This window comes from Streptomyces sp. NPDC037389, assembly GCF_040636475.1.
Taxonomy (GTDB): domain Bacteria; phylum Actinomycetota; class Actinomycetes; order Streptomycetales; family Streptomycetaceae; genus Streptomyces; species Streptomyces hesseae.
On the sequence record NZ_JBEZUS010000004.1, the window covers coordinates 472480 to 587822 of the forward strand.

General features: G+C 72.1%; 82 protein-coding genes and 2 tRNA genes (1 of these 84 running past the window's edge). 42 read left to right on the forward strand and 42 right to left on the reverse strand.

The features are described from left to right. The first annotated feature begins 341 nt into the window (after positions 1-341). Positions 342-1658: an aspartate--tRNA(Asn) ligase gene (aspS, locus tag AB0E98_RS11805; protein WP_361701381.1), complete on the forward strand. Its 1317-nt coding sequence runs from the start codon at positions 342-344 to the stop codon at positions 1656-1658. A 61-nt stretch (positions 1659-1719) separates the two neighbouring features. Here aspS and AB0E98_RS11810 read toward each other — a convergent pair whose 3' ends face one another. From AB0E98_RS11810 to AB0E98_RS11835, 6 genes are all read right to left on the reverse strand, one after another. Continuing rightward, a complete protein-coding gene (locus AB0E98_RS11810; protein ID WP_361701382.1) occupies positions 1720-2502 on the reverse strand; it encodes a hypothetical protein in 783 nt (260 codons plus the stop codon). A 14-nt stretch (positions 2503-2516) separates the two neighbouring features. After that, complete coding sequence (locus AB0E98_RS11815; protein WP_361701384.1) at positions 2517-3395, reverse strand: radical SAM protein; 879 nt, start codon at positions 3393-3395, stop codon at positions 2517-2519. Next, positions 3392-4693: a radical SAM protein gene (locus AB0E98_RS11820; RefSeq protein WP_361701386.1), complete on the reverse strand. Its 1302-nt coding sequence runs from the start codon at positions 4691-4693 to the stop codon at positions 3392-3394. Before AB0E98_RS11820 ends, AB0E98_RS11815 begins: the two co-directional genes overlap by 4 nt. Before the next feature lie 4 nt (positions 4694-4697). Beyond that, complete coding sequence (locus AB0E98_RS11825) at positions 4698-5057, reverse strand: hypothetical protein (RefSeq protein ID WP_266907177.1); 360 nt, start codon at positions 5055-5057, stop codon at positions 4698-4700. 169 nt (positions 5058-5226) lie between these two features. Beyond that, complete coding sequence (locus AB0E98_RS11830) at positions 5227-5490, reverse strand: hypothetical protein (protein ID WP_361701388.1); 264 nt, start codon at positions 5488-5490, stop codon at positions 5227-5229. Continuing rightward, a complete protein-coding gene (locus tag AB0E98_RS11835; protein WP_361701390.1) occupies positions 5487-5702 on the reverse strand; it encodes a hypothetical protein in 216 nt (71 codons plus the stop codon). Before AB0E98_RS11835 ends, AB0E98_RS11830 begins: the two co-directional genes overlap by 4 nt. 237 nt (positions 5703-5939) lie before the next feature. Here AB0E98_RS11835 and AB0E98_RS11840 point away from each other — a divergent pair, with 237 nt between their 5' ends. Next, complete coding sequence (locus AB0E98_RS11840; RefSeq protein WP_361701392.1) at positions 5940-7262, forward strand: DNA-binding protein; 1323 nt, start codon at positions 5940-5942, stop codon at positions 7260-7262. Between the two features lie 14 nt (positions 7263-7276). Here AB0E98_RS11840 and AB0E98_RS11845 read toward each other — a convergent pair whose 3' ends face one another. The 7 genes from AB0E98_RS11845 to AB0E98_RS11875 form a co-directional block, all read right to left on the reverse strand. Then, positions 7277-8287: an NAD-dependent epimerase/dehydratase family protein gene (locus AB0E98_RS11845; protein ID WP_361701537.1), complete on the reverse strand. Its 1011-nt coding sequence runs from the start codon at positions 8285-8287 to the stop codon at positions 7277-7279. 254 nt (positions 8288-8541) lie between these two features. Beyond that, the gene (locus tag AB0E98_RS11850; protein ID WP_361701394.1) at positions 8542-8937 is read right to left on the reverse strand and encodes a hypothetical protein; all 396 of its coding nucleotides are present in this window, start codon (positions 8935-8937) and stop codon (positions 8542-8544) included. 212 nt (positions 8938-9149) lie between these two features. After that, the gene (locus AB0E98_RS11855; RefSeq protein ID WP_361701396.1) at positions 9150-10883 is read right to left on the reverse strand and encodes a relaxase/mobilization nuclease domain-containing protein; all 1734 of its coding nucleotides are present in this window, start codon (positions 10881-10883) and stop codon (positions 9150-9152) included. Beyond that, complete coding sequence (locus AB0E98_RS11860) at positions 10880-11275, reverse strand: plasmid mobilization relaxosome protein MobC (protein ID WP_361701397.1); 396 nt, start codon at positions 11273-11275, stop codon at positions 10880-10882. Before AB0E98_RS11860 ends, AB0E98_RS11855 begins: the two co-directional genes overlap by 4 nt. A 470-nt stretch (positions 11276-11745) precedes the next feature. After that, the gene (locus AB0E98_RS11865; RefSeq protein WP_361701399.1) at positions 11746-13038 is read right to left on the reverse strand and encodes a hypothetical protein; all 1293 of its coding nucleotides are present in this window, start codon (positions 13036-13038) and stop codon (positions 11746-11748) included. A gap of 171 nt (positions 13039-13209) precedes the next feature. Beyond that, positions 13210-13704: a hypothetical protein gene (locus tag AB0E98_RS11870; protein WP_361701400.1), complete on the reverse strand. Its 495-nt coding sequence runs from the start codon at positions 13702-13704 to the stop codon at positions 13210-13212. A gap of 113 nt (positions 13705-13817) precedes the next feature. Continuing rightward, entirely contained in the window at positions 13818-14198 is a 381-nt protein-coding gene (locus tag AB0E98_RS11875; RefSeq protein WP_361701401.1) for a hypothetical protein, read from the reverse strand. A 1045-nt stretch (positions 14199-15243) separates the two neighbouring features. Here AB0E98_RS11875 and AB0E98_RS11880 point away from each other — a divergent pair. From AB0E98_RS11880 to AB0E98_RS11890, 3 genes are all read left to right on the forward strand, one after another. After that, positions 15244-15495 carry a helix-turn-helix transcriptional regulator gene (locus AB0E98_RS11880; RefSeq protein WP_350918674.1) on the forward strand — a complete coding sequence of 84 codons (252 nt, stop codon included), beginning with the start codon at positions 15244-15246 and terminating at the stop codon, positions 15493-15495. A 136-nt stretch (positions 15496-15631) separates the two neighbouring features. Then, positions 15632-15961: a helix-turn-helix domain-containing protein gene (locus AB0E98_RS11885; protein ID WP_361701539.1), complete on the forward strand. Its 330-nt coding sequence runs from the start codon at positions 15632-15634 to the stop codon at positions 15959-15961. Between the two features lie 29 nt (positions 15962-15990). Beyond that, the gene (locus AB0E98_RS11890; RefSeq protein ID WP_361701402.1) at positions 15991-17505 is read left to right on the forward strand and encodes a LacI family DNA-binding transcriptional regulator; all 1515 of its coding nucleotides are present in this window, start codon (positions 15991-15993) and stop codon (positions 17503-17505) included. 34 nt (positions 17506-17539) lie between these two features. Here AB0E98_RS11890 and AB0E98_RS11895 read toward each other — a convergent pair whose 3' ends face one another. The 6 genes from AB0E98_RS11895 to AB0E98_RS11920 all read right to left on the reverse strand — a co-directional run bounded on the left by AB0E98_RS11895 (position 17540) and on the right by AB0E98_RS11920 (position 22578). Next, a complete protein-coding gene (locus AB0E98_RS11895) occupies positions 17540-18940 on the reverse strand; it encodes a DNA-binding protein (protein ID WP_361701404.1) in 1401 nt (466 codons plus the stop codon). A 222-nt stretch (positions 18941-19162) separates the two neighbouring features. Further along, positions 19163-19348 carry a hypothetical protein gene (locus AB0E98_RS11900; RefSeq protein WP_361701405.1) on the reverse strand — a complete coding sequence of 62 codons (186 nt, stop codon included), beginning with the start codon at positions 19346-19348 and terminating at the stop codon, positions 19163-19165. Then, positions 19345-20301: a hypothetical protein gene (locus AB0E98_RS11905; RefSeq protein ID WP_361701406.1), complete on the reverse strand. Its 957-nt coding sequence runs from the start codon at positions 20299-20301 to the stop codon at positions 19345-19347. Before AB0E98_RS11905 ends, AB0E98_RS11900 begins: the two co-directional genes overlap by 4 nt. Before the next feature lie 431 nt (positions 20302-20732). Further along, positions 20733-20806, reverse strand: a tRNA-Pro gene (locus tag AB0E98_RS11910). 46 nt (positions 20807-20852) lie between these two features. Beyond that, on the reverse strand, positions 20853-21614 hold the full coding sequence (locus AB0E98_RS11915) for a Pr6Pr family membrane protein (RefSeq protein ID WP_361701408.1): 762 nt from the start codon (positions 21612-21614) through the stop codon (positions 20853-20855). A gap of 37 nt (positions 21615-21651) precedes the next feature. Beyond that, the gene (locus tag AB0E98_RS11920) at positions 21652-22578 is read right to left on the reverse strand and encodes a metallophosphoesterase (RefSeq protein ID WP_361701409.1); all 927 of its coding nucleotides are present in this window, start codon (positions 22576-22578) and stop codon (positions 21652-21654) included. A 225-nt stretch (positions 22579-22803) separates the two neighbouring features. Here AB0E98_RS11920 and AB0E98_RS11925 point away from each other — a divergent pair, with 225 nt between their 5' ends. Next, positions 22804-23268, forward strand: a complete 465-nt coding sequence (locus AB0E98_RS11925; RefSeq protein ID WP_361701411.1) for a GatB/YqeY domain-containing protein — start codon at positions 22804-22806, stop codon at positions 23266-23268. A 136-nt stretch (positions 23269-23404) separates the two neighbouring features. Here AB0E98_RS11925 and AB0E98_RS11930 read toward each other — a convergent pair whose 3' ends face one another. Next, positions 23405-25723 carry a transglycosylase domain-containing protein gene (locus AB0E98_RS11930; RefSeq protein ID WP_361701413.1) on the reverse strand — a complete coding sequence of 773 codons (2319 nt, stop codon included), beginning with the start codon at positions 25721-25723 and terminating at the stop codon, positions 23405-23407. 385 nt (positions 25724-26108) lie between these two features. Between AB0E98_RS11930 and AB0E98_RS11935 the strand changes: the two genes are divergently transcribed. Then, a complete protein-coding gene (locus tag AB0E98_RS11935; protein WP_189455966.1) occupies positions 26109-26444 on the forward strand; it encodes a WhiB family transcriptional regulator in 336 nt (111 codons plus the stop codon). Between the two features lie 242 nt (positions 26445-26686). Here AB0E98_RS11935 and AB0E98_RS11940 read toward each other — a convergent pair whose 3' ends face one another. Both AB0E98_RS11940 and AB0E98_RS11945 read right to left on the reverse strand, forming a co-directional pair. Further along, positions 26687-28300, reverse strand: a complete 1614-nt coding sequence (locus AB0E98_RS11940; RefSeq protein ID WP_361701415.1) for an ArsA family ATPase — start codon at positions 28298-28300, stop codon at positions 26687-26689. Beyond that, the gene (locus tag AB0E98_RS11945) at positions 28297-29319 is read right to left on the reverse strand and encodes an ArsA-related P-loop ATPase (protein WP_361701416.1); all 1023 of its coding nucleotides are present in this window, start codon (positions 29317-29319) and stop codon (positions 28297-28299) included. Before AB0E98_RS11945 ends, AB0E98_RS11940 begins: the two co-directional genes overlap by 4 nt. 241 nt (positions 29320-29560) lie before the next feature. On the opposite strand from AB0E98_RS11945, the gene AB0E98_RS11950 reads away from it, so the two are divergent. The 4 genes from AB0E98_RS11950 to AB0E98_RS11965 all read left to right on the forward strand — a co-directional run bounded on the left by AB0E98_RS11950 (position 29561) and on the right by AB0E98_RS11965 (position 32086). After that, positions 29561-29722 carry a DUF4177 domain-containing protein gene (locus AB0E98_RS11950; protein WP_232031662.1) on the forward strand — a complete coding sequence of 54 codons (162 nt, stop codon included), beginning with the start codon at positions 29561-29563 and terminating at the stop codon, positions 29720-29722. Then, positions 29719-30183 carry a RidA family protein gene (locus tag AB0E98_RS11955; RefSeq protein WP_311614243.1) on the forward strand — a complete coding sequence of 155 codons (465 nt, stop codon included), beginning with the start codon at positions 29719-29721 and terminating at the stop codon, positions 30181-30183. The genes AB0E98_RS11950 and AB0E98_RS11955 overlap by 4 nt, the downstream gene beginning before the upstream one ends. 170 nt (positions 30184-30353) lie before the next feature. Then, positions 30354-31259, forward strand: a complete 906-nt coding sequence (locus AB0E98_RS11960; protein ID WP_361701418.1) for an NUDIX hydrolase — start codon at positions 30354-30356, stop codon at positions 31257-31259. After that, complete coding sequence (locus AB0E98_RS11965; protein WP_361701420.1) at positions 31256-32086, forward strand: MBL fold metallo-hydrolase; 831 nt, start codon at positions 31256-31258, stop codon at positions 32084-32086. Before AB0E98_RS11960 ends, AB0E98_RS11965 begins: the two co-directional genes overlap by 4 nt. Positions 32087-32193: 107 nt before the next feature. On the opposite strand, the gene AB0E98_RS11970 is transcribed toward AB0E98_RS11965, so the two are convergent. Then, the gene (locus AB0E98_RS11970) at positions 32194-32868 is read right to left on the reverse strand and encodes a Crp/Fnr family transcriptional regulator (RefSeq protein WP_004939715.1); all 675 of its coding nucleotides are present in this window, start codon (positions 32866-32868) and stop codon (positions 32194-32196) included. Positions 32869-33175: 307 nt separating this feature from the next. Here AB0E98_RS11970 and nth point away from each other — a divergent pair, with 307 nt between their 5' ends. From nth to AB0E98_RS11985, 3 genes are all read left to right on the forward strand, one after another. After that, positions 33176-33976, forward strand: a complete 801-nt coding sequence (gene nth, locus AB0E98_RS11975) for an endonuclease III (protein WP_361701421.1) — start codon at positions 33176-33178, stop codon at positions 33974-33976. A gap of 83 nt (positions 33977-34059) precedes the next feature. Next, on the forward strand, positions 34060-34776 hold the full coding sequence (locus AB0E98_RS11980) for a CoA pyrophosphatase (RefSeq protein WP_361701540.1): 717 nt from the start codon (positions 34060-34062) through the stop codon (positions 34774-34776). Between the two features lie 61 nt (positions 34777-34837). Next, a complete protein-coding gene (locus tag AB0E98_RS11985) occupies positions 34838-36037 on the forward strand; it encodes a MarP family serine protease (protein ID WP_361701423.1) in 1200 nt (399 codons plus the stop codon). A 146-nt stretch (positions 36038-36183) separates the two neighbouring features. On the opposite strand, the gene AB0E98_RS11990 is transcribed toward AB0E98_RS11985, so the two are convergent. The 6 genes from AB0E98_RS11990 to AB0E98_RS12015 form a co-directional block, all read right to left on the reverse strand. After that, positions 36184-36402 (reverse strand): hypothetical protein, encoded by a 219-nt coding sequence (locus tag AB0E98_RS11990; protein ID WP_361701424.1) that lies wholly within the window; start codon positions 36400-36402, stop codon positions 36184-36186. 109 nt (positions 36403-36511) lie between these two features. Beyond that, on the reverse strand, positions 36512-37504 hold the full coding sequence (locus AB0E98_RS11995) for an alpha/beta hydrolase (RefSeq protein WP_361701425.1): 993 nt from the start codon (positions 37502-37504) through the stop codon (positions 36512-36514). Beyond that, positions 37501-37959 carry a phage holin family protein gene (locus AB0E98_RS12000; RefSeq protein ID WP_361701426.1) on the reverse strand — a complete coding sequence of 153 codons (459 nt, stop codon included), beginning with the start codon at positions 37957-37959 and terminating at the stop codon, positions 37501-37503. The genes AB0E98_RS11995 and AB0E98_RS12000 overlap by 4 nt, the downstream gene beginning before the upstream one ends. A 101-nt stretch (positions 37960-38060) precedes the next feature. Beyond that, positions 38061-39458, reverse strand: a complete 1398-nt coding sequence (gene nhaA / locus AB0E98_RS12005) for a Na+/H+ antiporter NhaA (RefSeq protein WP_361701427.1) — start codon at positions 39456-39458, stop codon at positions 38061-38063. A 222-nt stretch (positions 39459-39680) separates the two neighbouring features. Further along, the gene (gene acs, locus AB0E98_RS12010) at positions 39681-41648 is read right to left on the reverse strand and encodes an acetate--CoA ligase (RefSeq protein ID WP_361701429.1); all 1968 of its coding nucleotides are present in this window, start codon (positions 41646-41648) and stop codon (positions 39681-39683) included. Between the two features lie 232 nt (positions 41649-41880). Then, positions 41881-43866: a carbonic anhydrase gene (locus tag AB0E98_RS12015; RefSeq protein WP_361701431.1), complete on the reverse strand. Its 1986-nt coding sequence runs from the start codon at positions 43864-43866 to the stop codon at positions 41881-41883. A 296-nt stretch (positions 43867-44162) separates the two neighbouring features. Between AB0E98_RS12015 and AB0E98_RS12020 the strand changes: the two genes are divergently transcribed. Next, positions 44163-45389, forward strand: coding sequence for a hypothetical protein (locus AB0E98_RS12020; RefSeq protein WP_361701432.1), 1227 nt, complete (start codon positions 44163-44165; stop codon positions 45387-45389). Here the strand turns inward: AB0E98_RS12020 and AB0E98_RS12025 are convergent. After that, on the reverse strand, positions 45370-46362 hold the full coding sequence (locus AB0E98_RS12025; RefSeq protein ID WP_361701434.1) for an ATP-binding protein: 993 nt from the start codon (positions 46360-46362) through the stop codon (positions 45370-45372). The two genes, AB0E98_RS12020 and AB0E98_RS12025, sit on opposite strands and share 20 nt — an antisense overlap. Before the next feature lie 101 nt (positions 46363-46463). On the opposite strand from AB0E98_RS12025, the gene AB0E98_RS12030 reads away from it, so the two are divergent. Further along, a complete protein-coding gene (locus AB0E98_RS12030; protein WP_361701436.1) occupies positions 46464-47285 on the forward strand; it encodes an oxidoreductase in 822 nt (273 codons plus the stop codon). A 331-nt stretch (positions 47286-47616) separates the two neighbouring features. Here AB0E98_RS12030 and AB0E98_RS12035 read toward each other — a convergent pair whose 3' ends face one another. Beyond that, positions 47617-48489 carry an HAD family hydrolase gene (locus AB0E98_RS12035; protein WP_361701438.1) on the reverse strand — a complete coding sequence of 291 codons (873 nt, stop codon included), beginning with the start codon at positions 48487-48489 and terminating at the stop codon, positions 47617-47619. Positions 48490-48939: 450 nt separating this feature from the next. On the opposite strand from AB0E98_RS12035, the gene ssd reads away from it, so the two are divergent. The 7 genes from ssd to AB0E98_RS12070 all read left to right on the forward strand — a co-directional run bounded on the left by ssd (position 48940) and on the right by AB0E98_RS12070 (position 54017). Continuing rightward, positions 48940-50049: a septum site-determining protein Ssd gene (ssd, locus tag AB0E98_RS12040; protein WP_361701439.1), complete on the forward strand. Its 1110-nt coding sequence runs from the start codon at positions 48940-48942 to the stop codon at positions 50047-50049. Beyond that, positions 50046-51203, forward strand: a complete 1158-nt coding sequence (locus AB0E98_RS12045) for a TadA family conjugal transfer-associated ATPase (RefSeq protein ID WP_361701441.1) — start codon at positions 50046-50048, stop codon at positions 51201-51203. Before ssd ends, AB0E98_RS12045 begins: the two co-directional genes overlap by 4 nt. Continuing rightward, positions 51200-52144: a type II secretion system F family protein gene (locus tag AB0E98_RS12050; protein WP_361701443.1), complete on the forward strand. Its 945-nt coding sequence runs from the start codon at positions 51200-51202 to the stop codon at positions 52142-52144. The genes AB0E98_RS12045 and AB0E98_RS12050 overlap by 4 nt, the downstream gene beginning before the upstream one ends. Next, a complete protein-coding gene (locus AB0E98_RS12055; RefSeq protein ID WP_361701444.1) occupies positions 52141-52968 on the forward strand; it encodes a type II secretion system F family protein in 828 nt (275 codons plus the stop codon). The genes AB0E98_RS12050 and AB0E98_RS12055 overlap by 4 nt, the downstream gene beginning before the upstream one ends. Before the next feature lie 141 nt (positions 52969-53109). Next, entirely contained in the window at positions 53110-53310 is a 201-nt protein-coding gene (locus tag AB0E98_RS12060) for a DUF4244 domain-containing protein (protein WP_361701542.1), read from the forward strand. Further along, positions 53297-53683: a TadE family type IV pilus minor pilin gene (locus AB0E98_RS12065; RefSeq protein WP_361701445.1), complete on the forward strand. Its 387-nt coding sequence runs from the start codon at positions 53297-53299 to the stop codon at positions 53681-53683. The genes AB0E98_RS12060 and AB0E98_RS12065 overlap by 14 nt, the downstream gene beginning before the upstream one ends. Beyond that, positions 53646-54017, forward strand: a complete 372-nt coding sequence (locus AB0E98_RS12070; protein WP_361701446.1) for an Rv3654c family TadE-like protein — start codon at positions 53646-53648, stop codon at positions 54015-54017. Before AB0E98_RS12065 ends, AB0E98_RS12070 begins: the two co-directional genes overlap by 38 nt. 122 nt (positions 54018-54139) lie before the next feature. Here AB0E98_RS12070 and AB0E98_RS12075 read toward each other — a convergent pair whose 3' ends face one another. After that, entirely contained in the window at positions 54140-56641 is a 2502-nt protein-coding gene (locus tag AB0E98_RS12075; RefSeq protein ID WP_361701447.1) for a DEAD/DEAH box helicase, read from the reverse strand. A 54-nt stretch (positions 56642-56695) separates the two neighbouring features. Here AB0E98_RS12075 and bldG point away from each other — a divergent pair, with 54 nt between their 5' ends. The 10 genes from bldG (at position 56696) to AB0E98_RS12125 (ending at position 73318) form a co-directional block, all read left to right on the forward strand. Continuing rightward, the gene (bldG, locus tag AB0E98_RS12080) at positions 56696-57037 is read left to right on the forward strand and encodes an anti-sigma factor antagonist BldG (protein ID WP_030367299.1); all 342 of its coding nucleotides are present in this window, start codon (positions 56696-56698) and stop codon (positions 57035-57037) included. 191 nt (positions 57038-57228) lie between these two features. Continuing rightward, complete coding sequence (locus AB0E98_RS12085; RefSeq protein ID WP_361701449.1) at positions 57229-57720, forward strand: ATP-binding protein; 492 nt, start codon at positions 57229-57231, stop codon at positions 57718-57720. Between the two features lie 375 nt (positions 57721-58095). Continuing rightward, positions 58096-60501 (forward strand): sodium-translocating pyrophosphatase, encoded by a 2406-nt coding sequence (locus AB0E98_RS12090; RefSeq protein WP_361701450.1) that lies wholly within the window; start codon positions 58096-58098, stop codon positions 60499-60501. Positions 60502-60699: 198 nt separating this feature from the next. Then, positions 60700-61278, forward strand: a complete 579-nt coding sequence (locus tag AB0E98_RS12095; protein ID WP_361701451.1) for a small secreted protein — start codon at positions 60700-60702, stop codon at positions 61276-61278. A gap of 121 nt (positions 61279-61399) precedes the next feature. Beyond that, entirely contained in the window at positions 61400-62926 is a 1527-nt protein-coding gene (locus tag AB0E98_RS12100; RefSeq protein WP_361701452.1) for a methyltransferase, read from the forward strand. Positions 62927-63287: 361 nt separating this feature from the next. After that, on the forward strand, positions 63288-66143 hold the full coding sequence (topA, locus tag AB0E98_RS12105; protein ID WP_361701454.1) for a type I DNA topoisomerase: 2856 nt from the start codon (positions 63288-63290) through the stop codon (positions 66141-66143). Between the two features lie 181 nt (positions 66144-66324). Then, complete coding sequence (gene tmk / locus AB0E98_RS12110) at positions 66325-69708, forward strand: dTMP kinase (protein WP_361701455.1); 3384 nt, start codon at positions 66325-66327, stop codon at positions 69706-69708. A 212-nt stretch (positions 69709-69920) separates the two neighbouring features. Then, positions 69921-71144, forward strand: coding sequence for a DNA polymerase III subunit delta' (locus AB0E98_RS12115; protein ID WP_361701457.1), 1224 nt, complete (start codon positions 69921-69923; stop codon positions 71142-71144). A 358-nt stretch (positions 71145-71502) separates the two neighbouring features. Continuing rightward, positions 71503-73146, forward strand: a complete 1644-nt coding sequence (locus AB0E98_RS12120) for an alpha/beta hydrolase (protein ID WP_361701459.1) — start codon at positions 71503-71505, stop codon at positions 73144-73146. Positions 73147-73244: 98 nt separating this feature from the next. Further along, positions 73245-73318, forward strand: a tRNA-Thr gene (locus tag AB0E98_RS12125). A gap of 298 nt (positions 73319-73616) precedes the next feature. On the opposite strand, the gene AB0E98_RS12130 is transcribed toward AB0E98_RS12125, so the two are convergent. Further along, positions 73617-74534 (reverse strand): protein-L-isoaspartate(D-aspartate) O-methyltransferase, encoded by a 918-nt coding sequence (locus tag AB0E98_RS12130; RefSeq protein WP_361701461.1) that lies wholly within the window; start codon positions 74532-74534, stop codon positions 73617-73619. 205 nt (positions 74535-74739) lie between these two features. Beyond that, positions 74740-75915, reverse strand: a complete 1176-nt coding sequence (locus AB0E98_RS12135; protein ID WP_361701463.1) for an acyl-CoA dehydrogenase family protein — start codon at positions 75913-75915, stop codon at positions 74740-74742. Positions 75916-76188: 273 nt separating this feature from the next. Here AB0E98_RS12135 and AB0E98_RS12140 point away from each other — a divergent pair, with 273 nt between their 5' ends. Both AB0E98_RS12140 and AB0E98_RS12145 read left to right on the forward strand, forming a co-directional pair. Continuing rightward, a complete protein-coding gene (locus AB0E98_RS12140) occupies positions 76189-77079 on the forward strand; it encodes an NAD(P)-binding domain-containing protein (protein ID WP_361701465.1) in 891 nt (296 codons plus the stop codon). A 190-nt stretch (positions 77080-77269) separates the two neighbouring features. After that, a complete protein-coding gene (locus tag AB0E98_RS12145) occupies positions 77270-77848 on the forward strand; it encodes a maleylpyruvate isomerase N-terminal domain-containing protein (protein ID WP_361701467.1) in 579 nt (192 codons plus the stop codon). A 106-nt stretch (positions 77849-77954) separates the two neighbouring features. Here AB0E98_RS12145 and AB0E98_RS12150 read toward each other — a convergent pair whose 3' ends face one another. Beyond that, positions 77955-78797, reverse strand: coding sequence for an AfsR/SARP family transcriptional regulator (locus AB0E98_RS12150; RefSeq protein WP_361701469.1), 843 nt, complete (start codon positions 78795-78797; stop codon positions 77955-77957). A gap of 218 nt (positions 78798-79015) precedes the next feature. Continuing rightward, entirely contained in the window at positions 79016-80560 is a 1545-nt protein-coding gene (locus tag AB0E98_RS12155) for an acyl-CoA carboxylase subunit beta (RefSeq protein ID WP_361701543.1), read from the reverse strand. A gap of 314 nt (positions 80561-80874) precedes the next feature. Here AB0E98_RS12155 and AB0E98_RS12160 point away from each other — a divergent pair, with 314 nt between their 5' ends. Continuing rightward, positions 80875-81378, forward strand: a complete 504-nt coding sequence (locus tag AB0E98_RS12160) for a flavin reductase family protein (protein WP_311614277.1) — start codon at positions 80875-80877, stop codon at positions 81376-81378. 91 nt (positions 81379-81469) lie between these two features. Here the strand turns inward: AB0E98_RS12160 and AB0E98_RS12165 are convergent, their stop codons facing one another. Beyond that, positions 81470-82765, reverse strand: a complete 1296-nt coding sequence (locus AB0E98_RS12165; protein WP_361701470.1) for a transposase — start codon at positions 82763-82765, stop codon at positions 81470-81472. Positions 82766-83015: 250 nt separating this feature from the next. Beyond that, positions 83016-83687 (reverse strand): ScbR family autoregulator-binding transcription factor, encoded by a 672-nt coding sequence (locus tag AB0E98_RS12170; protein ID WP_361701471.1) that lies wholly within the window; start codon positions 83685-83687, stop codon positions 83016-83018. A gap of 118 nt (positions 83688-83805) precedes the next feature. Between AB0E98_RS12170 and AB0E98_RS12175 the strand changes: the two genes are divergently transcribed. Beyond that, positions 83806-84855 carry a ScbA/BarX family gamma-butyrolactone biosynthesis protein gene (locus AB0E98_RS12175; RefSeq protein WP_361701473.1) on the forward strand — a complete coding sequence of 350 codons (1050 nt, stop codon included), beginning with the start codon at positions 83806-83808 and terminating at the stop codon, positions 84853-84855. Here AB0E98_RS12175 and AB0E98_RS12180 read toward each other — a convergent pair. The 4 genes from AB0E98_RS12180 to AB0E98_RS12195 all read right to left on the reverse strand — a co-directional run bounded on the left by AB0E98_RS12180 (position 84845) and on the right by AB0E98_RS12195 (position 111496). After that, positions 84845-85618 (reverse strand): glucose 1-dehydrogenase, encoded by a 774-nt coding sequence (locus tag AB0E98_RS12180; protein WP_361701475.1) that lies wholly within the window; start codon positions 85616-85618, stop codon positions 84845-84847. The genes AB0E98_RS12175 and AB0E98_RS12180 overlap by 11 nt on opposite strands. Before the next feature lie 119 nt (positions 85619-85737). After that, positions 85738-92181, reverse strand: coding sequence for a thioester reductase domain-containing protein (locus tag AB0E98_RS12185; protein WP_361701476.1), 6444 nt, complete (start codon positions 92179-92181; stop codon positions 85738-85740). A 40-nt stretch (positions 92182-92221) separates the two neighbouring features. Continuing rightward, the gene (locus AB0E98_RS12190) at positions 92222-97666 is read right to left on the reverse strand and encodes an SDR family NAD(P)-dependent oxidoreductase (RefSeq protein WP_361701477.1); all 5445 of its coding nucleotides are present in this window, start codon (positions 97664-97666) and stop codon (positions 92222-92224) included. Positions 97667-97732: 66 nt separating this feature from the next. Beyond that, positions 97733-111496, reverse strand: a complete 13764-nt coding sequence (locus AB0E98_RS12195; protein WP_361701479.1) for an SDR family NAD(P)-dependent oxidoreductase — start codon at positions 111494-111496, stop codon at positions 97733-97735. Positions 111497-111807: 311 nt separating this feature from the next. On the opposite strand from AB0E98_RS12195, the gene AB0E98_RS12200 reads away from it, so the two are divergent. From AB0E98_RS12200 to AB0E98_RS12220, 5 genes are all read left to right on the forward strand, one after another. Beyond that, on the forward strand, positions 111808-112188 hold the full coding sequence (locus AB0E98_RS12200; RefSeq protein ID WP_311614285.1) for a nuclear transport factor 2 family protein: 381 nt from the start codon (positions 111808-111810) through the stop codon (positions 112186-112188). Positions 112189-112349: 161 nt separating this feature from the next. Beyond that, positions 112350-113819, forward strand: coding sequence for an NAD(P)/FAD-dependent oxidoreductase (locus tag AB0E98_RS12205; RefSeq protein ID WP_361701481.1), 1470 nt, complete (start codon positions 112350-112352; stop codon positions 113817-113819). Positions 113820-113911: 92 nt separating this feature from the next. Beyond that, positions 113912-114331: a nuclear transport factor 2 family protein gene (locus tag AB0E98_RS12210; RefSeq protein ID WP_361701483.1), complete on the forward strand. Its 420-nt coding sequence runs from the start codon at positions 113912-113914 to the stop codon at positions 114329-114331. A gap of 205 nt (positions 114332-114536) precedes the next feature. Next, positions 114537-114872, forward strand: coding sequence for a helix-turn-helix domain-containing protein (locus AB0E98_RS12215; RefSeq protein ID WP_361701485.1), 336 nt, complete (start codon positions 114537-114539; stop codon positions 114870-114872). A gap of 240 nt (positions 114873-115112) precedes the next feature. Further along, positions 115113-115343 carry the beginning of a BTAD domain-containing putative transcriptional regulator gene (locus tag AB0E98_RS12220; RefSeq protein ID WP_361701487.1) on the forward strand. The gene runs 2139 nt beyond the window's last position, so only the first 231 of its 2370 coding nucleotides appear in the window; its start codon is at positions 115113-115115; the stop codon falls past the right edge of the window.

Below are 115343 nucleotides of genomic sequence, written 5' to 3' on the forward strand. Positions count from 1 at the left end.
GCGCCATCCGGCCACCTGGCGCGCCGCCGCCGTGAATCCGTTGCGAGCGGCTTATGGCATCCCTATCCTCGTGACCAACGCGTCGACGGAGACGAGTAGCCACGGATCACGCGAGCAGAGAGAGCTGCCGGCAGCTGTGAAGGCGGACTCGCACCCATGGTGAAGACCCTCCCGAGCGCGGGGAGGAAAGGCCTTCGGGCCCAATGCCCCGCCGGTTTGCCCCCGTCATCGGGCTGAATGAGGCCGCCGCTGTCTGGCGGTGGCAAAGGCGTGGTGGCACCGCGAGTACCCTTCTCGCCCACGCTTCCAAGGGATCATGACGACGCCCCTGGAGGGCTGCGATGATCCACAGCACAAGCCGCGTACTGGTTTCTGACCTACGCGCACACGTTGACCAGACCGTCACCGTCTCCGGCTGGGTGAACGCGCTCCGGCTTCAACGCAAGATGCAGTTCGTCATCCTGCGGGACCACTCCGGCATGGCCCAGATGACCCACAAGCGCGACGGCGGCCCGCTCGAAGCCGTCATCGAATCGCTTACCCCCGAGTCCGCAGTCCGGATCACCGGCCGCGTCGTCGAGGCTGCCCAGGTCAACCTGGGTGGCCTGGAGATCGTCCCCGAGACGATCGAGGTGCTGAACCGGGCGGAGACGCCCCTGCCGATCGACGAGCACACCGGCCCCGAGCACCGACTCGACTGGCGCTTCCTGGACGTACGCAAGAGGGCCACCGCCCAGATGGTGTTCGCCGCGCAGACGACCTTGGAGCAGGGACTGCGCGAGTACGCCATGCAGAACGGCTGCACGGAGATGCACACGCCGAAGCTGATGGGCACCGCCTCGGAGTCCGGCGCGGAGGTGTTCAAGCTCGGGTACTTCGACCGCTCGGCCTACCTCGCGCAGTCGCCCCAGTTCTACAAGCAGATGGCCGTGGCCGCCGGTATCGACAGGGTCTTCGAGATCGGCCCTGTCTTCCGCGCCGAGCCGTCGTACACATCCCGGCACGCGACCGAGTTCACCGGCGTGGACGTCGAGCTGTCGTGGATCGACGACGTCGAGGACGTGATGGCGTTCGAGGAGCGGATGCTCGCCCACGCCATTGCGAAGGTCGCCGAGGTCCACGGTGAGGCGATTCGAGAGGTCTTCGGCACCGAGGTCGTCGTGCCGGAGGCCCCGTTCCCCAGGATCACGATGGCCGAGGCACAGGAGATCTTGCGGGCCGGCGGGTGGGACCCCGAAGGCGTCAAGGAGGACCTGGACCCGGAAGGCGAGCGCACCATCGCCGCCCACATGAAGGAGCTCACGGGCCACGAGTTCGTGTTCGTCACGCGCTATCCGGCCAGCATCCGGCCCTTCTACCACATGCGTCCGGCGGACCGGCCGGACCTGACGCTCAGCTTCGACCTGCTCTGGAAGGGCTTGGAGATCACCACCGGGGCCCAGCGAGAGCACCGCTCCGACGTGCTGCTCAAGCAGGCCGAGGAGAAGAGCATGGACACCGAGCCGATGCAGGACTACATGAACATCTTCCGCTTCGGCTGCCCGCCCCACGGCGGACTCGGCGCCGGCCTGGGCCGGATCCTGATGGTCATGCTCGGCCTCGACTCGATCCGCGAGGCCGCGTTCCTGTTCCGGGGACCGAACCGCCTCACCCCCTGAGCCAGGGGTAGATGCACCGCTGCCCCACCGCCTGTCTGGCGGTGGGGCAGCCGGGGCTCGCTCAGTACCGGGTGTGGCCGAGGTCGAGGGTCCACGCCTCGGCGGGGTACTTGTCCCAGTGGTCGCGCAGGGCCAGCTCACGGTCGGCGTACCGGCCGCGGCGGCACAGTCCGCCGTGGGAGAGCGTGACGCTGAGCGCAAGCGGCGATTCGGTGGTGACCCAGTGCGGGGTCAGGGCGTGGCTCCACAGCTGGTCGCCTGGCTGCATCGTCACCGACTGCCGCTGCGTCTCGTCGTGCGGTGGGGGATCCTCGGCGGTGGTCTCACCGAGGACCGCGGCTTCGGGTGACAGGTGCTTGTCGGGGTTGTGGTAGCTGTGGAAGGTCTTGACCCCTTGGACCTGCCAGACCAGACCGTGCGAGTTGTCGTTGTGGTAGGTCGAGGCCGCGCCTTCGGTGGACAGGAACAGGATGGGTGCGCACCGCTGCCACGTGAATCCCTGCGACGACAGATAGGTACGCCAGGGCACCATGACCTCGTCCTGGAAGCCGGCCAGGATCTCGCCGTAGAACCGGGCGAGGTTGAAGTGCACCAAGCGGAACGGCCACGTGGCGATCTCCTCGACCGGGGCCGCCCGGAACGCGGCGGTGCGCTCCATGCGAACCGCCCAGTCGTCCTCGCCGAGGATCGTGAACCGCACCTCCTCGTCCCGGCGGACGTGGTCGAGGATGTCGATCGCCGGCAGGAATAGGTAGTCGAACGGGACCCGCATACGGAAGTTCGGCGGCTGCCTCCAGTGGCTGTTGAAGTCGTCGGGATCGGTGACGGAGACCGACGGTTGCACGTGGACCCCCAAGGTCAGGCCGCCGCGCAGTCACGGGATGCGGGACGGCAGATGGCGGCGCAGTCGGGTCCGACGCGGTCCGTGGCCGGCGCGTCGAGGAAGGCTCGGATCTCGGTACGTGGGGCATGGACGCTGACCTCGGATGCTCCGTAGGGGCAGTGCCGCACCTCGCCGTCGGCCGACATGTAGAGGGTGGCCGACCGGCAGGGGTGGCTTTCCTCCTTGGACAGCTGTAGCTGCCGCAGGTCGTCGAGGTAGGAGCGGTATCCGTTGGACAGGCGGAAGTGCTGGTCGAGTGCCGCCGTGTCGCGGGCCCTCTGCGTCAGGGAGTCCTGGAGTGATCGGCTGTCCCGGCGCAGGGCGCTTTCGGAGAGGAGGACGGGGCTCAGCTGGATGTCGATCCCCGTTCCCGCTACGAGGTCGGCGAGCTGGGCGGCTTCCTCGTCGTCCACATCCCAGTAGGTGAGGTGAAGGACCTTCGAGGGGGTGTCCACGGCGTCCAGCGTCGCGACGGCCGAGGCTGCCGTCCGGGTGGTGCGGCCGAGCGTCATTGCGCCCTGCGAGTCCGCGGAGACGGTCACGTTGGTCAGAAGGTGACCGACCTCCGCGAGGGCAGCGACCTCAGCCTCGGAGCGGGCCGAGGTCACCATGGACACCGTCATGCCGAACTGGAGGGCCAGGCGGACGAGCTGCCGGAGCTCTGGGTGGTGGGTCGGCTCACCGCCCGTGAGGCACACGCCCTCCACCCCGGTCTCCTTCAGCCGCGACAGGGCACGTGTGTACGTGGCGGTGGTGAGGAAGCCGCGGGCGCGGTCGGCCCGGAAGCAGAAGCTGCACGCGACCTCGCAGTGGCCGGCCGTCGAGACCAGCGCCGTACGGACGGGGGTGCTCATTGGACCCCCGTGTTGTCCCAGACCGCGATGGCCACGGTGCTGGTGTAGAAGGCGCACATCTGCGGGTCGGGGGTGCTGCCGCCGATGAGGGCCTGTTCGTTGCGGGACGGGCCTCCGCAGATGGCCAGCGCCGGGCAGTCGCCGCATGCGGGGATCGGCGCGACCTTCTTCGTCGCCCTTGTGAGGCGGCTGGGGTCCGACCGTAGCTCGTCGAGTGTGTGGAGGAACTCGGGCTCGGTGAAGTTGATGTCGCACACGCTGACCCGGTTGCCGGGCAGCAGGGCGGCGTTGAGGCTGCGGTCCCCCTGCATGTGGTCGAAGAGCATCGGCCGGCGGGTGTCGAGGGCCTGGAAGGCCCGGTCGAGGACGGAGAAGAGCATCCCGCCCTTCCCGAGCGCGGTCAGGCGGGCCTCGTAGAGCTCCCGGGCCAGGTCAGCGCCGTTCACCCGCCACTCGCCCCCAGTGGGGATGGGCGTGTTGACGTAGATGAACTTGAGGCCGAGGTCGTCGATGATCCACTGCACGCTCTCGGCCAGGCGCCCGATGTTGGACGCCGTGGGGGTGAGGTTGCAGCCGACGTGCAGGCCCTTCGCCTCGACCAGGCGCCGGACGTTGCGGCGGATGCGGTCGTCGGCGGGCTGCCCGCCGAGGAGGAGCCGGTTCGCCGAGTTGATTCCCGGCGGGCCGTCGATGGAGATGCCGACCCCGTACTCGCGCTGTACGAAGTGGTCGAGGGCCTCGTCCGTCAGGCGGGCGCCGTTGGTGACGACCGTGCGCCGGACCCGCTCGACGCCGTAGCGGGCAGCGAGGGTGTCGGCGAGTTCGTCGCCGTACTTCATGAGGTCGAAGCGGATGGTCGGCTCGCCGCCGAACCACTGGACCGAGACCTCCTCCTGCCCCGCGTTCTGCTCGAACAGGAACTCAAGGCCGGCGGTGAGCTCCTGCTCCGTCATGTCCGGCTTGCCGCTGTTGGTGTCGACGAAGCAGTACGTGCAGGCCATGTTGCAGCGGTCGGTGAGCACCACCCGCAGGCCGCTGATCCGGTGCGGCGTCGGGTCGATACCCAGGGTGTGGAGACGGTGGTGGAGCGCTTCACGGCGGTCGGTCGTGGGGCCGTCCTGGGTGAAGCCGAGCCCGGCGAGGGCTAAGTGCGTCGCGGTCGGGGGGACCCCGGCGAGGTCAGAGACCTCGCCGGAGTCGAGAAGCACACTCTCTAGCGTGACCGGGTCGAGGAGGACAGCCTCGCCGTCACGGTCGTACTGGAAGTATTTCCCCCACAGCAGCTGGGGAGTGGCCACTGGGTCAGGCCGCCGTTTCCTCTTCGGCGATCCCCAGCTCGGCCATGACGGCGCGGACCTTGTCCTCGGCGTCGGCCTGGAGCCGGGCGGAGGCCGCGGGGGAACCGCCGTCGGAGAGGACGATCACACCGGGGAGCGTCGGGTTCGGCGCGATGACCGTGAGGCCGGCGGGCTCGGTGCTGATGACCATGACCGCGCCCTCCAGGCTGACCCAGTCGGTGCGGTCCTTCAGGGCCTCCAGGATGCGGCCCTGCTTGTCGCGGAAGGAAGCGCGCTCACCCATCCACACGCCCGCCTTGGACTTGGAGTCCACGACGTCCGCGTAGATGAGGTGGTTCTGCTTCTCTTTCCTGGGCTTCGGCATAGCTGATCTCCTTGGTGGAAGGGTGACTGCCCGGGACGGGCAGCTTGGATCCGCTCTGGTGCCGCCGGTCTGGTGCCCGTTCGGCACCAGACCGGTTTCGTGCACGGCGCCCTGGGCGCCGTTCCCCACCAGTGCCGACCGTTTGATCAGCACTGGGCGGGAAGCCTGTTCAGCCCTTCGTGCGGCTGGTCTGTGCCGAGTCGGCGACCGGCTGGAGGGTGTCCGGATCGGCGGTCCATTCCCGACCCGAATGGTCCAGCGGGCGCATGTGCGCCACCTTCCTGACCGGCCTGCCGGTGAGTTTCGATACGTAGATCAGGACGGCGCCCACGGTTCCGCGTCGTCCGCTGGCGGGGTGTGCGACGTCCTGGCCGAGGAACCGGTGCTTGGTGTCCTCCGTGACCCAGACGTTCGCCCCCGTGGTCTCGCTCATTGGGCTCCTCCGAGGCCGAGGAAGGCGTCGAACTGGGCGGAGCTCCAGGTGGAGGGGTCGCCGTTCCGGCTACGGAACGCCTCAGCGGCCCGGGGCAGGCCGCGGCGCTCCGACGTGGTGCCGGCCGACGTCTCCACGTACGGGGCTACGACGGCCTCGTAGTGCGTGCTGGTCGCGCCGGGGGTTCGTCGGGGAAGCCGGGGGCTGCTCACGGTCCACTCCCTTTCACCGGGGTCGTCGAAGTGACGTAAGAGTCCCCCTGGTGCGGGTGTCACGGCCACGACGCGGTGGGTGTCATCTGGCGCTCGCCCAGGTGACCGAGGTGTCATGGAGGTAGCTCCGCGATGCCATCTGCTCGGATTTCATTGCGCAGCAGGGGCGTTGACGGGTAGGCACGAAGTGGAGCGGGGCGCGACGTGGCCCGTCTCCTGACCTTGAGGGAGCGACCGATGGACGAACCGGCGACGCTGCTGCGCGTCTTAGTCCAGCAGCGGCATTGGCGTTACAGGGACTTCGTCACGGCGTTCGAGCGCGCGGCCTCACAGGCCGGCGTACAGGGCCTGTCGGTGTCCGAGGCACAGTTCCGGCGGTGGACCTCGGGCCGGATCAAGACCATGCCGGGGCCGGACACGTGTCGGGTACTGGAGCGGCTCTTCGACGTGGAGGCCGCGGCACTGTTCGGGTCACCGCCCGCGCTGTCGAACTCGGCATCGGTGGCTTCCACTGCGTACGACCTCGAAAGTGAAATCGCGATGACCGCACGTGACGCCGCCGATGAGGCGGGGGCTGCCGCCGCGCAGTCCGTATCTGACACGACCATCGACCAGCTTCGTGACGACGCACTGTCCCTCGCCCGCTCGTACGGGGCCGTGAGCGCCTTCGACGTGTTCCGGCGGGCGAAGGTCCTGCGCTCGGAGGCGGAGCACCAACGTGGACTCACCAAGGTGCCTGTACAGCAGCAGGACCTGCTGATCGTGGCGGGCCAGGCGTGCGCGCTGCTGTCGACCGCCGCGTTCGACCTCGGCGCCCTGGACGACTCGGCACGCCTCGCCCGGTCGGCTGCCCTGTACGGAGAGATGGCGCGGTTTGATCCTCTACGGGCCTATGCCACAGGGTCCTTGGCAATCTGCGCGTATTTCACGGGCCGTCCTTCCGAAGCCGTACGGCACGCGCGGACCGCACTGGCCTACGCCGGCCTGGGCGATACGGCCAGGCGGCGGCTGTTGTCCATCGAGGCCCGCGCCCACGGGCATCTCGGGGACCGGGAACGGGCCACCCGCGCGCTCGTCGCGTCCACGCGGCAGGACAGCGGCGAGCGGGACGCCCTGCACGATGACGTCGGCGGTGAGTTCGCCTTCAACGAGGAGCGGCTGCTGATGTCCAACGGCACCACCGCTCTGCTTGTCGGTGACGGAGCGGGGGCCGAGGTGACGGCGCGACGGGCGCTGGATCTGGTCGCGTCCCGGCCGCCGGCCCGGCAGTCGGTACCAGTACGGGGCAAAGCCGCGGCCGACCTCGCCGCGGCGCAGCTGCTCCGGGGCGACCTGGACGCGGCGGCGGCGACGCTGGAGACGGTGTGGGCGATCCCGGCAGAACAGCGTGTGGCGGGCCTTCTGGAGCGCACCGGCGGCTTGCGGCGTGCTCTGACAGCCCCCGCGTTCAGGGCGACACGGGTGGCCGTCACGCTCGGCGAACAGATCGAAGAATTCGGGCGTCTCTCGGCACCGAGGCAGCTGGGTACGGGGAGTGGGCTCCTCGCCATCGAGCCCTGAAGCTGGCCCCGTTCCTACGGGTGGCCGAGGGTGGCGAGGATCAGGGCCTCCTTGGCCGGGTCCACTCCGTGCTCGTCCCACCGCGGGTGTTCGACCGGTCGGCCGTCTGCCTGCATCCATGCCCAGGTGTCGGCAATGGTGTCGGCGAGCGGACGGCAGCGGAGCCCGGCTGCCACGGCACGGGAGGCATGGACGGACCACACCCCAGAGTGGGTGCGCCACAGCGGAAGCTCCGTCCACTGCTTCACACCGTGCGCGGTGAGCGTCGCAGCATCGGCCCACACCGGGCTGCCGGTGCTACCGGTGACGGCCAGGCATGTGGCGATGAAGTCGGCCCAGCTGATGCCCTCGGGGTGGGCGATGTTGAACGCCTGGCCGGGGCCATCGGTGCCGGCGGCCTGATCGACGGCGAAGGCGGCGACGTCCCGCACGTCCACGGGCTGGATCATCTGAACGGCTGGTGCCGGGGCGACGATCGGGCCGCCGCGCTGGGCGCGGGTGAGCCACCAAGGGAGGCGGCCGACGTATTCGCCGGGGCCCAAGATCACTCCAGGCCGCAGGAACACCACGTCGTCCCCGAAGGCGGCGCGCACGGCAGCCTCTCCGCCAGCCTTCTGGAACCCGTACTTCGTCGGGCTGCCGTCGGCGCCTGTGTGCCCGTAGGACTCATCGGCGTCCGGCGGGCACTCCAACAGAGGCGAGCCCTCGGTGAGCGGGTGGTGGGGCCAGCCCTGGTAGACGGACACCGTGGAGACGTGCACCCACCGGGCGGCGGACGGGCGCAGGATGTCGGCGGCGAGGAGTACGTCACGGGGTGGGAACTCGCTGCTGGACGTGTCGATCACGGCATCCCACGGCCCGTGCGAGGCGAGCCGCTTCAGATCATCGGGACTCGTCCGGTCACCCCGGACCGTGCCGACGCCCTCAACCGCACCGGAACGGCCCCGGTTGAACGTCGTTACCTCCCACCCGCGTCGAAGTGCATCGTCAACGACCGCTCGGCCAAGGAACCAGGTGCCACCCATCACCAAAATCCGCATGAGGGCGACCCTGCCACGAACGGCAATGCGACACCATCCCGCCTCTGATCTTGAAAGGCTGACCCCGGCGATACTTCGGATCGGTGCGGGCCGGCGGGTGCTCGTGGGTTTGCGCGTGTATGCCGCAGGCCCGGCCGTAGTTTCCGGCCGGGCCTGCGGCATGTGCGGGGATCCAGGGGCAATGCTGATGGGGGCGGTGGGCTGAGGGTTCAGGTCGGTGGGTGGAAGTGTGTGGCCGGTCAGTCCTCCGCGTGTTCGGCCCAGTATTCGAGGGTGTCTTCCGCGGTGACGATGGGGAGCAGGCGCTCGTACTCCGCGTAGTCCTCGTCGGTCATGATCGCGACGGCGTCTGGGACCACGGAGTCCTCGGGGAGCATGGCGAAGTACTTCAGGAGCAGGTCGACGAAGACCTGCCGCTTCGCGTCGATCTCGCGCAGCCAGTCGGCCTCACGTCGCAACTGTGCCAGCCCGGCGGCCTCCTCTTCCGGGGTGACGGTGGTGAGCAGGAGGTGCTCGGCGATAGTGAACGGACGCCCGTCGCGGTGGTAGGGGCGCGTGGGGTCGTCGAGGTGGCCGTACCAGTCGACGTCGGTGAAGAGGACGACGACGTCGGGGCGTATGGAGGGCTGGGGCATGGGCGGGTTCCTTGCATGGTGTCGTGTCATCGGATTGCTCTGGTGAGTGGTTCGGGGCGGTGTCTGTGGGCGGGGCTCGAGGCAGGGGCGTTGTGGGCATGGAGGTACTCCTCAAGGGGGTGGGGTGGGGCGGGGCTGTACTTCAAGGGTCTGGAGAATCCCCGGTTTGGCTGACCGGGGATCGTCGGCTACCTTCAGCCGCTTGTCCTCGGTCAGCGCCGACGGGTTGAATCGTTCGCTGGCCTGACCGCCGGTTGCGCGGCAGGCGCTGCGGTTGGTGTCCGCCGGTTGCCTCGGGCGGGCGGATCGTGCGGGGGCTCGGGGGCTGCGGGCAGGTGGGCGCTGCGGCGTAGGCGCCAGACGAGGACATCGCTGATCGAGGCAGCGGTATCGAGTTCACGTCGGCGGGTGGCTTCGGCGAGCAGAGCGGCCGGGTCATGGCCTGCGGCCTGGGCGTCGGTGAGTGTGGCGGCCAGGGCGGGCCAGCCGGGTTCGGCCAGGATCCGGTCGGCCACCTCCGGCAGTGCCTGGCGGACGAGTGCGGCCTGCCGCTGCTGAACCTGCCGGGTCAGCCGCTGGCCTCGCTGCTGGAGTACACCCATGGGCTGGGTGGCGGCTGCCTGGTAGGCGGCGCGCAGGTGTTCGGCAGCCTGTTGGGCGGCTGCCGCCTGCTGGGCGTGGTGCCTCCCCGCGTGCCAGTTCGCCGCCGTGATGGCGAGGAAGAACACCATGTCGATGAGCATGGCGGTGGTGGCGCCGTCCTCCCCGTGGCCGAGGGCGGGCCCGCTGCGGACGAGGTCGCCGGCGGCCTGCCGCAGAGCGCGGTCGTGCCCTCGTACGGCCTTCACGTGTGAGCGGGAGGCCCGCTCGAACGCGGAAGCGGCGTCACGGAGTTCTTTGCGGGTGTTGGCGGCGGAGGTTTTAGCGAGGGCGTCGAGGACTTCCGCAGCGGCGGCGATCTGGGCTGCTGCGGTGCCGTCGTCGCCGTGGTCGATGATCAGCAGCGCCTGCCAGGTGGCGGCGGTGGCGCGGCGGCGCGCGTATGCCGGTCCGGTTACCGGTGGCAGGGCGGGCTGCTCTGGCGCGCCGCCTTCGCCTGAGGTGGCCTGTGCCGACGTGGTCCAGCGTTCGCGGATGCGGGGCAGGGAGAGGTCGGGGGCGAGCTTGGACCCCGAGTAGTAGACGGGTTCGCCGTCCCTGTTGCGGTCGTCGGGCAGGGCAACGGTGTAACCGAGCAGGTCCCCGGACGGTGCCACGCGGCGTCGGGTGAGGAGGCCGGCGGAGGTGAGGCGGCCGAAGAACTCCTCCTCGCTCTGGGCGCCGGCCACCGCGCGTCGGACGGTCTCGCGGAGTTCCTCCCTAGGGGTGCGCTCTTTGTTGTAGCGGTTTGCTTTGTGGCGCTCCGCGCTGGTGGGGCGCTGAGCGGCGGTTCCGTCGCCGGTGTTGAGGCGGCGCAGGCCGTAGGCGGCTTCGACGCGGCGGGCCTCGACCTGGGAGCGCTTGGCTTCGTTGTGGCGGCGCGGCTTGCGGCCGGCTTCGCGGACGGTGGTGGCGATGATGTGGATGTGGTCCTCCGCGTGGCGGACGGCGGCCCACCGGCATCCGGCGCCGTCGCCGGGGTCAATGCCGGTCGCGGCGACCATCCGCCGCGCGATGTCGCCCCACTGGGCGTCGGTGAGGATCGGGTCTTCGGGTGCGGCGCGGACGGACAGGTGCCACACGTGCTCGGTGGGGCGGCTCGACGGGGGCAGGGCTTCGACGGGCTGGTCGAGGAGCTTCTGCAGGTCGGCGTATGTGGCTTTCGGGTTGCGGCCGGGGTCGGGGACCAGGCTGTCCCAGGCTGCGACGAGGTGGGGGTCGGTGTGTTCCTCGTGGGTTCCGGGCCCGTAGAGGTAGCGGATGAGGCCGATGGTGCGGGTGCCCATCTTGTGGATGCGGGGGATCATCCGGCGGGAGTCTCCGTTTCCACGTAGCGCTGGGTGAAGTCCTCCACACGTTTGGCGGTCCGCATCACGGCGTCGAGGACCGCCTTGGCGTGCGGGGCGTCGGCGCCGGAGTTCAGGACGGTGGTGACCTGGTTGAGGTTGTTGCCGATCTGGCCGAGGGCCCGGCGTAGTGCGAACAGCTCGCTGACCATCTCGCGGCGGGTGGCGATCTCGGCTTCGGTGTGTTCGAGGTCGCGCGCGGCCTTCAGGGCGGAGTGGGCGAGGAAGCCGGCGACGCTCATGCGGCAGACGGATGAGGCATGGAGGAGGAGCTGGTATTCGTCGTGGTTCATGCGGCAGCTGGGCTGGTGCATGCGCTTGTTCTCGGCGCGCAGACGCTCACGCTGGCGCACGTGCGGTTTCGACGGGGAGGCGTGGGTGCAGCGGGTGGTGTGGCAGGAGTGCTGTTTCTCCCTGCCAGGATGCGGTCCGTCCTCGGCCGCATCCCCGACCGGCGCCCCCTGGTGCCGGTCCTCCCCCGCCACCCTGGGGGCGGGGGAGCCCAGAGCATTGCTCCTGACGGGAGCAATGCTCTGGGTACAACTTGCTGCTCGGTTGGTGGCTGATGTGGAGGCAGATTGCTGCTGGTCGCGAAGGGTGACTATGTCGGGCTGGTCGTGAATGGAAGGAGCTCCTTGTGCGGAGGCGAATCGGACGAGGGGGGCGAGCAGCCTGGTGGCGGACTGGTCTCGCGGTGTTCGGGAGGAGGTATACGGCCCGGCCACTGCTCGCGTGGCCGGGCGAGTGGAATGTCTACGGACCAGCTGGCGCCGCTGGTCCGTAGTCCCAGATCAGGTGTTCCGTGGGATGACCGGATATCCGGTCAGTCGCTGGGAGCGCTGGTACCGGCGCTCTGTTCTTCGTGCAGGAGCGCCCTGAGCTCGGTGACCCGGTCCTCGGCGATGGTGAGTCCGGCGGCGTGCACGGCGTTCCGCAAGATGGCACGGGTGGCCTTTCCGTGCACCGCGATGGCGTGGCGGCCGATGACGAGCAGTTCGTCCATTTCGGCGCCGGGAGGGCGACCGTAGCGCTGCGCCGTCAGAACGCCTTCCCCAGCGGACGGCTCCGCGCCGTCGCCGGCGGGGCTCGTTTCGTGCAGGGGCAGGTGGGGCTGCACGGATGTAGGCGGTGGGTCCTCGGGGTGACCTTCGGGATCGGGGTGTTCCCTGCCTTCCGCCTCTTCCGTGCTGTTGTCGACGCCCGGTCGGCCGGGTGAACGCCGCGGCTCGACGGGAGGTGCGGCGTTCCGGGCCGGGCTGGGATCGACCCAAGGTGAAGGCAGCTCGATGGTCGCCAGCGCTACCGCGTGGCGGCGCGCGGCGAGCTGCTGGAGCAGGTCGCGGAGCTGGCGGTCGTCGATGCCCACCGCGGCTTGGGCGACGGCCCGTGACAACCGTCGTGCGATGTGCCGGCCTCGCCACCGGCTGCGCTGCTTCGGGGTGCGCTCGGCGAGGAGTGCGGCCAGGGCAACGGCCTTTCGGGTGGCGCGGTCGCGGGTGATCTGCGCGGCATCACGGTCGCGTTCGGCGATGCCCAGGCGGGAGAGAAGGCGTTCGCGTATCTCACGGCCGGCCCTGGCCAGGAGGCTGTGGGAGGAGGCTTCCGGCTTGTGGAGGCGTAGCTCGATGCCCATGGCCTGATGCCAGAGCAGTGCGGCCAGGACCGGCCCCACGAAGGCTCGCACGGTGCCGCCTACCGGGCCGGATTCGGCGTACGCGGGGATCACCTGCACGGTGGTGATCACCCAGGTCAGGGTTCCCGGCAAGCCGGGTGCCTGCTTGGGCCCGTGGAGGTTCTGCCGTGCCAGCAGCGCTGTGGCGAACAGGGCGAACTCCGCGGCGGCGAACATGGCGGCGCGTTCGGTCGTGCCGCTCATGTCCAGGTAGTCGGAGGCGAACCGCCAGCTGGTGTCGGCGCTGTAGGCGGTGCAGCCGACCGCGGCCAGCGCGGCGATGGTGACGGCGGGCGACGCAGGGTTGCGTATGCCGCCGTTTCGACGTGTGCGCTGCTGCGTCAGCCGCCTTATCAGCAGCGCGGAGCAGGTCAGTGCGAGGGCGACGAGAGTGAGGGATGTGGCGTTCCAGTGCCCGAGTGCGGGCAGGGCGAGTGGTGTCATGCAGGGGTCTCCGGAGACCCGCCCGCGCCATGCAGAGGCGCGGGCGGGCGGTGTGGTGATGGCGATGAGGTGGGGAGGCGGCGCCGGAGGCGGGCGAGGCCGTTGCGGCGAGACCAGGAGCACGGTGGGGTGGCCGACCCAGAGGCCGGACCGGCACGTGTGGGGGGCGGCTCAGCGTCTGCTGGAGCGAGCGGGACCCGAAGGGGGAGTGCCGATGCCACCCGCCACGCCGGTGGTCGGGCGCGGCGGGGCCGACTGCCGGGTGGGAGTCGTGGCGGTGGCGGCTTCGCGGCCGGCACGAACGGACCGGTAAGGCGCGAGCTGGGCGCGTGCCGCTGGAGGGATGACGGATCCGACGGAGCGCAGGCGGGCCTCGACGTCGGGGTGCGGGCCGGCGGTGAGCTCGTGGAGGGTGGACGGTGCTGTCTCGCCGACGGCGACGGCGCGCCGGTTTCCGCGCAGTTCGGATAGGTATGCCGTCACGTCGTCCGGGTCGGCGACCGGGAGGGGATCGGTGTGCCGCTCCAGGCGGTCGCGGCGGTAGGCGGCCCACTTGCGGGCGACGTCCACCGGCAGGATCCGGTATCCGGAGGTGCGGGTGTGTGCCCTTATCGCTTCGCGGACGTCCCAGCCTTGGGCGGTGAAGGGAACGTCGGCCAGGATCACGTGCCACTGGGCGATCTGGTCACGGGCAGTGCCGCTGTCCGTGTGGGCGGTGCGGGTGTCGAGGTGTCCGACGTAGGCGAGCAGGATGGCGATCTCTCGGAGGTCCAGGGTAGTTATTCCGTTCCGGTAGGGGTGTCGTGGGCTTCGAGTTCGGTGAGGGCGTCGAGCAGGGCGGTGGTGTGCTGCTCGGCGCGGGTCCTTCCGGTCGCAGGACCGGAGGAGGCGCCGCCTGGCAGGGAGCGCAGGTGCGGGCGGCCAGGAGCGGGAGTGTGTTCGCGGGTGATCCACTCGCGCCAGTCGGCGGACCAGGCGGCGGCGGTGCGCGGTCCCCAGACCGCCCGGTAGTTGCGCCACTTCTCGTCAGCCGCTCGCAGGGCGTGCTCGCCGAGCCGGTCGAGGTGGCCCTGTTGCCGCAGCCACGTCTGGGTGGCGTCGTCGATGTGCCACTGGGCGGCGGGGATGAGCGGAGAGCTGCTGCTCTTACTACCGTTCATCTTTGGTTCTCTACTGTTCTGGGGGTCGGATTCCGGTCCCCTTCCGGGTTGGAATCCGGTCCCCCCAGGGGTTGGATTCCGGTCCCCAGGGCCGGTTTCAGGCCCCCCTTCAAGTGGCTTCGACGGGCCGGATTCCGGCCCGGTGGGGGCCGGATCCCGGTCCCTCGCTGTGGCCTGCTCGGCGAGGAACCGGGCCGCATCGGGAAGGTGGTAGTACCTCTCGCCGCGAGGGCCCTTGCGATCCTCGATCCACACCAGCTCGCCGCTGGCGATCAGCTTGTCGAGGGCGTCCCGCACGGCGCTGCGGGACGCGTTGGCCCGCTTCATGAGGGCGGAGACCGAGGCGTACGCGATGCAGCGGCCATCGACGCATCGGTCGGCGATCAGCACGAGGATCAGGCGGGCGGTGCCCTTGCTGCGGCTGTGGTCCCACACCCATGCGCGGGCGTCGTGACTCATCGGGTGGCGGCTCCTTGGTGAGGGCGGGCAGGGGGTAGCCCGCTTCGGGTGGGGGAGGGGAGGGTGCGGTGTGACGGTTGCGGCCTGCGGGCGTGCGGTGCTGGCAGCTTCGCTGCCCGGCCTTGGAGTGCCGGAGCTTGCCGTGTCCCCCGGGATGAGCGTTCGGGGTGCATGGACAAGACAGCCACATTGGTTCGCGCAAGTCCAGCATTCCACCGAGAAAGCAAATAGCTCGCGGCGAACATGTTCCTGTGGGTGTGTAAAAACGGTAGACCCGAATCCCCGGTTGACCAAATAGCTTGGGAAATTGGCGGGACGAATAGGGCAATTCGCGACGCTTCGGCAATGTCTCCGCGCACCCCCGCCGTTACCTCCAGATCCTCCATCCATGCAGGTTGGAAGGGTGCAGCCTGCGGGCGGCCCTCCAGTCGACGAACCTGACGGGCCATTATTTGGTCAACCGGGGATCCGCTGCTATGTTTCGCAATTTTTCGGCGGCAGGGTAGGGAACCCGACAGCAAAGCGGCGGAATGTAGCAGCAGATCCCCGGTTACCCAAACCGGGGATTCCAAGTTACAAAATATGCATGCCCCCAACACCTCTGGAAATCGGTCCGGCCGGGAATCGAGTCGCCCGTGCCATCGAGCGAGCCCGCACCGCGCGCGGTGTCGCCCAGCGCCAGCTGGCAGCCCGTGCCACCGCGCTGGGCCACCCCATGACCGTCACGACGATTTCCCGCATCGAACGCCGACGCCGCCGCTGCGACGTCGACGACCTCGTCGCGATCGCCGCCGCCCTCGGCGTCTCCCCGCTCGTGCTGCTCCAGGCCCCCGCGTAGCCGCACGAGCCCGGCCTGCGGCGTGCCAGTGGCCGCCGGCCACTCCGCACAGGCCATCTGCCCACTCCAGAACCGCGGTCGAACCCTCGACCTACTCCGCCGTACCTGATGAGGATCCTTCTTGCGTCAATCGCCCATGGCCGCAGCCTGCTCCGACTTCTCAGCCCTCCCCCGACTGTTCCGCCCCGAGGAGGTAGCCGATGCCCTCGGCTGTTCCGCCTGGTGGGTCAAGGACCGGGCCAGCCGGGGACGCATCCCGTTCACCCGGGTCGGACGTTCGTACCGCTTTACCGCTGAACACCTCGCGGAGATCATCCGCCTGCACGAAGTACGGCCGACGATCGCACCCGAACCGGCCACACCCTCCGCCCGGATGGTGCCGACGCGCACGGCGGCCCCATCCGCCCGCCTCCGCGCCCGTCGACCCCGCCGCGCACGCCAGGACGACTTCGACACCACCGCGTAGCTGACGACGAACCAAGAGGGGAGGGAACAGTGGGCTTCGCGGAGAAGCGCATCAACTACTGGCGCGGTCGCTACAAGACGGCCCCCGGAAAGCACAACACGGTCGTCGACTCGACCGGAGCAACCATCAAGTTCGCCACCAAGCGAGAGGCCAAGCGGGCCGCCGACGAGGCGGAGATCGGCTTCCGGCGCGGCGACGTACGTGACCCGTCACTGGGCCAGGAGACGTTCGGCGAATACGCGAGCCGCTGGTACGAGGCCCAGGACCTGGCCGCGTCCACCATGCAGAACTACCGACGCCACATCGAGGAGCACCTGCTCCCCGACTTCGAGGACAAGGCCCTCGCCGGCATCCTCCGCACCGACGTCGCGCTGTGGGAGAAGAAGGAACGCGCCTCCTACGCCGCCTCCAGTGTCAAGACCTGGCGGGCCACGCTCCACCTCATCCTCGCCGACGCCGTGGACGAGGGACTCATCGACGCGAACCCCGCCGCCAAGCGCCGAGGGAGGGGCAAGCGGGCCGGCCGCTCCGCCGACCGAGGCCCGGAAAAGGTCGTCACGGACGCGCTCGGCGCCCTCCTGATCGCCGAGCGGGCTGCCCTGCTGTCCGGCCGGGACGATGAGTTCGTCGCGGTGATCCTGAAGGCGTACACCGGCATGCGGTGGGGTGAAATCGTTGGCCTGGAGTCCGAGTTCGCCCGCCGAGGCTCGGTGCGTGTGGAGTGGCAGCTGTACGAGCTCGACTCGGGTGTGATGGTCCGCTGCCCGCCCAAGGACGACAGCTACCGCACCATCGACGCTCCCGGCTGGCTCTCGGCCCTCGTGGCCGACCACATCGCCCGCACCAAGCCCAAGCCGTGCCCGTGCCATGGCAGGACGTACGTCTTCCAAGGCCAGGGCACCGCCCGCACCGGAGGCCACCAGGGTGCGAAGCTGGTCGACGTAGCCCGCCGCGCCGGCGTCTCCACGGGCACGGTGTCCAACGTCCTGAACCACCCCGACCGCGTGCGCGAGGCCACACGTACCAGCGTCGAACTCGCCATCACCGAGCTGGGCTTCGTACGAGGTGGTGCGCCCTCGGAACATGCCGCCCACTGGCGACGCAACGGCTTCGCCACCTGGCTCTTCCACCCGGCGACCACGGGCTGGTACCCGAAGAAGGCCCCACAGGAGCCCCGTCCCGTTCCGCTCCTCGGCGACCCGTTCCCAGGCCTACCGGTCCGGGGCCGTAACGCCCAGGGTCGCTCCGACGCCTGCTGGACGGCCATCGCCAGAGGCCTCACGCCGCACGGCCTGCGCCATTCCCACCGCACCCACATGGAGGACCTCGGCACGGAGAAGGTCCTCATGGACGAGCGCATGGGCCACTTCGACGGATCGGTCTCCGCCCGCTACGCGCACGTGACCCCGGGTATGCGCCACCGCCTGCTCGCGGGCCTCACCCAGCAGTGGGAGGCAGCGCTCGATACCCGCCTGTCGATGAGCCCGAGGTCCCCGGTGCGTGCACTGGACACGCTTCTGCGAGCTCGATCGGCCGCACGGTAGCCGCGACAGGGAGCGTGCCGCGCCCGGCAGCACGTCAGTTGCGCAGGAGACGCCGGAGGTCATCCAGCGGCAGGCGTGCTTCCCGAGAGGCGGCGCCCGCCTCGAAGCGAATGCCCTCGGTGCCGAGGACATCTGCGGCAGTTTCTGTGCGCGCCGGGTCGGGCCACTGGAAGCCGGAGCTGACGGCCCCCGACGTGGTGAGCACCCGCCAGGCGTTGGGGCACTTGCCGCAGGTTGCCAGGTGAGTGCCGACCGGGACGGCATGGCTCTCGATCACAGTCGCCACGTCTCCGTAGGTCGTCCATCGCCCGGACGGGATGGCTTCCAGGAGAGCGTGCAGACTCGACCAGTCCTTGCGGGTACCGCTGAGCTGCTTGGCTAGGTCCGCGAGGTGGCTGCCGGCCAGCGCTGCCCACTCGTCGGGGTCGACGGTGTTCGGGACGGGTTTGGCATCGACGTCCCACCAAGTGGTGCCCTGTATCCCGTCGGCCTTGCGACCGGTCACGGTAGTGAAGATGTGGTTGGCCAGCCCGGTCGGCGTGTACGGCTTGCCGTCGGCTTCCCAGGTCAGTGGCTCGGCGGTGTTGTTGCTCCATGTGACGCTCGCGCGTCTGCCGTCCTCATCCACCCAGGCCCGGATGTCCTCGCGGATGGATTCCGGCGCGCCATGCCTCGGTACCAGCCGCAGCCGAGCTCCGTCCGGCAGCAGCCCGGCGTCGACGAGGACGTGCACCGCGTTGCGGGCGCGTGAGCGTTCCTCCAGCTTCTGGGCCGCGGCCTTGGCCTCTATCCGGGCCGGAGCGAGCGTGAACTCCTCGACCTCCGGGGTCGGATAGACCTTGGTGAATCCGGCGACGAGCTGTCCCTTGACCTTCCAGAGGCCGACCTCGATGAGGTCGATGTCGAGGTTCATCTCCGACAGCCACACGACGGTGTGGGTGACTTGCTTGGGGAAGCCGGCCGCGATGATCACCTGTCGGGGGCGCTGGAGCAGTTCCGGACTCCAGTCCCCGTCCACGTGGTTCAAGAGGCGCTGTCGGCACTCGTCGAGTTCGACGCTCTCGCCCCTGCCCTTCAGGAAGTCGCGGTGCGCCTGGGCCAGGGTGTCGAGGTCGAAGCGGGACACCAGGGCGGCGTAGGTGATCGCCTGGAGGTGTACGTCTCGGTCGGCCGTTCCCCGCTTCAGCTCGACCACCACGAGGCGACCCGTGGCATCCAGGCCCAGGACGTCCAGTCGGTCCCGCGCCGGTACGCCGTCCGTGTCGGCCCACCGGTCGAACTCGGCGGTGATGACCAGCACCGACTCTCCGAGGACCTGAGGGTGCGCGATCACCCACTCCTGGAGGTGCTGCCGTTCAAGGAGCCCCTCCGCTGCGAGCGCGGTCGGTGCGACGGGCGCGGCCGAGGCCCCTTCGACGGTGAAGAGATGATCCACGCTGTCCCCCTGCCCCAGTCCGTCAGCCAGGCGCTCCCGCGCCGACTGCCCCGAGCCTACGTGCGGGCCCCGCCCCGGGGCAGTTGCTTGCGGTAGATCACGAATGGACTCGGGAGCCGGTTCTGAACCCGGCTCCCGACGTGATCTTGTCGGTCGGCACCTGGCGGCCTCGTCGACTTGGCGCAACATCGTAGGAGCTGCCGTCTCCGCCAGCGGCGCGGGTCAGCCTCGGGTAGTGGCGGCGACTGCCAAGCCGACGATGGTGGTCATGAACGCCATCGCGGCGAAAGCGCCGGCGAGCGGGGCAGACCACGAAGGCCGATGCAACAGCAGGGCCAGCACGCCGGCACCGACGAGCAACGCCACCACCCCGAGCAACATGACCAAGAGCAGGGAGGGGAGCGTCATGAGGGCCCTCCCTGCCAGATGGCAGGGGTTTCCTCGACGCGGCGAGTATGCCGCTCCCCGAGGCGCTTGAGCTTGCGGCGGACTCGTTCCCCCAGGGCGATGGGCAGGTGTCCGGCGCATCCTGAAGGGTCCAACTCGATCACGTGGGCTGCCGCGTCGGCCCAGCTGGTGGTCTGCGGATTGGCCCAGGCCATGGCCACCGCGCGCTCGGTCGGCGTAAGTTCAGCGAGCACGACGACGAGGCGAGCGTCCTCGGGTAGAGCGCCGAAGAGCACCTCGTACGGGTCCGGGCCGTCTGCGACCAGATCGTAGATTGTCAGGCCGTCACCGAGGGCGAAGTCCAGGCTCCGCAGCCGCTCACCCCTGCACTTGCGCTCCCACAAAGGGGTCAGCTGCCGGTGTAGCAGCCGGGCCTCGGCCTCAAGCTGCTCCAGCGCGCCGGGGAGGATCCTCCCGTCGGTGTGGAGGGAGCCAACCCAGTCTCCCAGCAGCGCAGTAGAGACGGGCTCGTGCCAGCGGGCTCCGCGCCACAATCCCAGGACCTCGGTCATGAATGTCTCGACCTGGGCCTCGCGTCCAGCCACGGCGGCTTGCCGTGCGGCGACGGCCCGAGCCGTGCGGAACACTGGACTGGTAGGGGGGAGAGACAGGGGGCGACGGGGTGGAGCGGGCTCGGGAATCGGGGCTGGGGCACCGTTGAGCCGGACGAAGATATCCACCTTCGTCTCCAGGTTCTGGGCACTGATTGTTCCGTCGGGGGCGATCTCCACAAGGCTGTTGTCGACAGACTCCTCGTGCTGAAAGGCAAAGATCGGGGTGTCACCGTTCGGGCCGCGCTTCACCCCGATGTACCCCAGCAGGTGCCCCTCCAGAGGCGCCCCAACGAAGGGGTATGGCTCGGGGGCTTTGGTTCTGGACTCCTTCTGAACCTGACGCACGGTGTTAGCAGTCATCAAATGGCTCCTTCGCGGCTTGAGCTTTCACCTCTCGGTCCTGGCGCGAAGGCGTTCCGGCAATAGATGCGCCATCCCCTGGTGTGACGCTCGTCACTGTGCGTGATTCAATGTCGCGATATCGGCTTCGTGGCGAGCTGGCTCGTCAATCCGGTTCGAGGTCCGGCGAGGGTGCGAGCGGGTGCTCGGTACGCATGCGTCGCGTCCCGCCGACGACTTCAGCGCGTACCTGGCGGCGTGCTGTACCGGGGGTCGGGAGCGCGAGTTGGCGATCGTTGAGGGGCAGCCGTGCATGTGATCGGCGCTCGACCGGCTCCCCGTGGGAGCCGAATTCCGAGGTCGGCTCCCCGATGGCTCCCAAGACAGGCCCGTAAACGCAGGAAGGGCCTGATCCGCGATGCGGATCAGGCCCTTGACCTGGTCTTACGAAGTCGGGGTGGCGGGATTTGAACCCACGACCTCTTCGTCCCGAACGAAGCGCGCTGCCAAGCTGCGCTACACCCCGATGTGCGACCGTTTCCCGTTTTTCGCGGGCTCCGGAGCAACGAGGACTACTTTAGCCGACTGGAGCCCGTAGGTGAAATCCGGTTCCGGAGGGCGCGCTGGTGGGGGCGTACGCGGTCGAGGAGGACGAGGGTGAGGGCCAGGGCGTAGAAGGCCAGGCCGAAGACGACGGCGTTCTGGGCGATGCCCGCGTAGCCGTGGAGATCGACGTCCAGGAAGGGGTACGGGTAGCGGCCTTCGGTGCCCGGGTCGAGGAGGGCGCCGCGGATCAGGGCGAAGGGGAGGTAGAGGAGGGGGTAGAGCAGCCACTGGCCGGCGTGGCGGAGGAGGAAGGCGCCGGGGGCGGTGAGGACGAGCCAGTCGAGGGCGGCCGCGAGGGGGGTCACGGTGTGGAGGAGATGGTTGGCGATCGATTCCAGGGGCGTGCGCTGGCTGGTCATGGCGAAGCCGCTGGAGTCGTTCGACAGCACGAAGTGGAAGACGAGACCCGTGATGGATATGTAGAGCAGCGCGCCGCCCGTGATCCGCGGGGAGAGGGCCGGGCGTCCGGTCCAGGCGCGGTGGGCGGACCAGGCGCAGGCGATCGCCAGCAGGATGTTGGACTGGATCGTGAAGTAGCTGAAGAGCCGGCCCAGGTCGCCGGAGTCGATCGTGTCCAGGGCGATGCCGGTGAGGGCCGCCAGCGCGATGAGCGCGCGGAACGCCGCCGCGACGGGGCGGCGGCCCGCCGGGGCCGCCGCGGACGCCGGGACGGCCTCCGTATCGGTCAGGCCGGTCCGCGCGGTGGTGGGGGATGTCGGGTCGGTCATCCCCCCACCGTACGTGTGGGCCCGGAATGTCCTCCGGTCAGTCGCGGGGGGCGAGGGTGAGCAGCGTGGCCTCGGGCGGGCAGGCGAAGCGGACCGGGGTGTAGCGGTTGGTGCCGCAGCCGGCGGAGACGTGGAGGTACGACTGGTGGCCGCCCGCGCGGTGGGTGGACAGGCCCTTCACCCGCTCGGGGTCGATGTCGCAGTTGGTGACCAGCGCGCCGTAGAAGGGGATGCACAGCTGGCCGCCGTGGGTGTGCCCGGCGAGGATCAGCGGGTAGCGGTCGGCCGTGAAGGCGTCCAGGACGCGCAGGTAGGGGGCGTGGACGACGCCCATGGAGAAGTCGGCGCCCTCCTCCGGGCCGCCGGCCACCCGGTCGTAGCGGTCGCGCTTGATGTGCGGGTCGTCGAGGCCGGTGAGGGCGATCTCCATCCCGTCGATCTTGAGGGAGCCCCGGGTGTTGGTGAGGTTGAGCCAGCCCGCCGCGTCGAAGGCGTCGCGCAGCTCCTCCCAGGGGTTGTGGATCGCGCCGACGATCGGGGCGTTGCCGTTGAGGCCGTGCCGCCCGGTGGTCCGCTCCATGAGGTAGCGGGCGGGGTTGCGCAGCTTCGGGCCGTAGTAGTCGTTGGAGCCGAAGACGTACGCGCCGGGGAAGCTCATCAGCGGGCCGAGCGCGTCGAGGGTCTCGGGCACGCCCTGCGGGTCGGAGAGGTTGTCCCCGGTGTTGATCACGAAGTCGGGGCGCAGCCCGGCGAGCGACTGGAGCCAGCGCTGCTTCTTGCGCTGGCCGCCGACCATGTGGATGTCGGACACCTGGAGCACCCGCAGCGGCCGCATGCCCTGCGGCAGGACGGGGACGGTGACCCGTCGCAGCCGGAAGGAACGGACTTCGAAGCCGGCGGCGTAGGCGAGGCCCGCCGCGCCGATCGCCGTGATTCCCAGGGGTACTCCGTATCGCGCACGCATGTCGTCCATCGTCGCAGACGGCCGGGGGTGTGGCTGCCACGGTCCCGGGCGGGCAAGGGAGTTCATAGGGGAGTCCATGAGGGATCCCAAAGGGCGTCCAATGGGAATCCAATGGGAGTTGACGTCGCGCAGGCGGTCGGTCCGGTGGTGGCGTGTCGTCCGGGCCGGAGGCCGTCCGGCGGTTAATACGGGGCGCGTGAGCGGGTGGGATGCGAAGATTGCGGCATGACCACGCTGAAGTCCAAGCTCCACGACGACCTCACGGCCGCCATCAAGGCGCGCGACGAGCTGATCGCGTCCACCCTCCGTCTCACCCTGTCCGCCGTCGCCTACGAGGAGACCGCGGGCAAGGAGGCCCGTGAGCTTTCCGACGACGAGGTGCTGAAGGTCATCGTGCGCGAGGCGAAGAAGCGCCGCGAGGCCGCCGAGGCCTTCGACAAGGGCGGCCGGGCCGAATCCGCCGAGCGTGAGCGCGCCGAGGGCGAGGTGCTCGCCGGCTACCTGCCGCAGCAGTTGTCGGACGAGGAGCTCACCGCGATCGTCGCGGACGCCGTGGCCCAGGCGAAGGCGGCCGGTGCCGAGGGGCCGAAGGCCATGGGCGCCGTGATGAAGATCGTGAAGCCGAAGGTCGGGGACCGCGCCGAGGGCGGCCGCGTGGCCGCCGCGGTGAAGAGCCTGCTCGCCGGCTGATCCGGGCCGCGTACACGTCACGCGGACCCGAGTACACGTCACGCGGACCCGCGTAAGCATCACGCGGACCCGCGTACGTACAAGGGGGCGCCCCGACCGTCACGGTCGGGGCGCCCCCTTGCCGCTGTCTGCCTCTTTACCGCTGCTGCTGCTCGTTCCCCGGGCCGCCGATCACGCCCTGGATCACCCCGGCGGGTGCCGTCGGCGTGTCCGGCTTGCCGTCGCCGGTGGTGTCCCCGGGCTGACCGCCAGGCTGGGCACCCGGCTGGGTGCCGGGCTTGGCGCCCGTACCCGGCTTTCCGCCGCCGGGCTTGCCGCCCGTGCCCGGCTTGCGGCCGCCGCGGCCGTTGCCGCGCTTGTCGTCACCGCCGGAACCGTCGCCGGAGCTCTTGTCGGTGCCCGGCATCGGGACGGTGCCGAAGGTGGGAGCGTCCTTGCCCTCGAGCGCGCCGGTCATGGCGTCGCGCCAGATGGGGCCGGGGGTGTCGGCGCCGTAGACCTTGTCGTGGTAGACGCCGCCGATGGTGATGTTCTCCATGTCGACGCCCTTGGCGCCGGGGCCGCCGACCCATACGGCGCCGGCCATGTTCGGGGTGTAGCCGACGAACCAGGCCGCCTGGCGCCCGTCCGTCGTACCCGTCTTGCCCGCGCTGTCCCGGCCGCTGAGGCCGGCCTCCTTGCCGGTGCCGTCCTCGACCACTCCCTGGAGCAGGGTGTTGACGGTGTCGGCGGTCTGCTCGGACATCGCCCGCGAGCACTTCGTCTTGGGAACCCGCAGGTTCTTGCCGTCGGGGCCGGTGGCCGACTCGACGATGACGGGGGTGCAGTACGTGCCGTGGTTGGCGAAGGTCGCGTAGGCGGAGGCCATGGTGAGGGGGGAGAGGCCCTCGGTGCCGAGCGCGATCGACGGCACCTGATCGAACTTGCCGCCGCCGGCGGGCTTGATGCCCAGCTTGTCCGCCATCTTGATCACCGGGCAGACGCCGGTGTCCTCGATCATCTGGATGAAGTAGGTGTTGACCGACTTCGCGGTCGCCTCCTTCATCCCGTACGGGCCGACCTCGCTGCGGTTCTCGTTCTGGACCATGTCGCCGCCGCTGTTCTTCCACGGCTTGCCGCACGTCTCCACCTCGTCCGGATACGGCATCCGGAACGGCGAGGAGTACGCCTTGTACGGCGACACGCCCTGCTCGAGCGCGGCCGCCGCGAGGATCGGCTTGAACGTCGAGCCGACCTGGAAGCCGTAGTTCGAGCCGCCCATGGCCTTGTCGGCGGAGAGGTTGATCTGCGTCTGGTGGTCGCCGAAGCCGTACGGGCGCGACTGGCCCATGCCGAGGATCTTGCCCGTGCCGGGCTGGACGATCGATACGGCGGTGGCCACCGAGTCGCTCTGGTAGACGTGATCGGTGATCGACTTCTGCACGGACTTCTGCGTCTGCGGGTCGAGGGTGGTGCGGATGACCAGGCCGCCCTCGTTCCAGCGCTTGGCCCGCGCCTCCTTCGTCTTGCCGAAGACCGGGTCGTTGAGGAAGGTCTCGCGGACGTAGTCGCAGAAGAAGCCCGCGCCGTTGACGGCGGTGATGCAGCCGCTCTTGGGGCGGCTGACCTTCAGTTCGAGCGGCTTGGCCTGTTCGGCGGCAGCCTGCGCCGGGGTGATGTGCTTCAGCTCGACCATGCGCTGGAGCACGGTGTTCCGCCGCTTGGTCGCCTCCTTGGGGGCGTTGACCGGGTCGTAGCGGCTCGGCGACTGGACGAGGCCGGCCAGCATCGCGGACTCGCCCAGGGTGAGGTCCTTGGCGTGCTTGCTGAAGTAGCGCTGGGAGGCGGCCTCGACCCCGTAGGCCTGCTGCCCGAAGAAAGTGATGTTCAGATAGTTGTTGAGGATGCGGTCCTTGCCGAGTTCCTTCTCGACCTGGATGGCGAACTTCAGCTCCTTGACCTTGCGGCCGATCGTCTGCTGGGTGGCCACGGCGACCTTGTCGGGGTCGTCGCCCGCTTCCTCGATGAAGACGTTCTTGACGTACTGCTGGGTGAGGGTCGAGGCACCCTCGGAGACGCCGCCGGACTGGGCGTTCTTGTTGGCCGCTCGGAGCACGCCCTTGAGGTCGATCGCGCCGTGCTGGTAGTAGCGCGCGTCCTCGATGTCGACGAGCGCCTGGCGCATGTAGGGCGAGATGTCGTTCAGCGGCACCACGGTGCGGTCGCGGGAGTAGACCTTCGCTATCTCGCTGCCCTCGGCGTCGAGGATGGTGGTGCGCTGGCTGAGGGGCGGTGTCTTGAGGTTGGCGGGGATCTCGTCGAACCCCTCGACCGTGCCCTTGGCCACCAGGCCGAAAGCGCCGATGCCCGGTAGGGCCAGACCTGCCAGCACGACTCCCGAAAGCACGCTGACACTGAGGAACTTCGCGGCCTGTCGGGCCCTGGAGGGGCCCTCGTCCGAGCGCTGCATAGCCATAGGGGGAAGCCTACGTTCTCATTCGGCGGACAGACGCAGGTGTGTTCGCCTACGCTGTTTCACGCCAGTCACGGCGATGCTCCCCCGCATCACCTGCACTCTCACTCTTGTGAGTGATGAGAGGCGTCCATATTGCCACCCATGCCCCTTATTGTCCGTTGAGGGGTGGGTGGATCACCCCTCTATGGAGGGAATGGTCCGTGATGTCGTCGGCTCACTCCGTTGGGTGATCTGCCGCATACGCATAGTCCGTTCGGGCCATTCAAGATTGGGCCCGAAGGGGGTGTTGCCCCCTGTCCGCCTTCCGTAACGTCCTCAACTGGCAACGGTGAATATGCCGCTGCCGCCGTGGGGGAGCCTCGATTCGGGAGAGGACGGCGCCAGCATGGGCTGGGTAACCGACTGGAGTGCGCAGGCCGCCTGCCGCACGACCGATCCGGATGAACTATTCGTTCAGGGCGCAGCGCAGAACAGGGCGAAGGCGGTATGCACCGGCTGCCCGGTGCGCACCGAGTGCCTGGCCGACGCGCTGGACAACCGCGTCGAGTTCGGCGTCTGGGGAGGCATGACCGAGCGCGAGCGGCGGGCCCTGCTGCGGCGCCGCCCCACGGTCACGTCGTGGCGCAGGCTCCTGGAGACCGCTCGCACGGAGTACGAGCGGGGCGCCGGCATCCTGCCGCTGGGCGAGCCGGAGTACGACGAGTACGCGGCCGTCGGCTAGCGGGCGGACGCACCGCCGCAGGCCGGTAGCCGGTGGGCCGACGGGGTCGGCAGCCCACGGGTCGGCCAGGACGTCCGGCGGGTGCCCCCACGCCCACCAGGCGCGGAGCGGGTATGCCGCGGAGCGGTGGTGGCGTACGACGGTGGCGGTACGAGGCCCGGGTGGGCGCGACCGCCCGTGTGCTCGGCGCGGTACGCCCTTCGCCGCGCCCCCGCGCCGCACTGCCTCAGCGTGATACGGCCTCAGCGCGATACGGACACGCCCTCTCCGGCGCTCTCGGCACCTTCCACGGCACCGGAATCCTCCGCGCCGCCGTCTGTCTGATCGCCCGTCTGGTTCGCGAGGCGGTCGCCGATCGCCCGTAGCCCCGCCAGGTCGTGCACATCGCCGGGCAGCGCGGCGACCTTCGCTACCGGGACCTCCGGGTGCAGCGCGGTGAAGCGGTCACGCGTACGCCGCTCGCGCGCGAGCACCTGCATGCGCTCGGCGTGCAGCCGCAGCAGCCCGGCGGCGATCCGCGCCGGGGACGCCGCGGCCGACGCCACGGCCGAGGTCGAGGACATGGCGGAACCCGTAACGGAATCTGTAACGGAATCCGAATCCGTGGAGGAAGCCGTGGCCGCGTCGGCATCCGCGGCGGGGTCGGCTTCCCCAGCGGGTCGCGCCACCGACGCGGAGGTCACCGGCGCTGAGGCCACCGAGGCGGTCGCTCCTGCGGACGCGGCGGGCTGGGGGAAGCCGCTCTCGGGAGAGGACGTGTCCGTGGGAGTGAGGGTGCCAGGGTCGCCGGCGGTACGTGAGCCAGCCTGCCCGCTGCCACGATCCACAATGCCGTCGCCGTCAAGATTTTCTGCGTATTCCGGAGCCCCTCCCGAGGGCCCTCCCGCCGGGTCGCCGGCGGCGTCCGCCGTTCCGTTCGCGAGCGCCTCCGCCGCGGCGAGGGCGCGCTCCGCCGAGAGCCCCGCCGCACCGCTGCCGTGCACCCGGTTGAGCACCAGCCCGGCCAGCGGCATCCGCTCCGCCGCCAGCCGCTCGACGAAGTAGGCGGCTTCCCGCAGCGCGTCCCGCTCGGGCGCGGCGACGACCAGGAAGGCCGTACCCGGAGCTTGCAGCAGCCGGTAGGTGGCATCGGCACGGGTACGGAATCCGCCGAACATGGTGTCCATCGCGGCGACGAAGGTCTGTACGTCCCGCAGGAGTTGGGCGCCCATCAGTTTGTTCAGGGGGCCGCTCATCACCGACATGCCCACGCCCAGGAACTTCATCCCGGCCCGGCCGCCGAGCTTCGCCGGCGCCATCAGCACCTTGATGAACTTGCCGTCCAGGAACGAGCCCAGCCGGCCCGGCGCGTCCAGGAAGTCCAGCGCCGAACGGCTCGGCGGGGTGTCGACGACGATGAGGTCCCACTCGTCCCGGGCGCGGAGCTGGCCGAGCTTCTCCATGGCCATGTACTCCTGCGTGCCCGCGAAACCGGCCGACAGGGACTGGTAGAAGGGGTTCTCCAGGATCGCCCGCGCGCGGTCCTCGTCGGCGTGCGCCTCGACTATCTCGTCGAAGGTCCGCTTCATGTCGAGCATCATGGCGTGCAGTTCACCGCCGGCGGAGCCGTCGACCCCGGCCACCCGGCGGGGGATGTTGTCGAGCTCGTCGATCCCCATCGACTGCGCCAGCCGGCGGGCCGGGTCGATGGTGAGGACGACGACCCTCCGGCCGCGCTCGGCCGCGCGCAGGCCCAGGGCCGCCGCGGTCGTGGTCTTGCCGACGCCGCCGGAGCCGCAGCACACCACGATGCGGGTGCGCGGGTCGTCCAGGATCGGGTCTATGCCGAGCGGCTCCGCCGCCGGTTCCACGCTCACCCGCTCACTCCCTGTCGCTCGCTCGCCTCTCCCCGCGCGAACTGCTTCCTCAGCTCGCGCGCCATGCGGTACAGCCCCGCCAGGTCCACCCCGTCGCCTAGCAGCTCGAGTTCGTACGTGGGCAGGCCCAGCCGCGCCACGTCCGCACGCCCCCGGTGCTCGAGGGCCAGCCGCTCGGTGTGCTCGCGCGCCTGCCGCAACAGCGGGTCGACGAGCGGTTCGGCGAGCCCCGCGCGCCGTGCGCCACCGGAGCCCGTGCGCCCCAAGGCGTACGCGAGGGCGCGCGCGACCTCCGGGCGCCTGCCGTTGGCGGCGGCCTCCACGGCCGCCTCGTCGAGGATCTCGGGCCGCACCATGTTGATCACCACGCCGCCGACCGGCAGCCCCGCCGCCCGCAGTTCCGCGATGCCGTCCGAGGTCTCCTGGACCGGCATCTCCTCCAGCAGCGTCACGAAGTGCACCGCCGTCTCCGGCGACTTGAGGACGCGCATCACGGCCTGCGCCTGATTGTGGATCGGCCCGATCCGGGCCAGCCCGGCGACCTCGTCGTTGACGTTCAGGAAGCGCGTGACCCGTCCGGTGGGTGGCGCGTCCATGACCACGTAGTCGTAGACGAAGCGGCCCGTGCGGTTCTTCCGGCGCACCGCCTCGCACGCCTTGCCGGTGAGCAGGACGTCCCGCAGGCCCGGCGCGATGGTCGTCGCGAAGTCGATCGCGCCGATCTTCTTCAGTGCCCGGCCGGCGCTGCCGAGCTTGTAGAACATCTGGAGGTAGTCCAGGAGCGCCCGTTCGGCGTCGATGGCGAGCGCGTACACCTCGCCCCCGCCCGGTGCGACGGCGATCTTCCGTTCCTCGTAGGGCAGCGCCTCCGCCTCGAAGAGCTGCGCGATGCCCTGTCTGCCTTCGACCTCTACCAGCAGCGCCCGCTTCCCCTCGGCCGCGAGGGCGAGTGCGAGGGCCGCGGCCACCGTGGTCTTACCGGTACCGCCCTTGCCGCTGACGACATGGAGCCTGCTCATGATGCGGAGCCTAATTCGTTGGTAACGGGCGGGTGGAGCCAGGTGGGCAACATCCGGTCGTTCGAGTGGTGAGGGCCGTCACGCCTTTGTGGAGCGGGGCTCGCGAAGCCTCTGGCTAGACCGTGCGGACGGTCCTCACGCTCGGGGTGGTGGCGGTCGCGTGGGCGCCGGGCGGATGCCTAGCCAGTCGCCGCGCGGGCTACGCACGAGGCCGTCGGTATCAGGCATTACAGTCGGGCCCATGACCAAGAAGTGGGAATACGCCACCGTGCCGCTGCTCGTGCACGCGACCAAGCAGATTCTGGACACCTGGGGCGAGGACGGCTGGGAGCTGGTCCAGGTCGTGCCGGGGCCGAACAACCCCGAGCAGCTCGTGGCCTACCTCAAGCGGGAGAAGGCGTGAGCACGGTCGAGGCCCGGATCGCCGAGCTCGGGCTGACCCTGCCCGACGTCGTGCCGCCGCTGGCCACGTACCAGCCGGCCGTGCGCAGCGGCTCCTACGTCCACACCGCCGGCCAGCTGCCGATGGTCGACGGGGCCATCCCCGTGACCGGCAAGGTCGGTGCCGAGGTCAGCCCCGAGCAGGCCAAGGAGCTGGCGGCGCGCTGCGCGCTCAACGGCCTGGCCGCCGTGAAGTCGGTCATCGGCGACCTGGACAAGGTCGTCCGCGTGGTCAAGGTGGTCGGCTTCGTGGCCTCCGCGCCGGACTTCACCGGCCAGCCGGGCGTCCTCAACGGCGCCAGCGAGCTGCTGGGCGAGATCCTGGGCGAGAAGGGCGTGCACGCCCGCTCGGCCGTGGGCGTGGCGGTGCTGCCGCTGGACGCCCCCGTCGAGGTCGAGTTCCTCGTCGAGGTCCGGGACTGATCGTCCGGGCTGATCGTCCGGAACTGATCGTCCAGGCTGATTGTTCGGGCTGATTGTCTGGGACTGATCGTCCAGGACTGATTCCGGACGCCGGACGGGCACGGGTGCGGGCGGTCGCGCCCGTCCCGGCCCCTCTCGAACATCCGGGCGTGAGCGCATAGCATCCGGCCATGTCGACTTCGAACGGCCAGTGGTACCCGCCGGAGTGGCCGGACCGGATCAGAGCGCTCACCCGGGGCGAGCTCCGGCCCGTGGCACCACGCCGTGCCGCCACCGTCCTGTTGCTGCGCGCCCGGGAGGGCGGGCTCGCCGTTCACATGCTGCGCCGACGCGCCTCCATGGCTTTCGCCGGAGGCGCGTACGCGTATCCGGGGGGCTCCGTCGACCCGCGTGACGAGCGCGACGTGCCCTGGGCCGGTCCGGTCCCCGAGGAGTGGGCCAGGCGGCTGGGGACCGACGCCGTCGTGGCACAGGCCATCGTCTGCGCCGCCGTCCGGGAGACCTTCGAGGAGGCGGGCGTGCTGCTGGCCGGCCCCGCCCCGGACACGGTCGTCGCGGACACCACGGGGGAGGACTGGGAGGCCGACCGGGCGGCGTTGGTCAGCCGTGAACTGTCGTTCGCCGAGCTCCTCGAACGACGCGGCCTGGTCCTGCGCAGTGATCTGCTCGGGGCGTGGGCGCGCTGGATCACCCCGGAGTTCGAGCCGCGCCGCTACGACACGTGGTTCTTCGTCGCCGCGCTCCCCGAGGGGCAGCGCACCCGCAACGCCTCCACGGAGGCCGACCGCGTCGTCTGGACCGCCCCCGCCGAGGCGGCGGCCGGCTACGACCGGGGCGAGCTGATGATGATGCCGCCGACCATCTCCACGCTGCGTTCGCTGGGCCCCTATGGCACCGTCGACGAGGTGCTGGCGGCCTCGGGTGACCGGGATCTCACGCCCGTACTGGCGCGGGCGCGGCTCGTCGGGGAAGAGATCGTGCTGAGCTGGCCGGGCCACGACGAGTTCACCAAACACGTCGCCGCCAAACATGACAGCGAGCACATCGTCCCTGGACCCTCGGGAGCCGACGCATGACGCACACGACCGATCTGCCCGGACGGCCGCGCCCCGGCGCCATCGGCGGCCCCGCGACCGCCCGGGCGACCTGTGTGCTCGCGCCCAACCCGTCCGCGATGACGCTGGACGGCACCAACACATGGATCCTGGCCGAGCCCGGTTCGGACCTGGCCGTCGTGGTCGACCCGGGTCCGGCGGACGAGGCCCATCTGCGGAGGGTCATCGACACGGCCGGGGCGGCGGGGCTGCGCGTCGCCCTGACGCTGCTGACGCACGGCCACGCCGACCACTCCGGCGGCGCGGCCCGGTTCGCGGAGCTGACGGGCACCAAGGTGCGGGCCCTGGACCCGGCGCTACGGCTGGGCGGCGAGGGGCTCGGAGTGGGCGACGTCATCACGACGGGCGGGCTGGAGCTGCACGTGATCTCCACGCCCGGCCACACGGCCGACTCCCTCTGCTTCCATCTGCCGGCGGACGACGCCGTCCTCACGGGTGACACGGTGCTGGGCCGGGGCACGACGATCGTGGCGCACCCGGACGGCCGGCTCGGCGACTACCTCGACTCGCTGCGGCGGCTGCGCGCGCTCGCGGTCGACGAGGGCGTGCGGACGGCGCTGCCGGGGCACGGCCCGGTCCTGGACGACGCCCAGGGCGTCGTCGAGTACTACCTCGCGCACCGGGCCAAGCGGCTGGCCCAGGTGGAGACGGCCGTCGAGAACGGCCACCGCACGGCGGGGGAGGTCGTCGCGGCCGTCTACGCGGACGTCGACCGCGCGCTGTGGCCGGCGGCCGAGCTCTCGGTGCGGGCGCAGCTGGACTACCTGGACGAGCACGGGCTGATCTGACGCGCCCGTACGCGCCCGGAAACGGCAGGGCGGGGTTTCCCCAAGGTGTGTCACCCCGGGGAAACCCCGCCTGTTCGTCTTGGAACCGCTGCCGTCCTATGACCGCGTCAGCGCGACCGCTTGGCGAGGCGCTCCACGTCCAGCAGGATCACGGCGCGGGCCTCCAGGCGGAGCCAGCCGCGGCCGGCGAAGTCCGCGAGGGCCTTGTTGACGGTCTCACGGGAGGCGCCGACCAGCTGGGCGAGCTCCTCCTGGGTGAGGTCGTGCACGACGTGGATGCCCTCTTCGGACTGGACGCCGAAGCGGCGCGACAGGTCGAGCAGAGCCTTGGCGACACGGCCGGGCACGTCGGAGAAGACGAGGTCCGACATCGAGTCGTTGGTGCGGCGCAGCCGGCGGGCGACGGCGCGCAGCAGGGCGGTGGCCACCTCGGGCCGGGCGTTGAGCCAGGGCTGGAGGTCGCCGTGGCCGAGGCCGAGCAGCTTGACCTCGGTGAGCGCGGTCGCGGTGGCGGTGCGCGGGCCCGGGTCGAAGAGGGACAGCTCACCGATCAGCTCGCCGGGGCCGAGGACCGCCAGCATGTTCTCGCGGCCGTCGGGCGAGGTGCGGTGGAGCTTCACCTTGCCCTCGGTCACCACGTAGAGGCGGTCGCCGGGGTCCCCTTCGTGGAACAGGGCGTCGCCCCTCGCGAGGGTGACCTCGCCCATGGAGGCGCGCAGCTCAGCGGCCTGCTCGTCATCGAGCGCCGCGAAGAGCGGGGCGCGCCGCAGAACGTCGTCCACGAGTTCTCTCCTTGTCGACATGCACAGAGGACCGTGGTCCCCATGATGCCCGTCGGTAAAACTGTGTGATCAAACACAAGTGTGGCGCATCGTCGCCCGGAGCCCTACGGCAGGGGTCCGATTGGGCTGTGGTTTTCCTGCGGTCGGGGCGGATGTCAGTGCTGGGCTTTAGTCTGGCCGGGTGTCCAATACGCCGGTGAGAGCACAGGGCAAGGGGGCCGGAAGGGTGAGCGCGGCCCGTGATTCCGCTGTGGGCGAACGCCCCGCCGCGAAGAAGACGAAATCAGAAAAAACGAACAAAACGCCGGTGACGAGACCACCGGCTGAACGGGCGGTCGCGAAGGCCGAGTCGCGGACCGCGCTGGTGCGCCGTGCCCGCCGGATCAACCGTGAGCTCGCCGAGGTCTATCCGTACGCCCATCCCGAGCTGGACTTCGAGAATCCGTTCCAGCTCCTGGTCGCCACGGTCCTCTCCGCTCAGACCACCGACCTGAGGGTCAACCAGACCACCCCGGCGCTCTTCGCTGCCTATCCGACACCCGAGGACATGGCGGCCGCCGATCCCGAGACGCTGGAGCAGCTGATCCGGCCGACCGGCTTCTTCCGGGCCAAGGCCAAGTCCCTGATAGGCCTCTCCGCCGCCCTCCGTGACCGCTTCGGCGGCGAGGTGCCCGGCCGGCTGGAGGATCTGGTCACGCTGCCCGGCGTCGGCCGCAAGACCGCCAACGTCGTGTTGGGCAACGCGTTCGGAGTGCCCGGCGTCACCGTCGACACCCACTTCGGCCGGCTCGTCCGCCGCTGGAAGTGGACCGACGCGGAGGAGCCCGAGAAGGTCGAGGCGGAGGTCTGCGCCCTCTTCCCCAAGAGCGAGTGGACGATGCTGTCGCATCGGGTGATCTTCCACGGTCGTCGCGTCTGCCACTCCCGCAAGCCCGCCTGCGGGGCCTGCCCGATCGCCCCGCTCTGCCCGTCGTACGGAGAGGGCGAGACGGACCCGGAGAAGGCGAAGAAGCTGCTCAAGTACGAGATGGGCGGGCGGCCGGGCCAGCGCCTCAAGCCCCCGGCGGACTATCCGGGCCTGCCCGCGAGCCCCCTGGGAGCCGAGTGACCGAGCGTAGGCCGCAGAACCGCATGGCACGGGACCGCGCCCCGCAGGACCGGGGCGCGGCCGAGGAGGACCGGGGGAGACGGATGACGAGCACGTACGGCGCGGGCACCGGGGAGACCGGGACCGCGGGGACCGGAGCGGTCACCGTCACCGCGCGGGGGCTGCCCGAGTGGCTGGAGCCGGTGGAGCGCGCCGCGCGCACCGTGGAGCCGCGGCAGCTCAGCCGGTTCCTCCCGCCGGAGAAGGGCGGGCGGCAGTCCGCCGTGCTCATCCTCTTCGGCGAGGGCGCGCAGGGCCCGGAGCTGCTGCTCCTGGAGCGGGCCGGCGGACTGCGCTCGCACGCCGGGCAGCTGTCGTTCCCCGGTGGCGCCCTCGACCCCGAGGACGGCGATCCGGACGGTGACGGTCCGGTGCGGGCCGCGCTGCGCGAGGCCGAGGAGGAGACCGGGCTCGATCCGTCCGGGGTGCAGGTCTTCGGTGTGCTGCCCCGGCTCTACATCCCGGTGAGTGGCTTCGTCGTCACGCCCGTCCTGGGCTGGTGGCGCGAGCCCAGCCCCGTCGCGCCGGTCTCACCGCTGGAGACCGCCCGCGTCTTCACCGTCCCGGTGTCCCACCTCACCGACCCCGCGCACCGCGCCATGGCCGTCCACCCCAGCGGCCACCGCGGCCCCGCCTTCCGGGTGGGCCCCGCCCTGGTGTGGGGCTTCACGGCCGGAGTGATCGACCGGATCCTCCACTACGCGGGGTGGGAGCGGCCCTGGGACCGCGATCGGGAGGTCCCGCTGGACCGGCACTCCTGACGGGCATGAGACGGTGGCCCTCCGCCGGCCACGACGACACATCAATGCGAGGCATCTTTCGGTGAACGTGCTGGACATCGTGCTGCTGGTTGCCGCCGTGTGGTTCGCGGTCATCGGCTACCGCCAGGGGTTCGTCGTCGGCGTGCTCTCGGTGATCGGCTTCCTCGGCGGGGGGCTGGCCGCCGTCTACGCGCTGCCCGTGATCTGGGACAGCGCCACCGACGACGCCGAGCCGGGCACGATCGCGGCCGTCGCGGCCGTCGCCCTCGTCATCCTCTGCGCCTCCGTCGGCCAGGCCGCCACCACCCACCTCGGCAACAAGCTGCGCCGCCACATCACCTGGTCCCCGGCCCGCGCGCTGGACGCCACCGGCGGTGCCCTCGTCAACGTCGCCGCCATGCTGCTGGTCGCCTGGCTGATCGGCTCCGCCCTCGCCGGTACGACCCTGCCCACGCTGGGCCGGGAGGTCCGCGGCTCCAAGGTGCTGCTCGGTGTCGCCCGGGTGGTGCCCCCGCAGACCAACACCTGGTTCGCGGACTTCAGCACGGTCCTCGCGCAGAACGGCTTTCCGCAGGTCTTCGCGCCGTTCTCCGCCGAGCCCATCACCTCCGTGCCCGCCCCCGATCCCAGGCTCGCGGGCGGCCCCGTCGCCACCGAGGCCCAGCGCAGCATCGTCAAGGTCGTGGGCAACGCGCCCAGCTGCGGCAAGGTCCTGGAGGGCACCGGCTTCGTCTTCGCGCCGCACCGGGTCATGACCAACGCCCATGTGGTGGGCGGGGTCGACGAGCCCACCGTGCAGGTCGGCGGCAAGGGCCGTCTCCACGACGCGCGCGTGGTCCTCTACGACTGGAAGCGTGACATCGCCGTCCTCGACGTGCCGTCACTGGAGGCCCCCGAGCTGTCCTTCGCCCAGGGCGACGCGGAGACGGGCAAGAGCGCCATCGTCGCGGGCTTCCCGGAGAACGGCGCGTACGACGTGCGCGCCGCCCGCGTCCGCAGCCGGGTCCAGGCCAACGGTCCCGACATCTACCACCGCGGCAGCGTCCGCCGCGATGTCTACTCCCTCTACGCCACGGTCCGGCAGGGCAACTCCGGCGGCCCGCTGCTCACCCCGGACGGCGAGGTCTACGGCGTGGTCTTCGCCAAGTCCCTCGACGACGCCGACACCGGCTACGCGCTGACGGCGGACGAGGTCCACCAGGACGTCGTGTCCGGCCGTACGGCGACAGGCAGGGTCAACACCCAGAGTTGCGCCCTCTGACGCTCTCTGGCCCGCCCGGGCCGCCACAGCGCCTCACAGGGGTGTTCCAGGGGCTTCCCGGGGCGCTCGCTGCGCCATACACGTAACGCGTGTACGAGCGAGAGGCGCTCGGCGGCAGAAGCAGTCGGCGACGGAGCGGCCGGCGGTCAGCGGCCGCGGGGGTGCCGCAGCCTCGCCGACATCCAGCGGGCGCGCCGGCGGATGATGCGGGGAATGCCCATCCGGGGGTCGGGCCCGGCCTGTGGCCCGTGCCTGCCCAGCTCGGGTGCCTCCGTGACCACGAGCGCGGCATCGCCGTCGGCGCCGCGCTCCTGCGTCACATCGGTCACGTCCGTCACGTCACGGTAGTCGTGCGTCCAGCCCATACCGGAAGCTCTGCCCGGGCCCAAAGGTCGGTAATCGCCCATGGGTCCGGCAATTGGCCTATGCGCGAGGCAATTGGCCGTTCGGTGGACGGGTGTTCCGCCCGCCGTCCTAGCGATCCGGCTCGGGGTCCTTCAACCAGCCGATGAGCTCCGCCGAGAACGCCGCCGGGTCCTCCTCGTGCGGGAAATGGCCGAGCCCGTCGAAGAGCCGCCAGCGGTAGGGGGCCTCCACATACTCGCCGGAGCCCGCCGCGCTGCGCGTCCGCATCACCGGATCGAGGGACCCGTGCAGATGCAGCGTCGGCACCCGGACGGGCCGCTTCATCCGGCGGTTGAACTGCATGCCGTCGGGGCGGGCCATGGATCGCACCATCCAGCGGTACGGCTCGATCGAGCAGTGCGCCGTGGAGGGGATCGACATCGCCCGGCGGTAGGTCTCGACGGCCTCGTCGTCCGGCAGCCGGGGCCCCGACCACTCCCGGATCAGCCGCCCCACCAGCGCCGCGTCATCCGCGAGCAGCCGCCGCTCGGGCAGCCAGGGCTGCTGGAAGCCCCAGATGTGGGAGCTCGCGGCGCTCTGCCGGGGGTCGGCGAGCATCGCCGACCGCCAGCGGCGCGGGTGCGGCATCGAGGACACCGCGAGTCGGCGCACCAGCTTGGGCCGCATCACAGCCGCGGTCCAGGCCAGATATCCGCCCAGGTCATGGCCGACGAGGGCGGCGTCGGGCTCACCGAGGGAGCGGACCACCCCCGTGATGTCGAGGGCGAGGTTCGCCGGGTCGTAGCCCCGGGGCGTACGGTCGCTGCCGCCGACGCCGCGCAGGTCCATCGCCACCGCACGGAACCCGGCCTCCGCGAGGGCCGGCAGCTGATGCCGCCACGTCCACCAGAACTGCGGAAAGCCGTGCAACAGCAGCACCAGCGGCCCCTCGCCCATCTCGGCGATATGGAACCGCGCCCCGTTCGCCGCGACGTCCCGGTGGGTCCACGGACCTTCCGGCCGGACGACCGCGGTGGGCGAGGACGCCACCGGGGCCGCGGGTGTCACGGGCCGGCCGGGTTCGGGGGACGCGGGCGCTGCGGAGGTATCGGGCACCGTCATACGGTCGAGCGTGTCACAGATGCGTCCGCCTGGCTCGTGTCGGCCAGGGGACGCGGGTGCGGCTTGACGGTGCCCAGCACGGCCGCGGTCTCCTTCGCCGAGGCGATGCTCTTCTCCGGCTTCTTGATCTTCTTGAACTTGGCGACGGCCAGCAGCCCGAGCACCGCCGCGAGCAGCAGATACGCGCCACCGGTGATCAGGAACGACCAGGCGAGCCCGAGCCCGAGATTGTGGATGCCGTAGGCCGCCGCGAAGCTGAGGACCGGCAGCGAGAAGAGCGCCAGGACACCGGCCGCGGCGATGGCGCCGCCACCGATGCCGAGCCGCCGGGCGTCCTGCCGCAGCTCGGCCTTGGCCAGTGCGATCTCGTCGTGCACCAGCGCGGACAGCTCGGTGGTGGCCTGTGCCACCAGCTGGCCGAGGCTGCGGTTCGCGCCGTCGTCGGCTGCGCTCATCGCCTGCTCCCTCATCGTCGTCGGCTTCGTCCTCCGCGGGGCTCCGGTCCGGCTGGCCCGGGCATTACAGGGAGCGCACCGCGGATGTAAAGACTCTCAGATCATGCCGGACCGTCGTCGCTGGTGGTGCGCCCTGCCGCGACTTCCGCCAGCTTGCGGTGCGCGGCCGCCTTGGCCTCGTACTTCGAGGCCATGCGCAGGTGGTACTCGGGATTGTCCTGCTCATAGATGTCCGGGATGCCGTCCTCGTCCTCGTCGCGGTCCTCCTCCTCGCAGAGCTTCTTGTACTTGTTGTCGCGCAGTTTGAGGAGAGTGCAGGAGAGGACGGCGGCCATCAGCGAACCGACGAGCACGGCCGCCTTGACCTCGCTCGTGAGGACGGCGTCGCCGCTGAAGGCGAGCTCGCCGATCAGCAGGGACACCGTGAAGCCGATCCCGGCCAGCGAGGCCACGGCCAGCACGTCGGGCCACTTGAGGTCCGGATTGAGCTCCGCCCTGGTGAACCGCGCCGCCGCCCAGGTGCCGCCGAAGACGCCGACGGCCTTGCCGACGACCAGGCCGAGGACCACGCCCAGCGTCTCGGGCCGGGAGAAGACGTCGGACAGCGCCCCGCCGGAGACCGCGACGCCCGCCGAGAACAGCGCGAACAGCGGCACGGCCAGCCCCGCCGACAGCGGGCGTACCAGGTGCTCGATGTGCTCGCCGGGGGAGTGCTCCTCGCCGTCGCGGCGGGTGCAGCGCAGCATCAGGCCCATGGCGACGCCCGCGATGGTCGCGTGGACGCCGCTGTTGTACATCAGCGCCCAGTTGACGACCGCCAGCGGTACGTAGACGTACCAGCCGCGTACGCCCTTGCGCAGCAGCACCCAGAAGACGACCAGGCCCACCACGGCGAAGCCCAGGGCTGCGAAGTTCAGCTTCGACGTGAAGAAGACCGCGATGATGAGGATCGCGAAGAGGTCGTCGACGACGGCCAGGGTCAGCAGGAAGGCGCGCAGGGCGGACGGCAGGGCGGTGCCGATGACGGCGAGCACGGCCAGGGCGAAGGCGATGTCGGTGGCGGTGGGCACGGCCCAGCCGCTCAGGGAGCCACCGCCGGCCGAGGCGGTCAGGGCGTAGACGATCGCGGGCATGGCCATGCCGCAGAGCGCGGCGACGACGGGGAGGATCGCCGCCCTGGGGTTGCGCAGCTCGCCCGCCACGAGCTCGCGCTTGAGCTCGATGCCGGCGACGAAGAAGAAGATCGCGAGCAGTCCGTCGGCCGCCCAGTGCTGGAGGGACAGGTTCAGCCCGAGGCTGCCGGGGCCGAGGTGGAAGGAGCGGGCGGTCTCATAGCTCTCGCGCAGCGGGGTGTTCGCCCAGATCAGCGCGGCGACGGCGGCGACGAGCAGCAGGACGCCGCCCACGGTCTCGGTGCGCAGAGCGTCCGCGAGATAGTTCCGTTCGGGCAGGGAGAGCCTGCCGAGGAAGACGGAACGCTGGTTCTTGGACGCGGCCACGATGGTGGACCTCCTGGGGTCGGTCTGACGGTCTGAAAACACACGCGTACACGTGTGCTGTATTGCCGACCAGACTTCCCGGCGCGCCCTAGATTCTTGTCGCAATATTTACGCGACAGGTACTTACCTTAGCCGGAAAGAGTGAAGGGCGTCCGACGTGTTGTCGGGCGCCCTTCACTCATAGGTGCTTTGACCTGTGGTTATGCAGATGTGTTTTTGGGTTCAGTCCTCGCTGGGGGCGGCTGGGAGCTTGGCCTGGATGAGGTCCATGACCGAGGAGTCGGTCAGGGTGGTCACATCGCCGAGAGTGCGGTTTTCGGCCACGTCGCGCAGCAGACGGCGCATGATCTTGCCGGAGCGGGTCTTGGGCAGCTCGGCCACGGGCAGGACCCGCTTGGGCTTGGCGATCGGGCCGAGCTGCTTGGCCACATGGGCGCGCAGCTCCTCGGTGAGGCCCTCGGCCTCGGCGTCCACACCGCTGCGCAGGATGACGAAGGCGCAGATCGCCTGGGTGGTCTGCGGGTCGGCGGCGCCGACGACGGCGGCTTCGGCGACCTTCGGGTGCGAGACGAGGGCGGACTCCACCTCGGTGGTGGAGATGTTGTGGCCGGAGACGAGCATGACGTCGTCGACCCGGCCGAGCAGCCAGATGTCGCCGTCATCGTCCTTCTTGGCGCCGTCGCCCGCGAAGTAGCGCCCCTCGAAGCGGGACCAGTAGGTGTCCAGGTAGCGCTGGTCGTCCCCCCAGATGGTGCGGAGCATGGACGGCCACGGCTCGGTGAGGACGAGATAGCCGCCGGCGCCGTTGGGTACCTCGTGGCCGTCGTCGTCGACGACGGTGGCGGAGATGCCGGGGAGCGGGACCTGGGCCGAACCCGGCTTGGTCTCGGTCACGCCCGGCAGCGGGCTGATCATCATGGTGCCGGTCTCGGTCTGCCACCAGGTGTCGACGACCGGGGTGGTGTCGGCGCCGATGTGCTTGCGGTACCAGACCCAGGCCTCGGGGTTGATGGGCTCGCCGACCGACCCCAGGATCCGCAGGCTCGACAGGTCGAACTTGGCGGGGATGTCGTCGCCCCACTTCATGGCGGCGCGGATGGCGGTGGGGGCGGTGTACAGGATCGTGACGCCGTACTTCTGGACGATCTCCCACCAGCGACCCTGGTGCGGGCTGTCGGGAGTGCCCTCGTAGAGCACCTCCGTCGCGCCGTTGCTCAGCGGGCCGTAGACGATGTACGAGTGGCCGGTGACCCAGCCGACGTCGGCGGTGCACCAGAAGACATCGGTCTCGGGCTTGAGGTCGAAGACGGCGTGGTGGGTGTACGAGGCCTGGGTGAGATAGCCACCGGTGGTGTGGAGGATGCCCTTGGGCTTACCCGTCGTGCCCGAGGTGTAGAGGATGAAGAGCGGGTGCTCCGCGTCGAAGGCCTCGGGGGTGTGCTGGTCGGACTGACGCTCGACCAGGTCGTGCCACCACACGTCGCGGCCCTCGGTCCAGTCGATGCCCTCCTGGTCGGTGCGGCGGACCACGAGCACGCTGCGGACGTTCTCGGTGCCCGGACGGGTGAGGGCCTCGTCCACCGCGGGCTTGAGCGCGGAGGGCTTGCCACGCCGGTAGCCACCGTCGGCGGTGATGACGACGCGGGCGTCGGCGTCGTTGATCCGGGTGGCGAGGGCGTCCGCGGAGAAGCCGCCGAAGACCAGGGAGTGCGGGGCGCCGATGCGGGCGCAGGCCAGCATCGAGACGACCGCTTCGGGGATCATCGGCAGATAGATGGCGACGCGGTCACCGGCCTGGACACCCAGCTCCAGCAGGGCGTTGGCGGCGCGGGAGACCTCGCGCTGCAACTCGGCGTAGGTGATCGAACGGCTGTCGCCGGGCTCTCCCTCGAAGTGCAGCGCGACACGGTCGCCCAGCCCGTTCTCCACATGGCGGTCGACGCAGTTGTACGCCACGTTGAGCTTGCCGTCGGCGAACCACTTGGCGAACGGCGCGTTCGACCAGTCGAGGGTCTCGGTCGGCTCGGCCGCCCAGCTCAGGCGGCGGGCCTGCTCGGCCCAGAAGCCCAGCCGGTCAGCCTTCGCCCGCTCGTACGCCTCGGCGGTCACATTGGCCTCGGCGGCCAGACCGGCGGGCGGTGCGAAACGGCGCTCCTCCTTCAGAAGGTTGGCCAGGCTTTCGTTGCTCACGACATCTCCCTTTCCCAGGGGGCTCGTTACGTCCCGGCCATAGCTCATCAGGCCGGGACGCACCCTGACAAGGGGTGTGGACAAAAAGTGGTTTAGACCTTATGAAAACCTGATGTGCCGAGGTCAGAGGGGGTGGTGCGGCCGATGGGACGCGCTGGGGGCGTCGCGCCGGAGTGCCGGGCGGGGTGGGTCATACGGGGTGGGTCATACGGGATGGGTCATACGGGATGGGTCATACGGCGTCCAGGACGGCGGGCCGTACGGCGGTGAAGGTGCGCGAACGCCGGTCCAGGACATAGGCCTGGGCCTCGCCCACGTGGAAGTACATCCCCTGGAGCCGCAGTGATCCTTCGGCCACCCGACGCGCGACACAGGGGTGGGCCATCAGATGGTCGAGCTGCTGCAAGATGTTGACGAGCGCCAGCCGCTCGACGTCGTCCGCGACGGGACGGTCCGCCAGCGCCACCTCGCCACGCCCCAGTCGGCCGATCCGCTGCATTCGGGCCAGGCTGGGCCGGCCGTGCCGCAGCCAGCGGGTGAGCGGGGTCTGGACGGAGGCGAGGCCATGGCCGGCGGGGGAGGCGGACAGATCCAGCAGGGCCTGCATCGCACCGCATCCCGAGTGCCCGCAGACGGTGATGTTGCCGACTTTGAGCACCTCCACGGCGTACTCCACGGCGGCGCCGACCGAGTCGCAGCTCCCGTCGTCGCCGGGCGGGGGCAGCAGATTGCCGACATTGCGCACGGTGAACAGATCGCCGGGGCCGCTTGAGGTGATCATGCTGGTCACCAGCCGGGAGTCGGCGCAGGTGAGGAAGAGCTGGCTGGGGCGCTGTCCTTCCCGGGCGAGCCTGGCCAGCTCGTCGCGGACCAACGGGGCGGTGTCGCGCTGGAAGGTGCTCACCCCTCCGAGGAGTTGCCCGGTCTCGCCGGGCCCGGCCTCCTCCTCCGCGCGGTGGGCGCGGTCGAGATGGCGCCAGGGGGTCCAGGGGCGGTGGGCAGGGGAACCGGCGGGGTCCGTGGCGGGCTTGCCGCGGCCCCGGAGGGAGCGGGCGATCCCGGGCAGTGAGAGCAGGGCGGCGATCACCATGCCCACCACGACGCCCTGAAGCACTCCCAGCAGCAGCACCGACCCGAGCGTGGCCACGTACATGGGGAACTCCCTGTGTCGCGACATCTGCTTGACCTGCGCCAGGTCCGTCGCCCTCAGCCCGGCCGCGACGGCGAGAACGGCCACGGCGGACAGGGGGACCAGCTCCGGCACCGCAGCCGGCAGCCCCGCGCACAGCAGGACGCAGACGGCACACACCGCCGAGCCCGCGTGGGATCCGGGCCCTGCGGCGCCGGGGGGTACCGCGCCCCGGGGGCGCAGCCACTCCTGGACGGGGGCCGGCAGCAGGGACCGCAGCGACTGCGCGCTCGCGGCGAGCGTGAGCGTCAGCACCGCCGCGAAGATCCCGAGCACCGGGCCGTCCGGCAGGCCGGGCAGCACCCGTGGCCCCCAGGGGGCGAGGGAGATCCGGGGCGTGTCCAGGGAGAGACTCGCACCCATGGCCAGGGCGAGCGCGGCGAACGGGGCGGGGACGAGCCGCAGCAGCCGCCCCGCCCTGCCGGGCAGCCGGGGCCAGACCGTCAGCGTCACCGCCGTGACGGCGGCGGCCAGGAGCGCGGCGGGCCGTGGATGCGTCAACTCCGAGAGCAGGGCCCGGACACCTGCCGGCGCGGCCGGCTGAGGACCACCGCCCAGTACGACGGGCGCCTGGCCGAGGACGATCGTCGCTCCTGCACCGGCGAGCATTCCGCGCGCGACGGCGGGACTGAACGCCGACGCCAAACGGGCCACCCGTGGGGCGCCGAGGGCGAGCTGCGCCAGCCCGACGAGGGCGATGACCCCGCAGGTGACCTGCCAGCCCTGGCGCTGGACCAGCTCCGCGGTCACCAGCACCAGACAGGCGGCCGTGCCCCCGGCCCGGGCCGGGGCGGCGCCGAACACCGCTCCGGCGATCCCGGCGACGGCCGCCGCGATCAGGCCGGCCTGGAGGGGGACGCTCGCCGCCAGGGCGATCCCCAGGGAGAGGGGAACGGCGGCCAAGGTGACGGCGCCGGAGGCGGGGAGATCCCGGGACCAGGCGGACCGGCTCCGCCCACTGGGCTCAGGGGGGCCGTCCTGGCGGAGTGCAGGGAAGGAAGGGGGCGTCTGGGTCTGCTGAGCGGGCATCGTCGGTCCCGTCTTTTTCGTCGGGGCGGCGCGGTCGCGCTGGATGCGCGGCCGTGGTCACGGCGGGCAGCGGCGGGAGCGGCTGCGACGGACAGGCGTCCATCAACTCTCGGTAAACGGATCGTAATGCAGAGTAAAGGGCTGGCGAGGGAGTGCCCCGACCCTTCCCCTGATCGAGCGAATAAGTATTTTTAAATGCCTGCCTCCTTTGTTCAGTTTTGACCCCATGCGATGGTGGCGTCGCTTGAACGTCTGCCCGCCCCGCCGGACAGGCGAGTCGAACGGCGAGGTGGCTCATGGCTGCTGCATGGAGAATCGCGCTCGGCGGCCTGACTGCCCTGGCGCTGGCCTCGGGGGCCGCGACGCCCGACGCCTCCGCCCCCGCCGGCGGCCGCCGGGCGCCGGCCCGTCCGTACCCGGCCGGGCGGCCGGTCCGGCTGATCGGCGACGGCTCCACCGCCGAGACCGGCCCTCAGCCCGGGCAGCCCGTCCCGCGCCGTCTCAAACCCGGTGAACGGCCGCCGCAGTTCGTCGTCTTCTCATGGGACGGCGCGGGCGAGGACGAGCAGAAACTGTTCTCCCACTTCCGGGCCGTCGGCAGGAAGTACCACGCGACCATGACCTACTTCCTCAGCGGCGTCTACATGCTCCCCGCCGCCAAGCGGAAGCTCTACGCCCCGCCCCGGCACTCCGCAGGTGCCTCCGACATCGGCTTCAACGACGTCGAGGGCGTGCGGGACACCGTGGCGCAGATGCGCGCCGCCTGGTTCGAGGGCAATGAGATCGGCACCCACTTCAACGGTCACTTCTGCGGCGCCCACGGTGGCGTCGGCACCTGGACCAGCAAGGAGTGGATGAGCGAGATCCGGCAGGCGGAGTCGTTCGTCAGGCACTGGCGGACCAACGCCGGGCTCAGGTCGGAGCCACCCCTTCCGTTCGACTACGGCAAGGAGTTGGTCGGCGGGCGGGCGCCCTGCCTGGAGGGCCAGCGCAATCTCATCCCGGCGGCCAAGGCCATGGGTTTCCGCTACGACGCGAGTTCCATCGGCGGGCGGCAGGTCTGGCCCCGGAAGATCCGCGGCGTCTGGGACTTCCCCTTGCAGGACATCCCCGTCCCGGGGCGGGACTTCGAGACGCTGTCGATGGACTACAACTTCCTCGCCAACCAGTCCGGTACCACCGAGGGCGAGCCCGCCCGGCGGGAGGCGTGGGGCAGACAGATGCGCGACGGCCTGATGGCGGGCTTCCAGCGGGCGTACCGGGGAAACCGTGCCCCGTTCTTCGTCGGCGACCACTTCGAGTCCTGGAACGGCGGCACGTACATGCGTGCTGTCGAAAGCGTCATCAAGAAGGTCTGTGTGAAGGACGGCGTGCGCTGTGTCTCCTTCAAACAGCTGGCGGACTGGCTGGACGCCCAGGATCCCCGGTTGCTCACGGACCTGCGCGAGCTGGAGATCGGCAAGACGCCGAAGAACGGCTGGGCGCGGTTCTCCGGCGCCTCCGTCAGACGGGCTGCGCGGTAGCCAGCAGCTCTTCGTCCAGCACGAACGCGGGATCGACCTGCGCCGCCAGATCGGCACCCGTCTTGGCGTTGCCCCAGCTCTCCGCGTTCTTGAGGTGGAAGTGGACCATCTGGCGGGTGTAGCGCCGCCAGTCGCGCCGCTCGTAGGAGGCGTCCGCGGTCTCGCCCAGAACGCGCAGGGCCTGCCGGTTGACCTCCTCCAGCAGCTCGAAACGGGGCGGGCGGCCCTTCTCCATCGCCCGCACCCAGTCGGAGTGGCCGACCGTCGTGAGCAGGTCCTCGCCCACCTCGGCACGCAGGAAGTCGAGGTCGTCCTGCCCCTGCACCTTGTTGCCCACGACCTTCAGCGCGACGCCGAAGTCCCGCGCGTACTCCTTGTACTGGCGGTAGACGGACACACCCTTACGGGTGGGCTCGGCGACGAGGAAGGTCATGTCGAAACGGGTGAACATCCCGGAGGCGAAGGAGTCGCTGCCCGCCGTCATATCGACGACCACGTACTCGCCCGGCCCGTCCACGAGGTGGTTCAGGCACAGCTCGACCGCGCCGACCTTCGAGTGGTAGCAGGCGACACCGAGATCGGAATCGGTGAAGGGGCCGGTGACCATCAGCCGGACGGACGTGTCGTCGTCCAGCGCCACCGTACGGGCGCATGCCTCGTAGACCGGATTGTCCTCGGTGACGCGCAGCAGCCGTGATCCGTTGCCCGGCGGGGTCGTTTTGATCATGGTCTCCGCCGAGGCGATGCGCGGGTTGTCGCCGCGCAGATACTCCTTGATCAAGGGGAGCCGTGCGCCCATAGCGGGCAGAGCGGCGGTGTCCGCCTCGTCGAGCCCGAGCGCCGCGCCGAGGTGCTGGTTGATGTCCGCGTCCACGGCGATGACGGGGGCACGGCCGACGGCGAGGTGGCGGATGAACAGGGAGGACAGCGTGGTCTTGCCGCTGCCGCCCTTCCCCACGAAAGCGATCTTCATATTCACCAAGAGTAGGTGCAGGGGTGCGCTGAGTGAGAGCCGTGAGTGAAGAGGACCACTCTTTCGGGGGGTGTAGACCCGAAGTGCGTAGTGTCTTACCCATGAGTACGACAGCCGATCCGCTTGCCACCCTGGGCTCGCTCCCGGGCGTTGCCGACTCCGTGGACTCCGTACGCAAGGCGGTGGACCGGGTGTATGGCCACCGGGTGATGCGCCGCCGGAGCAATGAGGTCACCTCCGAGGCGGCGCTGCGCGGTGCGCGGGGCTCGGCCGCGCTGTCCGGCGCGGACTGGGCCCTCGAAGAGGTGCGCCGCCGCTCCGACTTCAGCGGTGAGGGGGAGCCGCGTGCGGTGGGCGCGGCGCTGCGGCTGACCGCCGAGGCGGGTCAACTGCTGAGCGTGTGGCGCCAGTCCCCGCTGCGGGTCCTGGCCCGGCTGCATCTGGTGGCCGCCGGTGGGGACCGGCCCGATGCCTCGGTCGGACGGCCGCGGCTGGCCGGTGAGCCGGTGGTGGAGCCGCTGGTCGAGCTGCCGCTGCCGGGCGCGGACGAGGTCGCGGGACGACTGGAGGGACTGGCGGGGCTGCTGATCGCGGGCAGCGCGGCCCCGGCGCTGGTGACGGCGGCCGTGGTCCATGGCGAACTGCTCGCCCTGCGGCCGTTCGGTTCGTACAACGGCCTGGTCGCGCGGACGGCCGAGCGCATCGTGCTGGTGGGCAGCGGTCTGGACCCCAAGGCCATCTGCCCGGCCGAGGTGGGGCACGCGGAGCAGGGCCGGGAGGCTTATGCGGCGGCGCTCGAGGGCTATGTCTCGGGTACCCCGGCCGGCCTGGCGGCCTGGATCGCGCACTGCGGCCGTGCCGTCGAGCTGGGGGTGCGGGAGAGTACGGCGGTGTGCGAGGCGCTTCAGCGCGGCGCCGCCTGACCGGCGGCCACCGGGTCGGCCGCCGCCGGCCCTCGGTCCGCCTCATCACCCTTGTGGTGGACATGGGTTGCGGCGGTACCTGTACTGCTCCGGTACCGCCGCTGGCACGTCCGCCGGGTTACCATGCGTGCACGAAATTCGCCCATCAGGCCGGGGACTTCGCCCGCCACCTGGTGCGACTGGCCCGTAATCGACGGGTCGGCGTCGCGTGGGTGCCCGGCTTTCATGCTCGGTCCGTGGGGCCTTGGTGCGTGAGGGGCGTCCTCCCGGATGTCCCTGGTCTCGCGGGCCGTTAAGTCCTTTCTACTCCTGTCGCCGTAGAAGCGGAAGCCTAAGCCACAGTTCTTTTGCTTTTGGCATCAAAAGCGGGCAAGGCGGGCATGGTCGCGCGGCGGCGGTTGGCGAACCACATCAGCCCCGCCGTGGCCGCCGCCGCGCCGATCGCGGCAGCCATGAGCAGCGCCGGACGGGATGGCATGGACAGCGCGGAAATGCGCTGCTTCAGGCGCACGGGACGGTTGAAGGAGAGGACCGGCCAGTCGCGTGACACCGCTTCGCGGCGCAATGCCCGATCGGGATTGACGGCGTGGGGGTGGCCGACCGCCTCCAGCATCGGAATGTCGGTGATCGAATCGCTGTATGCGTAGCAGCGGCTGAGGTCGTATCCCTCCGAGGCGGCCAGCTCGCGCACGGCCTCGGCTTTGGTGGGGCCATAGGCGTAGTACTCGATTTCCCCTGTGAAGGCGCCTTCCTCGACGACCATCCGGGTGGCCACGACCCGGTCGGCGCCCAGCAACGCCCCGATCGGCTCGACGACCTCGGCGCCCGAGGTGCTCACGATCACCACATCCCGTCCCGCGGCGTGGTGTTCCTCGATGAGCGAGGCGGCCTCGTCGTAAATGATCGGGTCGATGAGCTCGTGCAGGGTCTCGGCCACGATCTCGCGGACCTGCTGGACATTCCAGCCCCTGCAGAGGGCGGAGAGATACTGACGCATCCGCTCCATCTGGTCGTGGTCGGCTCCGCCGGCCAGGAAGACGAACTGTGCATAGGCGGTGCGCAACACGGCGCGCCTGTTGATCAAGCCGCCTTGGTAGAAGGACTTGCTGAAGGTGAGCGTGCTCGACTTCGCAATGACCGTCTTGTCCAGATCAAAGAACGCGGCGGTCCTGGGCAAGGAGTGGTTTTCCACGCCGCCGAGCATAGGGGCCCTCCATTCGGCGTAAGCTGAGGCGTGTGGGTTTGCCTGAGAAGGCTCTCGGGTACACCATGGAAGTCACGGATCGTTCGCGACCGTGTCTAACCCGGCCCGACTCCTCCCCCCCCGAGTCGGCCGTGGGGACGACCCCCGCTCTCCCCCCCGGCGGGGGTCGTCGCATGTCCGGATGCGTTTCGGTCGTCGTCATCGGGCCTCCCCCGTCCTCGCCCGCCCTGTTGAGCGCGTGGCCTCCCTCCTTCATACCCGTTACGCAGCGTAATCGCCACGCTGCTCTCCGGAAGTCACCGGTATAGGTGAGCGGGATATTCACAACCGTTGAGTTGTCCACAGTTTTTGACCAAGATCCACACGATTTCCCGGTTCGCTGCACGGTGATTCCCCGCGAGTTCCGCGATGTTCGCGGAGACGAGAGCGTGGAGTGAGAGGGGAGAGACCGTGACCGGATCCAGCACGTCCGATCGGCCCGCTTCCGGCGACGGCAAGCAACGGGGCCCGCTGATCGTCACGGAGGACGAGGCGCTGCTCGACGATCTGCTGAGGCTGTGCGCCGCGGCAGGTGCCGTGCCCGAGGTCGTCCACGGCCCGTTCGCCCGGGGAACCGGCTGGGACGGCGCGCCCCTGATCCTGGTGGGCGACGACAGCGCCACCGGACTGGGGGCCGCCGCCCGCGTCGAGGGCGTGGTGCTCGTCGGCAGGGATCCCGGCGACCCCGGCGTCTGGCGCAGAGCCGTCGGAATCGGCGCCCGTCATGTGGCCCTGCTGCCCGACGGGGAGGGCTGGCTCGTCGACCGGATCGCCGACGCCGTGGAGGGGGTGGGACGCCCGGCTCTCACGGTGGGCGTCGTCGGCGGCCGCGGCGGCGCGGGGGCCAGCACCCTGGCCTGCGCCCTGGCCGTGGGCGCGGCCCGCGCCGGGCGGCGCACCATGCTGATCGACGGCGATCCCCTGGGCGGCGGGCTCGACGTACTGCTGGGCGGGGAGAGGGCCGAGGGGCTGCGCTGGCCCGCCTTCGCCGACTCGCGGGGGCGAGTGGCCGGACAGGCACTGGAGGAGGCCCTGCCCGAACTCCACTCCCTGCGCGTCCTGAGCTGGGACCGGGGCGGCTGCCCGGCCGTCCCGCCCGAGGCGATGCGCGCCGTCCTGGCCGCCGCCCGGCGGCGCGGCGGAGTCGTGGTCGTGGATCTGCCACGCAGGCTGGACGAACCGGCCGTCGAAGCCCTGGAACAGCTAGACCTGGGCCTGTTGGTGGTCCCCGCCGAACTGCGGGCCGTCGCCGCAGCCCACCGGGTGGCCTCGACGCTGGGCATGCTGCTGAGGGATCTGCGGGCCGTCGTGCGCGGCCCGTTCGGCTCCGGCCTGGAGGCTGACGAGATCGCCCGCCTCTTGGGGCTCCCCCTTGCGGGTGAACTACCCCTGGAGCCCGGCCTGTCGGACGCGCTCGACACCGGCCGGCCGCCGGGCGGTGCCGAACGGGGGCCATTGGCCCGCTTCAGCGCGGAGTTCTGGGACAGGGCACTCCCCGAGGACGAGGGAGTACCGGCATGAGCCTCGCGCTGCTGGACGCCGTACGGCTGCGGCTGGCGGAGAGCGGGGCCGAGCCGACACCCGCCCGGGTCGCCGAGGCGCTGCGCCGGGAGGGACGGCTGCTGGGCGACGCCGAAGTCCTCGGCGTGGCGGCCCGGTTGCGCTCCGAGCTGGTCGGCACGGGCCCTCTGGAGCCCCTGCTGGCGGCGCCCGACGTCACCGACGTCCTGGTCACCGCCCCCGACCGGGTCTGGATCGACCGGGGCGCGGGCCTGGAGCGCACCGATGTGACCTTCCCCGACGCGGCGGCGGTGCGTGGCCTCGCCCAGCGCCTCGCCGCCATCGCCGGACGCCGGCTCGACGACGCCCGGCCCTGGGTGGACGCCCGCCTCCCGGACGGCACACGCCTGCACGCCGTCCTGCCTCCCGTGGCCGTCGGGTCCACCTGCCTCTCGCTGCGGGTCGTCCGGCCGCGCGCCTTCGCCCTGGCGGAGCTCGTGGCCGCGGGGGCGCTGCCCCCTGACGGGGAGCGGCTGCTGCGCGCCGTCCTCGACGCTCGGCTCTCCTTCGTCATCAGCGGCGGCACGGGCTCGGGCAAGACCACGCTGCTGTCCACCCTGCTGGGGCTGGTCGCGCCAGACGAGCGGATCGTCCTCGCCGAGGACTCCGCCGAACTGCGCCCGGACCACCCGCATGTGGTGCGGCTGGAGACCCGCCCCGCGAACCAGGAGGGCACCGGCCTCGTCACCCTGCGGGATCTGGTGCGCCAGGCGCTCCGGATGCGCCCGGACCGGCTGGTCGTCGGCGAGGTGCGCGGTCCCGAGGTCACCGATCTCCTGGCCGCTCTCAATACGGGCCATGAAGGAGGCTGTGGCACGGTGCACGCCAATGCCGCCGCGGACGTCCCGGCCCGGCTGGAGGCGCTGGGCTCTACGGCGGGCCTCGACCGGGCGGCGCTGCACAGCCAGCTCGCGGCCGCCCTGTCGGTGGTGATCCATATGGTCCGTGACCACCGCGGCCGCAGAAGGGTCGCGGAAGTCCATGTGCTCGACCGGGATTCCGCCGGTCTGGTGACGACCGTCCCGGCAGCCGTGTGGGGCGAGGACGGCTTCGAGCGGGCGCGGGGCTGGGACCGGCTGGCCGAGCTGTGCGGGCGCGCCGGAGGTGCGCCATGACCGGGTGGCCGTCCGGGGCGCAGGCTTCCTCCGGGTGTGCCGCGCTGTTGTTCTTCGTCCTGGCGCTCTGCGCCCTTGCCGTGCGGCGGGCTCGGCCGGGGCCGGGCGTGCGGCGGGCCCGGCTGCTGCTGGCCGGTGGTGGGACGGCCGGGGGTGGGAGAGCTGGAGATGGGCCGGGTCTCGCTCTGCCGGGTCGGACCGGTGAGTGGGTCGGCCGCTTGCGACGGGTGGTGCGGCAGAGACGGGAATTGCTCTGTCTGCCTGTCGGCTGCGCGGTGGCGGTGCTGGGGAAGTCGGTGCTGCCGTTGATCGTGGGAGCGCTGGCCGTGCCGCTCGTACGGCGGTGGCTGGCGGCGCGGGAGCGGCAGCGTGAGCGGGAGCGCCGGGAATCCGCCGTGATCGACATGTGCGGCACCGTCGCGGGTGAGCTCAGGGCGGGGCGCCAGCCCGGTGCGGCGGTGTCCGGGCTGAGGGAGGCGGGGCTGGGCCCGGGGTGGCCCGCGGTGCCGGCGGCGGCGAGGTTCGGCGGGGACGTACCGGACGCGCTGCGCAAGGCGGGGCGACAGTCGGGGGCCGAGGGGCTCCAGGGGGTGGCCGCCTGCTGGCGGGTCGCGGTCGACGGCGGGGCCGGTCTGGCCGCGGGCCTGGAGCGGGTCGCGGCGGCTCTGGGCGCCGAGCGGGATCAGCGGGAGGAACTGCGCGCCCAGTTGGCGGGCACCCGGTCCACCGCCGTGATGCTGGCGCTGCTTCCCGTCCTCGCCCTGCTGATGGGTGTCGCGCTGGGGGCCGAGCCGCTGCGGGTGCTGCTGCACACCCCGACCGGGCTCGGGTGTCTGGTGTTCGGCGGACTGCTGGAGTGCGCGGGGATCGCGTGGACCCGGCGGATCGTCCGGGTCGCCGAAGGGCCGGGGAAGACGAACGGGAGGGAGCGGGAGAAGTGAACGGGGGCGTTGTTGTCCACAGCCTGTGGGCGGTGGTGCTGGCCGCGATCGCGACGGTGTGCGTGGCGGCGCTGGGGAGAGGCGCGCGCGGAAGGCGTACGGTACGCGGCCGGTTGGTGACCCTGCTCGGGAGCCATGGCCCGGCGGCGGGTGAGGCGGCGGAAGGCGAGGGCCGGTCGCGCAGCCGGTCACGGCGCGCGGTGAGCGGCCTGGACGGGCGGGTGGCTGTGGCGGCGGCCGTGACGGTGGGGATCGCCGGGCTCGGGCTCGTCTGGCTGGTCGCGGGTGTCACCGGATGCGTGGCGGGAGTCGCCGCGGCCTGTGGTGTCTGGCGATGGTGCCGGAAGGCCGAGGAGGCCGAGGGAAAGGTGCGGGCCGAGGAAGTGGGGCGGCAGTTGCCCCTGGCGGCCGATCTTCTGGCCGCCTGTCTGGCCGCCGGTGCCGGGCCCAGGGAGGCCGCCGAGGCGGTCGGGGGCTCGCTGGGAGGCCCGGTCGGGTCCCGGCTGGCCCAAGCGGCGGCGGAGGTACGGCTCGGCGGCGATCCGGGCACCGCCTGGGGGCGGCTGGGGGGCCTGCCCGGGGCCGCCCCGCTGGCCGGCTGTCTGGAACGGGCCCAGGCCACCGGAGTCCCGGCGGTGGAGCCCATGGCGCGGCTGGCGGCACGGCTGCGCGCGGCCCAGGGGAGATCGGCGGCGATGAGGGCCCGTCGCGCGGGGGTTCAGGCGACGGCACCGCTGGGGCTCTGCTTCTTGCCCGCGTTCCTGACGGTCGGGGTGGTGCCGGTGGTGGTCGGGCTGGCAGAGGGACTCATGCGCGGAAGCTGAACGCGGTCTGGCGCATGGGCAGCGAGCAAAACAAGCACGTGAAGAAACACGTGAAGAAAAAGGAAAGTGACGGTGCGACGGATGAGGCCGCGCACCGCGCACATCACAAGAGATGGGGGATCGGTCATGGCAGTGGTGGCGATGAAGACCACGTCGTGGTGGGCGGCGCGCCGGGCCTGGGTGAGGGGTGCCGGTGAGGCCGGGATGACGACGGCGGAGTACGCGGTGGGCACGCTCGCGGCGTGCGCGCTGGCGGCTGTTTTGTACAAGGTGGTCACGAGTGGGGCCGTCAGCTCGGCCCTTCAGCAACTGATCGTGAAGGCGCTCCATGCGACCTTCTGACGGGGCGTCCGGGGCATCCGAGGCGTCCGGGGCGCGGTCCGACGGAGGCTATGTGACGGCCGAGGCCGCGGTGGCGCTGCCGGTGCTGGTGTTGTTCGCCTTGGCCCTGCTCTGGGGGCTGATGGCCGCGTCCGCGCAGATCCAGTGCGTGGACGCGGCCCGGGCGGGGGCGCGGGCGGCGGCCCGGCAGGACCCGCCTCCGGCGGCCGTCGCCGCGGCCCGGTCCGCCGCTCCGCGCGGGGCCCGGATCGGGCTGACACGGGAGGGCGATCTCGTCCGGGTGCGGGTCGAGGCCCGGGCCGCCGGGCCGGGGCCGCTGGCGGTACGGCTGAGCGGTGAGGCGGTGGCCCTTGCGGAGGAGACGGTGGGATGACGGAGGTCTGGCCTCGGTGTGGGTGGCGGCCGTCGCGATGGCGTCCTGTGTGGTCTTCGCGGCGCTGCTGGCCATGGGGCAGGTGGTGATCGCTCGTCATCGTGCGGGCGGGGCGGCGGACCTGGCGGCGCTCGCCGCCGCCGACCACGCCCTCCAAGGGGAGTCGGTGGCCTGTGGCCTCGCCCGGAAGGTCGCCTCGGCGCAGGGCGTGAGAGTGGTGCGCTGTGGGGTGAGGGGCGAGTTCGCGGAAGTGGCGGCGGAGGCCCGGGCCGGGCCGTACGCACTGAGGGTTCGGGCCCGCGCCGGGCCGCCGGAGGCGGCGTACGCGCCGTGACGCCTCTCCGTACGTAGCCCGTGACGCCGCCCGGTCCGTTCTCCCGCCCAGCCCGCTGCCTGGCCCCGCTGCCTGGCCCCGCTGCCTCCCGGGCCGCACCGCCTCCCGCCTCGTCCCGGCGCTCAGTCCGTCTCCGTCGGGCCCTCCGAGTCCTTCAGGGCTTTCGGGGCCGTCGGGGCCTCCGAGTCCTCCGGGGCGGCGGAGAGGAGGCGGGTGAGGAGGCGGATGGCGGCCTTCTTGTCCAGTGGGTCGTTGCCGTTCCCGCATTTGGGGGACTGGATGCAGGAGGGGCACCCGGCGGCGCACTCGCAGGCCGCGATGGCCTCGCGGGTGGCGCCGAGCCAGCGGGCGGCGGTGTGGAAGGCGCGCTCGGCGAAGCCGGCGCCGCCGGGGTGGCCGTCGTAGACGAAGACGGTCGGCAGGAGGGTGTCGGGGTGGAGGGGGACGGAGACGCCCCCGATGTCCCAGCGGTCGCATGTGGCGAAGAGGGGGAGCATGCCGATGGAAGCGTGTTCGGCGGCGTGGAGGGCGCCGCCGAGGGCCTCGGGGGAGATCCGGGCGTCGTCGAGCTGGTCCTCGGTGACGGTCCACCACACGGCGCGGGTGCGCAGGGTGCGGGGCGGCAGGTCCAGCTTGGTCTCGCCCATGACCTCGCCGGTGATGAGTCTGCGACGGAGGAAGGAGACGACCTGGTTGGTGACCTCGACGGAGCCGAAGCACAGCCGCGCGTCCCCCCAGGGGACCTCGGTGGTGGTCTCCAGGATGGAGACGGCCGTGGTGTCGCGGGCCGTCGTGGAGTAGGGCGGGTCGGCCTGTTCCACCAGGGCGACGGAGTCGTCCAGGTCGAGGTGGCGCACGAGGTAGCTGCGGCCCTGGTGGAGGTGGACGGCGCCCTCGTGGACGGTGGTGTGGGAGGCGGACCGGTCCACGGTGCCCAGCAGCCGTCCCGTGCCCTCCTCGACGACCTGGACGGGGCGGCCGCCCCCGCCCCGGATGTCGGTGAGGTCGGCGGCGCGCTCGCGGCGGGTCCAGTGCCAGGCGGTGCCCCGGTGGCGGAGGAGCTTGCGGGCCTCCAGCTGGGAGATCACGGCCATGGCCGCGGGTCCGAAGAGCGACAGGTCGGACTCGGTCAGGGGCAGCTCCTCGGCGGCCGCGCACAGGTGGGGCGCGAGGACGTAGGGGTTGTCCGGGTCGAGGACGGTGGACTCCACGGGCTGCTGGAAGAGGGCCTCGGGGTGGTGGACGAGGTAGGTGTCCAGCGGGTCGTCGCGGGCGATCAGGACGGCGAGCGCGCCCCGGCCGGTGCGGCCCGCGCGGCCGGCCTGCTGCCACAGGGAGGCGCGGGTGCCGGGGTAGCCGGAGAGGAGGACGGCGTCGAGGCCGGCGACGTCGACGCCCAGTTCCAGGGCGGAGGTGGCGGCGAGGCCCAGCAGCTCGCCGGTGTGGAGGGAGCGCTCGATGGCGCGGCGCTCCTCGGGGAGGTAGCCGCCGCGGTAGGCGGCGACGCGGGAGGGGAGGGAACGGTCCACGGCGGCGAGCCGCTCCTGGGCGATGAGGGCCACCAGCTCGGCGCCGCGCCGGGAGCGGACGAAGGCGACGGTGCGCACGCCCTGGACGGCGAGGTCGGTGAGGAGGTCGGCGGTCTCGGCGGTGGCGGTGCGGCGGACGGGGGCGCCCCGCTCGCCGTGGAGCTCGGTGAGCGGGGGCTCCCAGAGGGCGAAGACCAGTTCGCCGCGCGGGGAGGCGTCCTCGGTGACCTCCGCGACCGGCAGGCCGGTGAGCCGGCCGGCGGCGGGGCCGGGCTCGGAGGCCGTGGCGGAGGCGAGGAGGAAGACGGGATCGGAGCCGTAGCGGGCGCACAGGCGGCGCAGCCGGCGGAGCACCTGGGCGACGTGGGAGCCGAAGACGCCCCGGTAGGCGTGGCACTCGTCGATGACGACATAGCGCAGGGTGCGCAGGAAGGAGGCCCATCGGGGGTGGGCGGGCAGGATCGAGCGGTGGAGCATGTCCGGGTTGGTCAGCGCGTAATTGGCGTACTGACGCACCCACTCGCGTTCCTCGAAGGGGGTGTCCCCGTCGTAGACGGCGGGCCGGACGCCCTTGCCGAGGGGGCCGGCGAGGGCGCGTACGGCGCGGCGCTGGTCGGCGGCGAGGGCCTTGGTGGGGGCGAGGTAGAGGGCGGTCGCGCCACGCCCGTTGGGGGCCTCGGAGCCGTCCAGCAGGGCGCTGAGGACGGGGGCCAGATAGGCGAGGGACTTGCCCGAGGCGGTGCCGGTGGCCACCACGGCCGACTCGCCGCGCAGCGCGTGCTCGGCGACGCGCGCCTGGTGGGCCCAGGGCCGTTCGATACCGGCGGCCCGAATGGCGTCGATCACTTCCGGCCGGATCTTCTCGGGCCAGGGGGCATGACGTCCGGGACGAGGGGGCAAGTGCTCCGTATGAGTGATGCGTGCAGACCGGCCCGGCCCGGCGGCGAGTCGGTCGAGGACTGTCCGGGGAGCGGGGTGCACGCCCGCCTCCGGCGGGAGTTGATCGTTGGCCATCGACACCGAGTGTGTCACCGGCTTGACGGACAATGGCGCCAAGGCGTCGTGCGCGCCTGCCGGTAAGTGATTGAATGCCATCGCGGCTGCCGATCCATGGGGGGCGACCGCTCGATGCAAGGTGCTGGAGGATCCGTGGACCTGTCCCTGTCGACCGAGACCGTAGGCGACCGTACGGTTGTCCGGGTCGGTGGCGAGATTGATGTGTACACCGCGCCCAAGCTGCGTGAGCAGCTGGTCGAGCTTGTCAACGACGGCAGCTATCACCTCGTCGTGGACATGGAAGGCGTCGACTTCCTCGACTCCACCGGGCTCGGCGTCCTGGTCGGCGGGCTGAAGCGCGTGCGTGCCCACGAGGGTTCGCTGCGGCTGGTCTGCAACCAGGAGCGCATCCTGAAGATTTTCCGTATCACCGGCCTGACCAAGGTGTTCCCGATCCACACCTCGGTCGAGGACGCGGTGCAGGCGACCGACTGACGGCCGGGTGGCGGTCGGTCGGCGCCGGTTGGCGGCCGCCCGCCCGTCGTACGGCCGTGGCGCCACACGCGTACAGCCGCACAGCCACATAGCCGCGCCGGGGGTGACGGGCTCACGGGCCCGGCCCCTCCGCGAGTTCGCCCTGTGTTCCGGCAGTGGGGACGAGGGCACGTACCACCGAGGGGGATGGCATGGCCACCGTCGAACTGCTCTTCAGCGCCCTTCCCGAGCATGTCCGCACGGCCAGGCTCGTGGCGGCCGCGGTGGCGCGCCGGGCAGGGGTGGACGAGGCCGTGCTGGACGAGGTCCGCCTCGCCGTCGGCGAGGCGTGCTCACGCGCCGTGAGCCTCCACCGGAGCCATGAGATCGACGGCCCGGTGAAGGTGGTGCTCACGGAGGACGAGAAGAAGTTCTCCATCGAGGTCGCCGACGATGCCCCCCACCCAGGTGTCATGGCCGCGACGGCCGCTGCCGCGTCCGGTTCCGCAGCCCCCGCCGGTTCCCCGGCGTCCCCCGCTTCCACGGCCCCCGCCACGCCGGACGACAGCGGTGCCGACAGCGAGGACGACATGGGGCTCGCCGTGATCAGCGGCCTGGTCGACGACGTCGAGGTGACGGCGAGCGAGACGGGCGGCCTGATCCGGATGAGCTGGCCGACGACATCGTCGTCCGTGACGCCGTAGTCCGGTAGCCGCTTCGCGCTGTAGCGCGGGCCTGACGCCGGTCGTAACCGTGCGTCGCCGGCTGGGGTGGGAACGCCGCCCATGTCCCCATTTTCGCGCCCTCGCGCTATGCCGGTTCTTCACCGGCCGGTCGATGAATGATCGATTCTCCGGAGATCCTCCGGAAAACAATTCTTGATCTTCACCATTCCACCCGGTGGGCTCCGTACGGGCTCCGCATGGGCTCGGTTCGCGAGAAGTCTCATTCCGTTTGCCGCGCTCTGTTTTGATCTCGCCATGCTCCCTACAATCCGTCCATCTTGAGCTCAGGACGCCTGAGCGTGGCGGCTGGACGAATGGCCGCACGCCCATGTGCCAAACGTCTAAGGAGGACGAATGGCGGGGCCTTTCACCCCTGAACAGGTGGACTTCACTCAACGACTCGCCGTCGAGCTCACCGACGGCAATCGAAACCTCGTCACGGTGATCGCGGTGGTGGCGGTCGCGGCGCTCGTGGTGGCCGTGGTGCTGGTGCGTCAGGTGCTGGCGGCCGGTGAGGGAACCGACAGCATGAAGAGAATCGCCGCGGCGGTGCAGGAGGGCGCGAACGCCTATCTCGCCCGGCAGTTGCGCACCCTCGGCGTCTTCGCCGTGATCGTGTTCTTTCTGCTGATGCTGCTGCCGGCCGACAACTGGTCGCAGCGCATGGGACGTTCCCTGTTCTTCCTGGTCGGTGCCGTGTTCTCGGCGGCCACCGGCTATATCGGCATGTGGCTCGCGGTGCGCAGCAATGTGCGGGTGGCGGCCGCCGCGCGGGAGGCGACCCCTGCGAAGGGCGAGCCGGAGAAGGACCTGACGGCCGTTGCCCACCGGGCCATGAAGATCGCGTTCCGTACGGGCGGCGTCGTCGGCATGTGCACGGTCGGCCTCGGTCTGCTGGGCGCGTCCTGCGTGGTGCTGGTCTACGCGGCCGACGCGCCCAAGGTGCTGGAGGGCTTCGGCTTCGGGGCGGCGCTGCTGGCCATGTTCATGAGGGTCGGCGGCGGCATCTTCACCAAGGCCGCCGATGTGGGCGCCGACCTGGTCGGCAAGGTCGAGCAGGGCATCCCCGAGGACGACCCCCGCAACGCGGCCACCATCGCCGACAACGTCGGCGACAACGTCGGCGACTGCGCGGGCATGGCGGCCGACCTCTTCGAGTCGTACGCCGTGACGCTCGTCGCCGCGCTGATCCTCGGCAAGGCGGCCTTCGGCGACTCGGGCCTGGCCTTCCCGCTGCTCGTGCCCGCCATCGGCGTGGTCACGGCGATGATCGGCATCTTCGCGGTGGCGCCGCGCCGCAGTGACCGGAGCGGGATGAGCGCGATCAACCGGGGCTTCTTCATCTCGGCCGTCATCTCGCTGGTGCTGGTGGCGGTGGCCGTGTTCGTCTATCTGCCCTCCAGTTACGCGGATTTGAAGGGAGTCGGCGACGCCGCCATCCAGGGGCACGGCGGCGACCCGCGCTTCCTCGCCCTGGTGGCCGTGGCCATCGGCATCGTCCTCGCGGCCCTGATCCAGCAGCTCACGGGCTACTTCACCGAGACCGCCCGGCGCCCCGTGCGGGACATCGGCAAGACGTCCCTGACCGGCCCGGCGACCGTCGTCCTCGCGGGGATCTCCGTCGGTCTGGAGTCCGCGGTCTACTCGGCCGTGCTGATCGCGCTCGGGGTGTACGGGGCGTTCCTGCTCGGCGGCACCTCGATCATGCTGGCCCTGTTCGCGGTGGCCCTCGCCGGCACCGGGCTGCTCACGACCGTCGGCGTCATCGTGGCGATGGACACCTTCGGGCCGGTCTCCGACAACGCGCAGGGCATCGCCGAGATGTCCGGTGACGTCGAGGGCGCGGGCGCGCGGGTGCTCACCGACCTGGACGCGGTGGGCAACACCACCAAGGCGATCACCAAGGGCATCGCGATCGCGACGGCCGTCCTCGCCGCGTCCGCGCTGTTCGGCTCGTACCGCGACGCGATCGCGACGGCCGTGACGGACGTGCACGCCAAGGCGGGGGAGCTGGGGCTGAGCCTGGACATCTCGCAGCCCAACAACCTGGTCGGGCTGGTCCTCGGCGCGGCCGTCGTCTTCCTCTTCTCGGGGCTCGCGATCAACGCGGTGTCGCGGTCGGCGGGCGCGGTGGTCTACGAGGTGCGGCGGCAGTTCCGCGAGCATCCCGGGATCATGGACTACAGCGAGAAGCCGGAGTACGGGCGCGTGGTGGACATCTGCACCAAGGACGCGCTGCGCGAGCTGGCCACCCCCGGTCTGCTCGCGGTGCTGGCCCCCATCGCCGTCGGCTTCTCGCTGGGCGTCGGGGCGCTCGGTTCGTACCTGGCCGGGGCCATCGGCACCGGGACCCTGATGGCCGTCTTCCTCGCCAACTCCGGTGGCGCCTGGGACAACGCCAAGAAGCTCGTCGAGGACGGGCATCACGGCGGCAAGGGCAGCGAGGCGCACGCGGCGACGGTCATCGGCGACACGGTCGGCGACCCGTTCAAGGACACCGCCGGTCCCGCGATCAACCCGCTGCTGAAGGTGATGAATCTGGTGGCGCTGCTCATCGCGCCGGCGGTGGTGAAGTTCAGTTACGGTGCCGACGCCAACAAGGGGCTGAGAATCGCCGTGGCGGCACTGGCCGTTGTCGTCATCGTGGGCGCGGTCTACGTCTCCAAGCGGCGCGGCGTCGCCGTGGACGGGGGCGACGGCGCGGAGCGGGCGGCGTCGTCGGCGGACCCGGCGGTGGTGGCTCCGTCCCCCCGGCTCTGACGGCGTCTCAGCCGGAGCGGTACCCCGTACGGAAATGAGCGGAGCACACCGTCCGCACCCCCGCCCAGGTGCGGCGAACGCCACGCCAAGCTTGGTGCAAATGGCTTTAAAAGGGTGCATACGGTGTGCTCGGCTCCCGGCCCTTCGCGAGCGGACGTGTAAGTTCCCGGGCCGAGAGCCATCGAAGGGACCAATCCGGTGAACAAGAAGCTTGTGGCCGCACTGTCCGGCGGGGCGGCACTCGTCCTGACGCTGACAGGCTGTGGCGGCGACGACAGCGGCAACAAGAAGAAGCTGGATGACTGGGCCAAGCAGGTCTGCGACCAGATGCAGCCTCAGGTGAAGAAGATCACCGACGCCAACGCCTCCATCGCGACCGTCCAGAACGAGCAGGACTCCAAGAAGATCCAGCAGACCGACTCCGCAGCCTTCCAGGCCAACGTCGATGCGTACAAGGCGCTCGCCACCTCCGTCCAGAACGCGGGCGCGCCGCCCGTCAAGGACGGCGAGAGCAGCGAGAAGAACGCGGTCAAGGCGCTCAACGACCTATCCGGGGCGTACGCCGAGCTGAAGAAGCGGGTGGACGCGCTGGACACCGGCGACAGGTCCAAGTTCGGCGACGGCCTCAAGGTCATCGCGGGCGACATCGCCAAGCTCAGCGGCCGGAGCGACGACGCGCTCAAGAAGCTCCAGTCCGGCGACGTCGGCAAGGCGATGTCGAGGACGTCGGCCTGCCAGAAGCCGGTGGGCTCCCCGCCGCAGAGCAAGAAGCCGTAGCGAACCGGAAGCAGACCAGGAAGGCACAGCCGGCGGCCGGGAAGGCGCCGCGGCCCCGGTGCGCCCCGTTCGGCGCGCCGGGCCTTCGTCGTTCCCCGGCGCCGCCCCCGACAATGGTCCCGTGAGTACGCCCCGCCTTCCCGACGCCGATCCCACGCGCACCGCACGCCTGCGCGAATCCCTGCTGGCCGCCGCCTTCACCGCCGACGGCCTCCTCGACCTGCTCGGCGCCCCCGCCTACGCCGCCCTCGCCCGCAGCGAGACCGTTCCCGCCCTGCGCGCCACTCGCGGGGACGGCCCGCTGGAGACGCTGACCCGGCTCTTCCTGCTCCAGTGCCCCGTCGCGTACGGCCGGGTCGCCGCCGCGCTGCCCGTGGCCGACTGCCTCGCCGACGGCTGGCTCGTCCGGGACGGCGACGAGGTACGGGCCACCGTCGACGTCCGCCCGTACGGCGGGCCCGACGGCCAGGACTGGTGGATCGTCTCCGACCTCGGCTGCGCCGTCGGCGGCGCCGGCGGGATCGCCGGGGGCGGTGGCCCGGCCGGGGTGGACCGCTCGGAGCTCGTCCTCGGCGTCGGCGGGGCCTCCACCACGCTCGCCGGGATCACGGTCCGCACGCCCGTGGGCAGCGCCCTCGACCTCGGCACCGGCTCCGGCATCCAGGCGCTGCACGCCGCCCAGCATGCGACCAAGATCACGGCCACGGACCTCAACCCGCGCGCGCTCCACATCGCACGGCTCACCCTCGCGCTGTCCGGCGCGCCGGAGGCCGATCTGCGCCAGGGCTCGCTGTTCGAGCCGGTCGCGGGGGAGACCTTCGACCTGATCGTCTCCAACCCGCCCTTCGTGATCTCGCCCGGCGCCCGGCTGACCTACCGCGACGGCGGCATGGGCGGCGACGACCTGTGCCGCACGCTCGTCCGGCGTTCGGCCGACCGGCTCAACGACGGGGGCCACTGCCAGCTGCTGGCCAACTGGCAGCACGTCGAGGGCGAGGACTGGCGCGAGCGGCTGTCCTCCTGGGTGCCGCGCGGCTGCGACGCGTGGATCGTCCAGCGCGAGGTCCAGGACGTCGCGCAGTACGCCGAGCTGTGGCTGCGCGACGCCGGTGACCACCGCACCGCGCCCGAGGAGTACGCGGCCCGCTACGACGCCTGGCTGGCGGAGTTCGAGGCACGGAAGACCAAGGGCGTCGGATTTGGCTGGATCACGTTGCGCAAAACAGGCAGCGACCGCCCGTCGGTGATCGCGGAGGAGTGGCCGCACCCGGTCGAGCAGCCGCTCGGCCCGTCCGTAACGGCTCATTTCGAGCGACAGGACTTCCTCCGGACGCATGACGACGCGGCGCTGCTCGCGGCCCGTTTCACGCTGGCCGACGAGGTCGTCCAGGAGCAGGTCGGGCTGCCGGGCGCGGAGGACCCCGAGCACGTCGTGCTGCGGCAGAACCGGGGGATGCGCCGGGCCACCAAGGTGGACACGGTCGGGGCGGGCTTCGCGGGCGTCTGCGACGGGACGCTCCCCGCGGGCCGGATTCTCGACGCCATCGCGCAGCTCGTCGGGGAGGACGCGGTGTCCCTCCGCGACCGTACCCCGGACGCCATCCGCACCCTCGTCGAGCAGGGCTTTCTCTCGCCGGCCGGCGACTGACGGCCCTCCGCCGGCCCCTCGCCGCCGCCTTGCCCCCACACCGGTCCGGGCCCCGGGAAGCCGTCGTCCGACTCATGGGAAGGGCGGACGGAGGGGTCGTGTTCGCGTCATGTTTCCGCCGCCCGTCCCGTCCGCCCGGCAGGGCCGGTGCGGCGGGCGGCGGCCGTGGGGCCGATGGGGCCTTCCTGACAGTGGTGTGACGGTCCGGGCGGCAGACAGGACGCTTGTCGGGTTACCGTTCGAGTGGCGTTGCGGGCTTTTTCCGTTTGACACGGGGGCGGGATGTACCGTCACACTCCGCAGCGTCACGCAACGCCCAGACCGAAACACCCACCGAGTGTCGACCGGAAGAAGAGCGAAGTTGTCCCCGACCAGCGAGACCGCACAGGGCGGCCGCCGACTCGTCATCGTCGAGTCGCCTGCCAAGGCGAAGACGATCAAGGGCTACCTCGGCCCCGGATACGTCGTCGAGGCGAGCGTCGGGCACATCCGTGACCTCCCGAACGGGGCCGCCGAGGTCCCGGCGAAGTACAAGGGTGAGCCCTGGGCCCGGCTCGGCGTCAACGTGGACAAGGACTTCCAGCCGATCTACGTCGTCAACGCCGACAAGAAGGATCAGGTCAAGAAGCTCAAGGGCCTGCTGGCCGAGTCCGACGAGCTCTTCCTCGCCACCGATGAGGACCGCGAGGGCGAGGCCATCGCCTGGCACCTCCAGGAAGTCCTCAAGCCCAAGGTCCCGGTCCGCCGGATGGTCTTCCACGAGATCACCAAGGACGCCATCCAGGCCGCCGTCGCCAATCCGCGCGAGCTGAACAAGAAGCTCGTCGACGCCCAGGAGACCCGCCGCATCCTCGACCGCCTCTACGGCTACGAGGTCTCGCCGGTCCTCTGGAAGAAGGTCATGCCGCGGCTGTCCGCCGGCCGGGTGCAGTCCGTGGCCACCAGGCTGGTCGTCGAGCGGGAGCGGGAGCGCATCGCCTTCCGGTCCGCCGAGTACTGGGACCTCACCGGCACCTTCGGCACCGGTCGTCCCGGCGACAACAGCGACCCCTCGACCGTGATCGCCCGGCTGTCCTCGGTCGACGGCCGTCGCGTCGCCCAGGGCCGTGACTTCGGGTCGAACGGGCAGCTCAAGGACCGCTCCCAGGTCCTCCACCTGGACGAGGCGACCGCCCGCGGGCTGGCCGCCGCCCTCGCCGACGCCGCCTTCGCGGTGCGCTCGGTCGAGTCCAAGCCGTACCGCCGCTCCCCGTACGCGCCGTTCCGCACCACCACGCTCCAGCAGGAGGCCTCGCGCAAGCTGGGCTTCGGTGCCAAGGCGACCATGCAGGTGGCGCAGAAGCTGTACGAGAACGGCTTCATCACCTATATGCGTACGGACTCCACCACGCTCTCGGACACGGCGGTCAACGCCGCCCGGGCGCAGGTGACCCAGCTCTACGGCGCCGACTACCTGCCGGAGAAGCCGCGCACGTACGCCGGGAAGGTCAAGAACGCCCAGGAGGCGCACGAGGCGATCCGTCCTTCGGGTGATCGTTTCCGCACCCCCGCCGAGACCGGTCTGAGCGGCGACCAGTTCCGGCTCTACGAGCTGATCTGGAAGCGGACCGTCGCCTCCCAGATGAAGGACGCGACCGGCAACTCCGTCACCGTGAAGATCGGCGGCCGGGCGAGCGACGGCCGGGACGCCGAGTTCTCCGCGTCCGGCAAGACCATCACCTTCCACGGCTTCATGAAGGCCTACGTCGAGGGCGCCGACGACCCGAACGCCGAGCTCGACGACCGCGAGCGCCGGCTGCCGCAGGTCGCCGAGGGCGACGTGCTGTCGGCCGAGGAGATCACCGCCGACGGCCACGCCACCAAGCCCCCGGCCCGCTACACCGAGGCCTCGCTGGTCAAGGAGCTCGAGGAGCGGGAGATCGGCCGCCCGTCGACCTACGCGTCGATCATCGGCACGATCCTCGACCGCGGCTACGTCTTCAAGAAGGGCACGGCGCTCGTGCCGTCCTTCCTGAGCTTCGCCGTGGTCAACCTGCTGGAGAAGCACTTCGGCCGGCTTGTCGACTACGACTTCACCGCCTCCATGGAGGAGGACCTCGACCGCATCGCCCGCGGCGAGGCCCAGGCCGTGCCGTGGCTGCGCCGGTTCTACTTCGGCGAGGGCCCGGAGGGCGGCGCCGCCGACGCCGGCAACGGCGACGGCGACCACCTCGGCGGTCTGAAGGAGCTCGTCACCGACCTGGGCGCGATCGACGCCCGTGAGGTGTCCTCCTTCCCCGTCGGCAACGACATCGTGCTGCGCGTGGGCCGCTACGGCCCGTACGTGGAGCGCGGCGAGAAGGACTCCGAGGGCCACCAGCGCGCCGACGTCGCGGCCGACCTGGCCCCGGACGAGCTGACCGTCGAGTACGCGGAGGAGCTGCTCGCCAAGCCGAGCGGCGACTTCGAGCTGGGCGCCGACCCGGGCACCGGCCACCAGATCGTCGCCCGCGACGGCCGCTACGGCCCGTACGTCACCGAGGTGCTCCCCGAGGGCACCCCGAAGACCGGGAAGAACGCCGTCAAGCCGCGTACCGCGTCGCTCTTCAAGTCGATGTCCCTCGACACGGTGACGCTGGACGACGCGCTCCGGCTGATGTCCCTCCCCCGGGTGGTCGGCAAGGACGCCGAGGGCGTGGAGATCACCGCGCAGAACGGCCGCTACGGCCCGTACCTGAAGAAGGGCACGGACTCGCGCTCCCTGGAGACCGAGGACCAGATCTTCAACATCACGCTGGACGAGTCCCTGGCGATCTACGCGCAGCCCAAGCAGCGCGGCCGCGCCGCGGCCAAGCCGCCGCTGAAGGAGCTGGGCACCGACCCGGTCAGCGAGCGTCCCGTCGTGGTCAAGGACGGCCGCTTCGGCCCGTACGTCACCGACGGCGAGACCAACGCGACGCTGCGCCGTGACGACGACGTCGAGACGATCACCCCGGAGCGCGGCTACGAGCTGCTCGCGGAGAAGCGCGCCAAGGGGCCGGCCAAGAAGACGGCGAAGAAGGCGCCCGCGAAGAAGACCGCCGCCACGGCCAAGAAGGCCCCGGCGAAGAAGACCGCGGCCAAGAAGACGACGGCCGCGAAGAAGACCACGGCGACGAAGAAGACCGCCGCGGCGAAGAAGACGACGGCCAAGAAGACGACGGCCGCGACGGCGGCCGCGACGGCCGACGCCGAGTAGGCCGGACGGGCTGCCCCTGTCGGGGGCGGCCCGGTCCGTACCGGTCGGGGGCTGGTCCGTACCGGTCGGGGCGGCCTGGTCCGTACCCGGCCTCGGTGGGTGGCGCCGGACCCGGACGTAAGTTCGTATATACGTTCGTATTGACAGTCGGCATCCGGACAACTCCGGATAGGCTGGCAGGATGACGCGAGCCGACCAGCCACCTTTGGAGAGCCCCGTATCCGGAGCACTGGCCGCGGACTCCCGCGAGCGTGCCGTACGGGCCCTGCTGCGCTTCCGTCCGCTGCGGCGGCTGTGGAGCGCCCAGTCCGCCGGGGCCGTCGGCGACGGCCTCGCCGTTTTCGTCCTCCTGCTGCTGGCCCTCCAGGCCGCGGTCGAGGCGGGGTCCTTCGGCGGTGGCTACCGCGGCGCCGCCTTGGCGATCGCCGCCGTGATCGGCGCGCGGCTGCTGGGCACCCTCCTCCTCGGCGCGGTCCTGCTGGACCCGCTGTCCTCCCTCTTCGCTCCGGCCGGCCGGCTCGACCGCCGCTGGACGATGATCGGCGCGGACGGGCTGCGGTTCGCGCTGCTCGCCGTCGCGCCCCTGTGGGCCGACTGGACCGGGCACCAGGCCGTCGTCTGGCTGCTGGTCACGGCCTTCGCCGTCGGCGGCGCCGAACGCGTCTGGACGATCGCCAAGGACGGCGCCGTCCCCGCCCTGCTGCCCGCCCCGCCGCCCGAGGGTGGCGCGGTGCGCCCGCTGCCGGACCACCAGGACGCGCTGCGGCGGCTGTCGCTGCGCACGACCTACCTCGCGCTGCCCGTCGCGGCGGCCGCGCTCCTCGTCATCACCCTGATCGGCAATCTGCTCGGCTCGGGCATCGACTGGTTCCACCTCCACCAGGCGGCCCTCGGCTCGTTCCTCGCGGCCGGGCTCTTCGCGACGTCCGGCGCGGTGCTCCACCAGCTGACGCTGCCCGCGCTGCCCGAGGGCGTGAAGGCCCCCCGCGCGCACTCTCCGCTGGAGGGCCTGCGCCGCCCCAAGACCGCCCACGGCGCCGCCGACAAGGGGCGCACGGGCGCGATCCCGGTGCTCGTCCTGTCCTGCGCGGCCATCGCGGGCGCGGTCGCCGCGGCCGTCGGCGTCGCCGCGCTCCAGGCGGCCGACCTCGGTGGCGGCCCCGTCGGCTTCGCACTGCTGGCCCTCGCGCTCACCGGCGGCCCGGTCCTGGGCATCCGCGGCGCCCGGAAGGTGCTGCCCGGCTTCTCCCGCCGCCGGCTGCTCGCGCTGGCGCTCGCCCTGACGGGCGCCGCGCTGCTCGCCGCCGGGCTGGTGCCCGACACGACGACCGTGCTGCTGCTCGTCCTGCTGGCGGGCTGCTCCGCCGGCGTCGTCGCCAACACCGGGCACTCCCTCCTCGATCAGGAGACCGAGGAGGCCCGCCGGGCCCTCAACACCGAGCACCTCCACGCGGTCGTCCGCCTCACCGTCGCCCTGGGCGCGGTCGTGGCACCCGTCCTCGCCGCCGTCATCGGGCCGCACCGGCTCGTGTCCGGCTCCTTCGTCTTCGCGCACGGCGGGGCGGCGTTCACGCTGATGCTCGTCGGCGCGCTGCTGCTGCCCGTGGGCGCGCTCGTGCTGGGCCGGACCGACGACCGGCACGGGGTGCCCTTCCACCGCGACCTGCTGGACGTGGTGCGCGGCGGCGACCCCGCCGAGGGCACCGCCCCCGCCGGCTTCTTCATCGCCTTCGAGGGCGGCGACGGCGCCGGGAAGTCCACCCAGGTGCGGGCGATCGCCGAGTGGATCCGCGCCAAGGGCCACGAGGTCGTCGTCACCCGCGAGCCGGGCGCCACGCCCATCGGCAAGCGGCTGCGCGCGATCCTGCTGGACGTCGCGTCGGCCGGCCTCTCCGACCGCGCCGAGGCGCTGCTCTACGCGGCCGACCGCGCCGAGCACGTCGCCTCCGTCGTACGGCCCGCCCTGGAGCGCGGCGCGGTCGTCATCACCGACCGCTACATCGACTCGTCCGTCGCCTACCAGGGCGCCGGGCGCGACCTCTCGCCGACCGAGATCGCCCGCATCTCGCGCTGGGCCACGGACGGGCTCGTCCCGAACATGACGGTGCTGCTCGACGTCTCGCCCGAGACCGCGCGCGAGCGCTTCACGGAGGCGCCGGACCGGCTGGAGTCCGAGCCGGCGGAGTTCCACCAGCGCGTCCGGACCGGGTTCCTGACCCTGGCCGCGGCCGACCCGGCGCGGTACCTCGTGGTGGACGCGGGGCAGGAGCCCACGGCCGTCACCGAGGTCGTCCGCCACCGGCTCGACCAGATGCTGCCGCTGTCCGCCGCCGAGATCGAGGCCCGCGAGGCCGCGCGCGCGGCCGCCCTGGAGGCGGCGCGCCAGGCGGCCGAGGAGGAGGCCCGCCGCAAGGCGGAGCGGGAGGCGGCGGAGGCCGCCGCACGTGAGGCGGAGGCCGCCGCCCGCAGGGCGGAGGAGGAGCGCCGCCGGGTCGAGGAGGAGCGCCGTAAGGCGGAGGAGGCGCGGCTGGAGCGCGAGCGTCAGGAGCGGTTGCGCGCCGAGGAGGAGCGCGCCCGGCGCGAGGCCGAGGAGGCCGCGCGCCGTGAGGAGGAGCGCCGCGCCCGCGAGGCCGAGGAAGCCCGTCAGCGCGCGGAGGAGGAGCGCGTCCGCCGCGAGGCGGAGGAGCGCGCCCGCGCCGCCGAGCAGGAACGCCTGCGCGAGCAGGCCGCCGAGGAGGCCCGGCTGCGTGCCGAGGCCGAGGAACGGCGCCTGGAGAAGCAGCGCAGGGCAGAGGAGGCCCTGCTGAAGGCCGAGCAGGCCCGGGTGGCGGCGGAAGCCGCGACGGCGGGGGCGGCGGAGGCGGCGGGGGCCGCCGAGGCGGCTGGTGCGGCGAAGCCCGGTGGGGGTGCGGGTTCCGGTGCCGCTGCCGCGGGCGCCGCCGGTGGCGACGCCGACGAGGCGCCCACCGTGCCGCAGCCTTCGCTGCGGAAGCCGGAGGCGGACACCGGTGACAGCGGCGATCGTGGTTCCGTGCGTCCGCCCGTCGTGGGGACCGTTGCCTTCCGCAAGGACGCCAAGGACGCCAAGGACGCCAAGGACGCCGGCGACGCGCCGACCGTCGAGACGCCCCGGCCCCCGGCCGGCTCCGACGATCAGACGGCCGTGCTACCGCCCGTCGTCGCGCCGATGCCGCCGACCCCGCGGGTCACCTGGGGCGTCGAGCCGCAGGACGCCCCCCGTGGCCAGGGCTCGGAGTCGGAGGAGACGGCCGTGCTGCCGAAGCCGCCCGCGCGGCCTACGCGGTCGGAGCGGCCGGAGCGGCCGGAGAACCCGGTGGACCGCGTCCCCGACTGGCTCTTCCGCAAGGACGACGAGGCCGCTCCGGAGGTCGAGCGCACGCGTGAGCTGCCGCGGGTCGACGACGCGGAGGCCGAGGGTGCCGATGGGTCCGGCCGCCCCTTGCGGAAGGCGCGGCGCCATCGCCCCGAGTGGGCGGACGACGCCCCCACGCTGGCGGACGACCTGCTCGGCAAGCGCGACGCCGGCAAGGACGAGCAGAGCTGAGCGCTCTGCTGCAACCCTGGTCCGGTCACCTGCGGGCCGGTGGGGGCTGGTCGCGCAGTTCCCCGCGCCCCTTACGGGGCGCGCCCACGCGGCGGTAGCCGCATGTCGACACTGCCCCGCGCCCCTTGCGGGGCCCCTTACGGGGGCGGACCTGTCAGTGCCGTGGCCCACAATGGGAAGCCGCAGGACCGACGGCGCGCGGAGGAACAACCATGGCGGTGTGGGACGACCTGGTCGGCCAGGACCGGGTGATCGAGCAGCTCTCCGCTGCCGCGTGGGACGCGGACGCGCTGGTCACGGTCGCCGGGACGGATCCCTCGGCGGTCCCGGAGGCGGCGGCCGCATCCCGGATGACGCACGCGTGGCTGTTCACTGGGCCGCCCGGCTCCGGCCGGGCCACCGCCGCCCGTGCCTTCGCCGCCGCGCTCCAGTGCGTCAGCCCCGACCGCGCGACGGGCGGCGCCCCCGGCTGCGGCTTCTGCGAGGGCTGCCACACCGCCCTCGTCGGGACGCACGCGGACGTGGAGATCGTCCGTACGGACCTGCTGTCCATCGGCGTCAAGGAGACCCGTGAACTGGTCCGCCGGGCCCAGCTGTCGCCCGCCGGCGGCCGCTGGCAGGTGATCGTCCTGGAGGACGCGGACAGGCTCACCGAAGGCGCGGGCAACGTGCTGCTCAAGGCCGTGGAGGAGCCCGCCCCCCGCACGGTCTGGCTGCTGTGCGCGCCGTCCCTGGAGGACGTGCTGCCGACGATCCGCTCCCGCTGCCGGTCCCTGACGCTGCGCACGCCCCCCACGGCGGCGGTGGCCGACATCCTCGTCCGCCGGGACGGGATCGAGCCGGAGCTCGCGGTCCGCTCGGCCCGCGCCACCCAGGGGCACATCGGCCGGGCCCGTCGCCTGGCCATGGACGAGCGCGCCCGGGCCCGCCGCGCGGCCGTGCTGAAGATGCCGCTGCGCGTGGCCGACATGGGCGGCTGCCTCAAGGCGGCCCAGGAGCTGATCGACGCCGCCGCCGAGGACGCCAAGCAGGTCGCCGAGGAGGTCGACACCAAGGAGACCGAGGAGCTGCGGGCCGCGCTCGGCGCGGCCGCGGGCACGGGCGGCCGGCTGCCGCGTGGCACCGCCGGCGCCATGAAGGAGCTCCAGGACCGCCAGAAGCGACGCGCGACCCGCACCCAGCGCGACAGCCTCGACCTGGCCCTCACCGACCTGACCGGCTTCTACCGCGACGTGCTCGCGATACAGCTCGGCTCGCGCGTCGAGCTCGCCAACGACGACGCGCGGGACGCCCTGGAGCGCATCGCGCGCGGCTCCCGGCCGGAGGCGACGCTGCGCCGCATCGAGGCGATCAGCGCCTGCCGGCAGGCGCTCGACCGGAATGTGGCGCCGCTGCTCGCCGTCGAGGCCATGGCGGTCGCGCTGCGCGCCGGCTGACCGCCCGCTGTCGTACGGGGTGTCGTACCGGGTGTCGTGCCAGGTGTCGTCCGGGCGCGGTCCGTCCGGGTGACAGGGACCGTGACAGGGGCGGTGACAGGGGCCTCGTCCGGGTGACGGGGGGAACGGGTGAGCTGGGCCGGGGAGGGTGAGTAGTACGAGGAATGCCGGGCACACCGCAGGTTGGGTGATTCCTCACTCGTATGAGGACTAGTGGGCCGTAAGGCTGGCCAAGTCGGGTATCCGTCCGGATACGCTCCGTATGCCCGCGTGGTCCTGTGCATGTCGCATGTCCGTATGTCCTATGGATGTCCGAATGCCGTACGCCCACCTGTCTCCCACACCGAGGGGCCAGCCGATGGACACCAGTCGCCTGTTCCGCACCTCCGGCACGCTCGCCGCGACCGCGGCCCTGCTGATCTCCGCCGCCGTCTCGGGGACCGTGGTGCCGGGCGCGGCGGCGGCCAGACCGCGGCAGGTGGGCGACCCCGGCTCCTTCGCCTCCCTCCTCCCGCCCGAGGCGGCCGAGGCGGCCGACGAACAGGCGGCGCCCCCGGAGCTGGCCCCGCTGCCCGTCGCCATGCCGCCCGTCCTCCGGCCGTACTACGACCAGCGGCTCGCCTGGCACTCCTGCGGCGGCAAGCGCGCGGACTTCGAGTGCGCCACGCTGCGCGCCCCGCTCGACTACGACGCCCCCCGCTCCCACGAGGACGTGAAGCTCGCCGTCTCCCGGAAGAAGGCCACGGGCCCCGGCAAGCGCCTCGGCGCCCTGATGGTCAACCCCGGCGGCCCGGGCGGCTCGGCGATCGGCTTCCTCCAGGAGTACGCGGCCTCCGGCTACCCGGCCGCCGTCCGCGCCCAGTACGACATGGTCGCGATGGACCCGCGCGGCGTCGCCGCCAGCCAGCCCGTCACCTGCCTCTCCGACAAGGAGATGGACGCCTACGCCCAGGTCGACACCACCCCGGACGACCCCGCCGAGGTCCGCGAACTGGTGGCGTCGTTCAAGAAGTTCGCCCAGGGCTGCGCCGCCCGTTCGGGCAAGCTGCTGGGCCATGTCTCGACCGTCGAGGCGGCCCGCGACATGGACGTCCTCCGCGCGGTCCTCGGCGACGACAAGCTGCACTACGTCGGCGCCTCGTACGGCACCTTCCTCGGCGCCACCTACGCGGGGCTCTTCCCCTCCCGCGTCGGCCGGCTCGTCCTCGACGGCGCCATGGACCCCAGCCTCGACGCCCGCCGGATCAACCGCGACCAGACGGCGGGCTTCCAGACGGCCCTGGCCTCCTTCGCGGCGGACTGCGCCCAGCACGAGGACTGTCCGCTGGAGGGCGGCCGCCCCGATGTCGCGGGCGTCCGCCTCAAGCAGTTCTTCGACCGGCTCGACCAGCACCCGCTGGCCACCGGCACCTCCCGCCGGCTCACCGAGAGCCTGGCCACCACGGGTGTGATCTCCGCCATGTACGACGAGACCACCTGGCCCATCCTCCGCAAGGCCCTCCACAACGCCCAGACCGGCGACGGCGCCCTGCTGCTGCGCCTCTCGGACCTCTACTACGAGCGCGACCAGCGCGGTCACTACACCAATCTGATGCCCGCCAACTCGGCGGTGAACTGCCTCGACCTCCCGCCCGCCTTCCGCGGCCCGGCCGCCGTCCGCCGCGCCGTCCCGGACTTCGAGAAGGCCTCCCCAGCCCTCGGCGCCAGCTTCGCCTGGTCCGCCCTGAGCTGCGCTTATTGGCCCGTCCGGGCCACCGGCGGCCCCCACCGCATCCCGGCCCGGGGCGCCGCCCCCATCCTCGTCGTCGGCACCACCCGCGACCCGGCGACGCCCTACCCCTGGGCCCGCGCTCTCGCCTCCCAGCTCTCCTCCGGCCGTTTGCTCACCTACGACGGCGACGGCCACACCGCCTACACCCGGGGCAGCCGCTGCGTGGACGGCGCGATCAACGACTACCTCCTCACGGGCACCCCGCCGCCCGCCTCCCGCAAGTGCTCCTGACCTGCGAGGTCCTCGCGCGAAGAACCGTGTACGGAGCACCCCTGGGAACCCTGTAGACTTAGGCGCGCTGCACACGCCACCCTGTGGGTACGCAGCTTGCCGCCTTAGCTCAGTTGGCCAGAGCAACGCACTCGTAATGCGTAGGTCTCGGGTTCGAATCCCGAAGGCGGCTCCGCCGAAGCCCAGGTCACCTAGTCCGTGATCTGGGCTTCTTCTTTTGCCGAGACTCGGCGGCGCCGGAACTCAATGATCTTTGCGCCTTCCTGCGTGCCCATCGCGTGCCCATCGCGTGCCCGTCGGTGCTTGCGGCTGCCTCAGCTGCTTGCCCCGGTACGACCTGCACCGGCACCTCGGCCTGAGCGCTCCGGACGCTGCAAAGCCTGATAGGTAGGCGGCATCACGAGTGCATGCCGGGGCCCCGGTCGTCCGCTTGTGCTGCGGACGACCGGGCCCCTGCTGTGCGTCCTGCTCTACAGTTTGGCCTTCCACGGTCCTCGGGCGAGGTACGTCGAGCCGTCGGGCTTGATGTAGACCTTGGCCCCTCGTACCGGTAGTTCACCGTTGGTGAGCCAATAGGCCCGGATCTCGTCGAGGGTGTCCCACAGGCGGCGCGGGCCGCCCTGGTGGACCCTGGGGGGCTCGTCGGCGCGAGCGGTCGCCCGTGCCCATGATCCATCGGCGTGCGCCATGACGGCGACGCGCTGCTCGTCGTCCTCGCTGTACTCGTGCTCGATTCCGGGCGCCACGATGTCAAGCATCGAAGCGAGGTCCCAAGCTTCGGTCACGTGCACGACTGGATAGCGACCGGTGCCGACCTCGTCGCCGTCATGCTCGCGGGCGAGGGCGAGCAAGGCGGCGAGACGTGGCGGATAGCCGGCGCCGTGGCGGGCGTGCATGAAGCCGGCGCGATCCCATTCGACACGCCCTGTTGCCCCGCCCTCCTCGTCCTTCTCGGCAGTGATCAGAAGCGACGTGCCGGCGATCGTCGTCAGCAGCCGGCCGCCGGAGGTCAGCACGGCGAGCCAGCTCGCGGGGATCGGCCGGACGGAGACAGTGGCGACGATTCGGTCGAACGCGCCGGGCAGGTCGCCGGTGGCATCCACGCTCATGACCGTGGGGTGCAGCCCCATCTCGCCGAGGCGCGCTCGCGCGGCGTCGACGAGGTACGGGTCCACATCCATGCTCGTGACCTGCTTGTCCCCGAGGCGGCGGCAGGCGAGAGCGTCGGCGTAGCCGGGGCCGGTGCCGATGTGCCCGAGGGCGTCGCCGTCGCCGATCCGGGCGTGCTGGAACATGCTGACGTTCAGGCTCGGCAGGGTCGAGGATGACGTCGGCAGGCCGATGGGGCGGTCTTCGCCGGTCGCGTAGTCGGCGTGCAAGCCACCCACACGGGTCACGATGGTCTTGTCGCTGTATGAGGCCTCGAGCCATCGCGCTTCATCAGACGGCCCGTCCCGAAGCGTCCAGCCGTCGGGACTGCGCTCCCACCACCGTGGTGCGAGCAGATGCCGGGGTGTCTGCGCCACGGGAGCGCGCCACCGTGACGCGCGGTGGGTGACGCGTTCGGCGAGTGCCGCGGCGCGTGGTCCGATGTCAGAGGATGTCCGTGCCCGGGTCGAGGCCCAGCAGGACGCGGCCCTGGACCTCCATGTTCACGTTGATCTGGGCCAGGGCGTGGAGCGTGAAGCCCAGGATGTCGCGGTGGAAGCGCTGGAAGGGGACGTCGCGCTTGATCACCGAGGCGCCGCTCGCGGTCTGGAGGAGCTCGACGGCCTCCTTGGCGAGCTGGCCCGCGAAGGCGGTGCGGCCGCGGACGATCGCGCGCTCCTCGAGGGTCGGGTCCTCGCCCGCGTCGGCCCGGTGCTGGAGGAGCTCCAGCCACTTCGACGAGAGCGCCTCCGCCGCGTCGATCTTGTTGGCGGCCGTGGCCACCTGGATCTGGGTGAGCGGGTGCTGCTTCTGGTCGGTCCAGGAGGTGTAGGTGATGCCGCGGCCCGGCAGGCGGTCGAGGAAGAGCTCGTAGGCGCCGCGGGCCACGCCGATCGCCATCAGGGCGTAGGCGGACATGATGAACGGGACGACGCCGTACTCGCGGCCCTTCGCGGTGCTGTTCCAGCGGTCGGCGACGCCGGTGGTCATGATGTCGCCGTAGGAGGCCACGCGGTGCGCCGGGACGAAGACGTCCTTCGCCGTGGTGGTGGCGCTGCCGGTGCCGCTGCCGGAGGTGACGTCCCAGTCGTCGGTGATGGACAGCTCGGACATCGGCACGAGGACGAGGAACTCCTCGGTGGTGCCGTCGGGGTGCTCCAGCATGGCGGCGAGGCCGTCCCAGTCGGCGCCGTGGCAGCCGGTGTTGTAGTTCCAGCGGCCGTTGAGGAGGTAGCCGCCCTCGGTGGGGACGAGGGTGCCCGTGGGGGCGAAGCCGATGGAGACGCGGACCGAGCCGTTCGCGAAGACCTCCTCCTGCGCCTTGTCCGGGTAGAAGGCGGCCATCCGGGCGCCGGTCAGCCAGACGGTCATGGCCCAGCCGGTGGACGGGCAGGCCCTGGCGATCTCGGAGACGATCGCGCCCTGGTCGGCGATGCCGAGGTCGAGGCCGCCGAAGCGGGCCGGTACGGCCATGCGGAAGACGCCGGCCTTCTCCAGGAGCTCGAGGTTCTGCTCGGGCACCCGGCGCTTCTCCTCGGCCTCCAGGCCGTTCGCCCGGAGCACGGGGCGGGCCTGCTTCATCGCGGCGAGCAAGGCGGTGAGTTCCGAATTCGTGACCATGAATGTTCCTCCGGCAATTGGTGTTTCGTGCCTTCGAGGTTTGCAGCAGCCTGGCCATTTTTCGCCCACCGGGTCAACCGGAAGGGCATTCGCCGGTAATTCCGCGACGATGAACGCCCGTTGGTCGAGGGATGATCGGTGGAGGATCGAGCGCGGGCCGAAGACGGTGCTTACCTGGTGGTAAGTACACACTTTCAAGTGGGTACTTCCCTGGTGACGGCCCGTGAGTGAATCTGAGTGGGCAATGAATTTCGTCCTTGGATAGGAGCTGTGATGGCGGGCAACGACAACGCACCGGTGACGGTCATCGGTCTGGGGCTGATGGGGCAGGCGCTGGCCGGGGCCTTCCTGAAGGCCGGGCACCCGACGACCGTGTGGAACCGCTCCGCGGAGAAGGCCCAGGAGCTCGTGGGCCGGGGTGCCGTGCTCGCGGCCTCGCCGGCCGAGGCCGTGGCCGCCTCCGAGCTGGTCGTCGTGTGCGTCTCGGACTACGACGTGATGCACTCGGTCCTCGACCCGCTGGGCTCCGCGCTCTCCGGGAAGGCCCTGGTCAACCTGACCTCCGGCTCCTCGGAGCAGGCCCGGGAGAAGGCCGGCTGGGCAGCCGGTCACGGCGCGAGCTACCTGGACGGCGCCATCATGACCGTCCCCGCCCTCATCGGCGGCGCCGAGACCGTGCTCTTCTACAGCGGCCCGGCCGACGTCTTCGCCGCCCACGAGACCACCCTCAAGGTCCTCGGCGGCAACACCACCCACCTGGGCGCGGACCACGCGCTGGCCGCGCTCTACGACGTGTCGCTGCTCGGCGTCATGTGGGGCACCCTCAACAGCTTCCTCCACGGTGTCGCGCTGCTGGACACCGTCGGTGTGAAGGCGAGCGAGTTCCTGCCCTGGGCGACCGCCTGGGTCGACGCGGTGAAGGGCTTCGCCACGGACTACGCGGGCCAGATCGACGCGGGCGACGGCAAGTTCCCCGCCAACGACGCCACCATGGAGGTCCACGCCGGCGCTCTCGAGCACCTGGTGCACGAGAGCGAGGCGCAGGGCATCAACCCCGAACTGCCCCTCTTCGTCCAGGGCCTGATGGCGCGTACGATCGCCGCCGGTCACGGCAAGAACAGCTACGCCAGCATGGTCAAGGTCTTCCAGCAGCCCAAGGCGTAAGGCCGCCCAGCCTCCGGGGGCCCGCCCCCGTCCCCCGGTGAGAAGGGCCCGGATCCGCGCACGCGGGTCCGGGCCCCTTCGGGCGCGCCCTGGCCCGCGTCGGCGGTCGGGCCGGGGCCGCCAATTCCGGATCGGGCAAGGGTGTTAAGGATTTATCAAACCGACCGTCCTGTATGTCATGATCGCTGCCATGACTCTTTCCTGGCACGAACTCGTGACCGCCGCCACCGACTCCGCCACCGCGCTTCTCGAGAAGTCCGAGGGCGACTGGTCCCGCCCCGCGGGAAATCTGGAATGGAGCTGTCAGCAGACGGTCTCCCACCTTTCCCAGGCGCTCGTCGGATACGCCGGCCTGCTGATAGCCCAGCCGACGGACCGCTACATCACGCTCATGACCCACATCGACGCCGGGGCGCCGGCCGCCGCGAAGGCGGAGGGCATCCGGATCGCGGGCCGGCTGCTGACCGGTGTCGTGCGCGACGCGTCGCCCGAGGCGCGGGCCTGGCACCCGTGGGGCACCAGTGACGCGGCGGGCTTCGCCGCCATGGGCGTCGCCGAACTCCTGCTGCACAGCCGGGACGTCGCCCTCACCTTCGGGCTGGACTGGGAGCCCTCGGACGAGCTCTGCGCCCCCGTGCTGGAGCGGATCTTCCCGGGCGCGCCCACGGGCCACGGCGCCGCCGGGACGCTGCTGTGGAGCACCGGCCGCGGTGATCTGCCCGGCCTCGCCCGCCCGGCCGAGTGGCGCTGGTACGGCGACGTCCGCTGACGGCGTCCGCTGACGGCGTCCACGAGCGGCGGTCGGGTGAACGGCAGTGGTGCCCGGGCGGAGGAGTGTCCGCCCGGGCACCACTGTCACGGACCGCGCCGAGGCGTCAGCCCGTCATGGAGGTCATCCACAGCGGTGTCACGGCCCGTGCGTCGCGTGGTGCGGTGACCCGGCTGAGCGAGGTGACCTCGGACGGCTCCGGGTTGAGCACCTCGCGCTGGAGCCGCTGGAGCTCGGGCGAGGGCTCCAGGCCCAGCTCGTCGTTGAGGATGCGGTAGAGGTTCTGGTACGCCTGGAGCGCTTCCGCGCGGCGGCCCGAGCCGTGGAGGGCGGAGATCAGCTGGCCGTGGAACCACTCGTTGAGGGGGTAGGCGTGGACGAGCAGGCGCAGTTCGGGGATCGACTCGCGCTGCCGGCCGAGCTGGGTCTGGCCTTCTATGCGCAGCTCCAGCGCCCGGATGCGCAGCTCGTCGAGGTGGGCGATGGAGCCCGCGAGGAGGTCGCCGGAGGGGATGCTGGAGAGCACCGGGCCGCGCCAGAGCCCCAGTGCCTGGTTGAGGTGATGGACGGCCGACTCGGGGTCGCCGTCCTGGAGTTCGGAGTGTCCCCGGGCGATCAGCTGCTCGAAGATCTTGATGTCGACCTCGGTGTCGTCGACCTGGATGACATAGCCCGGCGCGCGTGTCGCGAGGAGGGTCCGGCCGGCGGCGGCCAGTTCCTCACCGACGAACATGCGCCGGGCGTGGTAGATGTACGTCTGAAGCGTGGTGAGGGCACTGCGTGGTGGCTTCTGGCCCCAGAGCTCCTGGATCAGCGAGTCCGCCGTGACGATCTCGTTGGGCCGGGTCAGGAGAAGTGCCAGTGCCTGACAGACCTTCGGGGTGCTCGGTACGTAGGTCCGGCCGTCGTCCGCGACGATCTCGAACGGCCCGATGAGGTTGAACCTCACTGCGCACACTCCTGTTCCCGGCGCGACCGATGAACCCTGCGCCGATCACCTGAAAGGGTGATTCTGACAGTAGGCATGGCAGGTACGGATTCCTACCGAAGGGACCCAAGAGTGTCATGTTACCTAACGGTAGGTATTTTAATAAGGGGCTACTTTGATGACGCTCCGTCCGTTGTGCCCACCGGCCGGGCGGCCGGTGGGGTGCCCGGGGTGCCCCACTACTGAGGCTGGTTGCCGTGCTTGCGGGCGGGCAGGGCGGCGTGCTTGTTGCGCAGCATGGTGAGGGCCTCGATGAGCGTGGCGCGGGTGAGCGCCGGGTCGACGACGTCGTCCACGAGGCCGCGCTCGGCCGCGTAGTAAGGGTGCATCAGCTCGTCGCGGTACTCGGCGATCCGGGCCTGCCGGGTGGCCTCCGGGTCGTCGGAGGCGGCGATCTCGCGGCGGAAGACGACGTTGGCCGCGCCCTCCGCGCCCATGACGGCGATCTCGTTGATCGGCCAGGCCAGGGCGAGGTCGGTGCCGATGGAGCGGGAGTCCATGACGATGTAGGCGCCGCCGTAGGCCTTGCGCAGCACCAGCGAGATGCGGGGCACGGTCGCGTTGCAGTACGCGTAGAGCAGCTTGGCGCCGTGGCGGATGACGCCGCCGTGCTCCTGGTCGACGCCGGGCAGGAAGCCGGGCACGTCGACGAGGGACACCAGCGGGATGTTGAAGGCGTCGCACATCTGGACGAAGCGCGCGGCCTTTTCGGAGGACTCGATGTCCAGTACCCCCGCCATCCGCTGCGGCTGGTTGGCGACGATGCCGGTGACCTGGCCGCCCATCCGGGTCAGGGCGCAGATGATGTTGGGCGCCCAGCGCTCGTGGACCTCGAAGTACTCGCCGTCGTCGACGATCTCCTCGATGACCGCCCGCATGTCGTACGCCTGGTTGGGGTCGGCCGGGACGAGGTCGAGCAGGGCGTCGTTGCGCCGGTCGACCGGGTCGTACACCGGCTCGGCGGGCGGCAGTTCGCGGTTGTTGGAGGGCAGCAGCGTCAGCAGGTGGCGCACGTCCTCCAGGGCGGACTCCTCGTCGTCGTAGGCGTTGTGCGCCACTCCGGAGGTCTCGGCGTGGACGTCCGCGCCGCCCAGCCCGTCCTGGGTGATCTTCTCGCCGGTGACCGCCTGGACGACGTCCGGGCCGGTGATGAACATCTGCGAGGTGCCGCGCACCATGAAGACGAAGTCGGTGAGCGCGGGGGAGTAGGCCGCGCCGCCCGCGCAGGGGCCCATGATGACGCTGATCTGCGGCAGCACGCCGGAGTTGCGGACGTTGCGCTGGAAGATGCCGCCGTAGCCGGCGAGGGCGGTGACGCCCTCCTGGATCCGGGCGCCGGCGCCGTCGCACAGGCCCACGATGGGCGCGCCCGCCGTCTCGGCCAGGTCCATCAGCTTGTGGATCTTCTGGGCGTGGGCCTCGCCGAGGGCGCCGCCGAAGATGCGGAAGTCATGGGCGTAGGCGAAGACCGTACGGCCCTCGACCTTTCCCCAGCCGGTGATGACGCCGTCGGTGTAGGGCTTCCTGTCCTCCAGGCCGAAGCCGGTGGCGCGGTGGCGGCGGAAGGGCTCGGTCTCGGTGAAGGTGTCCTTGTCGAAGAGGAGTTCAAGGCGCTCGCGGGCGGTGAGCTTGCCCTTGGCCTTCTGGGCCTCGGTGGCCTTGGCGCTCGGTCCTTCGAGGACCCGCGTCCGGAGGTCCGCCAGCTCCGCGACGCGTCCGGTCATGTCCGCGGGGACGGTGGGAGGCGCGGCGGCCGCCTCCGGGGACGGCCGGTCGCTGACGTTCAGCGGCTTATCCTCGACGATGCTCACGGGTGCCTCTCTCCGGTCGGGAACACGCGGGCGCGCCCTGGCTGTGGCCAAGGACGCCCGGCGGTCCCAGCGTGGCGCCCGGCGCTTGAGGTCAGCTCGAACGGGCCTGGACCCGGAGGCGTGACACCGGGCCTCCACCGGGCCTCGATCCGGTCTCGAGCCCCGCGAGCCCCGGCGACAGGGCGCCCCTCGACCCTCGCTCTAGGGGTTCCGCACAGTCTTGGGGCGTGCTCACAGAGACGATTTCCCCCGACCTGTTCCGCGCCGCGCTCTCCCGCTGGGCCAGCGGCGTCACCGTGGTGACCACCACCGATGCCGACGGCCGGAGCCACGGATTCACCGCCAGTGCGTTCTCCTCGGTCTCCCTGGACCCCGCACTGGTCCTGGTGTGCCTGGACAACCGGGCGAACTGCTTCGACGCCTTCGACCAGTCGGAAGGCTTCGTCATCCACCTGCTGGCCCAGGGCCAGGAGGGCCTGGCCGGCAAGTTCGCCAGCAAGGGCGCCGACAAGTTCGCGGGGACGGACGTGCGGCTCTCCGAGCGCGGGCTGCCGCTGCTGCCCGGCGCGCTGGCCCGGCTGGAGTGCCGCACCGAGCGGCGGATCCCCGGTGGCGACCACCTGATCCTCATCGGCGAGGTCCACCACGCCGACCAGGGCGACGGCGAGCCGCTCGTCTACTACCAGCGCGGCTTCCACGAGCTGATCCCGGCGGGGGCGTCGCTCGCCTGACGGCTCGCCGTGGCGGCGCCTTGCCGGGGCGGCTTCTCGCTGTGGCTGTCCCCCTCGCCGGGGCTGCCCCCCCGCTCGGGAGACCGTTCGGTCAGGCGGCCGTGCCGGCCGAGTCGGACGGGCCCCGGGAGGCCACGCCGCCCTTCGTTGGCGCGGCGGCCCCGGGGCCGTCCGTGACCTCCGGCGCGGCCTCCGTCGCGCGCGTGGCCGGGAAGGCCTCGGTGCCTGCCATGACCACGGCGAGATGGGCGGCCGACGCGAGCGTCACATGCCGGTGCCAGCCCTGGAACGAGCGGCCCACGAAGTCCCGCATGCCCACCTGGTCGGCGATGCGCCGGGCGTCGCGGTCGGCGACGGCGGTCAGCCGGGTCAGCCTCAATAACGCCCCGATCGGCAGCTCGGTCGCGTCGGTGAGCCACAGCCGGGCCTGCCGGCGCTCGCCGCCGGCCCATTCGCCGATCAGCCGCATGGGCCGCCAGGGGGTGCCGTCCGGGAGCCCGGCGCGGTCGCGCCGGGGGCGGGGGAGCAGCACGGGAACGGTGGTGGCCACGGTGTCGCGGCGGTCGTCGCGCGTGAGGGTCCACTCGGTCGGGCGGCGCAGCCGCTTCACGGCCTCCAGCAGCTGCCCCGCGGTCGTCGTCCGCTCGCTGTAGCCCTGGAGGGCGGAGCCGTCGGCCCGCAGCCGGGTGGCCGCGTCGACGCGCATCAGCAGCGGGGCGCCCAGCGACTCCAGCCGGCGGGCGCACTCGGCGGCGTCCAGCCCGTCGACGTTCACCACGACGGGCACCCGTCCCGGCGACTCGCCGCCGGCCCGGGGCGCCAGTTGGCTGACGCAGTCCTCTGGGGTGGCGGTGCGCACGGTGGCGGGGATTCCGGCGCCCCGGCGCCGCTCGGCGTCGGCCAGCCAGCTCTCGGTCAGCAGCAGCCGCCAGTCGACGGGCACGGCGTGCGTGCCGGAGACCATCCAGGCCCCGTACGCCTGCTGGCTGTTGACCGTCTGGCCCAGGTCGGGCAGGAAGCGCGGCTCGACCCCCACCGAGTGCACCCCCGCCTTGGGGATCACCGTGGGGCGTACGACCCAGGCCTGTGGCTCCAGGAGCCGCTCGGTGTGGCGCGCCAGGGCCTGGCGCACCGGCCGCCACTCCCAGGACGAGTCGCTGATGAAGTGGTGGACGCTCTGCCGGGCGGTGGCCCCGCCGATCTGCGCCGCGATGTTCCGCAGCGTCTTGCGCCCCTCGGCGGCCAGCAGGCCGCGTACGTACTGTTCGGCCCGGAGGCGCTGGTCGCTCCGCTGGAGCGACGCGAAGAGCGTGGTGCGCAGCTCCGCCAGCACCTGTTCCGGCGCCCGGTCGCCCAGGACTGGACGGCTCGAGTCCGTTCCCATCATTCCCCCCACTGCGATGGCCGGACGGCCGACCTCCGAAGCATGTTGATCCGCTGTGCGTGTTGGTTATGCGTAACGGGCCTGGTACGAGCAGGCGGATATCCCCCCAGCCCGGGACTTGTCACTCCTCGGGCTGACTACTGTAAATAAACCATACGAACGGTTTCACCGGGTGAAGGTTTGGCCAATGGTCAGGGTCCGTTGGGCCCGCCCCCCTGGCGAGCCGGTGGGCCCCGTCCGTCGGCCGCCGGGCTCAGGCCCCGGCCGTGTCGCCTTCGCCGCCCTCGTCGGGGCGGACCGCCTCGAACAGCCGCAACGGGCGGTCCGGCGCGACGTCGAGCCGCGCCAGAACGGCCGGAACGGCGATGTTCGGCAGCAGCATCTGATACATCAGGGAGATCTCGTGCACCAAGGCGTCGCCCCGCTGGTGGGGGACCTCCTCGGCGATCAGCTGGACGCCCGTCCAGGCGCCGACGAGGAAGCGCGAGGTCTCGTACGGGTCGACGTGGGCCAGCAGCTCGCCCCGGGCCTTGGCGTCGGCCAGCAGATCGGCGCCGACCGTGATCCAGTCCGGCCGCTTGGTGCCGAACAGCTTCCGCGCCCGCTGGTCGACCGACAGCCGCAGGGCGGCCCGCAGCAGGGGCTCCCTGGGCATGCGGTGGGCGAGCAGCAGGGAGGTGTCGGCCAGCTCCTGGAGCTTGAACTGCTGCGGCATCACGCCTTCCGTGGTCACCGCCGAGTCCAGGACGCCGCGCGCCAGGTCTTCCTTGGAGCTGAAATGGAAGTAGAGGGCGCCCCTGGTCACCTCGGCCCGGGCCAGGATCTGGGAAATGGTGGCCGCTTCATAGCCGCACTCGTCGAAGACGATTCCGGCGGCTTCCAGAATCACTTGACGGGTCCGCTTCGCGCGCTCCTGCTGTGCCACGGAAACCCCCTCCTTCTGTTCGGCTACCCCAAGGTTGATTTGTACCAATGGGTAGGTATCCTCGGCGGCGAGTGCCCGCCCAGGCTCAATCCCACGCATCGGCGACCCAGGGGGGATCATGTCCGTAACGGTGCAGCAATCCTGCACGCTGGAGCCCGGAATTCCGAAATCGGCCGGGGCTTCGGAGGCGGCAACCGTACCGTCCCCCCGGTCTCCCGCCGAACAGGCCGTGGAACCGCGCGGCGAACCTGCCGCCGGACCGGTCGTCCTGCCTGACCGCAAGAGAATCGCCAAGGAACTGGTCCACCTCCACGACGAGGCCTCCGTCCTCGTGGTGGACTGGGTGCGCCGGGGCCCGGCGGAATTCACGCTCACGGTGGAGTGGCCCGCCTCGGCGTCCGGCGACCGGCCCGATCCGGAACTTGCCGCGCATACCCTCCGGCAGTGCGGACTGGCTATTTCGCACGCCGAGTTCGGTGTTCCGCTCGACCATCAGTCGCTCTTGCGGAACCTGGACTTCAGCATTGCGCCGACGGCACGACCGGAAGGAAATGATCCACTCCTTCTCAGCGTCGATCTGCGGTGCTCACCCGAGAATGGCCGCGATGCCCGGGGCCATGGTTGCGAAGCCATGGATTTCACGGTCCGAGCCGGTGCGCGGACCATCATCAGTGCCCGGTCGCTCGCCACCTGGATTTCCCCGGGCGTCTACCGCCGGCTGCGCGGCGCCCACCTCTCGCCGCGCTGGGGCGACTGGGAGATACCCGCGCCGGTGGCCCCCTCGGCCGTCGGGCGTTCCGGGGCCGGCGAGGTGGTCCTGGCCGCCACCGATGCCCCGGACCGCTGGCTGCTGCGCAATGACCCGGACAACAAGGAGATGTTCGACCACCCCGTCGACCACGTGCCCGGGCTGGGCCTCTTCACCGCCGCGTGCCAGGCGGCCCGGGCCGCCCGGACGGCGGCCTCGGCCGGGGACCTCCCGGCGGGCACGGTCGATGTGACGATGGCCTACAGCCGGTACGTAGAGTTCGACGCGCCCTGCTTTCTGGAGACGGCGCCTCTGGAGACGGCGTCCGTCGCGGAGGGCGTCGAGGTCACCGGGGTGCAGGAGGGCGAGGTCGCCTTCCGGATAGGGCTGAGGCACGGAGCCGGCTCCGTCACTGGTTGACGAAGCCGCCGTCCACCGGCATCACCACGCCGGTGAGGAACGGCGAGCGGTCGCTGAGCAGCCAGGCGGCCGCCTCGGCGATCTCCTCCGGGGCCGCGGTGCGGCCCTGCGGGGTCATGCCGTTCACCGCCTCCTCCAGGCCCGGGTTGCGGTCGAACCAGTCGGCCGTGATCTCGCTGCGCGTGGTGCCCGGGGCGAGGGCGTTGACCCGGATGCCCTGCTTCGCGTACTCGTCGGCCGCGGCCCGCGTCAGCCCGACGACCGCGTGCTTGGCGGCGATGTAGGGTGCGGCGGCCGGGATGGCGACGAGCCCCGCGACGCTGCTGTTGTTGACGATCGCGCCGCCGTCGCCGGTCGCCAGCATGGCGGATATCTCATGACGCAGGCAGTTCCAGACGCCGCGGACGTTGACGTCCATGATCGTGTCGTAGACGTCGTCGCCCATCAGATGCATCGGGGTGCGGTCGCCGCCGATGCCGGCGTTGTTGAAGGCGGCGTCCAGGCGGCCGTACCGCTCCACCGCGAACTCGACCGCGCGCCGGGCGTCGTCGGGGCGGGTGACGTCGGTGACGACGTACGAGGCCTCGGCGCCCTGCTCGCGGAGCTCGGCGGCGAGGGCGGCGAGGCGGTCCTCACGGCGGGCCGCGAGGACGACGCGGGCGCCCTCGCGGGCGAAGACGCGGGCGGCGGCGGCGCCGATGCCGCTGCTGGCGCCGGTGACGAGGGTCACCTTGTGGGGGAGGAGTGAGTTCTGGCTGGTCATGGTGGGGAGTTTGCCAGCCCTTGGGTTCCTTCCCGAAGTCCTGGGGCGGAGCCGCCGGGACCCCGCTTTCGCGAACGCCGGAGGGGCTGAACACTCAGCCCCTCCGGCGCCCGAGCGGACTAGCCCACCGGAACCGGCGGGAAGTGGCCCTCCTCCACGAAGAAGCCGACGTACTTCTCGAAGAGCTCGCGCGTCAGCTCGGGGCAGCTGATGCCGCTGCCCTCCAGCGCGGCTTCCGTCTCCTCCACGCCGATCGGCGGGTAGAAGGCGTCGGTGTCCGACGTCATCATCTCGAAGGCGTGGAGCAGCGGGTACAGGGCGTTGTCCCGGTCCGTACGGACGGACTCGCTCCACTCGTCCCAGCCGCGCTCGCCCAGCGGGTAGCCCAGGTCGCGCAGGTAGGCGACGCAGGTGCCCAGGGAGAGCGAGCTCTGGTTGAAGAGGTGGAACGTGCCGCCGGCGCTCTTCTCCTGCCGGGAGATGCCCACGATCGCGGCGCTCACATAGTCCACCGGCAGCAGGTGGAAGCGGCCGCCGCTGGTCGTGGGCACCGAACCGGCCTGGAGCAGGCCCTTGAGGCTGAGCCAGACGAAGTCCGCCGTCTGGCAGGCGCCGTTCTCCTGGTCGCCGGAGATCACGTCGACGCGGTAGACCGAGACCGGCAGACCGCGGTCGCGGGCCACGCCGATGAGCTGCTCCGCCACCCACTTGCTCTGGAGGTAGCCGCTCGGCAGCGCCTCGGCGGGGCCGGTCGGGTCGGTGACCTTCAGCGGGACGCCCTCCTCGCGCACGCCGTCGAAGACGCCGACGGTCGAGACGTAGTGGACGGGCACCGTGCGGTGCCGGGCGGCCAGCCGCAGGACCTCCTCCGTGCCCAGGACGTTGGACGCCTTGAGCGAGGTGTACGGGTGGAGCCAGTGGACGCGGGCGCCGTTGTGGTAGACCACGTCGACCTCGCGGGCGAGGGCGTCGAAGTCCTCCGGGGCGAGGCCCAGGCCCGGCTCGGAGAGGTCGCCGAGGACGATCGCCAGCCGCGCGGGGTCGACCTCGTCCCAGACCCGGTAGTACTCCATGTTGGCCCGCAGCCGCTCCAGGGCGGCGGCCTCGTCCGTGCCGCGCACCAGGCAGTGGATCCGGCCCGTGGTGGTCCGCATCAGATCGCGGAGCAGGAACGCGCCGAGGAAGCCGGTGGCGCCGGTGAGCAGGATCTCCTTCGGGTCGGCCACGGCGCGTACGACCTCGTCCGCCGGGCGGATGTCCTCGGCGAGGACGATCTCGGCGGCGAAGTCCACGCTCCCGGCGGCCGTGGTGTCGCCCGCGGCCAGTGCTTCGGTCAGCAGGAACGCGGCCAGGCCCTCCGGCGTGGGGTGGTCGAAGACCACCGTCGCCGGCAGCTTGACGCCGGTGGCGGCGCCCAGCCGGTTGCGCAGCTCGACCGAGGTGAGCGAGTCGAAGCCGAGGGAGGGGAAGGGCTGCGAGATGTCGATGCCGGTGCCCCCGGAGTGCCCGAGCACCCCGGCGATCTCGGCGGTGACCAGCTCCAGCACGGCCTGCCGCTGACCGTCCACGTCCAGCCCGGCGAGCCGCTCGGCCAGCGAGCCGTCCACCACGTCGGAGTTGCGGGCGGCGCGCCGCGCCGGGGTGCGCACCAGGGCGCCGAGCACGGTGGGCGCCTGGGCCGGCTGGGCCCGCAGCGGGGTGAGGTCGAGCGGGGTGGCGACCAGGGCCGCGTCCCCGAGCTCCAGGGCCAGGTCCAGCAGCGCGGTGCCCTGGACGGCGGTGACCGGGCGGAAGCCGCTGCGGGCGATCCGCTTGAGGTCGGTGTCGTCCAGGTGGCCGCTCATGCCGGCCTCCTGCTCCCACAGGCCCCAGGCCAGGGAGGTGGCGGCCAGGCCGTTGGCCCTGCGGTGCTCGGCGAGGGCGTCCAGGAAGACGTTGGCCGCGGCGTAGTTGGACTGGCCGGGGCCGCCGACGATGCCCGCGATGGAGGAGAAGAGGACGAAGGCGGCGAGGCCGTCGCCCGGGAGGCCCTTCGTCAGCTCGTGGAGGTGCCAGGCCGCGTCGACCTTGGGGCGGAGGACGGCGGCGAGGCGCTCGGGGGTGAGGGAGGTGATCAGGCCGTCGTCCAGCACGCCCGCCGTGTGGATCACGGCCGTGAGGGGGTGCTTGGCCGGGACGCCGGCCAGCAGCTCGGCCACCGCCGTGCGGTCGGTGACGTCGCAGGCGGCGACGGTCACGGCGTCGGCGCCGAGTGCCTTCAGCTCGGCGGTGAGCTCCTCGACGCCGGGGGCGGCGGGGCCGCGGCGGCTGGTGAGGAGCAGGTGGCGGACGCCGTGGTTCACCACCAGGTGGCGGGCGAAGAGGGCACCCAGGGAGCCGGTGCCGCCGGTGACCAGGACGGTGCCGTCGGGGTCCGGGCCGGAGCCCCGGGAAGCAGGAAGGGGCGGGACCGGGGCTTCCTCCGCTCGTGCCAGGCGCGGCACTCGCAGTTCGCCGCCCCGCAGCGCCAGCTGAGGTTCGCCCGAGAGCGCGGCCGATGCCAGCAGGGCGTGGTCCGAGGTGTCCGCGTCGACCAGGACGAAGCGGCCCGCGTGCTCCGACTGGGCCGAGCGCAGGAGGCCCCAGACGGTCGGGGCCGCCAGGTCGGTGACGTCCTCGCCGGCGGTCGTCGCCATCGCGCCCGACGTGACGACCGTCAACGGGATGTCCGCCAGGCGCTCCTCGGCCAGCCACTCCTGGACCAGGCCCAGCGCGCGCAGCGCCGTGGCGTGGACGCTCGCCGGGACGTCGTCCGTGGGCTCGGCGGTCAGGGGCAGCAGCACGGTGTCGTAGCGCGCGCCCGCCGCCACCGCCGTCGCGACGGCGGCCACGTCGGCGAATCCGTCGGGGTCCAGGACCGCGTACGAAGGGGCGGCGTCCCGCGCGGGGAGCGCGACCGGCGTCCAGTCCATGCGGAACAGCGCGTCGTGCGGGCGGGCCAGGGCGCCGGTGATGGCGGCGGCCGTGACCGGGCGGGTGCGCAGCGCCTCGACGGAGGCGACGGGCCGGCCGGACAGGTCCGCCAGCCGGAGCGACAGCGCGCCGTCGGCGGTCGGTGTGACCCGCACCCGTAGGGCGGTGGCGCCCGTCGCGTGGAGCCGTACGCCCTGCCAGCGGTCCACGAGGGCGCCGGCGGGGGCGGCCGCGTGGAGGGCCGCGTCCAGGAGGGCCGGGTGGAGGGCGAAGCCGTCGAGGCCGGTGCCCTCGGGCAGCCGGACCTCGGCGAAGGTCTCCTCGCCGTGGCGCCAGGCGGCGGTCAGGCCCCGGAACGCCGGGCCGTACGTCAGCCCGGCGGCGGCCAGCCGCTCGTACGCCTCCTCGGGGGCGAGTTCCTCCGCGCCCTGGGGCGGCCAGGAGACCAGCTCGAAGGGTTCGCCCGCGAAGCCGGAGCCGGGGCCGGTGGCGGTCAGCGTGCCGTGGGCGTGGCGGGTCCACGGCACGTCCAGGCCGTCGGGCCGGGCGTGGACGGTGACCGTCCGGCGGCCCTCGGCGTCGGCGGCGCCGACGTGGGCCTGGAGCTGGACGTCGCCCTTGTCGGGCACGGCCAGCGGGGCGTCCAGCGCGAGGTCCGCCAGGACGCTCGCGCCCAGTTCGTCACCGGCGCGGATCGCCAGTTCGGCCAGGGCGGCGGGCGGCATCACGGCCGTGCCCAGCACGCGGTGCTCGCCGAGCCAGCAGTGGGTGCGCAGCGAGATCCGGCCGGCGAACAGGGCCTCGTCGGCGCCCGCGACGGGCAGTGCCGCGCCCAGCAGCGGGTGCCCGGCGACGGCCAGGCCGAGCCCGGCGGCGTCGGCGGCCCGTGCCGCCGACTCCACCCAGAAGCGCTGGTGCTGGAAGGCGTACGTGGGCAGGTCCACCCGGCGCGCGCCGGTGCCCTCGAAGAACGCCCGCCAGTCCAGGGTCGTCCCGTGGTTGTGCAGCCGGCCGAGGCCCTCGACGAGGGCGGCGGGCTCGGGGCGGCCGCGGCGCAGCAGCGCCACCGCCGCGCCGGGCTCGACCGTGTCCTGGACGAGCGCGGTCAGCACGCCGCCGGGGCCGGCCTCGACGAACGTGGTCACACCGTGCGCGGCGAGGGCGCGGACGGCGTCCGCGAACCGCACGGCCTCGCGGACGTGGCGCACCCAGTAGTCGGGCGAGGTCAGTTCCTCGGCGGTGGCGAGGGTGCCCGTGAGGCCGGAGACGACCGGGATCGTGGGCGGGTGGTAGGTGAGGCTCTCGGCGACCTTGCGGAAGAGCGGCAGCATGGGCTGCATGTGCGGGGAGTGGAAGGCGTGGCTGACGGTGAGCCGCTTGGTCTTGCGGCCCTGCTCCTTCAGCCGTGCCGCGATCTCCTCGGCCGCGCCCTCGTCACCGGCGATGACGACGGCGGAGGGGCCGTTGACGGCGGCGACGGTCACCTCGTCCTCGCGGCCCGCCAGCAGCGGCAGGACCTCGTCCTCGGTGGCCTGGACGGCGATCATCGCGCCGCCCGAGGGCAGTTCCTGCATCAGCCGGCCGCGCGCCGCGACCAGCTTGGTGGCGTCCTCCAGGGAGAGCACCCCGGCCACGTGGGCGGCGGCGATCTCACCGATGGAGTGGCCCGCCAGGTAGTCGGGGCGCAGGCCCCAGGACTCGACGAGGCGGTAGAGGGCGACCTCGACGGCGAACAGCGCGGGCTGGGTGTAACCGGTGTCGTCCAGGCCGGCACCGGAGGCGATCACCTCGCGGATCGGCCGTTCCAGCAGCGGGTCCAGGACGGCGGCCACCGCGTCGAAGGCCTCGGCGAAGACGGGGTACGCCGCGTACAGCTCCTGGCCCATGCCGGGGTGCTGGGCGCCCTGGCCGGTGAAAAGGACACCGGTCCTGCCCTTGCCGCGCGCGCCCTGGACGACGTACGGGCTCTGCCCGCCCTCGGCCAGAGCGGTGAGGCCCGCCCGGAGCTCGTCCGCGTCGGCGCCGGTGACGACGGCCCGCTGCTCCAGGGCGGAACGGGTCGTGGCCAGCGAATACGCCATGTCCAGAGGTGACTTCGACGAGGCGGCGTCCAGCAGCCGGCGGGCCTGCTCGCGCAGCGCCTCGGCGCTCTTCGCGGACAGCAGCCACGGCAGGACGGGCCGGACGGCCGGCTCGGCGGCCGGCGCGACGGGCTCCTCGGCGGGAGCCTGCTCCAGGATCAGGTGGGCGTTGGTGCCGCTGACGCCGAAGGCGGAGACGGCGGCCCGGCGCGGCCGGTCGGCCTCGGGCCACGGCCGCGCCTCGGTGAGGAGCTCGACGGCCCCGGACTCCCAGTCGACCATGGGAGTGGGCTCGTCGACGTGGAGCGTCCGGGGCAGCAGCCCGTGCTCCATCGCCTGGATCATCTTGATGACGCCGCCGACGCCCGCCGCGGCCACGGTGTGGCCGATGTTGGACTTCAGGGAGCCCAGGTAGAGCGGGCGGTCCTCGGGGCGGTCCTGGCCGTAGGTGGCGAGCAGGGCCTGCGCCTCGATGGGGTCGCCGAGACGGGTGCCGGTGCCGTGCGCCTCGACGACGTCGACGTCGGCCGTGGACAGCCGGGCGTTGGCGAGCGCCTGCCGGATCACCCGCTCCTGGGAGGGGCCGTTGGGCGCGGTCAGGCCGTTGGACGCGCCGTCCTGGTTGACGGCGGAACCGCGGATCACCGCGAGGACCTTGTGGCCGTTCTTCCGCGCGTCCGACAGCTTCTCGACGAGGACGAGGCCGACGCCCTCGGACCAGGACGTGCCGTCGGCGGCCGCCGCGAAGGACTTGATGCGGCCGTCGGGGGCGAGGCCGCTCTGCCGGGAGAAGTCGACGAAACCGCCCGGGGTCGCCGTGATCGTCGACCCGCCGGCCAGCGCCAGCGTCGACTCGCCCTGCCGCACCGACTGAACGGCCAGGTGGAGGGCGACCAGCGAGGACGAGCAGGCCGTGTCCACGGACAGGGCCGGGCCCTCGAAGCCGAAGCTGTAGGCGATCCGGCCGGAGGCCACGGAGTTGAGCTTGCTGGTCAGCAGGTAGCCCTCGAACTCCTCGGGCCCGTCGAGCCCGAGGTAGCTCTGCTCGATGACGCCCGCGAAGACGCCGACCTGGCTGCCGCGCAGCCCGGCCGGGTCGATGCCGGCCTGCTCGAAGGTCTCCCACGCGGTCTCCAGCAGCACCCGCTGCTGGGGATCCATCGCCTGCGCCTCGCGCGGGGAGATCCCGAAGAAGCCCGCGTCGAACTGGGCGGCGTCGTCGAGGAAACCGCCCTCACGGGTGTAGGAGGTGCCGGGGGTGGCCGGGTCCGGGTCGTAGAGCCGCTCCAGGTCCCAGCCGCGGTCGGCGGGGAACGGCGAGATGCCGTCCACGCCGCCCTCGACCATCCGCCACAGGTCTTCCGGCGAACGCACCCCGCCGGGGAACCGGCAGGCCATGCCGACGATGGCGACGGGCTCCTGGGTGCCCGCCTCCAGCTCGGCCAGGCGCGCCCGCGCCTTCTTCAGATCGGCCGTCACCCATTTGAGGTACTCGACCAGCTTCTCTTCGTTGGAGGGTTGATTGGTCATGCTGAATCTCTCCTGGAGATACGGAAGTCGGTGAGTGCCCTCAGCCGGAGGAGCGGCCGAGCTCGTTGTCGATGAAGCTGAAGATGTCCTCGGCCGAGGCCGACTCCAGCTGGTCGGTGACGTCCTCCTCCGCGACCGCCGCCGTGGACTCGTTGAGCTTGGCGAGCAGCGTCTGGAGGCGTACGGAGACGGAGGCGCGGGCCGGGTCGTCCGCGGCCATGCCGGGCAGCAGCGCCTCCAGCTTGTCCAGCCCCGTCAGCACCGGATGCGGCGCCTCGGCGCCGTCCGGCACCAGCTGCCGGAGGAGGAACGCGGTGAGCGCGGCGGAGGTGGGGTGGTCGAAGACCAGCGTCGCGGGCAGCCGGGTGCCGGCGGCCACGGTGAGCCGGTTGCGCAGCTCCACGGCCGTCAGCGAGTCGAAGCCCAGGTCCGAGAAGGCCCGTTCGGGCTCGATGCCCGCCGGGTCCGCGTGGCCCAGCACGGCCGCGACGGCGGTGCGTACCAGGTCCAGCACGACCGCCTCCCGCTCCGGGGCGGCGAGCTCCACCAGCCGGTCGGCCAGTGACTCGGTCTGCTCGGACTGCGACTGCGCGGTGCGCCGGGGCGTCGCGGGGCTCACCAGGGCGCGCAGCAGCGCGGGGATGCGCTCCTGGGCGCGTACGGCCGCCGCGCCGACGGGGGTGCCGACCAGGGCCGCGCTGTCGTGGGCGAGGGCCCGGTCGAACAGCGAGTGGCCCTCGGGGCGGGCGATGGGCCGGAAGCCGTCGCGGGCGAACCGGTTGAGGTCGGCCTCGTCCAGGTCTTTGTTGATGCCGCCGGGCACCGACCACAGGCCCCAGGCGAGCGAGGTGCCGGGCAGGCCGCCCGCCCGGCGGTGCTCGGCGAGCGCGTCGAGGAAGGCGTTGGCGGAGGCGTAGTTGGCCTGGCCGGGGCCGCCGAGGACGCCGACGGCCGAGGAGAACAGCACGAACGCGGCGAGGTCCAGCTCCTTCGTCAGCTCGTGGAGGTGCCAGGCCGCGTCCACCTTGGGGCGGAGGACGGCCGAGAGCCGCTCGGGAGTGAGGGTGGGCAGCAGGCCGTTGTCGAGGACGCCGGCGGTGTGCACGACACCGGTCAGCGGGTGCTCGGCCGGGATGGCCGCCAGGAGCTTCGCGAGGGCCTCTCGGTCGGCGACGTCGCAGGCGGCGACGGTGACCTCGGCGCCCAGCGACTGGAGGTCGGTGACGACCTCGGTCAGCCCCTCGGCCGCCGCCCCGCCCCGGCTCGCGAGCAGCACCCGCGAGATGCCGTGCTCGGCCACCAGGTGGCGGGCGAACACCGCGCCCAGGGCGCCGGTGCCGGTGATCAGCACGGTGCCGTCGGCCTTCCACTCCGGGCGCTTCGGCTTGTACTCCGGCGCGAGGAGGCGCTGGAGCCTGGGCAGGAGCGCCTTGCCGCCGCGCACGGCGGCCTGCGGCTCGCCGGAGGCGACGAGCGCCGCCAGCAGCTCGGGGGTGTGGCTGCCGTCGGTGTCGACGACCACGAGGCGGTCGGGGGCCTCGGACTGGGCGGTGCGGATGAGGCCCCACAGGGCCGCCGCGGTGAGGTCGGTGACGTCGTCGCCGTTGGCGACGGCCATGGCGCCCTTGGTCAGGACGACCAGGGGGGTCGCCGCGAGGCGGTCCTCGGCCAGCCAGCGCTGGAGGATTTCGAGGGTGCGGGCCGTCTCGGTGTGGACGGTTGCGGGCAGTTCGGCACCGCCGGGCTGCGCCGTCGTGACCGGCGCCAGGACCGCGTCCACCGGGGTGCCCGACTGCACCGCCGTGGCCACCTGGGCCGGGTCCAGGAAGCGCTGGGCGTCCAGGTCCTCCGTCGTGTCGCCGAGCGCGCCCCACAGGGGGGTCTCGTCCGCCGGGGCGAGCTGGGCGGGGACCCAGTCGACGCGCAGCAGGGAGTCGCGGCCGGTGCTGTCGACGTGCGGGGTGAACTGGCCGTTGGGCACGTCGCGGAAGACGATCGACTCGACGGTGGCGACCAGCTCGCCCGCCGTGTCGGTCAGCTCCATCGCGACGCTGTTCGCGTCGAGCTCGGTCACCTTCGCCTTGACGGCCGTGGCGCCCGTGGCGTGCAGCCGGACGCCGTACCAGTCGGCGGGCACCGGGATGGTGCCGTTGGCCGGGTCGGCGGGGCGGACGGGGACGGCCGCGTTCAGCAGCACGGGGTGGAGACCGTAGCGGCCCGCCTCCTCGTGGAGCTCCTCCGGGAGCTGGAACTCGATGGTCTTGCCCTCGCCCTCCGGGCGAGCGGCGGGCTCGGCGGTCTCCGGCAGGTAGTAGCCCTCGACGTGCATGGTCCAGGGCCCGTCGGAGGAGTCCGGCCGTGAGTACAGGCACAGGCAGCGGCGCTCGGAGTCGTCGTGGGTGCCCGCGCGCACCTGGAGCTGGAGGGTGCCGTCCTCGGGCAGCACCAGCGGCACCATGAGGTTGAGCTCGTCGATGACCGGGTAGCCGATCATGTCACCGGCGTGGACGGCCAGTTCGACGAGCGCGGAGGCCGGCAGCACCGGCGAGCCGAGCACGACGTGGTCGGCGAGCCAGGGGTGGGTCTTCAGCGACAGACGGCTGGCGAACAGCAGCTGGTTGGCACCGGCCACGGTGATCGGTGAGCCGAGCACCGGGTGCTGCTTGCCGTCGGTGCCCGCGGCCACGCCGAACGGGTCGGTGGCGGTCCGCAACTGCTCCAGCCAGTAGCGCTGGTGCTGGAAGGCGTACGTGGGCAGGTCCACCCGGTGCGCGCCGGTGCCGGCGAACACGCCGGCCCAGTTCACGGCCGTGCCCCGGGCGTGGAGCCGGCCGAGCGCGGCCAGCGCGGTGACCGCCTCCGGGCGGCCGGCGCGCAGCGCGGGCACGGCGGCGACGGCGTCCGTGAGGGCGGTGGCGGCCATGGCCGTCAGCACCGGGTCGGGGCCCAGCTCCAGCAGCGTGGTGACGCCCTCGGCCTCCAGCACGCGGACGGCGTCCACGAACCGGACGGCGCCGCGCACCTGCCGCACCCAGTAGTCCGGGGTGCGCAGGTCGTCGCCGGTGGCGATCTGCCCGGTGAGGGTGGAGACGACGAGGATCTCCGGCGCGCGGTAGGTCAGGCCCGCCGCGACCGCCCGGAACTCCTCCAGCATCCCGTCCATGTGCGGGGAGTGGAAGGCGTGGCTGACGGTGAGCCGCTTGGTCTTGCGGCCCTGCTCCTTCAGCCGCGCCGCGACCGCCTCGGCCGCGTCCGCGTCGCCGGAGACCACCACGGCGTCCGGGCCGTTGACCGCCGCGATCGCGAGCCGGTCCTCCAGGCCCGTCAGCAGCGGCAGCACCTCGTCCTCGGCGGCCTGCACGGCGATCATCGCGCCGCCGCCGGGCAGTGCCTGCATCAGCTTCGCCCGCGCCGCGACGAGCTTCGCCGCGTCCGCCAGCGACAGGACGCCGGCCACGTGGGCGGCCGTCAGCTCGCCGATGGAGTGCCCGGCGAGGAAGTCGGGCCGTACGCCCCAGGACTCGACGAGGCGGTGGAGGGCGACCTCGACGGCGAACAGCGCGGGCTGGGTCCAGCCGGTGTCGTCCAGACCGGCACCGGAGGCGATCACCTCACGGACCGGACGCCCCAGCAGCGGGTCCAGCTCGGCGGCCACCGCGTCGAAGGCCTCGGCGAAGACCGGGAACGCCGCGTACAGCTCCTGGCCCATGCCGGCGCGCTGGGCGCCCTGGCCGGTGAAGAGGAAACCCGTACGGCCGCCGCCGCGCACATCGGAGACGACGCCCGCGCCGGGCTCGCCCTCGGCCAGGGAACGCAGGCCCGCGACGAGCTCCGCGCGGCCGGTGCCTGTGACCACCGCGCGGTGCTCCAGCGCCGAACGGCCCGTGGCCAGCGAGAAGCCGATGTCCGTGGCGGACGCGTCGGGGTTCGCCTCGACGCGGTCCAGGAGCCGGCGGGCCTGCGCGCGCAGCGCGTCGGCCGTGTGACCGGACACCGGCCAGGGCACGGCGGGCAGCTCGGTCGTCACCACGGGCGCCTCGGGAGCCGCGGCGACCGGGGCCGTGTCCTCGCCCTGCTCGCCGTCCTCGGCGGGCGGTTCGGGAGACGCCTGCTCGATGATGACGTGCGCGTTGGTGCCGCCGAAGCCGAACGAGGAGACGGCGGCACGGCGCGGCCGGTCCGTCTCCGGCCACTTGCGCTCCTCGGTGAGGAGCTCGATCGCGCCCGCCTCCCAGTCGACGTGCGAGGACCGCTCGCCGAGGTGGAGGGTGCGGGGCAGCACCCCGTGATCGATGGCCTGGACCATCTTGATGACACCGCCCACACCGGCCGCCGCCTGCGCGTGGCCGATGTTGGACTTCAGCGAACCCAGGTAGAGCGGACGGTCCTCGGGGCGGTCCTGGCCGTAGGTGGCCAGCAGCGCCTGCGCCTCGATCGGGTCGCCCAGCGTCGTACCGGTGCCGTGCGCCTCGACGGCGTCGACATCCGACGGCTTCAGGCCCGCGCTGGCCAGGGCCTGGCGGATGACGCGCTCCTGGGCCGGGCCGTTGGGGGCGGTCAGGCCGTTGGACGCGCCGTCCTGGTTGACGGCCGAGCCGCGCAGCACGGCCAGCACGTGGTGGCCGTTCTTCCGGGCGTCGGAGAGCCGCTCGACGAGGAGGAGGCCCACGCCCTCGGCCCAGCCGGTGCCGTCGGCTGACGCCGCGAAGGACTTGCAGCGGCCGTCGGCGGCCAGGCCGCGCAGCCGGGAGAACTCGATGAACGCCACCGGCGTGGACATCACGGTCGCGCCGCCGGCGAGCGCCAGGTCGCACTCGCCGCGCCGCAGCGCGTTCGCCGCCAGGTGCAGGGTGACCAGCGAGGACGAGCAGGCGGTGTCCACGGTCACGGCCGGGCCTTCCAGCCCGTAGCTGTAGGCGAGCCGCCCGGAGGCGATGGAGCCCGCGCTGCCGCTGAACAGATAGCCCTCGAAGCCCTCCGGGGGCAGGTTCGGCCGGGAGCCGTAGTCGTTGTACATCACGCCGGTGAAGACACCGGTGCGGCTGCCCTTGAGAGTTGCCGGGTCGATGCCGGCCCGCTCGAAGGACTCCCACGCGGTCTCCAGCAGCAGCCGCTGCTGCGGGTCGGCGGCGAGGGCCTCGCGCGGCGACATCCCGAAGAACGCCGGGTCGAAGAGGTCGGCGTCGTGGAGGAAGCCGCCCTCACGGGAGTACGACTTGCCGACCTGCTCCGGGTCCGGGTCGTAGAGGCCGTCCACGTCCCAGCCGCGGTTGGCGGGGAACTCGGAGACGGCGTCGACGCCGTCCTCGACCAGCTTCCACAGGTCCTCGGGCGAGGTCACCCCGCCCGGGTAGCGGCAGGCCATGCCCACGATGGCGATGGGCTCCTGGTCCTTGCCCTCCACTTCGCGCAGGCGCTTGCGGGCGTCCCGGGCGTCGGCGATGGCCCGCTTGAGGTATTCGCGGAGTTTTACCTCGTCAGCCACGTGTGTTCAGCTCCTGGTGAGTGCGTTCGGCAAGTACGGGTGAGGTCCGGGCGGTGTGCGGGCCGGTCATTCGAGACCGTCGAAGAGTGCGAAGAGCTCCTCGTCGCTGGCCGCGTCGAGGTCCTTGTTTTCCAGATCGGAGCCGGCACCGGCGTCCTCCGCCTCGGCGGGTGCGTCGCCGGCCGCTTCCGCGGCCTCCAGCAGCTCCCGCAGCCGGGCGGTGATCCGGGCGCGGTCGTCCTCGCCCGTGGCCGCCGCCGACTCGATCGCCGCCCGCAGGCCGTCCAGCCCCGCCAGTACGGGCTCGGCCGGCGAGACCTCCTCGATGACCAGCTGGTCCTGGAGGTGGGCGGCGAGCGCGGCCGGGCTCGGGTGGTCGAAGACCAGCGTCGTCGGCAGCCGCAGACCGGTGGCCTTGTTGAGGAGGTTGCGCAGCTCCACGGCGGTCAGCGAGTCGAAGCCCAGGTCCGAGAAGGCCCGGTCGGCGGTGACGCCGCCCGCGTCGGAGTGGCCCAGCACCTGGGCCACCTGCGCCCGGACGAGGTCGGTCAGGGCCCGGCCCCGCTCCAGCGGGGACAGGGCCGCCAGCCGCTCGGTGAGCGACGGCCCGGCGTCCGCGCCGCCGCCCGCGGCGGCCGCCGCGCGCTTGGCGGGCGTCCGCACCATGCCGCGCAGCAGGACCGGCGGCTCGCCGCGCCGCAGCGCGGCCGTGTCCAGCCGGGTGACGCCCAGGACGGCCTCGCCGGTGGCGGGCGCCGCGTCGAACAGCTCCATGGCCTCCTTGGAGTTCAGCGGCAGCAGCCCGGAGCGGGCCAGACGGCGCAGGTCCGCCTCCGCCAGGTGCCCGGCGATGGAGCCGGTGTCCGCCCACAGGCCCCACGCGAGGGACACGCCCGGCAGCCCGTTGGCCCTGCGGTGCTCGGCGAGGGCGTCCAGGAAGGTGTTGCCCGCCGCGTAGTTGGACTGGCCGGCCGTGCCGAGGAGACCGGCGACGGAGGAGTAGAGGACGAAGGAGGAGAGCTCCGGCAGGTCCTTGGTGAGCTCGTGGAGGTTCCACGCCGCGTCGATCTTGGGGCGCAGGACGGTGGTGAGCTGCTCGGGCGTCATCTGGGCGATGACGCCGTCGTCGAGGACGCCGGCGGTGTGGACGACGGCCGTGAGCGGGTGCTCGGCCGGGATGTCCGCGATCACCTTCGCGAGCGCGGGGCGGTCGACGACGTCGACGGCGGCGAGCGTCACGGTGGCGCCCAGCTCGGTCAGCTCGTCCCGCAGCTCCGCCGCCCCGGGGGCGTCGGCGCCGCGCCGGCTGAGCAGCAGCAGGTGGCGTGCGCCGTGCTGGGTGACCAGGTGCCGGGCGAGGATGCCGCCGAGGGCGCCGGTGGCGCCGGTGACGAGGGTGGTGCCGCGGTCCCATGCGGGGGCGTTTTCCTCTGTCCGCTCGGCGCGGGCCAGGCGGGGTACGAGGACGGCTTCCCCTCGGATCGCCACCTGGGGCTCGGTGGTGGCGACGGCGGCCGTCAGCTGCTCCTCGGTGGCGGTGTTGTCCGCGTCGAGGATCGTGATCCGGCCCGGGTTCTCCGTCTGCGCGGAGCGGAGGAGGCCCCAGAGGCCGGCGTGGGGGAGGTCGGTGACGTCCTCCTTGCCGACGGCGACGGCGTTGTTCGTGACGACGACGAGTCGGGAGTCGGTGAGGCGGTCGTCCGCGAGCCAGGCTCGGATGGTGTCCAGCGTGGATCGCAGGACGGTGTGGGCCGCCTCGGCGGTGTCGCCTTCACCGCCCGCGACCGGGGCGAGGACGACCGCCGGGGCGGTCGTGCCCTCGTCCAGCGCCGCCCGCAGCGTGGCGAGGTCCGCGTACGTCGTGGTGCCGGTCGGGAGCGGTGCGGCGCCGTCGTGGAGTTGTGCCCACCCGTCCCGCCCTGCGGGACGATTGCCCACAACGGGCTGCCACGCGACCTTGAGGAGGCCGTCCCTCGCCGCGTTCCCGGCGGCCAGCAAGGCCTCCTTCGACAGCGGACGCAGGGTCAGGGAGTCCACCGTCGCCACCGGCTGGCCCGCGCCGTCGGCCACCGTCAGGGACGCCAGGAGCGTCGTCGGCTCCGGGGACTCCAGCGAGAGGCGAACCCGCAGTACCGTGGCGCCCGTGGCGTGGACGGACGCGCCGGACCAGGAGAACGGCAGCCACGAAGGGCCGTCCGCCGAGGCCACGCCGGGCAGCAGCGGGTGCAGCGCGGCGTCCAGCAGCGCCGGGTGGAGGGCGAACGCGGCGGCGTCGGCGCGCAGTTCCTCTGCCAGGGCCACCTCGGCGAACAACTCGTTCTCGCCCTGCCAGAGGCGGCGCAGGCCCTGGAAGGCCGGGCCGTAGCCGTAGCCCTGGTCGGCGAGCCGGTCGTAGACGCCGTCCAGCGGCACCTCGGTGGCCCCGGCCGGCGGCCAGACCACCAGGTCGGCCGGGGCGGCCCGGCCGGTGACGAGGGTGCCGGAGGCGTGGAGGGTCCACGCCCGGTCGGTGTCGCCGTCGTCGGGCCGCGAGTGGATCTCGACGGTCCGGACGCCCTGCCCGTCGGCCGCGCCGACGGCCAGCTGGAGCTGGACGGCGCCGCGCTCGGGCAGCACCAGCGGCGCGGCCAGGGTCAGCTCCTCCAGCGAGTCGCAGCCCGCCTGCTCGCCGGCGCGCAGCGCCAGCTCCAGCAGCCCCGTGCCGGGCAGCAGCACCGAACCCAGGACGGCGTGGTCGGCCAGCCAGGGGTGGGTGCTGCGGGAGACCCGGCCGGTGAAGACGTACTCGTCGCGCTCGGCGAGCTGGACGGCCGCGCCCAGCAGCGGGTGGTCCGCCGCGCCCAGGCCCAGCCCGGCCGCGCCGCCGCCGGCCGAGGCCGGGGCGTTGAGCCAGTACCGCTGGTGGCGGAAGGCATAGGTGGGCAGCGCGACCCGCCGGGCGCCGGGGAAGACGGCCGGCCAGTCGGTGCGTACGCCCCGCGCGATGAGCTGGGCGAAGGCCGCGGCGGCCGTACGGTCCTCGGGGCGGCCCCGGCGCAGCGCCGGGGTGAGCGAGGCGGCCTCGCCGGCCAGGCTCTCCTGGACGAGGGCGGTGAGCACACCGTCCGGGCCGAGCTCCAGCCAGTCGGTGACGCCCTGCTCCTCCAGGTACCGCACGCCGTCCAGGAAGCGGACGGCCTGGCGGATGTGCCGGGCCCAGTAGTCGGGCGAGGTCAGCTCCTCGGTGGTGGCGAGGGTGCCGGTGACGTTGGAGACGACCGGGATGCGCGGGGCGTGGAAGGTGAGCCCGGCGGCGACGGCCCGGAACTCCTCCAGCACGTCCGCCATGTGCGGCGAGTGGAAGGCGTGGCTGACGGACAGCCGCTTGGTCTTGGCGCCGCGCTCCCGCCAGAGGGCCACCAGCTCCTCGACGGCGTCCTCGTCCCCGGAGATCACGGTGGAGCGGGGGCCGTTGACGCCGGCCACCGCCACGCGCCCGTCGTCGCCGTAGGCGTCGAGGGCCGCGAGGACGTCGTCCTCCGTGGCCTGGATCGCGGCCATCGCGCCGCCGTCGCGGGCGGCCTGCATCAGCCGGCCGCGCTCGGCGACGAGGTGGCAGGCGTCCGCGAGGTCGAGCACCCCGGCCAGGTGGGCCGCGGTGACCTCGCCGATGGAGTGGCCGAGGAGGTAGTCGGGGGTCAGCCCGTGGTGCGCGGCGAGCCGGAACAGGGCGGTCTCGACGGCGAACAGCGCCGCCTGCGTGAAGACCGTCATGTCCAGCAGGGCCGCGTCCGGGGAGCCCTCGGCGGCGAACAGCACGTCCTTCAGCGGACGCGGCAGTTCGGTGTCGAGGTGGGCGCAGACCTCGTCCAGGGCGGTCGCGAAGACCGGCGAGGACGCGTAGAGCTCACGGCCCATGCCCAGGCGCTGGGAGCCCTGCCCGGTGAAGAGGAACGCGGTCTTTCCGCGCCGGCCGCCGGTGGCCCGGACGACGGTGGGGGAGGACTCGCCGTTGGCCAGGGTTTCCAGTCCGGCGAGGAGTTCGTCCCGGCCGGCGCCGACGACGGCCGCCCGGTGGTCGTGCAGGGCACGGGTGGTGGCCAGCGAGAAGCCGATGTCGGCGGGCGCCAGCTCGGGGTGGGCGCCGAGGTGGCCGAGCAGCCGCTCGGCCTGGGCCTGTACGGCCTCCTCGCTGCGGCCGGAGACCAGCCACGGCAGGACGCCGTCGCCGTCGGCCGGACGCTCCGCCGTCTTCTCCTCGGCCGGGACGACGGGCCGCTCGATGATGACGTGGGCGTTGGTGCCGCTGATGCCGAAGGAGGAGACCGCGGCGCGGCGCGCCCGGCCCGCCTCGGGCCATGCCCGCTCCTCGGTGAGGAGCTCGACGGCGCCGGCCTCCCAGTCGACGTGCGGGGAGCGCTCGTCGGCGTGGAGGGTGCGCGGCAGCGTGCCGTGCTCCATCGCCTGGATCATCTTGATGACGCCGCCGACGCCCGCCGCGGCCTGTGAGTGGCCGATGTTGGACTTCAGGGAGCCGAGGTAGAGCGGGCGGTCCTCGGGGCGGTCCTGGCCGTAGGTGGCGAGCAGGGCCTGTGCCTCGATGGGGTCGCCCAGGGTCGTACCGGTGCCGTGGGCCTCGACGGCGTCGACGTCCGACGGCTTCAGGCCCGCGTTGGCCAGGGCCTGGCGGATGACGCGCTCCTGGGCCGGGCCGTTGGGCGCGGTCAGGCCGTTGGAGGCGCCGTCCTGGTTGACGGCGGAGCCGCGCAGCACCGCGAGCACCTGGTGCCCGTTGCGCTCGGCGTCGGAGAGCCGCTCGACGAGGAGGAGGCCCACGCCCTCGGCCCAGCCGGTGCCGTCGGCGTCGGCGGAGAAGGACTTGGAGCGGCCGTCGGGCGAGAGCCCGCGCTGCCGGCTGAACTCGATGAAGACGTGCGGTCCGGCCATCACGGTCACACCGCCCGCGAGCGCCAGGTCGCACTCGCCCGAGCGCAGCGCGTTCGCCGCCAGGTGGAGGGCGACCAGCGAGGACGAGCAGGCGGTGTCCACGGTCACGGCCGGGCCCTCGAGCCCGTACGTGTAGGACAGCCGGCCCGAGACGACGCTGGAGAGGTTGCCCGCGAGCAGGAAGCCCTCGAACTCCTCGGGGGTGCCGGCCAGCCGGGACGCGTAGTCGTCGTACATGGCGCCGGTGAACACACCGGTGTTGGAACCGCGCACGGCGGCCGGGTCGATGCCGGCGCTCTCGAAGGTCTCCCACGCGGTCTCCAGCAGCAGCCGGTGCTGCGGGTCGGTCGCGGTGGCCTCGCGCGGCGAGATGCCGAAGAACTCCCGGTCGAACAGGTCGGCTTCGTGGAGGAAGCCGCCGTGGCGGACGTAGGAGCTGCCGGTCTTCTCCGGGTCGGGGTCGTAGAGGGTGTCGAGGTCCCAGCCGCGGTTGACGGGGAACTCGCTGATGGCGTCGACGCCATCGGCCACCAGGCGCCACAGGCCCTCGGGGGAGGTGACGCCGCCGGGGTAGCGGCAGGCCATGCCGACGATGGCGATCGGGTCGTCGTCGGTGGCGGCGGCGGAACGGGCCGCCTTCACGACGGCCTTCGTGCCGCTGTCGGCCACCTTGGAGAGCAGGAACGCGGCGAGCGCGGCCGGCGAGGGGTGGTCGAAGACGGCGGTGGTCGGCAGCCGCAGGGCGGTGACGCCGTTGAGCCGGTTGCGCAGCTCCACGCCGGACAGGGAGTCGAAGCCGAGCTCCTTGAAGGCCCGTTCGGGGTCGATGGTGGTGGCGTTCGCGTGGCCGAGCACGGAGGCGACGACGCCCCGGACGAGCTCGGTCACCGCGCCCGCGCGCTCGCCCTCGGGCAGCGCCGCGATCGACTGCGCCCAGTCCCCGCCCTGCCCGGCACCGGCCGCCGCACGGGCGGTCCGGCGCGGGGCCCGGGTACGGACCAGGCCGCGCAGCATGGCCGGGGGCTGGTCCGCCGCAGCGAACGTCGCGAGGTTCAGCGCGGCCGGTACGTACAGGGGCTCGCCGCCCGCGAGGGCCGCGTCGAACAGGGCGAGCCCTTGCTCCGGGGTGAGCGGCGAGACACCGGCGCGCGTCCAGCGGGCCAGGTCGGCCTCGCCGAGCGTGCCGCCCATGCCGTGGGTGGCGTCCCACAGCCCCCACGCGAGGGAGATCGCGGCCAGGCCCTGCGCCTTGCGGTGCGCGGCGAGGGCGTCCAGATAGGTGTTGGCGGCCGCGTAGTTGGCCTGGCCGGCGGTGCCGGTGATGCCGGAGACGGAGGAGAAGAGGACGAAGGCGGCGAGGCCCATGTCCTTCGTCAGCTCGTGGAGGTGCCGGGCGGCGTCCACCTTGGGACGGAGGACGGCGTCGAGCTGCGCCTCGGTGAGGGCGGCGACGGTCGCGTCGTCGAGGACACCGGCGGTGTGGATGACGGCGGTCAGCGGGTGGGCGTCGTCGACCTGTGCGAGGAGGCCCGTGACCGCGTCGCGGTCGGCGGCGTCGGCGGCGGCGACGGTGACTTCCGCGCCGAGGGTGTTGAGCTCGGCGATGAGCTCCTTGGCGCCGGGGGTGGTGGCGCCGCGCCTGCTGCTGAGCAGCAGGTGCCGAATGCCGTGCTCGGCGACGAGGTGGCGGGCGAAGAGGGCGCCGAGGCCACCCGTACCGCCGGTGATGAGCACGGTGCCGTGCGGGTCCAGGGGCGCGTTCGCACCTGCGGGCCGGTGGTCGGGTTGTGCCCACCCGTCCCGCCCAGCGGGACGATTGCCCACAACCGTCGCCCGTGCCAGGCGTGGCACCCGTAGTTCGTCGCCGCGCAGCGCGAGCTGAGGCTCGCCCGTGGCGATGGCCGCCGCGAGCAGGCCGTGGTCCGGCGCGTCCGCGTCCACCAGGACGAAGCGACCCGGGTGCTCCGACTGCGCCGCCCGCACCAGGCCCCACACCGAGGCCGAGGCCAGGCCGGTGACGTCCTCCGCGCCGGTGGCTATCGCCCCGTGCGTGACGAACACCAGCCGCGAGCCCTCCAGCCGCTCGTCCGCCAGGAACGCCTGGATCAGGCGCAGCGCGCGCCGGGCCTCGGAGTGGGCGTCGTCCCCGGCCTCCGTCGTCGCGACGATCACCTCGGGCGCCGCCCCGTCGAAGGCCGGCAGCTCTTCCCCGGCCGTCTCGGCCCAGGTGACGGCCGAACCGTCGGCCGCGGCCACCGTCGGCCACTCCACAGTGAACAGCGCGTCCGGCCCGGTCGCCCGCGGCGCGAGCTTCGCCTTCTCCACCGGACGCAGCGTCAGGGCTCCGACAGAGGCGACCGCCTCACCCGAAGCGTCGGCCAGGTCGATCGAAACCGTGTCCGTCCCCACCGGCGAAATACGGACCCGCAGCTCCGTCGCCCCCGCCGCGTACAGCGCGATGTCGCTCCACGCGAACGGCAGCCGGATCATCTCCGCCGCCGACGGGTCGGCGGCGTCGAGCACCAGCGGGTGGAGGACGGCGTCGAAGAGCGCGGGGTGCAGCCCGAAGTTCCCGGCCGCCTCCTGCTGTTCGGCGGGCAGCCGGACCTCCGCGTAGACGTCGTCGCCCGCGCGCCAGACGGCCTTGAGGCCCTGGAAGGCGGGCCCGTAGCCGTAGCCGAGGGCGGCCAGCCGCTCGTACACGTCACCCAGCGGCTCCGCCACCGCGCCGGCGGGCGGCCACGCGGCGAGCGAAGCGGCGGCGGGCGCGGCCGGCAGCGGGGCCGGGGCGAGGGTGCCGGCGGCGTGGAGGGTCCACGGCTGCGGCTCGTCGCCCTCGGCCCGGGCGTGGATGGTGAACGGGCGGCTGCCGGACGCCTCGGCCGCCGCGACGGCGACCTGGACGCGGACCGCGCCGCGCTCGGGCAGGACGAGCGGCGCCCGCAGGGTGAGCTCCTCCACCTGGCCCGTGCCGGCCCGGTCGCCCGCGGCGACGGCCAGCTCGATGAAGGCCGTGGCGGGGACGAGCACGGTGCCGCTGATGGCGTGGTCGGCCAGCCACGGGTGGGTGGCCAGGGAGAGGCGGCCTGCGAGCAGCAGGTCCTCGCGGTCGGCGAGTTCGACGGCGGTGGCCAGCAGCGGGTGCCCGGCCATGTCCAGGCCGAGGCCGCGCGCGTCGGCGGCGGGCCGGGCGGCGAGCCAGTAGTGGGCGCGCTGGAAGGCGTAGGTGGGCAGGTCGGTGGCCGTGCCGCCGGGGAAGAACGAGGCGGCGTCCAGCGGAGCGCCGACGGCGTGCGCCTGGGCGAGCCCGGCGATGAGGGTCTCCGCCTCGGGGCGGCCCTTGCGCAGCAGCGCGACGGCCGTCGCACCCTCCCCGGCCAGCGAGTTGCGTGCCAGCGCCGTCAGTACGGCGTCGGGGCCGAGCTCGACGAACACCGTGGCGCCCTGCTCCTCCAGCGCCCGTACGGCGTCGGCGAAGCGGACGGCCTGCCGGATCTGGTTCACCCAGTAGCCGGGCGTGGCGAGCTCGCCCGGCTCGGCCGGGCGGCCGGTGACGGTGGAGACGATGGGCAGGGCGGGCTCGTGGAAGGTGAGGCCCGCCGCGACCGTACGGAACTCCTCCAGCACGTCGTCCATGTGCGGCGAGTGGAAGGCGTGGCTGACGGTGAGCCGGTGGGTCTTGCGGCCCTGCTCGCGCAGCCGCGCGGCGATGGCCTCGGCGACGGTCTCGTCACCGGAGATCACCACGGCGTCGGGGCCGTTGACGGCGGCGACGGATACGGCGTCCTCGTGGCCCGCCAGCAGCGGCAGCACCTCGTCCTCGGTGGCCTGGACGGCGATCATCGCGCCGCCGGAGCGGGCGGACTGCATCAGCCGGCCGCGCGCGGCGACCAGTTCGGCGGCGTCCTCCAGCGAGAGCACCCCGGCCGCGTGGGCGGCGGCGAGTTCGCCGATGGAGTGCCCGGCGAGCAGGTCGGGGGTGAGCCCGTGGTGCTCCAGCAGCCGGAACAGCGCGACCTCGATCGCGAAGAGGGCGGGCTGGGTGTAGCGGGTCTCGTGCAGCAGGGCGGCGTCCTCGCTGCCCTCCTCCGCGAAGACCAGCTCGGCCAGCGGCCGCTCCAGGTGCTTGTCCAGCTCGGCGACGACCGCGTCGAAGGCGGCGGCGAACACCGGGTGATCGGCGTGGAGTTCGCGCCCCATGCCGGTGCGCTGGGCGCCCTGTCCGGTGAAGAGGAACGCGGTGCGGCCCGCGCGGGCGGCGCTGCCGGTCACCACGTTCCCGGTGTCCACGCCCTGGGCGAGCGCGCCCAGTCCGGCGAGGAACTCCTCGCTCGTCCGGCCGGTCACCACGGCCCGCCGCTCGAAGGCGGTACGGGCGGTGGCCAGCGAGAAGCCGACGTCGGCGGGGTGGGCGCCGGTGTCGGTCACCAGCTCGCGCAGCCGGCCGGCCTGCTCGCGCAGAGCCGCCTCGTCGCGGGCGGTGAGCACCCAGGGGGCGCGTACGGCGAGGTCGCCGGCGGTCAGCGCCTGGGGCGCCTCGTCGGCCTGCTCGATGATGACGTGGGAGTTGGTGCCGCTGATGCCGAAGGAGGAGATCGCGGCGCGGCGCGGGCGGCCCGCGTCCGGCCAGGCGCGCTGCTCGGTCAGCAGCTCCACGGCCCCGGCGGTCCAGTCGACGTGGCTGGTCGGCTCGTCGACGTGGAGGGTCCGGGGGAGCACCCCGTGCCGCATGGCCTCCACCATCTTGATCAGGCCGCCGACGCCGGCCGCCGCCTGGGCGTGGCCGATGTTGGACTTCAGCGAGCCGAGGTACAGCGGTGCCTCGCGGTCGGCCCGGTCGGCCTGCCCGTAGGTGGCGAGCAGCGCCTCCGCCTCGATGGGGTCGCCCAGCTTGGTGCCGGTGCCGTGCGCCTCGACGGCGTCGACGTCGGCGGGGGCGAGCCGGGCGTCGGCCAGGGCCTGGCGGATGACACGCTGCTGGGACGGCCCGTTGGGCGCGGTGAGGCCGTTGGAGGCGCCGTCCTGGTTGATGGCGGTGCCCCGGACGACGGCGAGGACCTTGTGGCCGTTCCGGCGGGCGTCGGAGAGCCGCTCGACGAGGAGTAGGCCCACGCCCTCGGCCCAGGAGGTGCCGTCGGCGCCCTCGGAGAAGGACTTGGAGCGGCCGTTCGCGGCGAGCCCGCGCTGGCGGGAGAACTCCACGAACATGCCCGGCGAGGACATCACGGTCGCGCCGCCGGCGATGGCCAGCGTCGACTCGCCCGAGCGCAGCGAGCGCACGGCCATGTGGAGGGCGACGAGCGAGGAGGAGCAGGCGGTGTCGACGGTGACGGCCGGGCCGACCAGGCCCAGCTGGTAGGCGATGCGGCCGGACATCACGCTGGAAGTGGTGCCGGTGAGCAGGTGGCCCTCGACGCTCTCGGGCGCGTCCTGCATGCGCGGGCCGTAGTCGAGGGCGGTGGCGCCGACGAACACGCCGGTACGGGTGCCCTTGAGGCGCTCGGAGTCCAGGCCGGCCCGCTCGACGGCCTCCCAGGCGATCTCCAGCAGCAGCCGCTGCTGGGGGTCCATGGCGAGGGCCTCGCGGGGGGATATGCCGAAGAAGCCGGCGTCGAAGAGCGCGGCCTCGTGGAGGAAGCCGCCCTCGCGGACGGAGCTCTTGCCGTTGGCGCCCGGGTCGAGGTCGTAGAGGTCCTCGTCCCAGCCGCGGTCGCCGGGGAAGCCGGAGACGGCGTCCACGCCGCCCTCGACGAGCTTCCACAGGTCCTCGGGGGAGCTGACGCCGCCGGGGTAGCGGCAGGCCATGCCGATGATGGCGATGGGCTCGCCGTCGTCGCCCGCCACGGCCAGGTCGTCGTCGGCGCCGGCGGCGCCGGTGAGCTCGGCCTCCAGGAAGGCGGCCAGGGCCTCGGGGGTGGGGTGGTCGAAGAGCAGACCGCTGGGCAGCCGCAGCCCGGTGGCCTCCGCCAGGGCGGTCCGCAGCTCCACGGACATCAGGGAGTCGAGGCCCAGGTCCTTGAACGGCGAGCGGAACTCGACGCGGCGGCCCGGCCCGTACTCGAGGACGGCGGCGACGTGCGCGCCGACCAGCTCGGCCACGGCGCGGCGGCGCTCGGCCTCGGACAGCCCGGCGAGGCGGGCGCCGAGCTCGCCCCGGGGGGCGCGCGAAGCCCGCTCCGGAGCGGCGGTGGTGGTGGCGAGCGCGGCGACGGAGCGGCCCACGCCGTCGAGCCAGTACCGCTCGCGCTGGAAGGCGTACGTGGGCAGGGGCACCCGTACGGCGCCGGAGCCCTCGAAGGCGGTGGCCCAGTCGACCGAGGTGCCGCGCACGGAGAGCGTGGCGAGGGCGGCCAGCAGGGTCTGGGGTTCGCTGCGGCCCTTGCGGAGCGCCGGCACGGAGGCGGCGACGGAGGCGTCCCGCAGGGAGTCGGCGACCATCGCGGAGCAGACGCCGTCGGGGCCCAGCTCCAGGAAGGTGGTGACGCCCGCGTCCTCCAGGGCACGGGTGGCGTCGGCGAAGCGCACCGGGCGGGAGACGTGCTCCACCCAGTAGTCCACCGACGTCCACAGGCCGTCGGCGATGACCTCGCCGGTGACGGTGGAGACGGCGGCGATCCGGGGCTCGTGGAAGGTCAGCCCCTCGACGACCGCGCGGAACTCCTCCAGCATCGGGGCCATCAGCGGCGAGTGGAAGGCGTGGCTGACGGTGAGCCGCTTGGTCCTGCGCCCCTGCGTCTTCAGCGTCGCGGCGATCTCCTCGGCCACGTCCTCGGCACCGGCGATCACCACCGAGCGCGGGCCGTTGACGGCGGCGACGGCCACCTCGTCCTCGCGGCCCGCCAGCAGCGGCAGGACCTCGTCCTCGGTGGCCTGGACGGCGATCATCGCGCCGCCGGAGGGCAGTTCCTGCATCAGCCGGCCGCGCGCGGCGATCAGCGCGGCGGCGTCGGCCAGCGAGAGCACGCCCGCGACGTGCGCGGCAGCGACCTCACCGATGGAGTGGCCCGCCAGGTAGTCGGGGCGCACGCCCCAGGACTCCACGAGCCGGAAGAGCGCTACCTCGACGGCGAACAGCGCCGGCTGCGTCCAGCGGGTCTCGTCCAGGTCCTCGCCGCTCGCGATCACCTCGCGCAGCGGGCGCGGCAGGCGCTCGTCGAGCGCGGCGCACACCTCGGCGTAGGCGGCGGCGAAGACCGGGAAGACCCGGGCCAGCTCCTCGCCCATGCCCGCGCGCTGGGCGCCCTGGCCGGTGAAGACCACGCCCAGCAGACCGGGCTGGACGGTGCCGGAGACCAGCCCCTGCGCGGGGGTGCCGGCGGCGAGTGCGTCCAGCCCCGCGAGCAGCGCGTCCCGGTCCTCGCCGAGGACGACGGCGCGGTGGTCGAAGACGGTCCGGGAGGAGATCAGCGACCAGCCGATGTCGGAGGCGGACGCGGCCCCGTCGCCGCGCACGGCGGCGGCCAGCCGCGAGGCCTGCGCGGAGAGCGCCTCGGGGCCGCGCGCGGAGATCGTCCAGGGGGTGACGACCGGGGCGTCGCCCGGCTCGGGGCGGGCGGCGCGGGCCGGGCCGGAGGTGAGGACGACGTGGGCGTTGGTGCCGCCCATGCCGAACGAGGAGACGCCCGCGACGAGTTCGCCGTCCGGATGCGGCCAGGCGGTCAGCTCGCGCTGGACGGCCAGGCCCAGCTCGGCGAGGGGGATACGGGGGTTGGGCGTCTCGAAGTTGAGGCTCGCGGGCAGCCGCTCGTGGTCGAGCGCCAGCAGGGCCTTGAGCAGGCCGACGATGCCGGCGGCGCCCTCCAGGTGGCCCACGTTGGTCTTGGCCGAGCCGACCAGCAGCGGCTTGCCCTGGCGGGCGGTGCCGAGCACGGCGCCCAGGGCGGCCGCCTCGATGGGGTCGCCGACGGGGGTGCCGGTGCCGTGGAGCTCCACGTACTGCACGGCGCGCGGGTCGAGGCCCGCCTTCTGGTAGGCCTCGCGCAGCACCTGCTCCTGCGCGGTCTGGCTGGGGACGGTCAGGCCCGGCGTGGTGCCGTCGTTGTTGACGGCGCTGCCGCGGATCACGCCGTAGACGTGGTCGCCGTCCGCGATCGCCCGGGCGAGCGGCTTGAGGACGACGACACCGCCGCCCTCGCCGCGCACGAAGCCGTTGGCGCGGGCGTCGAAGGTGTAGGTGACGCCGTCGGGGGAGAGGCCGCCGAAGCGCTCCTCGGTGACGGCGTTCTCGGCGAGCACGTTGAGGTTCACACCGGCGGCGATGGCCATCGCGGACTCGCCGGAGCGCAGCGACTCGCAGGCCAGGTGGACGGCCACGAGCGAGGAGGACTGGGCGGCGTCGACGGTCAGGCTGGGGCCGCGCAGACCCAGGTAGTACGAGACGCGGTTGGCGATCACACCGCGGTTGACGCCGGTCATGGTGTGCTGGGTGACGGCCTGCTCGCCGTGCTGGTAGAGCAGGGCGGAGTAGTCGTCGCGCAGCGTGCCGACGAAGACCGCCGTCCGGCTGCCCTCCAGCTCGGCGGGGACGATCCCGGCGTCCTCCAGGGCCTCCCAGGCCAGCTCCAGGACCAGGCGCTGCTGCGGGTCCATGGTGGCGGCCTCGCGGGGCGAGATGCCGAAGAAGGCGGCGTCGAAGGTGTCGACGCGGTCCAGGAACCCGGCCCGGCGGACCCCGCCCGCCGCGCTCCCGCCGCGCCCGGCGCCCCCGTCCCCGGTCCCGGAGAGCGCCGACTCCCACCGTCCCTCGGGGACCTCGGTGATCGCGCTCGTACCGGTGCTCAGCAGCTCCCAGAACTCCGCCGGGCCCGCCGCCATCGGGAGCCGGCAGGACAGGCCGACGACCGCGATGGCCTCGGATACGTCCCGGAGCGCCGTGACCCCATCGGGGGTGTGCTTCTTCGTCATCGCGACCGGCAGACCTTTCCTAGCTGAATTCCTCAACGGCCCATAAATATTTCGAGAACGCCGTGACCCGGCCCCGCCACCTGCTGGAATTCCCGTCGGCGGACCCGTGGTACAACACATGAATCGTGCACCGATCCTAGGCAGTTGGCGCCCTACGGCACTTCAGCGACCGGTCACGGAGCGGTAATTGACGCCCCGTCGAAAGGTGTGAGCGGCGCATTACCCTGCGGTGAGCGAGGGGTTGGGAACGCCGGGCTAGGGTCCGCTTGGATTCCGGTACATACCCCATAGAAAGCGGGAGCAGTCACGCCATGACGCAGCTCACCAATGAAGTCGAAAAGCACACCGACCTCTATGTCGAGGCCTTCAACCGAGGCGACGCGGACGCCGTCAACGCCTTCTACACGGACGAGGCCGTCGCCGTCTGGGAGCCGGGCAAGCCGCTGACCGGCCAGGCCCGCAAGGACAGCGTCAAGGAGTTCCTGGCCCTCGGCCCGAAGATGACGGCCAAGGTCCGGCACTCCTTCGTCACCGGCGACACCGCCCTGCTGATCGTCGACTGGATCATCGACACCGTCGACGAGGACGGCAAGCCCGAGCAGCTCAAGGGCATCGGCGTCGACGTGCTGCGCCTGGGCGCGGACGGCAACTGGCGCTACGCCATCGACGACCCGTACGGCCAGGCCGAGTAAGGCCGTCCGTCGGCGGCTCGCGGCCGTCCCGGCCGTGAGTCCGCCCGTCGTGGGGCATCCGCTCCGACGGTCGTGCGCGTCAGCGCGCTTTCCGCATCAGGTCCGAGTCAGCTTCGAGTCAGCGTCACCGGCGCTCCGGCGCCATAGGGGGAAAGATTTCCGTGAACACCGACAGCTTCACCAGCAGAGCGGCCGACGACGCCGCCCTCCGCACCGGCCGCCGTCCTTCGCGACGTACGGTCCTCAAGGCCGCGGGCGCGACCGCTCTGGCCGCCTCGGCCGCCTCGGCCGCGACCGCCCTGGCCTCGCCCGCGTACGCCGCCGAGGAGGACTCCGAGGCCTCCACGCGGGACTTCATCGTCATCGGCGCGGGCTTCGCCGGTGTCACGGCGGCGCGCGAACTGCGCGCCCGGGGCAAGAAGGTGACGATCCTGGAGGCCCGGAGCCGGGTCGGCGGCCGCACCTGGACCGACACGTTCGCCGGTCAGCAGGTGGAGATGGGCGGCACCTGGGTGGAGCCGACGCAGCCGAACATCGCCAGGGAGCTCAAGCGGTACAGCATCGGTCTCGAGGAGGAGGACCCGCTGGACCGTATGCTCCTGCCCACCCCGAACGGCCCCAAGGTGTTCACCCCCGCCGAGGGCAACGCGGCGATGGGCCCGCTGTTCGAGAAGCTCTTCGAGGGCTCCAAGCAGTACTTCGAGCGGCCCTTCCAGCCGCTGTACCGCGCGGACCTGCTCCAGAAGCTCGACAAGCTGTCGCTGCGCGACCGGCTCAACGAGCTGAAGCTGTCGCCCGCCGACGAGATGCTGATCAACGGCCAGACCGCCATCTACTCGGGCGGCGCCAGCAGCGAGGGCGCCCTGACGATGCTGGCCCAGTGGTGGTCCATGGCCGGCTGGAACAACGAGGGCTGGAGCGACACCCAGCGGTACCGGATGAAGCCCGGCACCGTCGGGATGCTCAGCGCGATGATCAACGAGTCCAAGCCGACGATCGTGTTCAACGCCCCGGTGGCCTCCGTCGCCGAGTCGGGCAACCGCGTCCACGTCACCACCCGCGCCGGGAAGACGTACTCCGCCAAGGGCGTCGTGGTGGCCGTGCCGGTCAACGTCTGGCACACCATCAAGTTCACCCCGGGGCTGCCCGCCGCCCACACGGCCGCCGCCTCCCAGGGCATCGGGGTGAAGCACGCCCTGAAGATCTGGATCCACGCCCGCGAGGGCCAGGGCCGGTTCTACGGCCAGGCGGCCGAGGGCGGTTCGCCGATCCCGATGTTCATCCCCTACAAGAAGACCGCCGAGGGCCAGCTGTACGTCGGCTTCAGCGTCGACCCCAAGCTCGACCCGACGAACACCGCCCAGGTCAAGGACGCGGTGAAGAAGCTCGGCGCGGACCTGGACATCATCGGGCTGCGGGCGCAGAACTGGGGCGCCGACGAGTTCTCCCGCGGCGGCTGGGCCTTCCGCAAGCCCGGTCAGCTGACCTCGCTCTACCCCGACGTCCTGAACCAGGCCACGAACCGGATCACCTTCGCGAGCGGCGACATCGCGGAGGGCTGGACCGGCTTCATCGACGGTGCGATCGAGTCGGGCATGCGCGCCGCCCAGCTGGCCAACGGCGAGATGTGACACCCCTCGTCCGGCGGCCTTCGCCGGACCCTCCCCCGGGGGCACCCGTGCCCGGGTGCCCGGAACACATGAGAAAGAGGACGTAACCCGCCATGACGACGTTCACCGTGCCCTTCGACCCCGAGAAGCCCGACCTCACCGACGACACCTGGACCCAGAACGAGATCTTCCTCCAGGTCTTCAACTCCGGTAACGGCGCGTACTTCGACAGCCTCTACCGCGAGGACTCCATCTCCAACTTCTCCGGCGAGTCCCTCACCGGTGAGGCCCGCCTGAAGTTCTTCAAGGAGTTCCTGGCCAACAAGCCCAAGCTGGAGGCCAAGGTCACCCACTCCTACGTGGCCGGCGACGTGGCCCTGATCGGCGTCGAGTACGCGATCGACACCGTCGACGCCGAGGGCAAGCCCTTCCGCCTGGAGGGCAACTGCACCGACGTCCTGGTCAAGGTCGAGGACGGCCGCTGGCTGATGGCCATCGACCGCCCCGTGGCCAAGAGCGGCCTGGTCGCCTAAGCGCCCGGACGGACACCTCGAAACCGGCGCTCCCCCAGCGCGGCCCCTGCTTCCGGTCCCCCGGCCGGGGCAGGGGCCGTCGGCATGTCGTCACCATGGGTAAAACATACCGATTATGCGGTACGGTCTGGTCGCTGAGTGAAGAGCGTATGGGGGTAGCGTGGGGGTGCTCGTGTCCGGCCGCGGCGGGGTAGGGGAGTTGCGCATGTCCGGTCAGTCGTTCTCCGGCGGTCTGGTGGCTGCCCTCGGTGTCATCGGGGGCAAATGGAAGCCCCTGATCATCACCGAACTCCACCGGCGGCCGCTCCGCTTCGGCGAGCTCAGACGCTCCCTGCCGGGCGTCAGCGAGAAGGTGCTCAGCCAGCAGTTGCGCGAGATGGAGCTCGACGGCGTCGTCGACCGCGAGGTCTGTCTGTCCATCCCGCCCCTGGCCGTGCAGTACTCGCTCACCGAGCTCGGCCTGACCCTCCATGAGAGCCTGCTGCCCCTCGCCGCCTGGGGTGAGCAGCACGAACTGCGCATGCTGGCACCCTCCGGGTGAAGCCGGTACAACCGACTTCGAACGGACCTCGAGAGAACCTCTAGAGGCCGCCACTAGCGTTCCCGTCGACTTCAGTGGGTGAACGAGCGCGGGAACAGAAAACAGTACGAAGAACCAAGCCTGACTCTCCGTGACATCACGTCGCGCCGCATGGCCCACGGTAAGCCGCCTTCTGAATCGACCGGCGACAACCTTTGCAAAACGATGCAAATAGATCTTGGGTGAGCGATGCGGTTTCGAATGCTAGGTCCTCTGGAAGTCATTGACGCCGACCGCCCCGTGGCGCTGGGCGGCATCAAGCAGCGCGCCACGCTCGGGTTTCTGCTGTTGCAGGCCAACAGGGTGGTGGCCACCAGTCAGTTGCTGCGGGCCCTGTGGCCCGTGGACGAGGCGCCCACCTCGGCCCGGAAGATCCTCCAGAACGCGGTCTGGGGGCTGCGCGGCGTGCTCTCGGCCGGCACGGCCGAGAAC

What these genes read in the sequence shown, in the direction of transcription:
- aspS (WP_361701381.1), top strand. Translation starts at nt 342, where the DNA reads ATGATCCACAGCACAAGCCGCGTACTGGTTTCTGACCTACGCGCACAC.
- AB0E98_RS11815 (WP_361701384.1), bottom strand. Translation starts at nt 3,395, where the DNA reads ATGAGCACCCCCGTCCGTACGGCGCTGGTCTCGACGGCCGGCCACTGC.
- AB0E98_RS11825 (WP_266907177.1), bottom strand. Translation starts at nt 5,057, where the DNA reads ATGCCGAAGCCCAGGAAAGAGAAGCAGAACCACCTCATCTACGCGGAC.
- AB0E98_RS11830 (WP_361701388.1), bottom strand. Translation starts at nt 5,490, where the DNA reads ATGAGCGAGACCACGGGGGCGAACGTCTGGGTCACGGAGGACACCAAG.
- AB0E98_RS11840 (WP_361701392.1), top strand. Translation starts at nt 5,940, where the DNA reads ATGGACGAACCGGCGACGCTGCTGCGCGTCTTAGTCCAGCAGCGGCAT.
- AB0E98_RS11845 (WP_361701537.1), bottom strand. Translation starts at nt 8,287, where the DNA reads ATGGGTGGCACCTGGTTCCTTGGCCGAGCGGTCGTTGACGATGCACTT.
- AB0E98_RS11850 (WP_361701394.1), bottom strand. Translation starts at nt 8,937, where the DNA reads ATGCCCCAGCCCTCCATACGCCCCGACGTCGTCGTCCTCTTCACCGAC.
- AB0E98_RS11855 (WP_361701396.1), bottom strand. Translation starts at nt 10,883, where the DNA reads ATGATCCCCCGCATCCACAAGATGGGCACCCGCACCATCGGCCTCATC.
- AB0E98_RS11865 (WP_361701399.1), bottom strand. Translation starts at nt 13,038, where the DNA reads ATGACACCACTCGCCCTGCCCGCACTCGGGCACTGGAACGCCACATCC.
- AB0E98_RS11875 (WP_361701401.1), bottom strand. Translation starts at nt 14,198, where the DNA reads ATGAACGGTAGTAAGAGCAGCAGCTCTCCGCTCATCCCCGCCGCCCAG.
- AB0E98_RS11880 (WP_350918674.1), top strand. Translation starts at nt 15,244, where the DNA reads ATGCCCCCAACACCTCTGGAAATCGGTCCGGCCGGGAATCGAGTCGCC.
- AB0E98_RS11885 (WP_361701539.1), top strand. Translation starts at nt 15,632, where the DNA reads ATGGCCGCAGCCTGCTCCGACTTCTCAGCCCTCCCCCGACTGTTCCGC.
- AB0E98_RS11900 (WP_361701405.1), bottom strand. Translation starts at nt 19,348, where the DNA reads ATGACGCTCCCCTCCCTGCTCTTGGTCATGTTGCTCGGGGTGGTGGCG.
- AB0E98_RS11905 (WP_361701406.1), bottom strand. Translation starts at nt 20,301, where the DNA reads ATGACTGCTAACACCGTGCGTCAGGTTCAGAAGGAGTCCAGAACCAAA.
- AB0E98_RS11915 (WP_361701408.1), bottom strand. Translation starts at nt 21,614, where the DNA reads ATGACCGACCCGACATCCCCCACCACCGCGCGGACCGGCCTGACCGAT.
- AB0E98_RS11920 (WP_361701409.1), bottom strand. Translation starts at nt 22,578, where the DNA reads ATGCGTGCGCGATACGGAGTACCCCTGGGAATCACGGCGATCGGCGCG.
- AB0E98_RS11925 (WP_361701411.1), top strand. Translation starts at nt 22,804, where the DNA reads ATGACCACGCTGAAGTCCAAGCTCCACGACGACCTCACGGCCGCCATC.
- AB0E98_RS11930 (WP_361701413.1), bottom strand. Translation starts at nt 25,723, where the DNA reads ATGGCTATGCAGCGCTCGGACGAGGGCCCCTCCAGGGCCCGACAGGCC.
- AB0E98_RS11935 (WP_189455966.1), top strand. Translation starts at nt 26,109, where the DNA reads ATGGGCTGGGTAACCGACTGGAGTGCGCAGGCCGCCTGCCGCACGACC.
- AB0E98_RS11945 (WP_361701416.1), bottom strand. Translation starts at nt 29,319, where the DNA reads ATGAGCAGGCTCCATGTCGTCAGCGGCAAGGGCGGTACCGGTAAGACC.
- AB0E98_RS11950 (WP_232031662.1), top strand. Translation starts at nt 29,561, where the DNA reads ATGACCAAGAAGTGGGAATACGCCACCGTGCCGCTGCTCGTGCACGCG.
- AB0E98_RS11960 (WP_361701418.1), top strand. Translation starts at nt 30,354, where the DNA reads ATGTCGACTTCGAACGGCCAGTGGTACCCGCCGGAGTGGCCGGACCGG.
- AB0E98_RS11965 (WP_361701420.1), top strand. Translation starts at nt 31,256, where the DNA reads ATGACGCACACGACCGATCTGCCCGGACGGCCGCGCCCCGGCGCCATC.
- AB0E98_RS11980 (WP_361701540.1), top strand. Translation starts at nt 34,060, where the DNA reads ATGACGAGCACGTACGGCGCGGGCACCGGGGAGACCGGGACCGCGGGG.
- AB0E98_RS11990 (WP_361701424.1), bottom strand. Translation starts at nt 36,402, where the DNA reads ATGGGCTGGACGCACGACTACCGTGACGTGACGGACGTGACCGATGTG.
- AB0E98_RS11995 (WP_361701425.1), bottom strand. Translation starts at nt 37,504, where the DNA reads ATGACGGTGCCCGATACCTCCGCAGCGCCCGCGTCCCCCGAACCCGGC.
- AB0E98_RS12000 (WP_361701426.1), bottom strand. Translation starts at nt 37,959, where the DNA reads ATGAGCGCAGCCGACGACGGCGCGAACCGCAGCCTCGGCCAGCTGGTG.
- AB0E98_RS12015 (WP_361701431.1), bottom strand. Translation starts at nt 43,866, where the DNA reads ATGCCCGCTCAGCAGACCCAGACGCCCCCTTCCTTCCCTGCACTCCGC.
- AB0E98_RS12020 (WP_361701432.1), top strand. Translation starts at nt 44,163, where the DNA reads ATGGCTGCTGCATGGAGAATCGCGCTCGGCGGCCTGACTGCCCTGGCG.
- AB0E98_RS12025 (WP_361701434.1), bottom strand. Translation starts at nt 46,362, where the DNA reads ATGAAGATCGCTTTCGTGGGGAAGGGCGGCAGCGGCAAGACCACGCTG.
- AB0E98_RS12030 (WP_361701436.1), top strand. Translation starts at nt 46,464, where the DNA reads ATGAGTACGACAGCCGATCCGCTTGCCACCCTGGGCTCGCTCCCGGGC.
- AB0E98_RS12035 (WP_361701438.1), bottom strand. Translation starts at nt 48,489, where the DNA reads ATGCTCGGCGGCGTGGAAAACCACTCCTTGCCCAGGACCGCCGCGTTC.
- AB0E98_RS12045 (WP_361701441.1), top strand. Translation starts at nt 50,046, where the DNA reads ATGAGCCTCGCGCTGCTGGACGCCGTACGGCTGCGGCTGGCGGAGAGC.
- AB0E98_RS12050 (WP_361701443.1), top strand. Translation starts at nt 51,200, where the DNA reads ATGACCGGGTGGCCGTCCGGGGCGCAGGCTTCCTCCGGGTGTGCCGCG.
- AB0E98_RS12060 (WP_361701542.1), top strand. Translation starts at nt 53,110, where the DNA reads ATGAAGACCACGTCGTGGTGGGCGGCGCGCCGGGCCTGGGTGAGGGGT.
- AB0E98_RS12065 (WP_361701445.1), top strand. Translation starts at nt 53,297, where the DNA reads ATGCGACCTTCTGACGGGGCGTCCGGGGCATCCGAGGCGTCCGGGGCG.
- AB0E98_RS12075 (WP_361701447.1), bottom strand. Translation starts at nt 56,641, where the DNA reads ATGGCATTCAATCACTTACCGGCAGGCGCGCACGACGCCTTGGCGCCA.
- AB0E98_RS12085 (WP_361701449.1), top strand. Translation starts at nt 57,229, where the DNA reads ATGGCCACCGTCGAACTGCTCTTCAGCGCCCTTCCCGAGCATGTCCGC.
- AB0E98_RS12090 (WP_361701450.1), top strand. Translation starts at nt 58,096, where the DNA reads ATGGCGGGGCCTTTCACCCCTGAACAGGTGGACTTCACTCAACGACTC.
- tmk (WP_361701455.1), top strand. Translation starts at nt 66,325, where the DNA reads ATGACGCGAGCCGACCAGCCACCTTTGGAGAGCCCCGTATCCGGAGCA.
- AB0E98_RS12115 (WP_361701457.1), top strand. Translation starts at nt 69,921, where the DNA reads ATGGCGGTGTGGGACGACCTGGTCGGCCAGGACCGGGTGATCGAGCAG.
- AB0E98_RS12120 (WP_361701459.1), top strand. Translation starts at nt 71,503, where the DNA reads ATGGACACCAGTCGCCTGTTCCGCACCTCCGGCACGCTCGCCGCGACC.
- AB0E98_RS12135 (WP_361701463.1), bottom strand. Translation starts at nt 75,915, where the DNA reads ATGGTCACGAATTCGGAACTCACCGCCTTGCTCGCCGCGATGAAGCAG.
- AB0E98_RS12140 (WP_361701465.1), top strand. Translation starts at nt 76,189, where the DNA reads ATGGCGGGCAACGACAACGCACCGGTGACGGTCATCGGTCTGGGGCTG.
- AB0E98_RS12145 (WP_361701467.1), top strand. Translation starts at nt 77,270, where the DNA reads ATGACTCTTTCCTGGCACGAACTCGTGACCGCCGCCACCGACTCCGCC.
- AB0E98_RS12155 (WP_361701543.1), bottom strand. Translation starts at nt 80,560, where the DNA reads ATGACCGGACGCGTCGCGGAGCTGGCGGACCTCCGGACGCGGGTCCTC.
- AB0E98_RS12165 (WP_361701470.1), bottom strand. Translation starts at nt 82,765, where the DNA reads ATGATGGGAACGGACTCGAGCCGTCCAGTCCTGGGCGACCGGGCGCCG.
- AB0E98_RS12175 (WP_361701473.1), top strand. Translation starts at nt 83,806, where the DNA reads ATGTCCGTAACGGTGCAGCAATCCTGCACGCTGGAGCCCGGAATTCCG.
- AB0E98_RS12180 (WP_361701475.1), bottom strand. Translation starts at nt 85,618, where the DNA reads ATGACCAGCCAGAACTCACTCCTCCCCCACAAGGTGACCCTCGTCACC.
- AB0E98_RS12185 (WP_361701476.1), bottom strand. Translation starts at nt 92,181, where the DNA reads ATGACCAATCAACCCTCCAACGAAGAGAAGCTGGTCGAGTACCTCAAA.
- AB0E98_RS12195 (WP_361701479.1), bottom strand. Translation starts at nt 111,496, where the DNA reads ATGACGAAGAAGCACACCCCCGATGGGGTCACGGCGCTCCGGGACGTA.
- AB0E98_RS12200 (WP_311614285.1), top strand. Translation starts at nt 111,808, where the DNA reads ATGACGCAGCTCACCAATGAAGTCGAAAAGCACACCGACCTCTATGTC.
- AB0E98_RS12210 (WP_361701483.1), top strand. Translation starts at nt 113,912, where the DNA reads ATGACGACGTTCACCGTGCCCTTCGACCCCGAGAAGCCCGACCTCACC.
- AB0E98_RS12215 (WP_361701485.1), top strand. Translation starts at nt 114,537, where the DNA reads ATGTCCGGTCAGTCGTTCTCCGGCGGTCTGGTGGCTGCCCTCGGTGTC.